The 115,343-nt window shown below is 60.5% G+C and carries 104 protein-coding genes, 1 pseudogene and 1 riboswitch (2 of these 106 cut by a window edge); of the genes and pseudogenes, 47 read left to right on the top strand and 58 right to left on the bottom strand.

Going from position 1 to position 115,343, the window contains the following annotated elements; all coding sequences use genetic code 11:
- The 6 genes from TRL7639_RS04015 to TRL7639_RS22995 all read left to right on the top strand — a co-directional run.
- Positions 1–1,111, top strand: partial view of an Ig-like domain-containing protein gene (locus tag TRL7639_RS04015; RefSeq protein WP_085794488.1) — the 3' portion only. The gene continues 9,260 nt to the left of window position 1, outside the view; only the last 1,111 of its 10,371 coding nucleotides appear in the window; its start codon lies off the left edge, out of view; its stop codon occupies positions 1,109–1,111.
- Between the two features lie 122 nt (positions 1,112–1,233).
- Entirely contained in the window at positions 1,234–1,896 is a 663-nt protein-coding gene (locus TRL7639_RS04010; protein WP_085794487.1) for a response regulator, read from the top strand.
- On the top strand, positions 1,893–3,230 hold the full coding sequence (locus tag TRL7639_RS04005) for a sensor histidine kinase (RefSeq protein WP_085794486.1): 1,338 nt from the start codon (positions 1,893–1,895) through the stop codon (positions 3,228–3,230). Before TRL7639_RS04010 ends, TRL7639_RS04005 begins: the two co-directional genes overlap by 4 nt.
- Before the next feature lie 101 nt (positions 3,231–3,331).
- Entirely contained in the window at positions 3,332–4,615 is a 1,284-nt protein-coding gene (locus tag TRL7639_RS04000) for a ferredoxin reductase family protein (protein WP_165759738.1), read from the top strand.
- Positions 4,616–4,751: 136 nt separating this feature from the next.
- Complete coding sequence (locus tag TRL7639_RS23000) at positions 4,752–4,952, top strand: hypothetical protein (RefSeq protein WP_085794484.1); 201 nt, start codon at positions 4,752–4,754, stop codon at positions 4,950–4,952.
- A gap of 11 nt (positions 4,953–4,963) precedes the next feature.
- Positions 4,964–5,119, top strand: coding sequence for a hypothetical protein (locus tag TRL7639_RS22995; protein WP_165759737.1), 156 nt, complete (start codon positions 4,964–4,966; stop codon positions 5,117–5,119).
- A gap of 66 nt (positions 5,120–5,185) precedes the next feature.
- On the opposite strand, the gene trmB is transcribed toward TRL7639_RS22995, so the two are convergent.
- The 10 genes from trmB to miaB form a co-directional block, all read right to left on the bottom strand.
- Complete coding sequence (trmB, locus tag TRL7639_RS03990) at positions 5,186–5,896, bottom strand: tRNA (guanosine(46)-N7)-methyltransferase TrmB (protein ID WP_085794483.1); 711 nt, start codon at positions 5,894–5,896, stop codon at positions 5,186–5,188.
- Positions 5,897–5,907: 11 nt separating this feature from the next.
- Positions 5,908–6,459: an AAA family ATPase gene (locus TRL7639_RS03985; protein WP_085794482.1), complete on the bottom strand. Its 552-nt coding sequence runs from the start codon at positions 6,457–6,459 to the stop codon at positions 5,908–5,910.
- A 377-nt stretch (positions 6,460–6,836) separates the two neighbouring features.
- Positions 6,837–8,018 carry a methionine adenosyltransferase gene (metK, locus tag TRL7639_RS03980; RefSeq protein WP_085794481.1) on the bottom strand — a complete coding sequence of 394 codons (1,182 nt, stop codon included), beginning with the start codon at positions 8,016–8,018 and terminating at the stop codon, positions 6,837–6,839.
- A 6-nt stretch (positions 8,019–8,024) separates the two neighbouring features.
- A riboswitch (SAM-SAH riboswitch) is annotated at positions 8,025–8,074 on the bottom strand.
- Positions 8,075–8,112: 38 nt separating this feature from the next.
- On the bottom strand, positions 8,113–9,621 hold the full coding sequence (gene lnt / locus TRL7639_RS03975) for an apolipoprotein N-acyltransferase (protein WP_085794480.1): 1,509 nt from the start codon (positions 9,619–9,621) through the stop codon (positions 8,113–8,115).
- Positions 9,618–10,520, bottom strand: coding sequence for a hemolysin family protein (locus tag TRL7639_RS03970; RefSeq protein ID WP_085794479.1), 903 nt, complete (start codon positions 10,518–10,520; stop codon positions 9,618–9,620). The genes lnt and TRL7639_RS03970 overlap by 4 nt, the downstream gene beginning before the upstream one ends.
- Positions 10,521–10,556: 36 nt before the next feature.
- Positions 10,557–11,054 (bottom strand): rRNA maturation RNase YbeY, encoded by a 498-nt coding sequence (ybeY, locus tag TRL7639_RS03965; RefSeq protein WP_085794478.1) that lies wholly within the window; start codon positions 11,052–11,054, stop codon positions 10,557–10,559.
- Positions 11,055–11,075: 21 nt separating this feature from the next.
- Positions 11,076–12,092, bottom strand: coding sequence for a PhoH family protein (locus TRL7639_RS03960; protein WP_085794477.1), 1,017 nt, complete (start codon positions 12,090–12,092; stop codon positions 11,076–11,078).
- Positions 12,093–12,300: 208 nt separating this feature from the next.
- Positions 12,301–12,594 (bottom strand): hypothetical protein, encoded by a 294-nt coding sequence (locus TRL7639_RS03955; RefSeq protein ID WP_085794476.1) that lies wholly within the window; start codon positions 12,592–12,594, stop codon positions 12,301–12,303.
- An 11-nt stretch (positions 12,595–12,605) separates the two neighbouring features.
- Positions 12,606–13,172 carry an OmpA family protein gene (locus tag TRL7639_RS03950; protein ID WP_207559632.1) on the bottom strand — a complete coding sequence of 189 codons (567 nt, stop codon included), beginning with the start codon at positions 13,170–13,172 and terminating at the stop codon, positions 12,606–12,608.
- Between the two features lie 240 nt (positions 13,173–13,412).
- Positions 13,413–14,735, bottom strand: coding sequence for a tRNA (N6-isopentenyl adenosine(37)-C2)-methylthiotransferase MiaB (miaB, locus tag TRL7639_RS03945; RefSeq protein WP_085794475.1), 1,323 nt, complete (start codon positions 14,733–14,735; stop codon positions 13,413–13,415).
- Positions 14,736–14,860: 125 nt separating this feature from the next.
- Between miaB and TRL7639_RS03940 the strand changes: the two genes are divergently transcribed.
- Entirely contained in the window at positions 14,861–15,727 is an 867-nt protein-coding gene (locus TRL7639_RS03940; RefSeq protein WP_085794474.1) for a glycosyltransferase family protein, read from the top strand.
- 93 nt (positions 15,728–15,820) lie between these two features.
- On the opposite strand, the gene TRL7639_RS03935 is transcribed toward TRL7639_RS03940, so the two are convergent.
- The gene (locus TRL7639_RS03935; protein ID WP_085796245.1) at positions 15,821–16,615 is read right to left on the bottom strand and encodes a phytanoyl-CoA dioxygenase family protein; all 795 of its coding nucleotides are present in this window, start codon (positions 16,613–16,615) and stop codon (positions 15,821–15,823) included.
- 87 nt (positions 16,616–16,702) lie between these two features.
- On the opposite strand from TRL7639_RS03935, the gene TRL7639_RS03930 reads away from it, so the two are divergent.
- Positions 16,703–17,605: a LysR family transcriptional regulator gene (locus tag TRL7639_RS03930; RefSeq protein WP_085794473.1), complete on the top strand. Its 903-nt coding sequence runs from the start codon at positions 16,703–16,705 to the stop codon at positions 17,603–17,605.
- On the opposite strand, the gene irrA is transcribed toward TRL7639_RS03930, so the two are convergent.
- On the bottom strand, positions 17,606–18,022 hold the full coding sequence (gene irrA / locus TRL7639_RS03925) for an iron response transcriptional regulator IrrA (protein WP_085794472.1): 417 nt from the start codon (positions 18,020–18,022) through the stop codon (positions 17,606–17,608).
- A gap of 188 nt (positions 18,023–18,210) precedes the next feature.
- Between irrA and fabA the strand changes: the two genes are divergently transcribed.
- From fabA to TRL7639_RS03900, 5 genes are all read left to right on the top strand, one after another.
- Positions 18,211–18,720, top strand: a complete 510-nt coding sequence (gene fabA, locus TRL7639_RS03920) for a bifunctional 3-hydroxydecanoyl-ACP dehydratase/trans-2-decenoyl-ACP isomerase (RefSeq protein WP_085794471.1) — start codon at positions 18,211–18,213, stop codon at positions 18,718–18,720.
- A 75-nt stretch (positions 18,721–18,795) separates the two neighbouring features.
- Positions 18,796–19,269, top strand: coding sequence for a metal-independent carbonic anhydrase family protein (locus TRL7639_RS03915; RefSeq protein ID WP_085794470.1), 474 nt, complete (start codon positions 18,796–18,798; stop codon positions 19,267–19,269).
- A gap of 366 nt (positions 19,270–19,635) precedes the next feature.
- Positions 19,636–20,865, top strand: a complete 1,230-nt coding sequence (gene fabB, locus TRL7639_RS03910) for a beta-ketoacyl-ACP synthase I (RefSeq protein WP_085794469.1) — start codon at positions 19,636–19,638, stop codon at positions 20,863–20,865.
- Between the two features lie 4 nt (positions 20,866–20,869).
- Positions 20,870–21,661, top strand: a complete 792-nt coding sequence (locus tag TRL7639_RS03905) for an enoyl-ACP reductase FabI (RefSeq protein ID WP_085794468.1) — start codon at positions 20,870–20,872, stop codon at positions 21,659–21,661.
- Between the two features lie 111 nt (positions 21,662–21,772).
- Entirely contained in the window at positions 21,773–22,195 is a 423-nt protein-coding gene (locus tag TRL7639_RS03900) for a hypothetical protein (protein ID WP_133057602.1), read from the top strand.
- Between the two features lie 333 nt (positions 22,196–22,528).
- On the opposite strand, the gene TRL7639_RS03895 is transcribed toward TRL7639_RS03900, so the two are convergent.
- Positions 22,529–22,957: an FKBP-type peptidyl-prolyl cis-trans isomerase gene (locus tag TRL7639_RS03895; RefSeq protein WP_085794466.1), complete on the bottom strand. Its 429-nt coding sequence runs from the start codon at positions 22,955–22,957 to the stop codon at positions 22,529–22,531.
- A gap of 132 nt (positions 22,958–23,089) precedes the next feature.
- Here TRL7639_RS03895 and TRL7639_RS03890 point away from each other — a divergent pair, with 132 nt between their 5' ends.
- From TRL7639_RS03890 to TRL7639_RS03875, 4 genes are read left to right on the top strand one after another with little or no spacing between them, the layout of a single operon-like run.
- On the top strand, positions 23,090–23,776 hold the full coding sequence (locus tag TRL7639_RS03890) for a haloacid dehalogenase type II (protein ID WP_085794465.1): 687 nt from the start codon (positions 23,090–23,092) through the stop codon (positions 23,774–23,776).
- Positions 23,776–24,606 carry an alpha/beta fold hydrolase gene (locus TRL7639_RS03885; RefSeq protein ID WP_085794464.1) on the top strand — a complete coding sequence of 277 codons (831 nt, stop codon included), beginning with the start codon at positions 23,776–23,778 and terminating at the stop codon, positions 24,604–24,606. Before TRL7639_RS03890 ends, TRL7639_RS03885 begins: the two co-directional genes overlap by 1 nt.
- Positions 24,603–25,577, top strand: coding sequence for a threonine ammonia-lyase (locus TRL7639_RS03880; protein WP_085794463.1), 975 nt, complete (start codon positions 24,603–24,605; stop codon positions 25,575–25,577). Before TRL7639_RS03885 ends, TRL7639_RS03880 begins: the two co-directional genes overlap by 4 nt.
- Positions 25,574–26,764, top strand: coding sequence for an endonuclease/exonuclease/phosphatase family protein (locus tag TRL7639_RS03875; protein ID WP_085794462.1), 1,191 nt, complete (start codon positions 25,574–25,576; stop codon positions 26,762–26,764). Before TRL7639_RS03880 ends, TRL7639_RS03875 begins: the two co-directional genes overlap by 4 nt.
- A 262-nt stretch (positions 26,765–27,026) precedes the next feature.
- Here TRL7639_RS03875 and TRL7639_RS03870 read toward each other — a convergent pair whose 3' ends face one another.
- Positions 27,027–28,259, bottom strand: coding sequence for a dipeptidase (locus TRL7639_RS03870; RefSeq protein ID WP_110647097.1), 1,233 nt, complete (start codon positions 28,257–28,259; stop codon positions 27,027–27,029).
- Between the two features lie 90 nt (positions 28,260–28,349).
- Positions 28,350–29,162 (bottom strand): SDR family NAD(P)-dependent oxidoreductase, encoded by an 813-nt coding sequence (locus tag TRL7639_RS03865; protein ID WP_085794460.1) that lies wholly within the window; start codon positions 29,160–29,162, stop codon positions 28,350–28,352.
- 122 nt (positions 29,163–29,284) lie between these two features.
- Between TRL7639_RS03865 and pcaD the strand changes: the two genes are divergently transcribed.
- The 8 genes from pcaD to TRL7639_RS03825 all read left to right on the top strand — a co-directional run bounded on the left by pcaD (position 29,285) and on the right by TRL7639_RS03825 (position 36,630).
- Positions 29,285–30,073, top strand: a complete 789-nt coding sequence (gene pcaD / locus TRL7639_RS03860) for a 3-oxoadipate enol-lactonase (RefSeq protein WP_085794459.1) — start codon at positions 29,285–29,287, stop codon at positions 30,071–30,073.
- 2 nt (positions 30,074–30,075) lie between these two features.
- Complete coding sequence (locus TRL7639_RS03855) at positions 30,076–30,789, top strand: alpha/beta fold hydrolase (protein ID WP_085794458.1); 714 nt, start codon at positions 30,076–30,078, stop codon at positions 30,787–30,789.
- A complete protein-coding gene (locus tag TRL7639_RS03850; protein WP_085794457.1) occupies positions 30,789–32,126 on the top strand; it encodes a class-II fumarase/aspartase family protein in 1,338 nt (445 codons plus the stop codon). The genes TRL7639_RS03855 and TRL7639_RS03850 overlap by 1 nt, the downstream gene beginning before the upstream one ends.
- A 67-nt stretch (positions 32,127–32,193) precedes the next feature.
- Positions 32,194–33,393 (top strand): TCR/Tet family MFS transporter, encoded by a 1,200-nt coding sequence (locus TRL7639_RS03845; RefSeq protein ID WP_085794456.1) that lies wholly within the window; start codon positions 32,194–32,196, stop codon positions 33,391–33,393.
- 82 nt (positions 33,394–33,475) lie between these two features.
- Entirely contained in the window at positions 33,476–34,567 is a 1,092-nt protein-coding gene (locus TRL7639_RS03840) for a Zn-dependent alcohol dehydrogenase (protein WP_085794455.1), read from the top strand.
- A 55-nt stretch (positions 34,568–34,622) separates the two neighbouring features.
- Entirely contained in the window at positions 34,623–34,991 is a 369-nt protein-coding gene (locus tag TRL7639_RS03835) for a hypothetical protein (RefSeq protein ID WP_085794454.1), read from the top strand.
- Positions 34,992–34,993: 2 nt separating this feature from the next.
- Positions 34,994–36,226, top strand: a complete 1,233-nt coding sequence (locus TRL7639_RS03830) for a mandelate racemase/muconate lactonizing enzyme family protein (RefSeq protein ID WP_085794453.1) — start codon at positions 34,994–34,996, stop codon at positions 36,224–36,226.
- 104 nt (positions 36,227–36,330) lie between these two features.
- Positions 36,331–36,630: an ArsR/SmtB family transcription factor gene (locus TRL7639_RS03825; RefSeq protein WP_085796244.1), complete on the top strand. Its 300-nt coding sequence runs from the start codon at positions 36,331–36,333 to the stop codon at positions 36,628–36,630.
- Between the two features lie 309 nt (positions 36,631–36,939).
- Here the strand turns inward: TRL7639_RS03825 and TRL7639_RS03820 are convergent, their stop codons facing one another.
- The gene (locus TRL7639_RS03820; protein ID WP_085794452.1) at positions 36,940–39,936 is read right to left on the bottom strand and encodes an ABC transporter transmembrane domain-containing protein; all 2,997 of its coding nucleotides are present in this window, start codon (positions 39,934–39,936) and stop codon (positions 36,940–36,942) included.
- Positions 39,937–40,140: 204 nt separating this feature from the next.
- Here TRL7639_RS03820 and TRL7639_RS03815 point away from each other — a divergent pair, with 204 nt between their 5' ends.
- Positions 40,141–40,536 (top strand): DUF3307 domain-containing protein, encoded by a 396-nt coding sequence (locus TRL7639_RS03815; RefSeq protein WP_085794451.1) that lies wholly within the window; start codon positions 40,141–40,143, stop codon positions 40,534–40,536.
- Positions 40,537–40,791: 255 nt separating this feature from the next.
- Here the strand turns inward: TRL7639_RS03815 and TRL7639_RS03810 are convergent, their stop codons facing one another.
- The 4 genes from TRL7639_RS03810 to TRL7639_RS03795 all read right to left on the bottom strand — a co-directional run bounded on the left by TRL7639_RS03810 (position 40,792) and on the right by TRL7639_RS03795 (position 50,799).
- Positions 40,792–42,504, bottom strand: a complete 1,713-nt coding sequence (locus tag TRL7639_RS03810; protein ID WP_085794450.1) for an adenylate/guanylate cyclase domain-containing protein — start codon at positions 42,502–42,504, stop codon at positions 40,792–40,794.
- Between the two features lie 51 nt (positions 42,505–42,555).
- The gene (locus tag TRL7639_RS03805) at positions 42,556–47,409 is read right to left on the bottom strand and encodes a PKD domain-containing protein (RefSeq protein WP_085794449.1); all 4,854 of its coding nucleotides are present in this window, start codon (positions 47,407–47,409) and stop codon (positions 42,556–42,558) included.
- A 65-nt stretch (positions 47,410–47,474) separates the two neighbouring features.
- Positions 47,475–49,829: a FecR domain-containing protein gene (locus tag TRL7639_RS03800; protein WP_085794448.1), complete on the bottom strand. Its 2,355-nt coding sequence runs from the start codon at positions 49,827–49,829 to the stop codon at positions 47,475–47,477.
- Between the two features lie 496 nt (positions 49,830–50,325).
- The gene (locus TRL7639_RS03795) at positions 50,326–50,799 is read right to left on the bottom strand and encodes an Lrp/AsnC family transcriptional regulator (RefSeq protein WP_085794447.1); all 474 of its coding nucleotides are present in this window, start codon (positions 50,797–50,799) and stop codon (positions 50,326–50,328) included.
- Between the two features lie 132 nt (positions 50,800–50,931).
- Between TRL7639_RS03795 and TRL7639_RS03790 the strand changes: the two genes are divergently transcribed.
- Positions 50,932–54,318, top strand: a complete 3,387-nt coding sequence (locus TRL7639_RS03790) for an indolepyruvate ferredoxin oxidoreductase family protein (RefSeq protein WP_085794446.1) — start codon at positions 50,932–50,934, stop codon at positions 54,316–54,318.
- A 2-nt stretch (positions 54,319–54,320) separates the two neighbouring features.
- Here the strand turns inward: TRL7639_RS03790 and TRL7639_RS03785 are convergent, their stop codons facing one another.
- The 7 genes from TRL7639_RS03785 to TRL7639_RS03755 form a co-directional block, all read right to left on the bottom strand.
- Complete coding sequence (locus TRL7639_RS03785; RefSeq protein ID WP_085794445.1) at positions 54,321–55,049, bottom strand: hypothetical protein; 729 nt, start codon at positions 55,047–55,049, stop codon at positions 54,321–54,323.
- A gap of 69 nt (positions 55,050–55,118) precedes the next feature.
- Positions 55,119–56,423, bottom strand: coding sequence for an NAD(P)/FAD-dependent oxidoreductase (locus TRL7639_RS03780; RefSeq protein WP_085794444.1), 1,305 nt, complete (start codon positions 56,421–56,423; stop codon positions 55,119–55,121).
- 14 nt (positions 56,424–56,437) lie between these two features.
- Positions 56,438–57,997: a trimethylamine methyltransferase family protein gene (locus tag TRL7639_RS03775; protein WP_085794443.1), complete on the bottom strand. Its 1,560-nt coding sequence runs from the start codon at positions 57,995–57,997 to the stop codon at positions 56,438–56,440.
- Between the two features lie 3 nt (positions 57,998–58,000).
- Positions 58,001–60,403 (bottom strand): GcvT family protein, encoded by a 2,403-nt coding sequence (locus tag TRL7639_RS03770; protein ID WP_085794442.1) that lies wholly within the window; start codon positions 60,401–60,403, stop codon positions 58,001–58,003.
- A gap of 137 nt (positions 60,404–60,540) precedes the next feature.
- Positions 60,541–61,170: a glutathione S-transferase family protein gene (locus TRL7639_RS03765; protein ID WP_085794441.1), complete on the bottom strand. Its 630-nt coding sequence runs from the start codon at positions 61,168–61,170 to the stop codon at positions 60,541–60,543.
- Positions 61,171–61,246: 76 nt separating this feature from the next.
- The gene (locus TRL7639_RS03760) at positions 61,247–62,395 is read right to left on the bottom strand and encodes an acetate/propionate family kinase (protein WP_085794440.1); all 1,149 of its coding nucleotides are present in this window, start codon (positions 62,393–62,395) and stop codon (positions 61,247–61,249) included.
- A 10-nt stretch (positions 62,396–62,405) separates the two neighbouring features.
- Complete coding sequence (locus tag TRL7639_RS03755) at positions 62,406–62,861, bottom strand: class I SAM-dependent methyltransferase (RefSeq protein WP_235820337.1); 456 nt, start codon at positions 62,859–62,861, stop codon at positions 62,406–62,408.
- Positions 62,862–63,132: 271 nt separating this feature from the next.
- Between TRL7639_RS03755 and TRL7639_RS03750 the strand changes: the two genes are divergently transcribed.
- From TRL7639_RS03750 to TRL7639_RS03735, 4 genes are read left to right on the top strand one after another with little or no spacing between them, the layout of a single operon-like run.
- The gene (locus TRL7639_RS03750; protein ID WP_085794438.1) at positions 63,133–64,905 is read left to right on the top strand and encodes an ABC transporter ATP-binding protein; all 1,773 of its coding nucleotides are present in this window, start codon (positions 63,133–63,135) and stop codon (positions 64,903–64,905) included.
- Positions 64,898–66,814 (top strand): ABC transporter substrate-binding protein, encoded by a 1,917-nt coding sequence (locus tag TRL7639_RS03745; protein ID WP_085794437.1) that lies wholly within the window; start codon positions 64,898–64,900, stop codon positions 66,812–66,814. Before TRL7639_RS03750 ends, TRL7639_RS03745 begins: the two co-directional genes overlap by 8 nt.
- Before the next feature lie 13 nt (positions 66,815–66,827).
- Positions 66,828–67,856: an ABC transporter permease gene (locus TRL7639_RS03740; RefSeq protein ID WP_085794436.1), complete on the top strand. Its 1,029-nt coding sequence runs from the start codon at positions 66,828–66,830 to the stop codon at positions 67,854–67,856.
- Entirely contained in the window at positions 67,853–69,007 is a 1,155-nt protein-coding gene (locus tag TRL7639_RS03735) for an ABC transporter permease (protein WP_085794435.1), read from the top strand. The genes TRL7639_RS03740 and TRL7639_RS03735 overlap by 4 nt, the downstream gene beginning before the upstream one ends.
- Before the next feature lie 206 nt (positions 69,008–69,213).
- Here the strand turns inward: TRL7639_RS03735 and TRL7639_RS03730 are convergent, their stop codons facing one another.
- Complete coding sequence (locus tag TRL7639_RS03730) at positions 69,214–71,577, bottom strand: mechanosensitive ion channel family protein (RefSeq protein WP_085794434.1); 2,364 nt, start codon at positions 71,575–71,577, stop codon at positions 69,214–69,216.
- A gap of 267 nt (positions 71,578–71,844) precedes the next feature.
- Between TRL7639_RS03730 and TRL7639_RS03725 the strand changes: the two genes are divergently transcribed.
- The 8 genes from TRL7639_RS03725 to TRL7639_RS03690 are packed head-to-tail and all read left to right on the top strand — an operon-like array spanning position 71,845 to position 78,658.
- Positions 71,845–72,138, top strand: a complete 294-nt coding sequence (locus TRL7639_RS03725; protein ID WP_133057601.1) for a hypothetical protein — start codon at positions 71,845–71,847, stop codon at positions 72,136–72,138.
- Between the two features lie 2 nt (positions 72,139–72,140).
- Positions 72,141–73,364, top strand: a complete 1,224-nt coding sequence (locus TRL7639_RS03720) for a glycosyltransferase family protein (protein WP_235820252.1) — start codon at positions 72,141–72,143, stop codon at positions 73,362–73,364.
- Complete coding sequence (locus TRL7639_RS03715; protein WP_085794432.1) at positions 73,361–74,614, top strand: glycosyltransferase family 4 protein; 1,254 nt, start codon at positions 73,361–73,363, stop codon at positions 74,612–74,614. Before TRL7639_RS03720 ends, TRL7639_RS03715 begins: the two co-directional genes overlap by 4 nt.
- A gap of 4 nt (positions 74,615–74,618) precedes the next feature.
- On the top strand, positions 74,619–75,698 hold the full coding sequence (locus TRL7639_RS03710) for a glycosyltransferase (RefSeq protein ID WP_085794431.1): 1,080 nt from the start codon (positions 74,619–74,621) through the stop codon (positions 75,696–75,698).
- A complete protein-coding gene (locus TRL7639_RS03705; RefSeq protein ID WP_085794430.1) occupies positions 75,695–76,276 on the top strand; it encodes a histidine phosphatase family protein in 582 nt (193 codons plus the stop codon). The genes TRL7639_RS03710 and TRL7639_RS03705 overlap by 4 nt, the downstream gene beginning before the upstream one ends.
- On the top strand, positions 76,273–77,415 hold the full coding sequence (locus tag TRL7639_RS03700; RefSeq protein WP_085794429.1) for a glycosyltransferase family protein: 1,143 nt from the start codon (positions 76,273–76,275) through the stop codon (positions 77,413–77,415). Before TRL7639_RS03705 ends, TRL7639_RS03700 begins: the two co-directional genes overlap by 4 nt.
- A gap of 14 nt (positions 77,416–77,429) precedes the next feature.
- Positions 77,430–78,182, top strand: coding sequence for a polysaccharide deacetylase family protein (locus tag TRL7639_RS03695; RefSeq protein WP_235820251.1), 753 nt, complete (start codon positions 77,430–77,432; stop codon positions 78,180–78,182).
- Entirely contained in the window at positions 78,182–78,658 is a 477-nt protein-coding gene (locus tag TRL7639_RS03690; protein WP_085794427.1) for a class I SAM-dependent methyltransferase, read from the top strand. The genes TRL7639_RS03695 and TRL7639_RS03690 overlap by 1 nt, the downstream gene beginning before the upstream one ends.
- A 160-nt stretch (positions 78,659–78,818) precedes the next feature.
- Here the strand turns inward: TRL7639_RS03690 and TRL7639_RS03685 are convergent, their stop codons facing one another.
- Entirely contained in the window at positions 78,819–79,961 is a 1,143-nt protein-coding gene (locus TRL7639_RS03685) for an alpha-D-ribose 1-methylphosphonate 5-triphosphate diphosphatase (protein WP_085794426.1), read from the bottom strand.
- Between the two features lie 53 nt (positions 79,962–80,014).
- Between TRL7639_RS03685 and TRL7639_RS03680 the strand changes: the two genes are divergently transcribed.
- Complete coding sequence (locus tag TRL7639_RS03680; protein WP_085794425.1) at positions 80,015–80,698, top strand: DUF1045 domain-containing protein; 684 nt, start codon at positions 80,015–80,017, stop codon at positions 80,696–80,698.
- Here the strand turns inward: TRL7639_RS03680 and TRL7639_RS03675 are convergent.
- Genes TRL7639_RS03675 through phnG form a run of 8 tightly spaced genes read right to left on the bottom strand, consistent with a single transcriptional unit; the run spans position 80,680 to position 86,266 of the window.
- Positions 80,680–81,228, bottom strand: a complete 549-nt coding sequence (locus tag TRL7639_RS03675) for a ribose 1,5-bisphosphate phosphokinase PhnN (RefSeq protein WP_085794424.1) — start codon at positions 81,226–81,228, stop codon at positions 80,680–80,682. The two genes, TRL7639_RS03680 and TRL7639_RS03675, sit on opposite strands and share 19 nt — an antisense overlap.
- A complete protein-coding gene (gene phnL, locus TRL7639_RS03670) occupies positions 81,225–81,905 on the bottom strand; it encodes a phosphonate C-P lyase system protein PhnL (protein WP_085794423.1) in 681 nt (226 codons plus the stop codon). Before phnL ends, TRL7639_RS03675 begins: the two co-directional genes overlap by 4 nt.
- 12 nt (positions 81,906–81,917) lie before the next feature.
- Positions 81,918–82,688, bottom strand: a complete 771-nt coding sequence (phnK, locus tag TRL7639_RS03665) for a phosphonate C-P lyase system protein PhnK (protein ID WP_085794422.1) — start codon at positions 82,686–82,688, stop codon at positions 81,918–81,920.
- Positions 82,685–83,545 (bottom strand): alpha-D-ribose 1-methylphosphonate 5-phosphate C-P-lyase PhnJ, encoded by an 861-nt coding sequence (locus tag TRL7639_RS03660; protein WP_085794421.1) that lies wholly within the window; start codon positions 83,543–83,545, stop codon positions 82,685–82,687. The genes phnK and TRL7639_RS03660 overlap by 4 nt, the downstream gene beginning before the upstream one ends.
- Entirely contained in the window at positions 83,542–84,138 is a 597-nt protein-coding gene (locus TRL7639_RS03655; protein ID WP_085794420.1) for an HAD family hydrolase, read from the bottom strand. Before TRL7639_RS03655 ends, TRL7639_RS03660 begins: the two co-directional genes overlap by 4 nt.
- A complete protein-coding gene (locus TRL7639_RS03650) occupies positions 84,135–85,229 on the bottom strand; it encodes a carbon-phosphorus lyase complex subunit (RefSeq protein ID WP_085794419.1) in 1,095 nt (364 codons plus the stop codon). Before TRL7639_RS03650 ends, TRL7639_RS03655 begins: the two co-directional genes overlap by 4 nt.
- 3 nt (positions 85,230–85,232) lie before the next feature.
- A complete protein-coding gene (gene phnH / locus TRL7639_RS03645; protein WP_085794418.1) occupies positions 85,233–85,808 on the bottom strand; it encodes a phosphonate C-P lyase system protein PhnH in 576 nt (191 codons plus the stop codon).
- Entirely contained in the window at positions 85,808–86,266 is a 459-nt protein-coding gene (gene phnG, locus TRL7639_RS03640) for a phosphonate C-P lyase system protein PhnG (protein ID WP_235820249.1), read from the bottom strand. Before phnG ends, phnH begins: the two co-directional genes overlap by 1 nt.
- A gap of 103 nt (positions 86,267–86,369) precedes the next feature.
- Between phnG and phnF the strand changes: the two genes are divergently transcribed.
- Complete coding sequence (phnF, locus tag TRL7639_RS03635; protein ID WP_085794416.1) at positions 86,370–87,080, top strand: phosphonate metabolism transcriptional regulator PhnF; 711 nt, start codon at positions 86,370–86,372, stop codon at positions 87,078–87,080.
- A 208-nt stretch (positions 87,081–87,288) separates the two neighbouring features.
- Here the strand turns inward: phnF and TRL7639_RS03630 are convergent, their stop codons facing one another.
- The 5 genes from TRL7639_RS03630 to phnC form a co-directional block, all read right to left on the bottom strand.
- On the bottom strand, positions 87,289–87,909 hold the full coding sequence (locus tag TRL7639_RS03630; RefSeq protein ID WP_085794415.1) for an LbetaH domain-containing protein: 621 nt from the start codon (positions 87,907–87,909) through the stop codon (positions 87,289–87,291).
- A 69-nt stretch (positions 87,910–87,978) separates the two neighbouring features.
- A complete protein-coding gene (gene phnE / locus TRL7639_RS03625) occupies positions 87,979–89,349 on the bottom strand; it encodes a phosphonate ABC transporter, permease protein PhnE (protein WP_085794414.1) in 1,371 nt (456 codons plus the stop codon).
- A complete protein-coding gene (gene phnE, locus TRL7639_RS03620; RefSeq protein ID WP_085794413.1) occupies positions 89,346–90,215 on the bottom strand; it encodes a phosphonate ABC transporter, permease protein PhnE in 870 nt (289 codons plus the stop codon). The genes phnE (TRL7639_RS03625) and phnE (TRL7639_RS03620) overlap by 4 nt, the downstream gene beginning before the upstream one ends.
- Positions 90,216–90,280: 65 nt before the next feature.
- A complete protein-coding gene (gene phnD, locus TRL7639_RS03615) occupies positions 90,281–91,189 on the bottom strand; it encodes a phosphonate ABC transporter substrate-binding protein (protein ID WP_085794412.1) in 909 nt (302 codons plus the stop codon).
- Positions 91,190–91,258: 69 nt separating this feature from the next.
- Positions 91,259–92,077 carry a phosphonate ABC transporter ATP-binding protein gene (phnC, locus tag TRL7639_RS03610; protein WP_085794411.1) on the bottom strand — a complete coding sequence of 273 codons (819 nt, stop codon included), beginning with the start codon at positions 92,075–92,077 and terminating at the stop codon, positions 91,259–91,261.
- Between the two features lie 371 nt (positions 92,078–92,448).
- On the opposite strand from phnC, the pseudogene TRL7639_RS23605 reads away from it, so the two are divergent.
- Positions 92,449–92,730, top strand: a pseudogene (locus TRL7639_RS23605) (transposase); the annotation flags it as partial.
- A gap of 287 nt (positions 92,731–93,017) precedes the next feature.
- The gene (gene rpe / locus TRL7639_RS03600) at positions 93,018–93,707 is read left to right on the top strand and encodes a ribulose-phosphate 3-epimerase (RefSeq protein ID WP_085794410.1); all 690 of its coding nucleotides are present in this window, start codon (positions 93,018–93,020) and stop codon (positions 93,705–93,707) included.
- Between the two features lie 244 nt (positions 93,708–93,951).
- On the opposite strand, the gene TRL7639_RS03595 is transcribed toward rpe, so the two are convergent.
- The 8 genes from TRL7639_RS03595 to TRL7639_RS03560 all read right to left on the bottom strand — a co-directional run bounded on the left by TRL7639_RS03595 (position 93,952) and on the right by TRL7639_RS03560 (position 103,324).
- Positions 93,952–95,442 carry a class I adenylate-forming enzyme family protein gene (locus tag TRL7639_RS03595; RefSeq protein WP_085794409.1) on the bottom strand — a complete coding sequence of 497 codons (1,491 nt, stop codon included), beginning with the start codon at positions 95,440–95,442 and terminating at the stop codon, positions 93,952–93,954.
- A gap of 45 nt (positions 95,443–95,487) precedes the next feature.
- Positions 95,488–96,258, bottom strand: coding sequence for an oxepin-CoA hydrolase, alternative type (locus tag TRL7639_RS03590; RefSeq protein WP_085794408.1), 771 nt, complete (start codon positions 96,256–96,258; stop codon positions 95,488–95,490).
- Positions 96,255–96,626, bottom strand: a complete 372-nt coding sequence (locus tag TRL7639_RS03585) for a PaaI family thioesterase (RefSeq protein WP_235820247.1) — start codon at positions 96,624–96,626, stop codon at positions 96,255–96,257. Before TRL7639_RS03585 ends, TRL7639_RS03590 begins: the two co-directional genes overlap by 4 nt.
- A gap of 43 nt (positions 96,627–96,669) precedes the next feature.
- Complete coding sequence (locus TRL7639_RS03580; RefSeq protein ID WP_085794406.1) at positions 96,670–97,797, bottom strand: acyl-CoA dehydrogenase family protein; 1,128 nt, start codon at positions 97,795–97,797, stop codon at positions 96,670–96,672.
- A 5-nt stretch (positions 97,798–97,802) separates the two neighbouring features.
- The gene (locus TRL7639_RS03575; protein WP_085794405.1) at positions 97,803–98,993 is read right to left on the bottom strand and encodes an acyl-CoA dehydrogenase family protein; all 1,191 of its coding nucleotides are present in this window, start codon (positions 98,991–98,993) and stop codon (positions 97,803–97,805) included.
- Between the two features lie 104 nt (positions 98,994–99,097).
- Positions 99,098–100,273 (bottom strand): acetyl-CoA C-acyltransferase, encoded by a 1,176-nt coding sequence (locus tag TRL7639_RS03570; RefSeq protein ID WP_085794404.1) that lies wholly within the window; start codon positions 100,271–100,273, stop codon positions 99,098–99,100.
- Positions 100,270–102,366, bottom strand: coding sequence for a 3-hydroxyacyl-CoA dehydrogenase NAD-binding domain-containing protein (locus TRL7639_RS03565; RefSeq protein WP_085794403.1), 2,097 nt, complete (start codon positions 102,364–102,366; stop codon positions 100,270–100,272). Before TRL7639_RS03565 ends, TRL7639_RS03570 begins: the two co-directional genes overlap by 4 nt.
- Positions 102,367–102,637: 271 nt before the next feature.
- Positions 102,638–103,324 (bottom strand): FkbM family methyltransferase, encoded by a 687-nt coding sequence (locus TRL7639_RS03560; protein WP_235820245.1) that lies wholly within the window; start codon positions 103,322–103,324, stop codon positions 102,638–102,640.
- A 317-nt stretch (positions 103,325–103,641) separates the two neighbouring features.
- Between TRL7639_RS03560 and TRL7639_RS03555 the strand changes: the two genes are divergently transcribed.
- Positions 103,642–103,860: a hypothetical protein gene (locus TRL7639_RS03555; protein WP_085794401.1), complete on the top strand. Its 219-nt coding sequence runs from the start codon at positions 103,642–103,644 to the stop codon at positions 103,858–103,860.
- A 33-nt stretch (positions 103,861–103,893) separates the two neighbouring features.
- On the opposite strand, the gene TRL7639_RS03550 is transcribed toward TRL7639_RS03555, so the two are convergent.
- The 8 genes from TRL7639_RS03550 to TRL7639_RS03515 all read right to left on the bottom strand — a co-directional run bounded on the left by TRL7639_RS03550 (position 103,894) and on the right by TRL7639_RS03515 (position 113,102).
- On the bottom strand, positions 103,894–105,171 hold the full coding sequence (locus TRL7639_RS03550) for an aspartate aminotransferase family protein (RefSeq protein WP_085794400.1): 1,278 nt from the start codon (positions 105,169–105,171) through the stop codon (positions 103,894–103,896).
- Between the two features lie 66 nt (positions 105,172–105,237).
- Positions 105,238–106,341, bottom strand: a complete 1,104-nt coding sequence (locus TRL7639_RS03545; RefSeq protein WP_085794399.1) for a mandelate racemase/muconate lactonizing enzyme family protein — start codon at positions 106,339–106,341, stop codon at positions 105,238–105,240.
- Positions 106,342–106,428: 87 nt separating this feature from the next.
- Positions 106,429–107,538, bottom strand: coding sequence for a mandelate racemase/muconate lactonizing enzyme family protein (locus TRL7639_RS03540; protein ID WP_085794398.1), 1,110 nt, complete (start codon positions 107,536–107,538; stop codon positions 106,429–106,431).
- Entirely contained in the window at positions 107,535–107,819 is a 285-nt protein-coding gene (locus TRL7639_RS03535) for a cupin domain-containing protein (RefSeq protein WP_207559631.1), read from the bottom strand. Before TRL7639_RS03535 ends, TRL7639_RS03540 begins: the two co-directional genes overlap by 4 nt.
- On the bottom strand, positions 107,816–108,922 hold the full coding sequence (locus tag TRL7639_RS03530; RefSeq protein ID WP_085794397.1) for a mandelate racemase/muconate lactonizing enzyme family protein: 1,107 nt from the start codon (positions 108,920–108,922) through the stop codon (positions 107,816–107,818). The genes TRL7639_RS03535 and TRL7639_RS03530 overlap by 4 nt, the downstream gene beginning before the upstream one ends.
- Complete coding sequence (locus tag TRL7639_RS03525) at positions 108,919–109,497, bottom strand: dimethylsulfonioproprionate lyase family protein (protein ID WP_085794396.1); 579 nt, start codon at positions 109,495–109,497, stop codon at positions 108,919–108,921. Before TRL7639_RS03525 ends, TRL7639_RS03530 begins: the two co-directional genes overlap by 4 nt.
- Entirely contained in the window at positions 109,494–110,576 is a 1,083-nt protein-coding gene (locus TRL7639_RS03520; RefSeq protein ID WP_085794395.1) for an alcohol dehydrogenase family protein, read from the bottom strand. Before TRL7639_RS03520 ends, TRL7639_RS03525 begins: the two co-directional genes overlap by 4 nt.
- A gap of 72 nt (positions 110,577–110,648) precedes the next feature.
- Positions 110,649–113,102 (bottom strand): FAD-dependent oxidoreductase, encoded by a 2,454-nt coding sequence (locus TRL7639_RS03515; RefSeq protein WP_085794394.1) that lies wholly within the window; start codon positions 113,100–113,102, stop codon positions 110,649–110,651.
- Positions 113,103–113,170: 68 nt separating this feature from the next.
- Between TRL7639_RS03515 and TRL7639_RS03510 the strand changes: the two genes are divergently transcribed.
- The 3 genes in view from TRL7639_RS03510 to TRL7639_RS03500 are tightly spaced (at most 21 nt apart) and all read left to right on the top strand, a layout consistent with a single transcriptional unit that may run on beyond the window.
- On the top strand, positions 113,171–114,058 hold the full coding sequence (locus TRL7639_RS03510) for a MurR/RpiR family transcriptional regulator (RefSeq protein WP_085794393.1): 888 nt from the start codon (positions 113,171–113,173) through the stop codon (positions 114,056–114,058).
- Complete coding sequence (locus TRL7639_RS03505) at positions 114,055–115,146, top strand: aromatic ring-hydroxylating oxygenase subunit alpha (protein WP_085794392.1); 1,092 nt, start codon at positions 114,055–114,057, stop codon at positions 115,144–115,146. The genes TRL7639_RS03510 and TRL7639_RS03505 overlap by 4 nt, the downstream gene beginning before the upstream one ends.
- A gap of 21 nt (positions 115,147–115,167) precedes the next feature.
- A protein-coding gene (locus TRL7639_RS03500) for a GFA family protein (protein WP_085794391.1) crosses the window boundary here: on the top strand, positions 115,168–115,343 show its 5' end (the start). The gene runs 235 nt beyond the window's last position; 176 of the gene's 411 nt are visible here — the first part of the coding sequence; it begins with the start codon at positions 115,168–115,170; the stop codon falls past the right edge of the window.

The raw sequence follows: 115,343 nt of genomic DNA, 5'->3' as shown, positions 1-115,343 counted from the left end.
TGACGTGTTCGAATACGAAAATGGCCAGCTCACGGGTCGGACCGCCACCGATGGCGCAGGCGAGGAGAGCACAGCGGCCTGGAGCCAGTATGTTGATACGTACAACGCAGATGGCACCCTCGCCACCCGGCAGTACACATTTGACGCAGGCGGCAACCGGTCCGAAGTGTTTGAATACGAAAATGGCCAGCGCACGGGTCGAACCGTCACGGATGGCGCGGGCGAGGAGAGCACAGCGACCTGGAGCCAGTATGTCGACACCTTCAACGCAGATGGCACCATTGCCACTCGGCAGTACGCATTTGACGCAGGTGGCAGCAGGACTGACGTGTTCGAATACGAAAATGGCCAGCTCACGGGTCGGACCGCCACCGATGGCGCAGGCGAGGAGAGCACAGCGGCCTGGAGCCAGTATGTTGATACGTACAACGCAGATGGCACCCTCGCCACCCGGCAGTACACATTTGACGCAGGCGGCAACCGGTCCGAAGTGTTTGAATACGAAAATGGCCAGCGCACGGGTCGAACCGTCACGGATGGCGCGGGCGAGGAGAGCACAGCGACCTGGAGCCAGTATGTCGACACCTTCAACGCAGATGGCACCATTGCCACTCGGCAGTACGCATTTGACGCAGGTGGCAGCAGGACTGACGTGTTCGAATACGAAAATGGCCAGTTCACGGGTCGGACCGCCACCGATGGCGTAGGGGCAAACAACTCAGCCGACTGGAGCCAGTATGTCGACACCTTCAACCCAGATGGCACCATTGCTACCCGGCAGTACACATTTGATGCAGGTGGCAGCACGTCGACCGTGTTCGAATACGAAAATGGCCAGCGCACGGGTCGGACCGTCACCGATGGCGTAGGGGCAAACAACTCAGCCGACTGGAGCCAGTATGTCGACACGTTCGATACGAATGGATATTTGGAACTCCGCACATTGCTCATGGATAACGGAGATCAGATCGAGACCAAGTACGTAGGTGGCATTCGTGCCATCAGAACAACCCATGATCTCTCGGAGTCAGCGGATTTCGAGACCCAAACTGAGTACTTTGACAGCACTGGCGCTCTGCTTTCTGTCGAACACGTTTGGGACATTGTTTAATGTACGTTGTCAAAGGATCGACCATACAAACGAATAGGTGGCCGCAGTGGGGCCATCATTCAGTTCCGGTTCAGATTGTGCCAATAGACGTCCAGCACTGATGGTTTACCGGTTGGAAAGAAATGCGAATTCTATTGATTGAGGACAATCCGATGCTCGGGGCTGCTGTAAAAAAGCACCTCGCTCAGCGAGGATTGGCCGTGGATATGTTTCGAACGCTCGCGGAAGCGGACGAAGCGACCTATACAATCGAGTATGCCGTAATTTTGCTAGATCTCTCGTTGCCAGATGGGCACGGCCTGAATTTTCTGCGAAGCATTCGCAAGCGCAGCATTCAGACACCTGTCATCATCGCGACAGCTCAAGACAAGATCTCTGAGCGGATCGAAGGGCTGAATGCAGGTGCAGATGACTACTTGATCAAACCCTATGATCTTGATGAGCTGTTGGCCCGCATTCATGCGGCCATTCGCCGATCTCATGGAAATGTCAAACCGGACTATGTGTGCGGACCAGTGGCCATTGATCTTTCTCAACGCCTTGCGTCTGTCACCGGTCAGCCGGTGAGATTGACGGCGCGAGAATGGGCGGTCCTTGAGATACTGGTTTCAAAATCGGGCAAAATCGTAAGCCGTGCTGACCTTGAATCCAGCCTGTATGATTTCGACTCCGAAACCGAAAGCAATTCGGTAGAGGTGTTCGTCAGTCGGATTCGAAAGAAGCTGGGCAAGGATTTCGTCAAGACCGAACGCGGTCTGGGTTACAGGATAGCCGCCACTCAATGACTGCAAACCGCTCCATTTCGCTCAAGCTGTCCCGCTCGCTTATTCTCGCCATGATTGGCATATGGCTGGCTATGGTCACCTACGCGATGTTGCATGCCAACCACGAACTGGTCGAAACCTTCGATTACATTCTCTTGGAAAACGCGATCAGAACCCTGCCGCTGGCGTCCGAGATCGCACAGGGCAATGTATTGCCGCAGGTGGTCGTTGACGTACCCGAGATCGGCGAGTTCGCTGATCTGGCCGAAGCACTCGACTTTGCAGTCCTTGATGCGAATGGCGCAGTCCTCTTTCACAAGGCCGACGTGCCCCTGCCCGCCACGCTGGAACCCGGGTTTTCGGACACGAACGGGGCCCGAACCTTTGTCCTGATGGATCCAGCTGGTGGTTACGGGGTCGCGGTGCTGGAAACTGCGGGGTTGCGCACCTATACGCTGGTCGAAATCCTGCCGTCCATGATCATTCCCTTGCTGGTGGCTGTGCCGATCATGGCCGCATTGGCCTATGTTCTGTCGCGCAAAGCCTTGGACCCGATCCTGGGCTTTGCCCGACAGATCGGGCAGCGTGATGGTCGCAACCTCAGCCCGATTCAGTCCATCGACATCCCCACCGAACTGGACCCCGTCGCGACCGAAGTCGAACGGTTGCTCGCCCGGGTTCGTGCCGCACTCGAGGCAGAGCGCAGCTTCAGTGCAGAATGCGCCCATGAGCTGCGCACGCCGCTTGCCGGTGCGCTGGCAAGCGTTCAGGCCGCCCGAGGCGATGGTACGGAAAAACAGGTGGTGCTTGATCAGGTTGAAACATCCCTGAAGTCCCTTGCCAGTTTGGCCGAGACGCTTTTGCAGAACTCGCGTTTGCAGCACGGCTTTGCTATCTCGGACAAGGTGATCGACGTGGTTCAGGTGATGGAGGTGGTCCTGGCCGAGCCTTTTTTCTCTACTTTCGAAAACGACCGCTTTGACGTCGAGTATCCCGAAGAGCTGAAATTGCAGGTTCACATGGATGCGGACGCTTGCGCCATCGCCCTGCGCAACCTGATGACCAATGCGCTGCGCTACAGCCCGCCCAATTCGATGGTTCGTATCCGTATCGAAGGCCGTACCTTCGAAGCGATCAACGCAGGTCAACGTATCCCCGCGGACCTGTTGGAACGGCTTGGCGAACGCTTTACGCGCGGCAATACGCAGACCAGCGGCACCGGGCTGGGGCTGGCAATCACGAGAGCGGTGATGGAAGACATCGGCGGTAGCCTTGAGTTACGCTCACCTGCGCCCAATCAGCCCGACGGATTTTCGGCGAAACTGATCTTTCCGGAACTGGAGCCGCAGGAATGAGCGCTCATTGGCGTCTGCGCCTTGCTACACTCGTGCTGGTCATCCTCGTTCTGGTGCCGGTTCCGCTTGTGATGGCTTCATTTGACAGCCCGTCTGAACAGATGCTCAGCCATGCGTTCGGTACCGTGGCGCTCATGTCCATGGCGCTCACGGTCATCCTGTCGGCACGCCTTCGTGTTATTGATGTGGTCTTTGGCGGGCTCGACAAGAACTATGTCGTACACAAATGGCTTGGTCTCACGGCCTTTGCCGCGATGCTGGTACACGACACCTTCGAGGCCGAGGTCAAGGGAGTGCCGGATCTCTTTGGCCTGCACGAGCTGGCCTCTGATTTTGGTGGCTGGGTCTACAACAGCCTGCTTGTCTTGATCGCGGCCACGTTCCTCCACGTAATCCCCTATCGCTGGTGGCGGCTGAGCCACCGTTTCATGGTCGCGGTCTTTGTCCTGTCGATGGCCCATTTCGTGCTGATTCCCAAACCCTTAGCCTTGCAGGGTTTCGCTGGCCTGTATCTTCTGGGGTTCTGCGGACTTGGCCTGATCGCAGCTCTGTTTGCTTTGCGCCCGCGGTCTATCCCTGCACCTACGCCGTACGTGGTAACGGATGTGCAACACTGTGAGCAGTTCACTCAACTGACCCTCTCGCCAAAGGGGCGCCCTTTGCAACACAAGGCGGGTCAATTCGCGTTCTTGCAACTTGAAGGGAGTTCTCGTCGCGAGGCGCATCCTTTTACCATCGCATCTTCGCCACAAGAGGACGGCAGCATGCGCTTCATGATCTCTCGTCGCATTGGATGGACAAATGGGGAGCTCCGGAAAGTCACATCAGACCAGACCATTTGGATTGATGGCCCGTACGGGCAGTTTCTTCGTCGGCCTGGATCTTCACGCCAGGTGTGGCTCAGCGCCGGGATCGGGGTTACGCCGTTTCTCGCATGGGCTGCAGAGGGTCTGCGCCCCGAGAGCCACGTGGACATCGTGCATATTTGCAGATCGCGTGCAAATGCCCCCGACCTGAGCGCACTTGAAACGTTTGCGGGCAACCATCCCGAAACCGTGTCGCTGAAAATCATCGAAACCGAGCGAACCGGTAGACCAACACCCCATCAGCTCATGCGTTTTATGCGCGACATTCCCGGCAAAGTTGATTTGTATTTTTGTGGCCCCAGAACATTTTATGACGACGTCGCGCAAATCTGTCGCGACGCGAAAAAGGGACAGTTCACCGTGCACCACGAAGCGTTTGAGCTTCGCGGCGGATTGCGGTTGCCGACGGGTTTACGCCAGCATCTTGTAACGCTTGGGGACGGATTAGGAATGACGCAATGGCTGCCTAAGTCTTTGCGAACCACCGCCGACACGCGGGAGAAGGTTCCTGACCAGTAAGTCAAATCGGTATACATCTGAGATCAGGCATATTCAAACTGGATGCGTAAGACAGACGCGTCGTCAGTCCTTCATTCCAGATCAAGCCGCCCGGTTCATCGCAGAATGTGTTGTGCTTGTTGTACCCACGCGAGGCATGGGCCTGCATCTGTACCAGCAAGACCTTCGCCATTTCGCTGACCTGCGCTTTAAACACAACTCAAGCAGGCAATTTCAAATGGGCTGCTCTGACTCTTTCCGCACCAGCGATGCGGCGTCGCCCGAACTGCAATCCCCTTGGCAAACAATCCGCGAGGCCTTGATTGACAAATTCATGGCAAGTGGGGCTTTGCACTGACAAAAGCAGATTTGACCAACGGCAACAGCAGCGCCCTTCGTCTTTTTGTTCTGATTGGTCAGAAAATTGGTGACCCGCATGAGACGGCGGCGCAGACTTTTCCTGTAATCAAACACACCACTGAGACCCGCGAGTTGCGCTACGCAAACAATGCCGCCGCGACTTAGGACGCGCAACGGGTAGAACGTCTCGGACGTCACCTCGAATGTCAAAACCCCAACCTGGCGATGCCGTCACCCCTGCCTGCGGAACGTCAGATAGTGGGGCACCCGGCCCTCGCGCAGGGCCTTTTGCTCATAGCGGGTGGAAATCCAATCCTCCCACGACACGCGCCAATCGTCCGGGCGTTCGGCCAGCCAGTCAAAACCCGCCTTGGGCACCTCTTCCAGGGTCTGGCGGACATAGTCGGGAATGTCGGTGGCCACCCGAAGGATCGCGCCGGGTTTCATGACGCGGGCCAGAGGCTCCAGATGTTCGGGCGTGACAAAGCGGCGGCGGTGGTGGCGGGTTTTGGGCCAGGGATCCGGGTAGAGCAGGAAGGCCTTGGAAATGCTCTGATCAGGCAGCACGTCAAACAGATCGCGTGCGTCACCGGGATGCACGGCCAAGTTGTCGACGCCTGCCTTGCGGATCTTGCCCAAGAGCATCGCGACGCCGTTGATATAAGGCTCGGCTCCGATGATGCCCACGTCGGGGTTGCTGGCGGCCTGATGCACCAGATGCTCGCCACCGCCAAAGCCGATTTCGAGCCAGACGGGCTTGCCGCCGAAGAGACCATCCAGATCCAGATTTTCGCGCGTGGGGTTTTCGTCCCAGGCGACAGCACCCGGCGCAAGGGCGGCCAGGTCTTCGTCCAGATAGGTCTTTTGGCTTTGCTTCAGGGTCTTGCCCTTGAAGCGACCATAAAAGTTCCGGCGGGGGCGGTCTGGGTGATCGGTGCTCATGGCCCCGGCCCTTACTGGCTTGGCGGCGGTGTTGCAAGCGGGCTGTGAGGACAGCGGACCACAAGATCGGTCAGAAACACCTCTACCTCAGCTCGGCTGCGCAAAATGCGTGTCGCGCAGCGATCAGACCACTCGGTGACAAACTGCAAGGCACTCAGGCGGCCGTCGGTCTGGTAGTTCCAGCAAAATTTCAGAAATGCCCAATCGAAACGTTCGGGGCAATTGGGTCCCATATCGGGTCGCGTGCGCCCATAGAATCGGGCCGAACGCCAGAGCACGCGCCACATGCGAACGGACCGCGGCATGTCGAGCATCACGATCAAATCGGCGCGTTCCGCGCGGTAGGCCATGCTGCGCGAATGGTTGCCGTCAAAGACCCAAGCCGAGGCATCAGCAGCCGTCCTGGCCATCTGCATCACCTGCGCGGGATCTCGCAGGATCCAGTCGCCTTTCCAATAGATCGGGTCCATATGCACAACGGGCAGATCCAGCCTGTCAACAAGAGCCCGCGCCAGGGTAGACTTGCCCGACCCCGGCCCACCAATGATCATGATCCGCTGCATGGCGCGTTTCCCAAACTCTTGAACCAAACGAGCCCGCAAATCTACTGCACCCAGCCTAAATGCGAAACCCAATGTTAGCGGAAGTGCTCCCGCGCCCGAGCAGACCTGACTGCGTCAGCCCCGCTAACGGCCTTGGGCCGCGCGCCGAGCCTTCGGCTCGCCGCGGTTGCCTCCAGATCCAACGATGCGACCTGAACGATCCTGTTGCGGCAAGCGCCCGCCGCCGCGCGCAGCGCGGCGGCCCGGCCCAACGGGAGGAGAGCATCTTTGATGCGCGAACGACGGGCGGGAGCACTCCCGCTTCATGAATGCCCCCATCTCCACAAAAAAAGGCGGCCCAGGTGGACCGCCTTTTCGAACGTGTTGATCGTCTCAGATCACACAGCGCCCTTGAGTGCGTCTACCAGATCGGTGCGTTCCCAACTGAAGCCGCCATCTGCATCCGGCGTGCGGCCAAAGTGGCCATAGGCTGCGGTGCGCTGGTAAATCGGCTTGTTCAGACCCAGATGCGAGCGGATACCGCGCGGGGTCAGATCCATGACCTGGTCGATCGCCTGCTCGATCGCGGCGGGTTCCACTTCGCCGGTGCCGTGGGTGTCGGCATAGATCGACAGCGGCTTGCTGACACCGATGGCATAGCTCAGCTGGATGGTGCAGCGTTCGGCCATGCCAGCCGCCACAACGTTCTTGGCCAGGTAGCGCGCTGCATAAGCCGCCGAACGGTCCACCTTGGTCGGGTCCTTACCCGAGAACGCACCGCCACCGTGGGGCGCGGCACCGCCATAGGTATCAACAATGATCTTGCGTCCGGTCAGGCCTGCGTCACCGTCGGGGCCGCCGATCACGAACTTACCGGTTGGGTTCACGTGCCATTCGGTCGCTGCCGACAGCCAGCCTTCGGGCAGGGTCTCGCGAATGTAAGGCTCGACGATGGCCCGGATGTCGTCGCTGCTCAGCGACTCGTCCAGGTGCTGGGTCGACAACACGACCGAGCTGACGCCGACCGGCTTACCATCTTCGTAGATGACCGAGAGCTGCGATTTGGCATCGGGGCCAAGCGCAGGTTCGGTGCCGTTCTTGCGCACTTCGGCCAGACGGCGCAGGATCGCGTGGCTGTACTGGATCGGGGCGGGCATCAGCGCTTCGGTCTCGGTGGTGGCGTAGCCGAACATGATGCCCTGGTCGCCTGCCCCTTCGTCCTTGTTATCCGCCGCATCAACACCTTGGGCGATATGTGCCGACTGCTCGTGCAGCAGGTTCGTTACTTCAACCGTCTCGTGGTGAAACTTGTCCTGCTCGTAGCCGATGTCCTTGATGCAGGCGCGGGCGATCTCGTCAATCCGGCCCATGTAATCGCGCAGCTTGTCCTGGTCGGACAGGCCGACTTCACCGCCGATCACCACGCGGTTGGTGGTGGCAAAGGTTTCCGCCGCAACGCGCGCCTCGGGCTCTTCGCTCAGAAAGGCATCCAGGACCGCGTCTGAAATCCGGTCGCAGACTTTGTCCGGATGGCCTTCGGAGACGGATTCCGAAGTGAAAGTGTAATTTTTTCGGGACATCAATAGTGCTCCATTAGGGTTACAACTGCCACGCCAGGAAGCCGTTGTGACAATTCCACCGAGGGATACGCGCGAGGATTGGGGCGGTCAACGCCTATTTGCCACGCATTCCGGGACGTTGACTTGCGGCCACAGCAAGGCTCAGCAGGATCAAGGCGGCAAGCGCCAACAGATCACCGGTACGCGCATAGAGCGTCGGCGGCAAAGGCGCGGGCAATTCCGCGTCAACGTAACCCGCCTGCCCCAACCCCAGGCTGGCGGTCACGCGACCAAGCGGGTCGATCATGGCCGAGACGCCGGTATTGGCGGCGCGCATCAGAGGCACGCCTTGCTCGATGGCGCGCATCTGGGCCTGGGCCAGATGCTGATAGGGACCAGAACGCGCCCCGAACCAGGCGTCATTTGTCACCTGCAGCAGAAACTCGGGCCGGGCGCTGGCAGCATTGATGTCCTGCGGAAACACCGCCTCGTAGCAAATCAGCGGCAGCGCACGACCAAGCGTGCCCATCGACACCAGCTCAGCCCCCGGGCCCGAACTGAACCCCTGCCCCGCATTGGCAGCGAACCCATAAATCCCGAAACGGGCCATCAAATCCCCAAAGGGAACATACTCTCCAAACGGCACCAGGTGGTGCTTGTCATATACCCCTGCTACCTGGCCCTGCTCATCCAGATAGACCATCGAGTTGAAGATGCGGCTGCCTTCGGACCGGCGGATACCCAGTGCAAGGGCCGCGCCATCAGCAGCTGCAGCAATCCTGTCCAAAGCTGGGCCACCGGTTTCCAGCCACACCGGCACCGCCGTTTCCGGCCAAACGATCAAATCCGGACGCGGCACGGCAGCCGTGTAATCAATCTGCCGCTCGTAGAAAGTTGGCATGTGGGCCGGGTCCCACTTTTGGTGTTGCGGTGCATTGGGTTGTACAAGGCGCACGGTGTGGCCGGTTCCCGTCACCGGCGGCGCGCTTGCGCCCCCCCCAAGGACAGCCAAACCAAAAGCCACCGCCGGGGCTGCGTTCCAAAGCGCGCGGCCCGAGCGTGGGCCGATCAGCAGCAACCCGGTGGCAAAACTGATCATCACGGTCAACAATGCCAACCCGTGCGGACCGACCCAAGCCAATAGCGCTGCGGCATCCGAGCCCACCCAAATCTGTGCCAATCCGGCCCAGGGAAACCCCGTGAACACGTATGCGCGGGCAAACTCGGCCAAGGACAACGTGCAGACCAACAGCCACATGCGCGATCCTGGAGCCTTGCCCCATCGGTGCGCTGCCCAAAAGGCCGCGCCCCAAAAGAGCGCCAACCCGCCTGACAAAAAGCTCAGCGCAAATGGCGCCATCCATGCGTGCCGCTCGGGGTCGACAAAAAACGGCTCGACGATCCAGAGCAACCCATGTGCAAAATACCCCAGCCCCAAAGCCCAGCCCAAACCAAAGGCCTGGCGCGGCGCTGTTACTGAGGTCATCAGCCATGGCACCAGAGTCAACACAACCAGCGTGACCCACCACGCTCCAAAAGGCGCCAATCCAAAGGCGGCAATGGCGCCGAGCAAAACCGTCAGCGACAGCCTAGCCCACAAAGGCCCCATCAGCAGACGGTTCATTCGATCAGATCTGGCAGCATGACCCGCAACCGCTTGATACGGCGGGGGTCAGCGTCGATGACCTCGAACTCGGGCCCATCGGGGTGGCAGACGACTTCGCCACGCGCGGGTACGCGGCCCGACAGCATGAAGACCAAACCGCCCAGCGTGTCGATCTCTTCCTCGTCCACATCCTCGTGTTTAGTCAGCGAGCGGCCGATCTCGGACTCGAACTCATCAAGCGGCGTGCGGGCTTGGGCCACATAGCAGCCAGGCTTTTCCTTGAGCCAGGTCTGATCCTCGCCGGTGTCATGCTCATCCTCGATCTCACCCACGACCTGTTCGATCAGATCCTCGATCGTCAGCAAGCCATCGACGCCGCCATATTCATCGATCACCAGCGCCATGTGGCGCCGCTCGGTCTGCATTTTGGCCAGCAGCACACCAATGGGCATGGAGGGGGGCACAAACAGCAACGGGCGGACCATGCTTTGCAGGTCGAACTCGGTCGAGTTGCCATTGAAACCGTGGATCAGGGCAAAATCCTTGAGGTGGGCGAACCCAAGCGGCGTATCCAGAGTCCCCTCGTAAACCGGTATTCGGGTCAGACCGCTGTCGCGAAAGACCTGCACCAGTTCGTCGCGGGAAATCGTGTTGGGCACCGACACAATCTCGGCCGTGGGAATCGCCACGTCCTCGACCCGCATCCGACGCAGGTTGATCATGCCATGAGGTTGGGCCGTAGTGGTCGCCGGATGGTTCGGTTCCACTGGTTCAGGCTCTTCCGTTGGGGAGGAGATCGCATCCATGATGCGTGAGAAAAAGCCCCGTTCCGCCGATGCAGTGTCGGCGGAGAAATCTGCTGTGTTCTGCAACTGCGCGCTTTGCGCTGCGTTAGAACTGCCGTCTGTGTCGCCCATTATTCCTATTCCAAAACCAAGGCCCAAAAGGCCCCTTCACTCTATATATGGGTTATTGATGCCCATTTTGCCAAGTATCTCGACCTCTAATGCCTCCATCACAGTGGCATCGGCGTCACGGATATGGTCATACCCCAGCAGATGTAAAACCCCGTGTACGATCAAATGTGTCACGTGATCGTCCATCGGCTTGCCCGCAGCCTGCGCTTCGCGGGCGCAAGTGTCATATGAGATCGCGATGTCGCCCACGGCCAGTTCGCCCATGAAATCGGGCTCAGGTCGATCTGGTTCACCACCGGGCCTTTCGGGTGCCAGCTCTTGCGCGGGCCAGCTGAGCACGTTGGTGGGTGTGGGTTTGTCGCGAAACTCGGCGTTCAGCACCGCAATTCGGTCATCATCACAGGCCAGCAGTGAAATCTCGCACGCCTCGGCGTCCAACCCCTGATGAGCCAGCGTCACAGCAGTGGCGCGTTCGGCCAACGCCTCAAGACCGGCATCTTGCCAGCGGTCGTCTTCGATTGCGATATCCAGCATGCCTGCCCCGTTGCCTTGGCCTCAAGCGCGGCCCGAGTCGGCCTCATACGCTTCGATGATCGCGGCGACAAGCGGGTGACGCACAACGTCCTTGGAGGTGAAGTAGTTGAAACTGATCTTGGGGATCGAAGTGAGCAGGCGTTCGGCGTCTTGCAGACCCGATTGCACCCCGCGCGGCAGGTCCACCTGGCTGCGGTCGCCGGTAATGACCATGCGCGAGCCTTCGCCCAGACGGGTCAAGAACATCTTCATCTGCATGGTGGTGGCGTTCTGCGCCTCATCCAGCACCACAAAGGCATTGGCCAGCGTACGGCCCCGCATAAAGGCCAGCGGCGCGATTTCGATCCGCTTTTCTTCGATCAACTTGGCCAATTGCTTGCCGGGCAGGAAATCATTCAGCGCGTCATAAAGCGGCTGCATGTAAGGATCGACCTTGTCCTTCATGTCACCGGGCAGATAGCCCAGCTTTTCACCCGCCTCGACCGCAGGACGCGACAGGATGATGCGATCCACATGACCGCCGATGAACATCGACACACCAACGGCCACAGCCAGATAAGTCTTACCCGTACCGGCAGGACCAATGCCAAAGGCAAGTTCGTTTTCAAACAGCGACTGGACATAGGCCTTTTGCGCGTCGGTGCGCGGCTCGACCAGCTTCTTGCGGGTCTTGATCTCGACCTTGCCGCCCTTGAACATCTCCAGCTGGTCACCGTCGCGTGCGCCGGTGTCCCTGGCTGACGTGTCCATGCGCAGCTCGCGGTCGATATCGCCGGGTTCAACAGTACGACCCGCCTGCAAGCGGTCATAAAGCGCCTGCAGCACTTCGAGCGCGCGTTTCTGCGAAGCCTCGCCGCCCATGATCACCAATTGGTTGCCACGCCGTGCGATCTGCACGTCGAGCGCCTTTTCGATCATGGCCAGATTGCGGTCGTATTCGCCGCAAAGGTCGATCAACAGTCGGTTGTCAGAAAATTCGATCTGCGCCTCGCGCGGGGCGCTTTCGGTTGGCGGTGGGGTCAGGGCACCAATGGCCAATCTGCTCTCCTGTTTTGGCAGTCTGGTTCAAGCGTAGCCACGATCACCGCGCGTGCGCAAGCCGCCATGTTCACTTTTCATCCAACTGAAACAAAATTGGTGAGGGCAAAGGCAAAATTCTGCCACCGCCCCCTTTTCAGCATGAAAAAGAAAACGACCAGCAAAGGCATTGCTGGTCGTTCCGTGTTTGATGCGAATGTTCAGGCGATCAGATCGCGTCTACGACACCCGAGCCTTTCTTGAACGGCCCGGTGGCCACACCCGGAGGGGCCGCACCCGAGCAGACCGGCTTGCCGTTGCGGTCCAGACGCTGGGACAGGTACCCTTCGAGCCCGTCGTCGATGATCCAGTGGTCACAGCCCGTTGGGTCAACCCAAATGCCCGCCTTCAGGTTCGACAGGTCACCGGAATCAAAGCCCCGGTCCACGGTTTTGTCGGTTGCCTCGCAGGCGGCCAAGCCACCCAAGGCTGCGAGAAGCGCAATGCCTTTGATCAGTTTCATGACAGCTCTCCTCAATTCACGCAGATGATTTCAACGCGGCGGTTCTGCGCCATGTTCGACGCGTTTGTATTCGGCACCCGTGGATCACGCTCGCCGTAGCCCCGCACATCGACAATGCGCGCGCCCGTGCTGCGACCGACGCGTGCGACCGAATTGGCCCGGTTCTGCGACAGGCGCAGGTTATACGCATCCGACGCCCGGCTGTCGGTATGGCCAGTAACGATATAGCCATTGGCCTGGGTGGTCCGGAAAAACTCCTTAAGACGCGCCTGACCGGCCGAGCTGATACGGAAGCTGTCGGTGGCAAAGAACTGATCCGCAGGCAGTGTGCCGCACAGATTGCCGCGACGGCAGACCGGAATGCCCTGACGGGTCACGTGCGGCGTCATATACCCCTCGGCCCCGTCATCCATCACCCAGTGCTCGCACCCATCAGGATCGACCCAGATGGTGGGCACATAGCGCTCACCGATAACTGTACGTTGGTTCTGTGCGCTGGCGGGGGTGGCAGTAACCCCGGCAATCGCAACAATGGCAGCAAGCGCCGCTACAGCGCTCTTGATTTTGAAACTAAACACCGCTGATATCCCTCACCATAGTTCCCCCAAAAAATTGGCACCGCTGACATGCATCGGCGAGTACCCATAACCCAATTGACCTAAGGTTAGGAAAATAAGAGATAATTGTGAAGCAAAATCCACCACATATTGTGGCCGAGCTGGAGATACTCACCAGAAATTCAACAGATTGTCGCTGAACTGGCAACTTTGGTCAGTTCAGAAAATTGAGTGAGTCGCCCCAATACAATCGCAGCGCGATCAGCGGATGACTTCTCCTGCCAGCGAATTTGCGCCGGACGACACGATTTTGACCCGCGTGATGTCGCCGATTTCCGCACCAGACCCGGTCACGTGAACCGCGTGCAGATACTCGGATTTTCCGACCATCTGGTCGTCAAACCGCCCCTCTTTTTCGAACAGAACGCTGACCTCGCGGCCAACCATGCTGTCCTGGATCTCGCGCTGGTGTTGGGTGATCATTGCTTGCAGGCGCTGCAGGCGGTCGTCGGCCTCGGTTGGATCGACCTGGGGCCGTTCCGCCGCGGGCGTGCCAGGGCGGGTCGAGTATTTGAATGAATAGGCGTAGCCGTATTTGACCTGCTCCACCAAATCGAGCGTGGCCTGGAAATCCTCTTCGGTCTCTTCAGGAAAGCCGACGATGAAATCCCCGGACATGACAATGTCAGGCCGCGCCGCGCGGATACGCTCGATCAGCTTGAGATAGCTTTCGGCCGTATGGCTGCGGTTCATCCGTTTCAGGATCTTGTCCGATCCGGCCTGCACAGGCAGATGCAGATAAGGCATCAGCTTTGAACAGGTGCCATGCGCCTCGATCAGGTCGTCCATCATGTCGTTGGGGTGGCTGGTGGTAAACCGAATGCGCTCCAGCCCATCGACCTTGTCCAATTCCCAAATCAGCTGCGCCAGGGTCATGTCGCCGTTGGGACCGGCCCCATGGTACGCGTTGACGTTCTGCCCCAGCAACGTGATCTCGCGCACCCCACGTTCGACCAACTCGTTGGCCTCGCGAATGATTCGATCTGCCGGGCGGCTGACCTCGGCCCCACGAGTGTAAGGCACGACGCAGAAGGCGCAGAATTTGTCACAACCCTCTTGCACGGTCAGAAACGCGGTCGGACCACGCTTGGCCTTCGGGCGGTTCTTGAGCTTTTCGAACTTGTCTTCCTCAGGGAAATCAGTGTCGAGCGCCTTTTCCCCAGCCCGGGTCTTCGCCTCCATTTCCGGCAGGCGGTGATAACTCTGCGGCCCCACGACCAGATCGACCAGCGGCTGGCGGCGCATGATCTCCCGCCCTTCAGCCTGAGCCACACAGCCCGCCACACCGATCTTGAGATCGGGCTTCTCGGCCTTCAGCCCCTTGAACCGGCCCAATTCGGAATAGACCTTTTCGGCGGCCTTTTCCCGGATATGGCAGGTGTTCAGCAGGATCATGTCCGCGTCATCGGGCGACTTGGTCTCGACATAGCCTTTGCCGCCCAGGGCCTCGGCCATACGCTCACTGTCGTAAACGTTCATCTGGCAGCCATAGGTTTTGATATACAGCTTCTTGGGCTCGGACATTGGACAGGCCTTTGCGTTCGCGGGATCAGCGGCGGGCTTTATACCGTTCCAGCACCGCTTGCAATGCACGTGCAATTAACCGATTTTGGTGTTTGATGCCAGCACGGCAAATCAGGGACGCGCGGATGGAATACAACTCACTCGATCATCTCTTGCGCACAGGCAAGGAGACGCTGGTCAAAGGCCCGCTGGCGTTGATCTTTGTCGAGGACGACGTCGAACTGGCCACCACGATGCGCCACCACCTGCAATGCGGCTTTGCTTCTGTGCTGGCCTTTATGCCCGACGCGTTTCAACTGCCCAAGGACGTCGAAGCGCGGGTGCACAGGGTGCCTTTCGACTGCGGCCCCCGCAAATCGGTGGTCGACGCTATCAACCGGATCATCGAAGCCGCACCGGGCGTCTGGATGTACTACTGCTACAACGCCGAATACCTGTTCTATCCCTTCTGCGAGACCCGCAGCGTCGGCGAGATGCTGATGTTTCACAACGAAGAGCGCCGGGATTCCATGCTGACTTATGTCATCGATCTATATGCCGATGACCTCAAGGCGCACCCCGACGGGGTCTCATTGGACAAGGCCAATCTGGACAAGTCAGGCTATTACGCACAGGCCCGCAAAGACCCTGAAACGGGCCACCCTCGCGAGCGGCAGTTGGATTTCTTCGGTGGCGTTCGCTGGCGGTACGAAGAGCACATCCCAAAGGAAAGCCGCAAGATCGACCGGATTGCCCTGTTCAAATCGGCACCGGGGCTCAAGCTGTTGCCGAACCACACCTTCGAGGATCAGGAATACAACACCTATGCCTGCCCCTGGCACCACAATTTGACAGCGGCGATCTGTTCTTTCCGCACCACCAAAGCACTCAAGCGCAACCCCGGATCGACGTTTGAAATCGACAGCTTTCGCTGGCACAATTCGACGCCGTTCGAATGGCACTCGCGCCAGTTGCTTGATTTGGGACTCATGGAACCGGGGCAGTGGTTTTAACGCCACGCCCCTCTTCCTCTTGCCGAAAATATCCCGGGGGAGCCGCGCAGCGGCGGGGGCAGAGCCCCCACTTTTGCGCGAATTTCTCGGGTCTTATCCGATCAACATCGGGAACCAATCCTCTCGCAGGCGTTGACCCGGCTGCATGTCGTGCCCCGGAAACGGCGGCGAAGTGCGGCCAGGGCGTTCGACATAACGGGCATCATCCCCAACCAGACGCAGGGAAAAAGCCCGACGACGGCTGTTTGATGTATTGCCGCGTGCGCCGTGCAGGATCTTGTAGTTGAACGCCACCGCGTCGCCGGGCTGCATTTCGAATTCGACCACCTTCATGCCCTCGGCATCCGGATCGGGGATCGGCATGTACTGGCCCTCGTCGGCAAAGAACCCCTCTTCCGACACCCACCGGGTCGGCAACACCTCTTTTTCCCACAGATGCGAGCCTGCAACGCAGCGCAAGGTTGCCTCTTTCACCGGATCAAGCGGCGACCAAAAGCTGACGGTTTGCTGCCCTTCGACAAAATAGTACGGCCCGTCCTGGTGCCAGGGTGTCGCCATCGATGTGCCGGGTTCCTTGACCAGAACGTGGTCGTGAAACATCTGCACGGTTTCGGATTGCATCAGATCAGCAGCCACCTGCGCAGCGGGCGAGGCCTGGATCACGTCACGGAACTGCGGGATGCGGGTCCAATTGCAATAGTCGTCAAAGAACAGACCCGTCTGCCCCTCCTTCTTGTTGTCCGAGGCGTAAGGCCCCGGCTCAGCCATATTGACCTCGATCCCTTCCCGCAGGGCATCGACGTGATCGGCAAACAGGCCTGGCACAAGGACAACGCCATCGCGCTGATAGGTTTCGATCATTTCGGGCGTCACAGTTGGGTGCGTCATCGGGTCCTCCATACTGGGTGTTGAAAGAGTTCTGCCCCGGCGAAAACAACATTTCAAATCATATCTAGAAATGACATATTTAACTTCATGTTATACCTTACACTCCGCCACTACGAATACGCCTGCGCCATCGCGGCTGAGGGCAGCTTGTCGGCCGCCGCCGCGCGCCTCAACGTATCGCAACCCGCGTTGTCGAATGCACTGGACCGGATCGACACGCAGCTGGGGTATCCGCTGTTCATTCGCAAACGCGGGGCCGCGCTTGCCGTGACACCACAAGGTCGCCGGTTTGTAGAGAGGGCCGAGGCGCTTTTGGCGCGTGCGGCCAGTCTCGAGACCGGACAAGACGCGCAACCGACCACAACACGCCTGACGCTTGGGTGTTTTTCGGATCTGGCTCCTTTTCTGCTGGCCCCTGCCCTGCAACACCTGCGGCAGGCTTATCCGCAGATCACCGTCAGCCATCGCGCCGCCGCCTTTGAGCCGCTGATCAGCGCGCTGCTAGATGGGAGTATCGACATTGCCGTGACATATGACCTGGGGCTGGACGCTGGATTTACCCGGACCTCGCTGTTTCATCAGCGACCTGTTGCGGTGCTGTCACCGGATCACCACCTAGCCAGGCAACCCGACATCTCATTGCGTGACCTGTCGCAGCACCCGCTGATCCTGTCGGATGAAGGGCTATCGGCACAGCATATGCTGGGGCTGTTCCGGCGTCACGGTCTGCAGCCCGTGGTCGCACATCGCACGCCATCGCTGGAAATCATGCGCAGCCTCACCGCCCATGGTGAAGGCGCCGGCATCAGTTATGCCGCGCCTTTTGCCCTTCACAGCTATGATGGCCAGCCATTGGTGGCTATCCCGATCCGCGACCCCGACGCCAGCGAGCCGGTGATCCTGGCACGTCACGGCACCGGGCCCGGAGACCCAATCATCGAAGGTGCAATGGACATTTTGACAGAAGCGTTAAAGAGCCAGCGGCCCTGATCAGACCTTGCGCAGGCGGATTACCACATCGACCGAGGCGATCTCGACCCCTTCGGGGGCATCGGGCAGGCGCTGGATGACCAGCTGATCGGATGGCGCATCCGACAGACGGGCCTCGTCCTCCCAATAGAAATGGGGGTGATCGTGGGTGTTGGTGTCGAAATAGCTTTTCGAGCCGTCCACAGTGATTTCTTGCAGCACACCTGCGTCACAAAAAGCGCGCAACGTATTGTAGACAGTGGCCAGAGATACAGACGCGCCTTTGGTCTTTGAGGCCTCGAACAGGCTTTCTGCTGTGACATGACGGTGACGGCCATCGCCAACCAGAAGTTCAGCCAGCGTTACACGCTGACGGGTCGGACGCAGGCCTGCGTCAACCAACCACTCGGTGGCAATCTGTTGGCTATCTGGTGTCATTACGTCAAGACTCGCTCATGGCTGACTGTATATATAGGGCCGTCTCCCCGGTAATTTCAAATGAAATTCATTCGCAACTGAACGGACCCGACGTCGCAATCCACCAGTCGGGCACTTGCGGGACGGCTAGGCGCGATGCTAGAGGGTCGAAAGTGAAATTTGACACCCCAGGCAGGAGAAGCGGCAGCATGTCCCAATTCCCGAGCAGTTTTGACAAAGATGACCTGCTGAAATGCGCCCGTGGCGAGCTTTTTGGCCCCGGCAACGCTCAGCTTCCGGCGCCGCCGATGCTGATGATGGACCGGATCACCGAGATTTCGGGTGATGGCGGCGCGCATGGCAAAGGTCACGTGCTGGCGGAATTCGACATCACCCCGGACCTTTGGTTCTTTGATTGCCACTTTCCCGGTAACCCGATCATGCCCGGCTGCCTGGGCCTGGATGGTTTGTGGCAGTTGACCGGTTTCAATTTGGGCTGGCGTGGCTGGAAAGGTCGCGGCATGGCTGTGGGCGTTGGCGAAGTCAAACTGACCGGCATGGTCCGCCCGGACCGCAAGATGCTGACCTACAAGATCGACTTCAAAAAAGCGATCCAGACCCGCCGCCTGACAATGGGTGTTGCCGATGGTATCGTCGAAGCAGACGGCGAAATGATCTATCAGGTCAAAGACATGAAAGTGGCCCTTTCCGAAAGCTGAGGCCGCACTAAAACCGATATCGAAAGAGAGGCTCACGGGCCTCTTTTTCGCACCTGCAACAGAGAGGACTACGCCGTGTCGATCACTCACAAAGATCTATCTGATGCCCGCACAGCATGGGGTCAGGGTAAGATTGCCATCTCAAAAGCCTTTGAAGAGGGTGGAATTGACGCGGCACGTCAGGTCGCAGATGCCCATCTGGATGCGATCTATGGCTACAACTTGGGTCCTGTGTTGTTCAAACCGACCATGGCCAGCGGTCCGCAATCCTTTCGGCCAACCAAAGAAGGCGCCTTGGCCTATTTCTGTGGCCATTCCGAAGAATATCCGCGGGACAACGGGTTTGCGATCCAAGGCTGGCGGGCCATGGACAGCGTAACGTCGGCCGAATACATCGAAGGTGACATCGCAATGTGGATGGGCTGGGTCATGTTGACGGACAAGGACGGCAACGTCACCAAAGTGGACAAGTCGTTCGGCTACAAGAAAGATGCAGACGGCACCCTGCGCATCGTCCTGCACCACTCGTCCCTGCCCAACGAATTCTGATCGACCGGCCGCCGCCGCCAAAAGTTATAGCGCTTGATGCTTAGCTGAGATCATGTAGCGGCTGCGTGCCAATCAGAACATGGGATGATGCGTGCAAAACCGCTGACCGCTTGTATCGCATCTGCATCACGAGAGGCCAATGCACCCGATCATCGACCTCAAAGTGTTTAGAGATCAAACGCGACGCCATCATTACGGGCGCCGATTTCTTTGAAAGAAATCGACCCAAAAACTTTGAAAGTTTTTGGGTCGCCACCCACCGCAAGCGTTTCAAGACGGGGATCAAGCGACCACACAGCGTCAACCCATCTTGCACCCCCACGTCGCAATGCATACTAAGACATAAGCTAACAAGGGAGTGCACGTATGCGTCGTGTCGTGGTCACCGGTCTGGGCATTGTCTCGTCGATCGGCAACAATGCCCAAGAGGTCGTCGCCTCGCTGAAGGCAGGCAAATCCGGGATCGTCTCAAGTGACGAGATGGTTGAACATGGCTTTCGTAGCCAGATCGCCGGCACGCTGAAACTCGACATCAAGGAGCACGTGGACAAACGCGCGCTGCGCTTCATGGGGCCGGGTGCGGCCTATGCCCATATCGCCATGAGCCAGGCCATCGCTGATGCCGGCCTGACCGAGGATGACGTCGTGAATGTGCGCACCGGTCTGGTGGCCGGATCGGGCGGCCCGTCGACCAGCGCCATGCTGGCTGCGCATCAGGTGGTTGCCAAAACCGGGGCAACCAAGCGGATCGGGCCCTTTGCAGTGCCCAAATGCATGAGCTCGACCATCTCTGCCAACCTGGCGACGGCGTTCAAGATCAAGGGCATCAACTATTCGATCACCTCGGCCTGTTCGACCTCTCTACACTGCATCGGCAATGCGGCCGAGCAGATCATGCTGGGCAAGCAGGACGTGATGTTTGCAGGCGGCGGCGAAGAGCTGGACTGGACCCTGTCGTGCCTGTTCGACGCCATGGGCGCGATGAGCTCGAAATACAACGACACGCCGGACAAGGCCTCGCGCGCGTTTGACGAGAACCGCGATGGGTTCGTGATCTCGGGCGGTGGCGGCATTGTTGTGCTCGAAGACCTGGATCACGCTCTGGCGCGTGGTGCAAAGATCTATGCCGAAGTGACCGGTTACGCGGCCACATCCGATGGCCATGACATGGTGGCCCCCAGCGGTGAAGGCGGCGAACGCGCCATGCGTCTGGCCGTGTCGACCCTGCCCGAAGACCGCAAGGTCAGCTACATCAACGCGCATGGCACCTCGACCCCAGTCGGTGACGTGGGTGAGGTTGAAGCCGTGCGCCGCGTCTTTGGCGAAGGCAACGTGCCCCCCATCAGCTCGACCAAGTCGATGACCGGCCATGCGCAGGGCGCAGCTGGCGCTTTGGAGGCGATCTTCTGCTTGCTGATGCTGGACAATGATTTCATCACACCGTCAATCAACGTCGAGACTCTGGCCGAGGGGATCAACCCGGGCGAAGTGGCAACCGAGTTGGTCGAAAATGCAGGCCTCGATTCGGTCATGACCAACAGCTTTGGCTTTGGCGGCACCAACGGATCGATGATCCTGAGCAAGTACAAAGGATAAACCGATGACCGGAGCATTGCAGGGCAAACGCGGGCTGATCATGGGCGTTGCCAATGATCGCTCGATCGCTTGGGGCATCGCCAAAGCCATGGCCGAGGCGGGGGCCGAGCTGGCCTTCACCTATCAGGGTGAAGCCTTTGGCAAACGCTTGGAGCCACTGGCGCAGAGCGTCGGTTCTGATTTCATGGTGGATGTGGATGTCACCGATGATGCGTCACTGGACACGGCCTTTGCCCAATTGGGTGACCGTTGGCCCACCATCGACTTTCTGGTGCACGCCATCGCCTATTCGGACAAGACCGAACTGACGGGGCGGTTTTTAGATACCAGCCGGGCGAACTTCAAAAACTCGATGGATATCTCGGCCTATTCCTTTATCGAAGTGGCCCGCCGAGCGCATCCGCTGATGAAAGACAACGGCGGCACGCTGCTGACGCTGACTTATGCCGGGTCGAACCGGGTTGTCCCGAATTACAACGTGATGGGCGTGGCCAAGGCAGCGCTGGAATCAGCGACCCGTTATCTGGCAAACGATCTGGGCCCCGAAGGCATCCGCGTGAACGCCATTTCGCCCGGACCAATGAAAACCCTGGCCGGCGCGGCCATCGGGGGGGCCCGCAAGACGTTCAAGTTTGCTGACACCAACGCGCCCATGCGCTCGAACGCAACGCTTGAGGCGGTTGGCGGCACAGCGGTTTACCTGACCTCGGATGCGGGCGCCTGCACCACAGGCGAGATCATTCGCGTCGACGGCGGCTTCCACGTCCTGGGTATGCCGCAGCCTGAAAGCATGTAATTTTGTGGCGGCGGGGCCTGCAAGAGATTGCCATGGCCCCGCCCTTTGATTGCCAAGGTTTCGGGTCATGGTGCCTGCATGCCTCAGCCCGATGTCACCCTTAGCGCCCGAATGCGCGACCCCAAGCCAAACGCCAACCCCTTGCGCGGATTGAAGGTCACGCTGGTGGCTGGATGCGGCTGTTTGATGGTGGTGGTACTGATGTCTTCACCCCAGGTACAAGGGCTGTTTACCGAACCGAAGGCGCATGTTGATGTGCATCAGGTCGCTGATACAGAAATTGGATCGGCGACAGATGTGAGCGAGGCGACAGAAGCAACTTCAGTTGTCGCGCAATTGGATATCCCCAACGCCGAACCGTCATCACCAGCCGAAAACGGTTCTACATGGTTGGGCAGCCTCAACCTGCCCGACGCGGGCAGTATGTTTGGCGGAGATGCCGAGCAGTCCGACACACCTGCCGTCCCGATTGTCTCTTCCATGCCCCGCAGCCGTATTCCCGTGCGCAGAGGCGGCCTGACTTTGGACGAATGAGCGCCAAGCGCGTCTTGGAACCAAGTCGAAACCACCAAGGCACTGCACCGCCTATCCCATACAACGGCGTTGCGTTTGACCGCTTCGGGAGCGCTCCCGCACCCGAGCGATCCCGACTGCGTCGGCACCGCTAACGGCTTTGGGCCGAGCGCCGCGCTGCGCGCGGCGCGGTCCCGCCAGCAGCAAACGCCGCGCACAAAGTCGGCCTCAATAGCGCTTAGATCCCAACGATGCACCAACCGCCGAGCGAAGCGAGGCCCGGCCCAACGGGAGGTGGCGCCCCGTCAGGGGCGTTTCCGACGGGCGGGAGCCCCCCGCCCCACGTGCAACGGGTCAATTGATCGAAACGATCTCGAAATCGAACACCAGATCCTGGCCCGCGAGCGGGTGATTGGCGTCAAGGGTCACTGTTGCCTCGTCCACTTCCACAACGGTCACAGGCAGAGCCTGACCGTCCGGGGTCTGCATCTGCAACTGAGTGCCGATCTCCAGCGGAATGTCATCCGGGATGCCTTCGCGAGGAATGGATTGACGGGCGGCGGGGTTGATCGGGCCATAGGCTTCTTTGCAATCGATCGTCACCTTCTTCTTCTCCCCCACTTCCATATCTGGAAGCGCCTTATCCAAGCCCGGGATAATCTGACCCGAACCCACCACAAACTCCAACGGATCCCGCCCTTCCGAACTGTCAAAAGTGCTGCCATCCAGCAGGGTTCCGGTGTAGTGGATGCGCACTGTGTCGCCTGATTTGACCTTGGTCATTGGGTCTCCGATCGAGTGGGAGTTGAAAGATGGCGCACCCTGACGGACCCTCACGCCAATGTAAAGGTTCGGGGCTTTTCCCCCTGCCCCGCCTGTGCAACCCTGCGCCTCGGAGTTGAGGGAGAGGACATCATGGCAATCACAACCTGCGTATTCGACGCTTACGGCACCTTGTTCGACGTGGCCGCCGCTGCTCGACAAGCCGCATCCGAGCCTGCGCATGCCGCGCTCAAGGACACCTGGATGGATCTCGCCAACTATTGGCGCCTGAAGCAACTGCAATATACCTGGCTGCGCGCCATAACGGACGCGCATACCGATTTCTGGGATGTGACCCAGGACGGCTTGGATTGGGCGCTCGAGGCAACGGGTCTGGACGGTGACCCAGCCTTACGCCAACGGTTGCTTGATCTCTATTGGGAGTTGCAAGCCTATCCGGAAGTGCCGCAAATGCTGCGCGCGCTAAAGGATGCCGGGTTGAAAACCGCGATCCTGTCGAACGGCTCCCCCGCGATGCTGGATGGCGCGGTACAGTCGGCGGGCGTTGGCGATGTGCTGGATGATGTGCTCTCGGTCGAAAGCGTCGGCATCTTCAAACCTGACGCACGTGTCTATGATCTTGTCGGGCACCGGTTCGGTTGCGCGCGCGATGAGGTGCTGTTTGTCAGCTCGAACGGTTGGGACGCGGTCGGGGCCAGCGGCTATGGGTTCACCACCGCTTGGGTCAATCGCGCTGCCGAGCCGATGGACCGCTTGCCATGGACGCCTGCACATGTACTGTCCGACCTCACGAGCATTCCGCAACTGGCAGGGGTTTGATGGCCGATTTCACCACCTCGGACGGCAAGCGCATTCACTATACTGATACTGGGAGCGGGCAGCCGCTCCTGTGTTTGGCGGGATTGACCCGTTGCGGGCGGGATTTTTCCCATCTCGCACCGCATGTCACCGACTTGCGCATGATCACGATGGATTATCGCGGGCGCGCGCAATCAGAGTATGACCCCGACTACATGAACTACAATGTGATGCGCGAAGGGCAGGACGCCATCGAGCTGCTGGATCACCTTGGCCTTGAGCGCGTGACCCTCTTGGGCACTTCGCGCGGCGGGCTGATCGCAATGACCTTGGCCGCGACGCAGCCACAGCGATTGGCAGGTGTGATCCTGAATGACGTGGGCCCGGTCGTCAGCCCCGAAGGCATCGCGCGGATCATGGAATATGTGGGCAAACCGCCCGTTTCCAAAACCTATGGTGAGGCGGCTAAGGCGATGCACGCCGCACTTGCACCGCAATTCCCTGATGTCCCGGCAGAGGTCTGGCAACAACAGGTCGAGACACAGTATGACGAGACACCGGACGGATTGGCCCTGCGCTATGACGCAAAACTACGGGATGCGCTGATTGAACAGGCTGCAGCTGGTCCTGTGCCGGACCTCTGGCCGCTGTTCGAGGCCCTCAAAGAGCTGCCCACAGGTGCCATCCGAGGCGAAAACTCGGATATTCTGGAACCGGGCACCTTGGCCGAGATGCAAACCCGGCACCCCGAGATGTTGACGGCTGTCATCCCCAATCGGGGCCATGTGCCGTTTTTGGACGAGCCTCAGTCCCTTTCCCTCATCCGTAACATTCTGGAGCGCGCCTTATGAGCTCAATCGAATTGATTCACGCCGCCGCAGAGCGCCTGAAGGGCCACGCACGGCGCACGCCGCTTCTCAACTCTCCGTTTCTGGACGAGTTGGCCGAGCGGCGGCTGTTCGTGAAACCCGAATGCCTGCAACACACGGGAAGTTTCAAGTTTCGCGGCGCCTGGTCGGCCGTCTCCGCGCTGGATGAGGACACCCGCACGCGCGGCATTCTTGCGTTTTCGTCCGGCAACCACGCGCAGGGCATTGCCATGGCCGCCACCAAACATGGTGCGCCGTCCGTGATCATCATGCCGTCGGATGCGCCAAAGATGAAAATCGACAACACACGCGCCCTTGGGGCCGAGGTGGTGCTTTATGATCGTGGCAGCGAAAGCCGCGAACAGATTGGCGAGCGGCTGCGGCAGGAACGGGGGCTCACCCTGATCAAGCCCTATGACGAACCCCAGGTGATTGCAGGCCAAGGCACGACAGGCTTGGAGATCGCGGAACAGGCCGCCGAGCACTGCGTTACCCAAGGCGACGTTCTGGTCTGCTGTGGAGGTGGCGGGCTGACGTCGGGCATAGCGCTGGCGCTGGAAGAACACGCGCCAGGTCTGCGCCCCCGGCCCTGTGAGCCACAGGGGTTCGATGACGTGACACGCTCGCTGGCCTCGGGTCAGATCGAACAGAACCCAGCAACCTCAGGCAACATTTGTGATGCCATCCTGACCCCGTCACCGGGCGAGATCACCTTCCCGATCATGTACGAGCGCTGTGGCCCGGGCATGACCGTCACCGAAGACGAGGCGCTGCACGCCATGGCGCTGGCATTTTCACGGCTCAAGATCGTGCTAGAGCCGGGCGGGGCCGTCGCTTTGGCCGCAGCGCTGTTCCGCAAGGATCAGATCGAGGGCGAGGCTGTGATCGCCGTCGCCTCGGGTGGCAATGTAGACGCCAAGATTTTCTGCACAGCCCTGGAGCGTTTCGCATGACCCGGTTCACCATTGCATCGTTTAACGTCAAAAACCTGATCGGGGCGGACAAGGAATATTATACCTTCCAAAAATACGCGCCCGAGGAATACGCCTGGAAACAGGATTGGATGGCGGACCAGTTGCTGACCATGGACGCGGATGTCGTCGGTTTTCAGGAAATCTTTGAAGAAGAAGCCTTGCGCGATGTGATAGCGGAAACGGACCGGCGCGGCAGGGAGGCAAATGACGCCAATCTGCCAGATAGATCCAAGCGCTATCACAAGAAGGCAATCTTTCGAAAGCTGGCCTTTGGCGGGTACAAGGACGCGGCGCTAGCCTTTGCAGCCAATGCATCAGATGGCGGTCCGGGCGAACGACGGCCCGGGCTGGCGGTGCTGTCGCGTTTTGGCTTTCCCGAGGAACCGGAAATCATCCAGGAGCTGCCGGAGCCCCTGCGCATCCCCATGTCCGCTTTGGGCGGCGATGAAGGTGCTGGTCACTACACGTTAACCCGCATCTCGCGACCGATCCTGAAAGTCCGTGTCCCGGTTGGGGGCAAGGTCATCACCGTCTTCAACTGCCATCTGAAATCGAAGCTAGGAGAGTTCATTCGCCCCGATGGCGCCGAGTTCGCGCCCGAGGCCGTACTGACCGCCTATGACCCGGTAGGCCGCGCCATGGGCGCGCTGCGTTCGGCCTTGCGGCGCATGGCCGAGGCCTGGGTCCTGCGGCGCGAGATCGTGGCCGAACTGGACAAGGGTCACCCCGTGATGGTTCTGGGCGACTTCAACGATGGCGAACATGCGGTGAGTTCCGAGATCATCTCGGGCGAGCATCCGTTCAAGAACTACTCCTGGATGCTGCGCCACGACGCCCAGGCCCCCAATGATCGTTATTCGCGCGACGAGAATGAACAGATCACCGAGGCCGTGGACCGGGTTCGGCTACGTTCGGCCGAGAAGATGTTCGTGCGCAAATCCCTGCGCGACATGGTTTATACGGCGGCCTTTGGCGGGGTGTATGAGAGCATCGACCAGATCTATATGTCGCGCCATTTCGACAGCGCCTGGGGCAAGGCCATGGGCGAGATGGAGTATTACAGCGTCTTCAACGACCACCTGACGGATGGCTCACACCCCGAAGCGCCCTATAACAAGCTCGCCTCGGACCACGGCCAGATCATGGCGCATATCCGGCTGAATTAACGATTCTCGGTAACGGGGAACTCCCGCGCCCGCGCCAACCTGACTGCGTCAGCTCAGCGAGCGGCCTTGGGCCGGGCGCCTCGCCTACCGGCTCGGCGCGGTTCCGCGTGAGGCGAAGGGTTCATGCTGCTTCCATCTGGTGCGGCGCAGTGCCAACCGCCGAGCGAAGCGAGGCCCGGCCCAACGGGAGGAGGGCATCTTTGATGCACGAACGACGGGCGGGAGCGCCCCCGTTTCCTTGCGTTATTGTCTCGTTGGTTCCTTACCGTGAATGGAACTGATCCCGGAACTCTTGCCGCAGGCGCAGGCGTTCGGGATATTCCTGCAGGAACTGCTCGGGTGGTTTGCCCTCCCACACCTGCGCATAGACGCGCATCTTGTTGCCGCCATAGATCTTGGCCAGATCCTCGTTTGAATAGCCGCGCGCCCACAGGTCATCAGTGATTGCCGCCAATATCTTGGCCAGTTCTCCGTTGCCTGTCGCGCCCTTGTTGAAGGCTTCGATCATATATCCGCCATCGTCATACATCGCCGCGTTGGCGGTCGCAAAATCCACCACCAACTTGGTCGAGAACATGTCATCCGTGGCAATGCCCACGTGATCAACGCCGACCAGCTGCACGTAGTAATCGATCATGTCCGCCGCCTGCGCCGGCGAGATGTCATCGGGCCAGATGCCGTCCATCATCCATTCGGTAAAGGTCGGCGAGATATAGCCCCCCGACTTGGCCGCCCGCAGCGCCTCATCATCCGGAATGGCGCGATAGCAGCCGCGCGGTGTGGCCCCCGGCTCGCCCTTGTAAAGGCCCGCCGGAACCGAGTGGGTATAGACATAGGGCACACCAGGATAGGTCATATCCATGTAATCCATGGCATCGTTGGCGGTCTTTGATCCGGTGTGACTTAGATCCAGCAGGATGCCAAATCGGACCATCTCGTCGATCACCGACCTGCCCCACGGGGTCAAACCGATGTCGTTTCCGTTATAAGCTGCAAGCTGCCCTGAACCGGTGCGAAAAATGTCATTGTAGGCCAGGATCATGCTCTTGATCCCCATATCCTTGAGCAGCGCCATCTTTTTCAAATCGCCGTTCAGGATGGTGGCCGTCTGGCTGTTCCAGATCACCGCTGTCTTGCCCTGGGCATGGGCGGCTTCAATATCGCGGGTCTGATTGACCACCAGATAATTCTGAGGCTGCTCAGCCATCGCAGCACGGAAATGATAATGCTGTTCCAGCAGCGTCTCAAACGACATGTCCGCAGCGGCGAGGGTCATTTCATGCCCGGTGATCCCATTGTCCCGGGCGCGTTGAAAGTAGTCGTGAACTTGCGAGTATTCGGTCCAGCCGGTGCCATAGGGGCTGGCCAACATGCCCAGAACAATGGTGTCCTGCACGAACAGTTTTGCCTTGTCGGATGCCTCCCACGTCTTGCTTTCCTCGCTGGCCTGCCCTGCGGTGGCCAAGCCCAGCAGAACGGCCCCTAGTGCAATCATCCGTTTCACGTCGGTCTCTCCCCTGTCGCGTCACCCATCATGATATGCGCAATATGCAATATGTCACGCAAAGACTGATCAAAACTGCTGTCAGATACCGAAAGGTACGCCCCCAGTCACAGGCAGGTTGATGCCAGTGACATAGCGCCCTGCAGGGCCGACCAGATAGGCCACGGCTTCGGCCACATCTTCGGGGGAACCTGCATCGCGCAGCGCCACGTCCGAATAGCGGCGGCGCTTAATCTCGTCCAACGACACGCCCTTCTCATGTGACAAGCGCGCGTTGGCCGCCATGTGCATGTCCGTGGCAATGTAGCCAGAACACACGGTGTTACAGAGGATCCCATCGGGGCCAAACTCGGCGGCCAGGGTTTTGCTCAGACCAACCAACCCGTGTTTCATTGCCGTATAGGCGCCAAACCCGGCCTCGGCGCCCAAGGAGCCGGTCGAGCCGATGTTGATGATCCGCCCGCTCCCCTTGGCCTGCATGTCTGGGATCACCGCTTGGGCCAGTTGCATCGGTCCCAGCAGGTTGACCGCAAAGCTGGCTTGCCACTGCGCAGGCGTCGTGGACAGGAAATTGTCGGACCCCGCCAGAGAGCCTGCATTGTTGACCAATACATCCACAGGGCCGAATTTGGCCCGGGTTTCGTCAAGACAGACGGCGATCTGTTCGGGGTCGGTGACATCCATCTTCAAGGCCAGCCCACCGATCTGCGCGGCAAGGTCTTGCAGCAGACCAAGGTGCGGGCGCACCTGCCCATCTACCTCAAGGGCGCCATCAATGTCGGTGACAACAACCCGGGCACCATCCTGCGCCAGACGCTTGGCAATGGCCCGACCAATCCCGCGCGGTGCCGACGCCCCGGTGATCAGCACCACCTGACCTGCAAGTGAAATCACGGCTCTCTCCTTTTACACTTTAGCGTCACGATAGAAATCTGCATCAGTCAGAGCAATCGCCCCCTTGGTTTGCCGGTAGGCACCCCCTAGGGTACGCCAGAGCCAAGCATGGGAGAGGGCATATGCAAATCGCGGATTTGGGTGACGTTCGACTACATTATCGCATTGACGGCGACCCGGACGGCGCACCTGTGGTGTTTTCCAACTCGCTGGGTACCGACATGCGTCTTTGGGACCCGATCCTGCCGCTGCTGCCCAAAGGGTTGAAATTCATCCGGTATGACAAGCGCGGTCACGGACTGTCCTCAACACCTGCGGGGCCATACACGATGGGCAGTCTGGTGCGCGATGTGGAACGCCTGATGGATATGCTCGAGATCAAGGACAGCCTGTTTGTGGGCCTTTCGATCGGGGGCATGACGGCACAGGGGCTGGCGGTCAAACGGCTGGATCTGGTGCGCGCGATGGTATTGTCGAACACCGGCGCCAAGATCGGCACGCCCGAGATCTGGGACCAGCGCATCGCGGCCGTCAAAAAAGACGGGATCGAGGCGCTGGCCGACGGGGTGATGGAGCGGTGGTTCTCGAAAGCGTTCCGCGCCACATCCGAGCTCGAGTTGTGGCGCAACATGCTGGTGCGCACCCCGGCCGAAGGATACTGGGGTTGTTCAGCGGCGATCTCGGGCACGGATTTCTATACGCCCACCAGCGGCCTGCGCCTGCCCACCTTGGGCATTGCAGGGTCCGAAGACGGCTCGACCCCGCCTGATCTGATGCGCGAGACCACCGACCTGATCCCCGGCTCGCAGTTTCACCTGATCCGCAAAGCAGGTCACCTGCCCTGCGTCGAACAGCCCGAGGAGTATGCGCGCGTGTTGACGCAGTTCATCCACGACACCGGGCATCTTTGACCATGGCCGAATTCCTGCTGGTGCACGGGTCGTGCCACGGCGCGTGGTGCTGGCGCGACTTGATCCCAGCGCTAGAGTCTCAGGGGCATGTGGTGCAGGCCATCGACCTACCTGGCATGGGCGAGGATCAAACGCCGCTGGCGCAGATCACGCTGGACGATTGCCGCAGTGCCGTGCTGGCGGCGTCCACACCCGACACTTTGATCGTGGGACATTCGTGGGGCGGTTACCCCATCAGCGCAGCGGCAGAAGCCGATCCCAACGCCATGCGCGGGTTGATTTACCTCTGCGCCTATTTCCCGGTGGATGGTCTGTCGATGGTTGACCGCCGCAAAGGCGCGCCGCGCCAACCCCTGGCCGAAGCCGTGGTGAAATCCGACGATGGCGTATCCTACACGATCCAACCCGACCGCGTGTCAGATCTCTTTTATCACGACTGCCCGCCAGATGCAGTGGCCTATGCAATGGCGCATCTGCTGCCACAACCCATTGCTCCACAAGACACTCCGCTGCCAACAAGTGCAGCTTTTGACGGCGTTCCCAAATCCTATATCCGCTGCGCGGACGATCGGACCATTCCGCCCGAGTATCAAACCCAGATGACCCGCGACTGGCCCCCGGACCATGTCCACGTTATGGAATGCTCACATTCGCCGTTTTTCTCTGACCCGCAGGGGCTGGCGGCGCTCTTGACCCGGATCGAAAGGCAATTCTGATGGCGGCTAGCGTCTTTGACAGCGCGCTCTTTTCCAAACTGTTTCCCACCGGCGAGGTGGGGCGTCTGTTCACCGACACCGCCGAATTGCGCGCCATGCTGCTGGTCGAGGGGATGTTGGCCAAGGTACAGGGCGAACAGGGGATCATCCCCGAAGACAGTGCCGCCGCCATCAGCCGCGCCGCGATGGAGGTGCAGCTCGACCCCGGTGCATTGGCGCCCGCCACCGGTCAAAACGGCGTCAGCGTACCCGCCCTTGTCGCGGCCTTCCGGGCCGAGATGCAGGCACCGGAACACGCGCAATATGCCCATTGGGGCGCGACCTCGCAGGATATCATCGACACCGGGTTGATGCTGCGTCTGCGGCAGGCTTTGGGTTTGATCGAAAATGACCTGCGGGCGCTGTTGGACCGGCTGGCGCAGATGGCCGACGCGCACGCCAAAACACCCATGGCTGCGCGCACCTATGGTCAGCACGCGACGCCCACCTCTTTTGGGGCTGTTGTCGCCTCTTGGGGCGAGCCGCTGTTGGGCCTGCTCACAGAACTGCCCGAGCTGCGCAGATCTTGCTTGCTGGTATCTTTGTCGGGCGCGGCTGGGACCTCCTCGGCGCTTGGACCGCAGGCGGTTGAGACGCGGGCAAAGCTGGCCAACTTGCTGAACCTGACAGACCCCGAACGGTCGTGGCACACCGACCGCACGCCCGTTCTGCGCATCGCCGAGTGGCTCGGCCGCGTAGGCCTTGCCCTTGGCAAATTGGGTGAGGATGTCACCGACCTGGTGCAAAGCGGCATCTCCGAGATCACCTTGGGCGGTGGTGGGTCGTCATCGACCATGCCGCAAAAGCAGAACCCGGTGGCGCCTTCGGTGCTGGTGGCGCTGTCTCGTCAGACAGCCGGGTTGATGCCTGTGCTGCAGGGTGCTGCTGTGCATCGCCATCAACGCGATGGAGCCGCCTGGTTCACCGAGTGGATGTGCCTGCCACAGATCGTTCTGGGCGCGGCGTCCGCAGCGCAACAGGGCGTGGCTTTGTGCCAATTCCTGGCTCCGAACCCTGCGAAGATGCTTAGGGCGCTGGATGAATCTCTGGACCTGATCCATGCCGAAGCATTGAGCTTTGCCCTGACCGAGCACCTGCCCCGTCCCGAGGCGCAGGCCGCCACCAAGGCGCTGTGCAAGGATGCGATGGAAACCGATACCCCCCTGCGCGAGGTCGTGGCGCGCGATTGGCCACAACTGAACACGCAGATGTTGTTCGAACCCACAAACCAGATGGGACAAGCGCCCGAAGCCGCTCGCGCCTTTGCCGAGCGGGTGCGTGCCGCAGCGACACAATAAAGCTCACCTTTTCATCGCGCCCAGGGCGACCTAGGTTGCGCACCAAGCTATCAACCGGAGCAACCCCGTGCGCCTGCCCATCGTTTTCATCCTGATCACCGTCATGATCGACGCTATGGGCATCGGTTTGATCATGCCGATCATGCCTGACCTGATCGTCGAGGTGCAGGGTGGCACACTGGCCGAAGCAGCGCTTTGGGGCGGTGTGCTGAGCACCGTCTTTGCGGTGATGCAGTTCCTGTTCAGCCCAGTCATCGGCAACCTGTCCGACAGCGTCGGACGGCGGCCTGTGCTGCTGGTGTCGCTGTTTGTGATGGCACTGGATTACCTGGTGATGGCCGTTGCGGGCACCATGTGGCTCTTGCTGATCGGGCGCATCGTGGGCGGTATCACCGCGGCCACCCATGCCACCGCCGGAGCTTACATAGCTGACATATCCGAGCCGCACAAAAAGGCTGCCAACTTTGGGCTGTTGGGTGCGGCCTTTGGCATGGGTTTTGTTTTGGGACCGTTGATCGGTGGCCTGTTGGGTGAACTTGGCACGCGCGCGCCTTTTTACGCCGCCGCAATCCTGGCAGGCATGAACTTCGTCCTGGGCTGGTTCGTGATGAATGAAACGGTCACTGACAAAACCCGACGTGCGTTCAATTGGCGTCGGGCCAACCCCTTTGGCGCGTTCAAGGCGATGGCCGAAATCCCCGGCATCGCCCGGTTACTGTTGGTCTATTTTCTCTATTCTGTCGCCATTTATGTCTATCCGGCGATCTGGTCCTATTACACACAAGCCCGGTTCGATTGGGGCCCGCAAATGATCGGGCTGTCATTGGGGATCTTTGGTATCATGATGGCCATCGTGCAAGGTGGTTTGATCCGGGTCGCGCTGAAATACCTGGGAGAGCGGCGCACTGTGGTTGCAGGCAAACTGCTGGATCTTGTCAGCTTTGGGTTCCTGGCCTTCATCACCAGCGGAACCTTGGCCCTGTTCCTGACCCCGATCTCGGCCCTCGGGGCGGTGGTATCCCCCGCCCTGCAGGGGATCATGTCCAAGTCAGTCGGCGATGATCAGCAAGGCGAACTTCAAGGCGTCATGACCGCCGTCCACGCCTTGTCGATGATCGTCTCTCCGCTCATGATGGCAAGCGTCTTTGCCCACTATACCCGAGAAGGGGCAAGCGTTTATCTGCCCGGTGCGCCCTTCCTGGTGGCAATGGTCCTGTTGCTGCTTGGGTTGGTCGTATTTTTGCGCACCCGCCTTTCCGTGACGTAATACCGACGCCCCTTTGCCGGTTTCCGGCTTGCAGGTGCGATGCCCGCAGGCCACGGTTGTCCCAAGCAAGGGAGAGGATTTCATGCAAACCATCAAAGCGGCCGTCTGCCGCGAGTTCAACGCTCCATTGGTGATCGAAGATGTGCAGCTTGCCGATCCCGGCATGGGCGAGGTCGAGGTCACGCTGGATGCGGTCGCCATCTGCCATTCCGACATCACCTTCGCCAGTGGCGCCTGGGGCGGGCATCTACCTGCCGTCTATGGGCACGAGGCCGCAGGTGTGATCACCAAGGTTGGGACCGCGGTTAGCAAGTTCAAAGAGGGCGAGTCGGTCGTTGTAACCCTGATCCGGGCCTGCGGCTCGTGCCCGTCCTGTGCAGGTGGCAAACCCACCATTTGCGAGACGCCACACAATACGGTCAAGGGCCCGCTGCGCACCGCAGATGGCGGCCCGCTGGATCAGGCGATGGCCTGCGGGGCCTTTGCCGAAAAGGTTGTCGTCGACCACTCTCAAATCGTGAAAATCCCCGAAACCATGGCCAAGGACGTCGCCAGTTTGCTGTCCTGTGGCGTGATTACCGGCGTCGGCGCTGCCGTGAACGCGGCACAGATGCGCCCAGGCCAGGATGTTGTTGTCATCGGCGCAGGCGGTGTCGGCCTGAATGCCATCCAAGGCGCGCGGATTGCCGGTGCGCGCCGGATCGTCGCCGTAGACATGACCGAGGAAAAGCTGGAGATCGCCAAGGAGTTTGGCGCCACTCACGGTGTTCTGGCCACGCTCGATGCGCCGTGGAAGGCCGCCTATAAGGCCCTTGGAGGGCGCGGCGCGGATGTGGTTCTGATCACGGTAGGCGCTATTCCTGCCTATGATCAGGCCCCTCGCTATCTGGGCCGTGGCGGCAAAGCTGTGATGATCGGGATGCCCCATTCTGGCGCGCAAGCAAGCTATGAACCCGTCATCCTCGCTGCCATCGGTCAGGGGCTGGTGGGCTCGAAAATGGGCGATGTGGTCATCCAACGCGACATTCCCTGGATGATCGACCTTTATGAACAAGGCCGCCTGAAACTGGACGAGCTGATCTCGGGCCGCTGGTCTTTGGACCAGATCAACGAAGCGATTGCCGACACCAAGACCGGCAGCGCCAAGCGCAACGTCATCATCTTTGATCGATAACGGATGCGGGCGGGGTTTGTCCCTGCCCCTCCTCCTTTTGGAGCCAATACCGCCCGTGCTCAACTTTCTCACCGATCTGTTCAAGCCCCAGACCGCAAAAGCGCCGCCGATCACATCCGAGACGTCGATGAACTTTGACGCACAGGACGTGCAGCCCTTTTTGATCGGTTTGATGAACAACCCCCGCTTTGGCCTTCCCCCCGAATTGCCCAGCCTGATATCCGAAGCCCTGCCGGGGATTGCGGTCGACAGCAGGCAGCGCTGGAAGATCGACGCGGATTTTGACGGCGCCAGGGTCACGATCGAGATCGAAGCCTTTATGGACGATATCGACGCGCCGGATCTGTACTTCTTTTCCAGTCAACCCGTGATCGATGAGATCGAACGGGAGTTGAACGCCTTTGCCGAACTGATGGAGCGTTAGCCATGAAACTGCAGGACCTAGACATCATCGTCACCGCCCCACCAGCGCCAGGCTGGGGGGGGCGCTATTGGATCCTGGTCAAGCTTACCACGGACACGGGGCTCACCGGTTGGGGTGAATGCTATGCCTCCTCGGTTGGGCCAGAGGCCATGAAACCCGTAATCCGCGATGTGTTTTCCCGGCACATGGCCGGTGAAAACCCCGAAAACATTGAGTTGATGTTCCGCCGTGCCTATTCCAGCGGCTTTACACAGCGCCCCGATCTGACCGTGATGGGGGCATTCTCGGGGCTGGAAATCGCCTGTTGGGATATCCTGGGCAAGGACCGCGACCGCCCCGTGCATGCTTTGCTGGGTGGGCGGATGAACGATCGCATCCGAGCCTACACCTACCTCTACCCGTTGCCGCACCACGATCTGAACGAGTTCTGGACTTCGCCCGAATTGGCCGCTGAAAGCGCCGCTGAAATGGTGCGCCAGGGCTATACCGCCATCAAATTCGACCCGGCAGGGCCTTATACAATGCGCGGCGGGCACATGCCTGCAATGACCGACATTTCGCTGTCGGTGGCATTCTGCAAAGCCATCCGGGGCGCTGTGGGCGACAAGGCCGACCTGCTGTTTGGCACCCATGGGCAGTTCAACACCGCTGGTGCGATCCGGCTAGGTCAGGCGTTGGAGCCTTATTCGCCGCTCTGGTTTGAGGAGCCGACCCCCCCCGACAACATCGAGGACATGGCGCGGGTGGCGCGCAACGTGCGCATCCCGGTGGCCACCGGCGAGCGGATGACCACCAAGTCCGAATTTGCTGCCGCTCTGCGCACAGGCGCGGCCGAAATCCTGCAGCCTGCTCTTGGCCGCGCAGGAGGCATCTGGGAGATGAAAAAGGTCGCGGCCATCGCCGAGGTCTTCAACGCCCAGATGGCCCCACATCTTTATGCGGGACCGGTGGAATGGGCCGCCAACATCCAGCTGGCAGCCTCGATCCCCAACATCCTGCTGGCCGAGAGCATCGAAACGCCCTTTCACGACGCGTTGATCAAGGGCTCGATCCGGGTCGAGGACGGGTTTATCACGCCGCCCAACACGTCCGGTCTGGGCATCACGGTGGATGAAGACCTGGCCCGCACGCACCCCTATTCTGACGACGGCCTGCACCTGCAGATGCAAGAAGCTCCCTGCGATTACAAAGGCGGCAACGCCTTTCAGGGCGGCGCGCCTGCCAAGGAGGGGTGACATCTTGCGGGCTGTTGGGGCATTATACGTCCACGATTTTGCAGGAACCAGTGACCGTGACGCTTCAGCCCTCTGCCCCTCTCTCGCCCGACACCCCCGACAGCATGGCCGCCAGCGCCAGCCAGGCGGCGGCTTACCTCAAGACCCTGGCGCACGAGGGGCGGCTGATGATCCTGTGCCACCTGGGCACAGGCGAACGTTCAGTGGGCGAACTGGAAGAGTTGTTGCAGATGCGGCAGGCTGCTGTCAGCCAGATGCTGGCGCGGCTGCGGGATGAGGGGCTGGTAACAACCAGACGCGACGGGAAGACGATCTATTATTCGCTGCTGGACCACAAGACAGAGCAGGTTATCGGCCTGCTTCACAGCTTGTTTTGCGCCCAGGATCAAACCCGAGACACCTGACAACGGCAGAACTCGCAGAATGGGCGGGCTCCCGCGCCCGCGCAGATTTCGGCTGCGCCGAAATCGCTGGCGGCCTTGGGCCCGGCGCCTCGCCTATCGGCCCGGCGTGGTAGCGCCTGCGGCAGGCGTTGTGCGCAACAGCACCCTCACGAGAGCGGGGAATTCTGCCATGAAAGGTCAGTAACCAGGCACCACCCGCCGAGCGCAGCGAGGCTCGGCCCAACGGGAGGAGGTGTTTCGTCAGAAACATCGACGACGGGCGGGAGTGCTTTGAATTCTAGAACTGTGCTGGCTATCAACACCTAGACGTCAGTTGGAAACATAACCCGCAACCACCTGCAACAGCTTGAACGCAGTTGCGGCGTCATTTTCGACCACCGCCAGGAATTCCTCTTCGCCGATGCGCAAACAGGTGATGTCGGTTTCCGCCACCATGGACAGCGCGCGGGGCACCTTGCGGATCAGGCCCAATTCACCAACCAAAGTCCCGGCCCCCACCTTGGCAATGAGTTGGTCCTCGGCATCGTCCTGAGGCAGATAGAGCCCCGCCTCGCCATCGATCATCATATAGGCGCCGTCAGTGGGTTCATCGTCCTTCAGAAACACCACATCACCCGCCTTGGCATCATACCAGCGCGCCCCAAAGGCCAAGAGCCGCAGCTGACGCCGGTCGAGGCCAGAAAACAATGGCGTTTGCTCAAGCGCCCGCAGTTTGCGCGCCAAATCGGCCGAGGCGACGCTGTCCTCTTCGGCCTCGGTCTGTGCCTCTTCGCTGACGATCCGGCCCTGTTGAATTTCAAGAAAGACGTCGAAAACACCCGGCGACTGGAATTGATCGTTCAGGTAGATCACGGTCGTATCCGGCAACAACGCCCGCAGGTTCCGGTAAACCGCCACTTGCGTGTCCATGTCATAGCTATCCAGTGCCTTGTCCAGGATCAGAACATCCGGCTTTTTGATCGTCGCGCGGGTAAAGGCCAGCGGCTCGGCAAATACTGCCGGCAGGTTGGTGCCCCCCAAGGACACCGGCACATCATAGATCAGCTCGATCACCTGCGCCTGTGCGCCATGGGCAGCCAAAGTGTCCGCGATCAGTTTGCGCAGTTCGTCCGATTTGGCGCCGCCGACCTCGCTGACTTTGCCAAAAAGCGCATTTTCCAGAACCGTCAACCCTGGTGCGTAACTGTCCGGAGAAAGCGGTGTGAACACCCCATCCAGCGAGCGCAACAGCTCGGCCGAATGCCCCCGTCGAATTTCCAGGATACGCGCCTTGAGCTCGTCCGAGAACGCAGGCCCGATCTGATCGGCCGAAATTCGGAACGGCACAGCCAGAAGGTTTGCCAGTTCGGTGTCTTCCAGAGCGGCCGCCCCATCGGTGCGCGTCTTTTCGACCAGTTCCACAGCGGTTTCATAGGTCTTTACCTCAAGCCCAAGCTTGCGGAAAAGCGGGTGATCGGTACCGTCCAACCCAAAGATTTGGCGCAGCATGTCGATCACGTCCTGGGTCAGGCTGACCAATGTCTCATCCACATGCAAAGACCGCAAAAGCGCCAGGAACTCGGCCTGCGAAGCGATCATATCTTGCGAGAACGCCACCCTTGGCGTCGCAAAAAGCAGGTTCTCGGCCACGGGCAAGGCCGGGTTGTAAGCATCGGGATCAAACAAATAAGCCTGCGGCTCGAGCCCGGCGTCCTGCATTGCCTGCTGCACCACCGGGCGCAGCTCGATCAGGCGGCTTGCCAGTTCCGGGTGGTCCGCTTCGTCGAACTTCTGTTCAGCACCACGCCGGAACAGCGCCGCGCCCGAGCCCATCCCCTCGACCAAACGCAACCACCAAGCCCGCAAAGCTGCCTCATCCTCGAGCCCCGCCAGTTTCGGATCGAGCCATTCTGCATCGAACGGGTCGTCGCTGTTGCCCGCGCGCTTGGCCTCGCGATAGGCCATGCCGTTGGTGCTGTCGCTCTGGGGCTGATGCCGCATCGGCATCATCACGTTGTCGCCAATGCTGCCCTGAAACATCACCGGCCGCGAGGTGGCGTGACCAATCCGCGCTGCGATCACGGCCTGATGCAATTCGGGCAGGGTGTTGTCCGCGATCCGAACCGTGCCACTGGAGGGCATGATCTCACGCGTGAGCAATTCGGCCAGGGCGCGCCGGTCCTCTTCGCTGGGAGCAGCGATGCCGATGATACCACCGCCGGGCAGCGTAGCGGTCAAATCGTCCAGCACCAGATTGCCATCCGCGTCCCGAACCGAGACATGATCCAGCTCGATGTCCCCATCCAGGTTGGGACGGCTTTCAGGTTCGCCTTCAAACAGCTTCTCGTCGACCATTCCGGGCGGGGCGAAGCGGTCCAGGATCACTTCCCATCGGATCGACATGTCCTGGGTCTGGTTGTAATAGGTCAGCAGTTCTTTCCACGGGCTGCTGAGATCCTTGTAGGCTGCCAGCGCCGCCACCAAAGCCCCCAGGGACACGGCGCCCTGCAGAACCAGATAGCCACCAATCGAGAAAAAGAAGAACGGCGTCAGCTGCGAGATGAAGTTGTTGAGGAACTTCATGAAGAATTTCTTCTGGTAGATCTCGAAACGGATGTCGAACAGGCGCCCTAACTGATCCGTGATCGCGGCCCGACGATAGCGCCAGCCGCCATTTGCACGAAGCGTCGAGGCACCCGCCGCGCTTTCCCCGATCTGGGCCGCCAGAACGCGCACTTCTTGGATACGTTTCTTGTTCAGTAGGTTGATCTGCTTTTGCAGTTTGGGGATCAGCCAGGCCTGCAACGGGATCAGGGCGACAGCGGCCAGCCCAAACCAGAAGCTTTGCAAAAACAGGAACGACAGGATGGTGATCATTTGCCCGGCCTGCAGCACCGGCTGGCTGATGGCGTCGCCCATCAGACCGCCCATAGGTTCGCTTTCGGCGGTGACCATCGACACCATCTCGCCCTGGCTGACGCGTTCGAAATAAGGCTGTGGAAAGCGCATGATCCGCGCGATCAGCTGATAGCGGAAGCGGCGCAACATCCGTTCGCTGAGCACACCCTTCATCGTGTTGATGCGCATTTTCATCAGCCCGTGGGCCAACACCGACAGCAGAAAGGCGAAACACAGGATGCCCAGGAACGTGACCTGATCAAAGGTATAACCCCAGACGTCGATGGTGGAACTGGCAGCACCGATGGCGTCGTTGATGATCCGCTTGGGCAACTCCAGAGTCAGGTAAAGCAACGGGAAAAGCGTGGTCGTCACCGCCAGCAAAATCAGCTGGTCGCGCTTTGAATACTTCCAGATAAAGCTAAAGATTGAACGTTCTATGGGACTATTCCTGAATTGCAGCGCGGCCGGACACCTGACGGGCGATACTCGTAATCATTGACCAAACCTACTCTGCGTCACGGTTTGCAGGCAAATGGATTTACGTATGGCTCGATTGGTCCGTCTGTGAACCAGTTCATTTGCAGCCACCCCGATATGCGCTTAAGCTGATTCTCGGCAATTCTTGGGAGGATGGCTTTGCCTGAACTGGTCAGCTCTGTGCTGTTGCTCTTTAGCTTGCTGATGGTCAAGCACATGTTTGCGGATTTCTATTTGCAGACACCTAAAATGCTGTCTGGTCGTTGCCAGTATTGGCATCTGGGGCGTGCGCAACATGCGGGCGTTCATGGGGTGGGCTCGATCCTGGTGTTCCTGATCATGGGTGCGCCTTTGGCATTCATTGCGATTGTGGTCGTGCTTGAATGGGTGGTTCATTTCAACATCGACTTTGGTAAGGCCAGCTATTCCGAGAAGAAAGAGCTCAACCCGACGCAAGGCGCGTTCTGGCGGGCAGTCGGGCTGGATCAATGCCTGCACAATCTGACCTATGTGGCGATGACCTGGGCTTGGGTCACCTACGCTGCCTGACACGAAGTCACTGACGGCTCGGAGTGCTCCCGCCGGTCGTTGATTTTTCTGCGAAAAACCTCCTCCCGTTGGGCCGGGCCGCCGCGCTGCGCGCGGCGGCGGGCGCTTGGTTGCAACCGAAGACAAAAGGATCGAACCTCCCGTCTGAACGGAACCGCGCCGAGCCGGTAGGCGAGGCGCCCGACCCAAGGCCGCTCGCTGAGCTGACGCAGTCAGGTTGGCGCGGGCGCGGGAGCCCCCCGATCTCATGGATCATCAGCTGCGCGTGGCGGAAAAGGCGGACACCGGGTCGGCGTACCCTTTGAGCGGGATTGGCTCCAACATATCGAAATGAACGCCGTTTTGCCCGCGCGCCGCATCCCGGGTGGCCTGATCCACCAGTACCTGATCCGGTTCGGCCTTGGAGCAGAGCCGAGCCGAGAGGTTCACGGTTGATCCCAGCACGGTGAAATCCATGCGATCTCGCGCGCCCATAGCCCCCATGACCACCTCTCCGGACGCCACACCGATGCCCACATGCAGGTTGTGTTCTGGATGTTCTTCCAGCAGCCGCGCCATTGCCTGTGTGATCCCCACGGCACATTCGACCGCGCGGAGCTCCATGCCCTCTCCCTCGAAGACCGCAACCAGAGCGTCGCCAATGAACTTGTCCACGTCGCCGCCATATTCGGTGACGATATCGGCCTGCACATCAAAATACTGGTTCAGCACTTCGATCACCACTTCGGGCGGGACGCGTTCCGAGAACTCGGTATAGCCGCGGATGTCGGTAAAGATGACCGAGATCCGCCGTCGCTCTCCCCCACGTTCCATACCTTCGGCCTCGGCTTTCTGGATGGCCGACATGGTGCCATGCGAGACAAATTTCATCAGTTCCATTCGCTCGCCCAGATGGGCAATCATCTGGTTGATGCGGCGGGCCAGATCACCGATCTCGTCCCGCGCGCGGACATCTTCAACACGGGCTGCAAAATCGCCCTCGCCCACTTTCTCGGCCACTTCGCCGATGGCCAGGATCGGGCGGGTCAATTGGCGCGCAAAAATCAACGCCCCTACGGCAGCAATGGCAAAGCCGATCAAACCCACAACAAGGATCTGCCGTGTGATCGCGTTGACCACGGCATAGGCATTCTCCTCGCTGAGTTCGGTAATCACGGCCCATTGGAACCAATCCGGAAAGGCATAAGCCCCAAGCATCGCCATCCCATTGGGACGCACGTAGGGCTCCAGAGCGTCTGCGCGGGCCCCCGCTACGATCAAGGGCATGGTCGAAGCCACAATCTGACGCTTGATCAAAAGATCGGGTTCATCGCCCAGAACCCGACGCCCCGCTTGATCGACGATGGTAATCTCGCCACGTTGCGCAAAGGGATGTCGGCGTACCATGTCGCCCAACGTCGAGAGTTCGATCTTCGCCGCCATCGTCACCTGACGACCCGCGATCTGCGTGGTGAGCGGCAGGGCGAGCGTGGCCAGCCAGTCGCCGGTTTCGGGAACACGGCTCACAACCGGCAGGCCGAATTGTCCTGTGCCTTCAAAAACCTTGATCAGATCCGGAGACGTTGCGAGGATTTCCACAGGATCCAGTCCTGCGTGGGTCAACTTGTCCGCAAAGGTCGTGTTGGTGACCAAAATGGGCAGGTCTGATCCTTCGACCGACAGTTGAAGCGCTACAACTTGCGGCAGCTCGGCCAAACCCAAGGTCAGCAGCGACACCTTTTGCGGCACACCCAACTCATTGCTGTCCACCCCATTGCGGATCACAACCAGGGGTGTCAGCCAACGTCCTTCGAAGGTGTTGTCAAACGCCGTGCGCAGCTGCGCGGCCACAGTGGTCAGATCCTCGTTGGCCGCACTCTTGAGTTCATCCCGCGACAGCTGTGTCAAATTCTGCCCAACCAGGGCCAGAGGGCCGACGGCAAGCAAAACGGCAAAGACAAAGAACTTGAGGCGCAAAGGGAATCTCATCAGCGCCGATCCTAGTTCACATGGCCTCTAGCGTCTGCAAAATTCCACACCTCATTCGCGCGCAATCGCTGTGATGGTTGCCGTGTCGCGCCCGATCCCGCAGGTCAGTCCGGTGCTGTCCTGCGCCCGCACTGTCACGGTGTAGCTGCCCGGAGTGGCATAGCGGTGGCGGACAACGGCGCCTCTGGCCTCGGTCCCATCGCCAAAGGCCCAAGTGACTTGTGTCCCCTGCCCGTCCGGATCGCGGGCGTTTTCTTCTGCAAATCGCACCACATCATGGGCCGCCCCCACAGGCACAGTCCGGTCCGGGCCTGCATCCACAATCGGAGGTGCATTGACCAGCACGCGCGCGGCATCCGTTCCCACGTCACAGCCCAATGCTCCGCTGTCATCGCGCACCCGTAGGCGCACCATCAGATCGGCGGGGCTGTCAAAGACACGCTCCACGCGCTCCCCCTCCAGGATCACCCCATCGCTGAACTCCCAACTCCAGTCGGTGATCTGCCCATCCAGATCGCCCGAGGCACTGGCATCAAAGCGGACCACATCACCCGGGCAAACGATCCGGTCCGGCCCGGCCAAAGCGGTGGGTTCGGAATTGACGCGCACATAAGCCTCTTCGTTGCGCTGACTGCTGAGCAGCCCCCGCCCGTCATCCATGCGGACACGCACGGGGTATTGACCGGGCGCGGCAAACACGTGATCGACCGAGGCACCGGTGGCCTGCGTGCCATCCCCAAACGTCCATATGACTTGCGTGCCCTCTGCTACGCCAACGCTCCAGGGGGTGTCGACACCCGGACAAACCGCCCCGTCCGCCACCAGGCCCGCCACCGGAGCAGGTGTCACGCGCACAATCTTTTCCACGCGTTGTTCGGAATTTCCGACACCTGCGTCATCCCAGACAGTCAGCACAACGGTCTTGTCCCCCGGCTCGGCAAAGCGATGCGAAGTCAGGACCGTGTCCGCCGCATTCCCATCGCCAAACTCCCAGCGGAAACGGGTGATCGCCCCATCCGGATCGCTGGAGCCGCCGCCATCAAAACGCACGGCCTGGCCCACGGCGACCTCGGCCACCACGTCGATCACAGGCTCTGGCGGGGCGTTGACGATGACCTTGCGTACGACCTCGAGATCGGTGCAGCCTGCGGTGCCGCCGGTCAGATTGCTGCGCAGGGTCACCAGATATTCACCCGGCTCGGCAAAGGTATGGACCAATTCGCCACCTTGCATCGTGGTGCCGTCCGAAACCTCCCACGAGAACCCTTGCGCCTGTGCGCCACCCAATTGCCCCAGCTCGGCCCGGAACGTGGCAGGCAGACCTGCGGCGGCGCGATCGGGCCCCGCGATCTCAAGCGTTGGGGCCGCGACCACGATGATATTGGCCACGTCGCTATCAAGCGGGCTGCACGCGCCGCGCGCCTCACCGGTAATGGTCAGTGTCACTGCATAGGTGCCGGGACGTTTGAAGATGTGGACCGGGTTTTCACCACTGCCGGTGTTGCCATCCCCAAAAGTCCACGAGAACGCATTCACCGCGCCATCGGCATCGGTCGAGCCTGAGCCGTCAAAGCGCACCTGCTGGTTCGAGCACACCGTCCGATCCCCCCCCGCATCAGCAATTGGCCCTTCACGTACGAGGGCAGCGATCCGATCTATGTCGGTGCCATATTGCGTGCCTGTCTCGTTGCGCACCGTGAGTGTCACCGGGTAGACGCCTGGCAGCTCAAAGGTCTTGGTCGGGTTGATCAGGTCCGAGCCGCTGCCGTCGCCAAAGTCCCACTCATACAAGAGCAACCCACCATCGGGGTCGGCGCTGTCCGAGGCATCGAACAGGATCGGCTCGCCCGAACACACATCACGATTACCGCCCGCATCCGCCATAGGCCGCGCCCGGATGGTGACGCGGGTGGCATCAATGGCGCGCGCGTTCGACAGGCCGGTGCCATCGTCCACTCGCAAGGTCACCGGAAACACGCCCGAGCGCGGATAGACATGGGTCACCTGCTCGCCATAGGCCGCAGTCGAGCCATCGCCAAAGTCCCATACATACATCAGCGCATCGCCATCTGCGTCCTTGGATTGGGAAGCATCAAAGGCGACATAAAGCTTGTCGGTGTCGATATCCGGCCCCGCTTCAGCTACGGGCGGGTGGTTCACGCGGATTGTCATGTCGTCGCTGGCGGTGCTGTTCAGAACACCGCTGTCATCGGTCACCACCAGCTGCGCCGACCAGACACCCGCGGTCGGATAGTGACGCTCGACCGTGCGCGCCTCGAGCGGGTCGCCCAGATCGTCGAATTCCCACCGATAGCTGGTCACGCGCCCGTCGCTGTCAAAGCTTTGGCCCGCATCGAATTGCAAGCTGTCCCCGGGCGCGATCAGACGGTCGGCACCGGCTACGGCAACGGGCGGAGCGTTGACGGTGATGAACACCTCGGCTTCGTCCTCGGCCGCGCCACCCTGGAAATTGTCGCGCACTACCAACCCGATCCGATAAAGGCCCGGCTCGTTGATCGTATGCGCCGCGCGCAGCCCGCTGACGGTTTGCCCGTCCGGGAACGTCCACAAGTATTCGGACACTTCGCCATCGGGGTCCACTGAGGCCCGGCCCGAAACCACGAACTCTTCGCCTGGTGCCACCACCTGCGGCGGGCCTGCGTCCGCGATGGGTGTGGCGTTGATGGTCACCCGCATGGTGTCTCGGTCGGTGTTGAGCGGCGCGCCACTGTCGTCGCGCACGGTCAGCGCCACCTCGTATGTGCCGGGGCGCAGGTAGGCGTGTTTGACATTCTGGCCAGACGCTGTGCCGCCGTCGCCGAACTCCCACAGCCATTCCGTCACCGCGCCATCCGGATCGACAGAGCCGCCGCCGGAAAACGTGACCTCACTGGCGGTGACGAACTGATCGGCGCCCGCATCCGCAACTGGGGCGGCATCAACACGCACAATGCGCGTAACCGACTGCAGGGCCGAAGCCGTGCCGCTGTCATCCTCGACGGTCAAGGTGACGGTGTATTCCCCGGCACGGGTCCAAGCGTAGTCGACTATCGGCCCTTCGCCCATGGCGCCATCGCCGAAGTCCCAGATGTAGGATAGGATCTGCCCGTCCGTGTCCAAAGAGGCAGTGCCGTCGAGCATCGCCAGTTCCGAGACGGAAACCGGTCGGTCTGGGATGATAAAGCTTGGCTCAGGCGGCGCGTTGACCGTTATCCGCATCCCGTCTGTGGCCAGGTTGTTGGCAACGCCACTGTCGTCGATGACGGTCAGCAGCACCTGATAGGATCCGCTCTCGGCATATTGGTGGGTGACGGTCTCTCCCTCCAATACGGTGCCATCGCCCATCGACCAGCGGTAGGTGTTGATCAACCCGTCCACGTCATAGCTTGCCCCCGCAGAAACAATGATCGTCTGGCCGATGATCGCGCTCTGATCTGTTCCGGCCTCGGCCACCGGGGCAAAGTTGACCGTGACCCGCCGTGTCGCAAGACCCACGTTACAGGGATGCTCTGCGTCGTCCTTGACTCGCAGCACCGCGCGGTATTGGCCAGGAGTTTTGTAGACGTAAGAGGTTTTGGCTCCTTGGGCGCGGCCACCGTCGCCGAAACTCCACCCATAGCTGGTGATCGGGCCGTCCGAGGGCTGCGAGTTCGATCCATCAAACGCCACCACCTGCCCAGGCGCGACAACGATGTCGCTGCCGGGAACAGCAACGGGTGCGTTGCGGATATGTACGGGCACCGAAACCTCATCCCCACGACCGGGGCGCGTGCCGGGGTCAAGCACGCGCAAACGCGCGGTGTAGCGACCCGGGGCAGCGTAGCGATGCGCCACCACCGGTTCGCTCGAGCGGTTGCCGTCCCCGAAGTCCCAATCAAACCCCAAAGGTGTCAAGCCGATAGACCCGTTGCCATCAAAAGCGACGGAGCGACAATCGGCCAAGGGACGCCCGGTGCCGATGGCCGTTGGCCGGGCCGGTTCAGGCGCGTGTTTGGGCGGCATGTCCAGCGGCACTGGATCGCCCGCCGCATCGAAGACGGCCAGCGTCACGTCATTGGGGGTCTCGAACCCGCCCAGAAGGCTGATCGCCAGATTGGTCTCTTCGGTGTCGACAGAGTCCGAGGTCCAGAAGTTCTGCCCCGAGATCCGCAAACCCAGATCCCCGTAGTCCGTCACCAGCGCCAATTCACCATTGGCGCCATCAAAGCTTTGGACCTGAAACGGACCATCGGTGGTGCGGGTGAACCAAACCTGCGTTGCGGTGCTCCCCGCCGACCAGCGCACGGTGGGGCGATAGGCAAACATCTCAAGCCCCTCGGGCGGGCGAGCGCGATCACGCGACAGGCTGACACCCAAGGTGTACCCATTGCCGTCATTGCCCTTGCTGCCTTGAACATCGATGCGGAAATAAGCGCGGCCCTCCACAACCTCGCCCTGGCGGGCGCGCAAGGCGGTCAGATTAACCCAGCGACCATCCGTGTCCCGGTCCGATGTCCAGGCCTTTTCCTTGATCAGTTTGCCGGGCTGCGTAACGGGATCATAGGGGATCAATCGCGGCTCGCGCGCGCCGTCCTCGACCGGCTCCGGTCGGTCAGCATCCGTGAAGGCCCCATCGCCACCAAAGACCCGAAACGTGGTTTCAGAGTCGCCTGGCCCTCCATAGGTAAAATCATTGTCTCCTGCGATTTCAGGGTCGAAAATGCGCACGTAAACGCGGTCTTTCAAATCGGCGGGAATACTAAAAAACACCTGTTCGCGGCGGTCCACGTCACCTTCGCGCGCGGGGGCAAGCGGACCGTAGACCACCAGCAGGCCATCGGACACAGGGGCCGGTTGCGCCACAAGCTGTACGGACGACAAAACCATAGCCAGCGCGGCAGCTGCGCAGCCTTTCATCCACCACATGTTCCGTTCCCCTTCCCCGTTCCATCTGGTCCGGACCGACGCCCCCACGCCCGTCCGACCTTGGGTTATTCGAAGGCGGTGTTCCCCGCGTAATCTTCGATAATCAGTTCAACCAACTCCAACTCGCCCGCCTCGGGCGGCAACACCGCCCGACACAATCCGCTGACACTGTCGCAGCGCAAAAATCCCTCGACCTCGATCCCATCAACGCTGATGACAAATGGTGCTGCCTGACGCAGGCCAGATGCATCGCGGGCCTGCACGTCAATCTCGATCGGGCCGGTGTCGCCTTGTGGGCGCCCCAGCTCGACACTCAGCACCTCGGGCGGGTCGATGTCCAAAAGCGTGCTCAGGCGTGTGACGCTGACATTCCCAACTGCGTCCACCGCCACCAGTTCAAATTCGTTCGCGCCCGGCGACAATGTCACGGCCAGGTCAAATCGTCCTTCAAGCAACGGCAGGTCCGTCCCATTGAGCGTCAAACGAACAGCATCGTCGGCTGTTCCAGTCACTGAAAGCACATCGTCCGAGGTTGCGCGCGGCGGCGGCAGATCCAGCTTGATCTCGGGCGCGACCTGATCGCGCAATGCTGCAAAGCTCAGAGCCCCTTCGCTCGAGCCCCCAGGTGCCAGAATCTGGATGGAGAACTCTCGCGGAGCCTCAACCACCGGCACTGTAAAGCCAATGGCCCCGGCTACGCCAACCTGTGTCTGAACCACAACGCTCCCCGACGCATCCCTGACCAGAACAGCCGCACCCGGTTCCGCCGTCGTGCTGGCTGACACCGACAGTTGATCCGTCCGCGAGGCCAGCACATCCCCCACCCGTGCCATTTGATCCGACAGCGCAATCTCGACCTCGGCGGAGGGGCGATAGATGACCGACTGGCTACGTCGACTGACGTTGCCTGCAAGGTCAATCGCCACCACTTCGATCACGTTCTCGCCGGGCGCCAGGGCCACGTCGGTAACAAAACTGCCGTCCCCATCCACCTTGAGCGGTTTACCATCCAGCGTCAGCGTCGCCTCAAGCTCGGTCGCGCCAAGAACCTCGATCTGCGGCTCGGTCGCGATGGTGCCCGTGGCAGGGGACATCAACGTCAGAAAAGGCGGGGTGTTGTCGACACGCAGCGTGAAATCACGCGGCGTGCTCCATTCCCCCGGCAGCCCCAACTTGTCGAGCGCGGCAACCCGCCAATGATAGCGCGCAGGCGCAAGCCCTGAGGCCGCAAAAGCCGTGTCGCGAATGCCCCACTCCGAAATCTGCATCTGATTGAAGCCCGGATCGCTTGCGACCTCGAGCCAATAGGCCTCGGCCCCGGAGAAGACCTCCCAGCTCAGGTCCGCAGTCTCGGAATACAGGATCTGACCAACATCAGGCAGGTTCAGCAACGGGCTGGCCAGCACCTCGGCCCGTTGCGCGCCGGTTCCGGCAATCACCACGCCCTCGTTCTCGCCCAGCTCAAAAGTTTGACCGTCCCGCTCGATTTCCAACCCCGGTTTGTCGTAGTTCACAAAGCGCGCGCCGCTTTGGTCGTTCTTGATCCAGAAATCGGCCGAGTTCGTCGTGGTTTCGATCCCCGGAACGTCGATCTCAAAAGTGGTCTTGTCTGACAACTGATTAAGCAGCGCGTAAAAGTCGCCCTCAGCCAGGGATACCTTGGTCACCTCTCCACCCGTCAGCGGGTCCGATCGCATCCGTTGGATCGTAGCGTTTGAGTTGGGGTTCAAGCGCAAGCGGCTGAGATCGCGGAACGTGACCTGGGTGGTGCTGGCAGACAGGGTTCGAATGCGTTCGAACTCGACCAGAATGTCATTGCGCGCCCGATCCGACCAACTGGGTTCGACCGGCGCGCGCCCTTCGACACTGCCCTGAACATCGGACACCACGGCCTCGGCCGAGCGGTCCCGTTGCGCGATGGAAATGTCCAGCGCATCGCGGGCAAAATCGCGGGCGACGCCGGCATAGTTAACAACCTCGCGCCATTCGCCCACTTCGCGGCGCGTCACCGCTTCGTCACGGCTTTGGATGGCCTGTCCGATTTCGTCAGGGGCAAAAATGCGGGCGCCTTCTGCATTTGCGTTCTGGATCGCCTGCAACGACGACAACAAAGCCGCGTCCGCTGCTGCCACCTGCCGAACCGGCAACCGCAATTCTGTGCCAGGCACCAGATCCGCGGACGAAACGATGTTGTTGAGCTTCAGGACGGCGGGCCACAGATCGGGGTCGCGCAGGTATTCCCCCACAACGCCGCGCAGGGTGTCACCCTCTTTGAATTCCACGATCTCAAGCGGAGCATCCAATGGATCTGTTTCCGAAAGCGCCTTGCCTGTCCCAAGCCCGACACCTGCCAACATCACCAAAATCGTTGCGCATGACGCGCGTGCACTTCGCACCGCTGTTGTCTGTATCAACTTCATTGTGCTTGCTCCCACAGCCAGCCAAACCGAAGTCTTTGAATAAAAATCTACAATATTCTTCCGAAGACCATTGCCCGAGACAAGAAAATAAGGGGTTTCGGGCGTTAACCACGGTTTGATTGTCGCCGCAGAGACCGCAAAACGTCAAGGGAATTGAGATTGTCGCCAATTTTGACGCCAAGTTTGCGATCTTGGTTCATGCTGCTCATTGCAAGGTGCAGGCCAGATGGCTAGCCTTTCTCCAGTTCTTGTTTCCAAGAGGGGGTTGCTTTGCTCATTAGATTTTCAGCTATCGTCGCGGTCTTGACCGTTTCCGCCTGCTCAACTCAAACCAGTACTTTGCCCAGGGTTCAAACCGGTACGGTAAGCACAGCTGCCACCCAAGCAGCACAAAGCGCATGTTCAGGTGCAACATTCCTGACCGAAGTTCCAACCGAACCGTCCAAAGTCTGGTTCGAGTGCTGATCCCAAGTCTGGCTTGATTCAAGGGACACGATCATGGAGCCGCGACAGGACCATGGTCTTTGACAGTGCGCAAAACGACATTGGTCTGCGCACTGGCAACGGCTGGAAGACGAAACAGAAAGTCTTCGAGAAAGCGGTTGTAATGCTCTAGGTCGGCACATAGCACACGCAGGTGATAGTCGGACTGCCCCGTGGTGGCAAAACACTCTTGCACCTCTGACGCGCGTTCGACCGCGCGGATAAAATCTACGATCTTTTCGGGGTCGTGACGTGTGAGTTGGACATGCACGATGGCCTGAAAGCCCAGCCCCATCGCCTTGGGGTTCACGACAATCCCATAGCGCTCGATCACGCCTGCATCTTCGAGCGCTCGCACCCGACGCCAGAGCGCCGAAGTCGACATACCCACTGCCTCGGCCAGATCGGCATTTGAAATCCGATTGTCCTGTTCCAGCAATCGCAGAATGTGCCGATCGCGTTCGTCGAATTGAGTGATCTGGTTCATTCATCCAAACTATCCCAGAATATTGGCAAATTGAACCAGTTTTTCGTCAATAATCGCGCAATCTGGAACCTCATTCCAATGGAATCAAGGCAAACTGTTCAAACTCCTGCCAACAAACACGGTTTGCCAGCCATGACCCAACACACGCCCGACCTGCGCCCTTATCAACTCAGCGATCGCTACACCAACACCACTGGACGGGTGTTTCTGACCGGAACGCAGGCTCTGGCACGGATCATGATGGATCAGGCGCGGCGCGACCGCGAGGCGGGGTTGAACACCGCGGGTTTCGTGTCGGGCTATCGCGGGTCGCCGTTGGGCGCGCTGGATCTGGAATTGTGGCGCGCGCGGGATCGGCTGACCGAGTACAAGATCAAATTCATGCCCGCCGTGAACGAGGACCTGGGCGCCACGGCGGTTCTGGGCGCGCAGCAGGCCACGCTGGACCCACATTGTGAGGTCGAGGGCGTGTTTTCCATGTGGTACGGCAAGGGCCCAGGTGTGGATCGTTCAGGTGACGCGCTGAAACATGGCAACGCCTACGGCTCGGCCCCCAAGGGTGGCGTTTTAGTGGTGGCGGGCGATGACCACGGCTGCGTCTCCAGCTCGATGCCGCATCAATCGGATGTGGCCTTCATGACCTGGTTCATGCCGACGCTGAACCCGGCGTCGATTGATGAGTATCTTGAATACGGCGAATACGGGCTGGCATTGTCTCGGTTTTCCGGAACATGGGTGGGGTTCAAGGCAATCAGCGAGACGGTGGAAAGCGCGCGTTCGGTCGAGTTGCACCCTGATCGAACATTTGAACTGCCCCAGATCGACCTACCAGCGGGCGGGTTGCATGTGCGATCTGCTGACCTGCCCTCGCCCGAGATTGAAACCCGCATTCAACACAAACTGCGCGCCGTTCGGGCCTTTGCCGAAGCCAACCCGATCGACCACCGCGTCTATGACATCGAGAACGCCAAGTTCGGCTTTGTCACCACAGGCAAGGGCCATCTGGACCTGATGGAGGCGCTGCGCCTGCTGGGGCTGGATGAGCGCAAATGCCGCGAATTGGGCATCGACATCTACAAGGTCGGCATGGTCTGGCCGCTCGCCCGCCGCAACGCCCTGCGCTTTGTGAAAGGCAAAGCCGAGGTGCTGGTGGTCGAGGAAAAGCGCGGCATCATCGAAAGCCAGTTCAAAGAGTATTTCTATGACTGGCCGGGTGACAAACCGCACAAGATGGTCGGCAAATACGACAGCCACGGCGAGCCGCTGATCCCCTGGACCGGAGAGCTGAGCCCACTGATGCTGGCCCCCATCGTCGCCGCGCGGCTGGACGCGTTTTTCCCAGAAGAGGGGCTGCCAGGCAAGGCCAAGGCACTGACTGACACGCCCCCGCAGTTGATCAACGTGCCCGGTGCCACCCGCACGCCGTATTTCTGCTCGGGCTGCCCGCACAACAGCTCGACCAAAGTGCCCGAGGGTTCCACCGCAGCCAGTGGTATCGGGTGTCACGTCATGGCCTCGTGGATGGACCGCCAAACCGTGGGGTATGCCCAGATGGGCGGTGAAGGGGTGCCGCATGTCGTTGCGTCGAAGTTCAACGGCGGCAAGCATATTTTCCAGAACCTCGGCGAAGGCACCTGGTATCACTCGGGCTCGCTGGCAATCCGTCAGGCCGTCGCCGCCAAAACCAACATCACCTACAAGATCCTCTACAACGACGCCGTGGCGATGACTGGCGGCCAGCCAGTAGATGGCCCTGTGAGCGTACATGGCATCGCCCAGACCTGCCGCGCCGAAGGGGTCGAACGGATCGCGCTGGTGTCGGACAACATCGACAAGTTCTCACGCGCTGATTTCCCGGCCAACACCTCATTCCATGACCGAAAGGAAATGGATCAGGTGCAGCGCGAGTTGCGCGATATTCCCGGCGTCACTGTCCTGATCTACGAACAGACCTGCGCCACCGAGAAACGCCGCCGCCGTAAACGCGGCACCATGGATGACCCCAAGCGGTTCGCCTGGATCAACGATCTGGTCTGCGAAGGCTGCGGCGATTGCTCGGTCGCATCGAACTGCCTGAGCGTCGAGCCGCGCGAAACGCCACTGGGTCGCAAGCGCAAGATCAACCTGAGCTCGTGCAATAAGGACTTTTCCTGCCTGGACGGCTTCTGTCCCAGCTTTGTCACCGTCGAAGGCGCCACCCGGCGCAAACGCGCCGTGACGCTGGATCTGGAATCTGTCGAGGCCGGGTTGCCCACCCCTGAGCTTCCACCACTCGACGTTCCCTTTGACCTTTTGGTCACGGGGGTGGGCGGCACCGGCGTTGTGACCGTTGGCGCGCTGATCACGATGGCCGCGCATCTTGAGGGCAAAGGCAGCTCAGTGCTTGATTTCACCGGCTTTGCCCAGAAATTCGGCACCGTGCTCAGCTACATCCGCCTGGGCGAGGCGCCCGACGCATTGAACCAGGTTCGGATCGACCAAGGCACGGCGGACGCGGTGATTGGCTGCGATGTGGTGGTCAGCTCTGCCCCCAAGGCATCGGCGCATTACCGGTCGGGCACGCGAATGGTTTTGAACCGGGCCGAGATGCCAACCGGAGATCTGGTTCTGCGCCGCGATGCACAGTTGAACGTCGACACCCGCGAAGTCGAGATTTCGCGTGTTGTCGGAGCAGACAATGTGGCCGGGTTCGATGCCAACGCGCTGGCCGAGCAGGTGCTGGGGGATGCGGTCTTTGCCAACGTGATGATGCTGGGCTTTGCCTGGCAAAAAGGGCTGGTCCCGGTTGACCAGATGTCCCTGTCACAAGCGATCCTCCTGAACGGTGTGGCCGTTGAAAAGAACAAGCTGGCCTTTGCCGTGGGGCGTGCGATGGCGGCTGATCCTGCGCGCCTGAACGACATGATTTCACCCAAGGAACAGCCAGAAACGCTGGACCAGATGATTGCGCGCCGCGCCGCCTTCCTGACCGACTATCAGAACGCGGACTACGCGAAACGCTACACCGACCGGATTGAGAAGCTCCGCGCCCGAACATCCGATGACCTGACCAAGATCGCCGCGCGCAACCTGTTCAAGCTGATGGCTTACAAGGATGAGTTCGAGGTCGCGCGCCTGATGACGGGGCAAGCCTTTGCTGACGAACTGGCCGAGACTTTCGAAGGCGATTTCAAGGTCAAATATCACATGGCCCCGCCGATCCTGAACCTTGGTAAGGACGGTCGCGGTCGCCCCGCAAAGCGCGCCTTTGGGCCATGGATGCAGTCGGTTCTGGGTCTGCTGGCCAAGGGTAAGGGTATTCGGAATTCGCCCCTGAACCCATTCGGCTATCATTCCGAGGCCAAAATGCATCGCGAAACGCTGGCGTGGTACGAGGGGTTGTTGGATCAGGCCACGGACACCGAGGCTTGGCAGGCGATCCTGTCGGTAGCAGATGACATTCGCGGATACGGGCCAGTGCGTGAACAGGCTGTCAAAGACGCCAAAGCCAAGTTCACAGACCTAAAGAGCGCTCTTTAAAGTCAGGCAGCCTTAACATCATCCGGCTGTGTGTCGCCAAGCCACAGCCGGTCGATCCGGTCCAGTTCCGCCACATCAAAGCGGGCTTGATCCTTCCAATACCGGCCCGAGGGGACATAGTAGCCCAGCGCCCTCTCTTGCGCCTCTACATGCGCCAGACCCGAAACGTCCATCAATGGAACGTCGCCCATTTGGTCAACGCTTGAAGACGGGCACACAAGTCGGCTTTCACCATCAGACAGACGGACCATCCGGCACCCTTGTCGTGCTGCGTATTGCATCAACCGCGATGATTTTGCTTCCAGCGATCTGAGCGTGATGTCCTGACGCAAAGGGTCCGCCTGCCCCGTGCCGTAGAAATGCGTATTGCCCCGCGCCGGATAGACCATGTCGCATCCGAAATAGGCGATCACATCAGGCTGCAACGCGTGCAGCGCCCAATACCCCGCCGTGAACGCCATGGTGCCGCCTGCATAGACAAAGCCACCGTAAGCGTTTTGCGCGGGGACATAGTTCTGCGCAGTTATGATTTGCTGCGTGGGCAGCAGTTGCTGGGGCTGGTTCTCGACCGGAAAATCCTCGGGATGGATCAAGAAATCCCAATCCGGGCGCACCCGCCAGGCATTGTTGATGGCCAGGATGTGGGTAAAGGGCCCGCGTGACCAATCCGCCGCGTCCTGCACGCAAGGTGCAGAGCCCAGAATCAGAACTTTTGGTCCCGTCTGTGTCATGATCGGATCGGCCTCCTGCTCGGCATCTCAATGCGCCAAACTAGGCCGATCCGATTGGCCGTCCAGATGTCAGCCCAAAACCGAGAAGCTGCTTTCCTCGTTGATCGGGCGTTTACGCGAGTAGAAACCGACGTCGATCATGTGCCCGGTATAGGGCAGCTGGAACTGCAACGGCGCGGCGTCATGATCACCGCCGCCTTCGCAATAGTCGACCAGGGCCGCCATCATCTTGCCCGCAATCGGGGCATTCTTGTATTGGTTCCCGCTGGTGCCGCAGGCCATGTAGAACCCCGGCAGGCTGGATTTGTCATAGATCGGAATCCAGTCGGTGGATGCATCATACAAGTCCACCACCCCGCGCGTTTTCGACGGGATACCAAGGCTCGGCACGCGCTGTGCATAGCGCATGGCCTGCGTGGTCCATTGGTCGGTGAATTCGCGGTTGTAGTCCTTGTCATCCTGGCACCACTGGTGCGGATCGCATTCTGGGTCTTCCGAACCGATCAAGATATGGTTGCCATGCTCTGGCCGGACATACAGCGAGATATCGCTGTCCGAGACGATGGTGCCCTGCTCTTCGAAATTGAACCCTTCAGGGCTAGGCACATGCACCACCTCCTGCCGCAAGGGTCGGGTTTCGATGGTCATGTCATCCAGAACACCAGCCATGGCGTTCACAATGGCCGAACCGGGCCCCGCCACGTTGATCACCACGGGGGCGTGGATTTCTTCTCCATCCGCCAGTTTCACACCGCTGACACGACCATCCGATTGCAGGATCTCGACCACTTCGGCGCCGGTGCGCACTTCGGCCCCATGCTCACGGGCCGCTTCCATCAGGTTCTGGGCGCTCAGGGCAGGATCGGTGACATAACCCGCTTGTGGCCAAAACACCGCACCCCCCATCTTGCGTCCGTTGGGATGGCCAAATTCCGGATCATCCATTCGCTTGGCCGGGGCAAAACTGTCGAGCGTATAGACGGGCAGTTTGTCGGTGATCTGCTCGGGCGACCATTCCTCGAACGGGCAGTCGAGCTCGGCGCTGTATTTCATGTGCTTCTCAAGCTGACCGTTGGCCTCGGTTTTCATGACCAGGCACCCGGTCTGCTTGAACTGCGCCAGGTTCGCCCCTTCATGCAGGCCCAGATAGTCGGCCCAATCGCGCCAATAGTGATAGCCCTCCCAGGCAAAGGCGGTGCCGTCGAATGTCGAGTAATGCATCCGGATGATCGCGCAGGAACCGGCGGTGGAGCCGTGGCCCACCTGCGCGTTGCGATCCAAGGACAGGGTCTTGTGGCCCGCCTTGGCCATCTCGAAAGCAATGGCCGCGCCGATGACGCCGGTGCCGATGATGATTGCGTCTGGATTGCTCATGTTTGCGTCCTCTCTCAACTCTCCGGCGGCGCGCCGCCTTCTTCGGTACGACGTGCGATGAAGTCTTTCAGATTGCCAATGCGGACACCGTCCTGCTTCGGCGGCTGGAAGTTCGCCAAAATGTTCTGCCACACGCCGGTGGCACGGTTGTTGGCATCGACCGCCCCGCGCTCGGTCCAGGTGCCAAAATTGGCATAGTCGTGGACATGCGGTTCATAAAACGCGGTGTTGTAGCGTTCCATGGTCTGGCTGGTGGCAAAGAAATGCCCGCTGGGATCTACCTCGCGCAGCGCGGTGTCATAGCCGATCTCGGCCGTGCCCGCTTGCGCGCCCGCGCAAAGCTCGGCCACCATGTTGAGCACTTCGGCGTCACAGATCATCTTTTCAAAGGACACCGTCAAACCGCCCTCAAGCCAGCCTGCTGAATGGATCACCACCGTTGCCCCGGCCATCAAACAGCCCCAAAGGCCGAACTGATTTTCGTTTGCGGCTTGCACATCGTTAAGGTTCGATGCCGACCCGGCGGCAGACCGCCAAGGCAGCCCCAGATGCCGCGCCAGTTGTCCCGCGGCCAGCGAAGCTTGGAAATGCGACGGGGTCCCAAACGCGGGCGCGCCCGATTTCATGTCCACATTGCTGGTAAAGGTGCCATAGCAAACCGGCGCGCCGGGGTTGGTCAGCTGCGTCAGCACCAGTGCCGCCAGCACCTCGGCGTGGCTAAGCGTGATAGCCCCCGCCACGGTGATTGGCGCCATCGCCCCCATCAGAGTAAAGGGCGTGACGATGGAGACCTGACCATAGCGGGCAAAGTCGATCAGCCCTTGCGCCATAGGAATGTCCAGCGTGCGCGGGCTGTTGGTGTTGATGATGGTGTAGGAATGAGCGGCACCCCGGAACTCATCGTCCGACAATCCACGCGCGATCGACAGCATCTCGAAACAGTCCATCACCTGCGGTGTCCCGCGCGAGAAGAAGAACGGGAACTTGTCCGTCAGCTCCATCTGCGCCTGCGTGGTGAAGTAGTGGCGCAGATGGGTCGGCACGTCCTGCGGCTCGACTTGGGGCGAGATCATCTGGAAGACATCGAAGTGATGCGTCAGCTTGAGGAACTCCAGATAATCCTGACCCGAGGCCGGGCGGCGACCGCGCACCAGATCAGTGGCATTGGGCGCCCCTGCCCCGGGTTGAAATACCAGGCTGCCCAGCTCCAGCGTGAAATCCCGGTGCCGCGCGCCCGCTTGGCAGGCGATCGACTTAGGGGCCGTCGCCAGCGCCGCCTCGACCATGTCGCGGCCGATGTGGACCATCTCACTGTCTTCATCGACCCGCGCGCCGCCTTGGGCATAGATGCGCCGCGCCTCGGGCAACAGCACCTTCATCCCCAGGTCTTCGAGCATCCTGAGCGCGGTTTCATGCATGTCGGCGATCTGATCCGCCGGGAACACTTCCATCAGCGGAAAGGGGTTCTTCAGCTGGCGATAGTTCACGTCGCGGCTTGGCGTTGGCGCAGCCTCGGCCCGCCCGCGCCTGCGTCGCCCCCGAGTCTCGCCGCGTGTTTGGCTGTCAGTGGTCATGGATTATCCCCGCATCGCCTTGCCCTGAGGGTCGTAAGGAGAGGCTTCGATGACCTTGGCCTGACGCTCGACCCCTACGATGTGCACGCTCAGGTCGGTGCCCACGGCGGCCTGTTCGCGATCCACCAGCGCCATGGCCAGCGATTTACCGGTGTGGTGTCCGTATGCGCCCGACGTGACAAATCCCACGCGGTTGCCATCCGACCAGATCGGTTCATAGCCGCTGGCGTCCGCACCATCTGCTTCGATCTCCAGCGTGACCTGCACCTGCCCCGGGCCGTTGCCATCGCGCTCGGCCATCGCCGCCTCGCGCCCGACAAACTCTTTGTCCCAGTCGATCCAGCGGTCCATGCCCGTCATGCCCGGCGTATAGCCTTGGGTGAATTCTGCCGACCAGATGCCAAAGCTCTTTTCGATCCGGGTCGACAGCATGGCGTTGAAGCCCACCTCGCGGATGCCCAGATCCGCACCAGCCTCAAGCAGCATCCGGCGCAGGGCGATGTGGTCGCCATAGCGGCAGTTGAGCTCATACCCCTTCTCGCCCGTCACTGACATGCGTGCCACATGCGTGCGCACCAGCCCGATGTCGAACTGACCGCACCCCATGAATTTCAGCGCACCGATATCCTGTTCTGCCAGCTTCTCGACCACCTGCTGTGAATTCGGTCCGATGACCGCAAAGCCGCAAACCTCTTCGCCCAGATCACGCACCGTGACGCCATCATCCATGTGATCGTTGAACCAACGCATGTGCCAGGCGCGCAGATAATAGCTGCCCATGATCCAATAGCGGCTATCGCCCCAGTTCAGCACGGTCAGATCGCCCTTGAGCTTGCCGGTCTCGCTGAGCATCGGTGCCAGCTTGGCCCGACCAGGAGTTGGCAGCTTCGACGCCATGATCCGATCAAGCCAGGCAGTCGCGTTAGGACCCGACACCTCGAACCGCGAGAACCCTGTGATGTCGAGCAGGGCCACGTTTTCGCGGATCGCCTTGCACTCCTCGGCCACGATGTCGTGTGCATTCGAGCGTTTCAGGGTCGGTGTTTCCTCGAACCCCTCCGGCGCGAAATACAAAGGCACTTCAAGATCCCAGCTCACCCCCCATTTGCAGCCCACGGCTGTCATTGCGTCATGCGCGGGGGCCATTTTCAGCGGTCGCCCAGCGGGCAGCTGTTCGTTGGGATAGGTCATCACGAAGCGGCGGGAATAGAACTGCCCGGTGGTTTCGCGGATGTATCGTTTGTTCTGCGCAAAATCGCCGTACCGGGCGACGTCCATGCCATAGACATCCGCTTCTGGCTCGCCGTGGATCATCCATTCGGCCAGCGACTTGCCCACGCCGCCGCCTTGCAGGAACCCGGCCATGACCGCGCAGGCCGTCCAGTATCCACGCTTGCCCGGCACCGGACCGACCAGCGGGTTGCCATCAGGTGAGAAGGTGAACGCCCCGTTCACCCAAGTCTTGATGCCTGCATCGTTCAGGCAGGGATAACGCTGGAATCCCAGTGTCAGCTCGTTTTCGATCCGGCCCAGATCCTCTTGCTGCAGCTCGAACCCATATTCCCATGGCGCGCCGTCTTCCATCCAGTGGTCGTGGTCGATCTCATAGATGCCGACCAACATGCCCTTCTGGTCCTGCCTCATATAGGTGAACCCTTCGAGGTCGACGGTCATCGGCAGCTCAAAGTCCAACGCTGCAACCTCTGGGATCGCATCGGTGATCAGATAGTGGTGGTTGAGCGGCGAGACCGGAAGTTCTACGCCCGCCATACGCCCCACCTGCTTGGCCCACAAACCGGCAGCGTTCACCACATGCTCGCACTGAATGGTGCCTTTTTCGGTCACAACTTCCCAGCCGTCGGCGGTCTGGTTCAGTTCCAGCACACGGTTGTTTTCAACTACGGTCGCGCCGCGTTTCTTGGCCGCGCCCGCATAGGCCTGTACCGTGCCAGTGGTGTCGATATAGCCCTCGCGGTCGGCCCACATTCCACCCAGCAGACCATCGGTGGACATCACCGGGTTCAACTCGCGCGCCTCTTCGGGGGTGACAAGGCGGCAATCTTCGATGCCGATGGACTGGAAAACGCGATATGCTGACTGCAACCATTCCCAACGATCCGGGGTTCCGGCCATCGTCAGGCCACCGGTCATGTGCAGGCCGATGTTCTGCCCGCTCTCGCGCTCAATCTCGGGCAGCAGGTCGATGGTATAGGCCTGCAAAGCCGCGATGTTGGGATCGGCGTTCAGCGCATGGATACCACCAGCCGCATGCCAGCTGGACCCGGCGGTCAGCACCTTGCGTTCGATCAGGCACACGTCCGTCCAGCCGTATTTGGCCAGATGATACAGAACCGAGGCACCAACAACGCCGCCCCCAATGACAACCACGCGATAATTCGACTTCATCGGACCCTCCCTTACCTGATGTCAAAGCGACGCTATTGCGATTGTTCACACCTGTCTAGACATTTCTGTACAATACCATCGGAGCAAAAAAGAAGCCGACATCGCGTCGGCCTCATGCCCTGTGAATTGTCGCGAGTTCAAAGCCGCGCGCTTGGCCGGGATTTGATCGCCTCGTACCAGTCCAGGGCGGCGGAGTGGCTTTCCGGGATGCGTTTTTTCACCACCCGTGCGAAATCGACGAACACAAAGGTCGAGATGTCGGCCAATGTGAAATGATCGCACGCAATATAGCGGCTGTCCTGCAGGCGTTCTTCGAGCACGTCAAAGAATTGCTCGATCCGTGCCAGTCCACGCTCGGCCAATTCAGGGATCTGTGCATGATTTGCAGGCCCGGGAATGGCGCGGTCCTTGAATGCCGGGTGCGTGTTGCGCAGTGCCTCGGCCACGGGCATGCCGCCCTGTTGCTCGGCGATGGAATTCCACATCAACACCAGCCCCTTCTCATCCGGGGTGCGCCCCATCAGCGGCGGCTCGGGCGTATGTGCCTCAAGGTACGCAGCAATGCCCAGGTTTTCGGTCAACACCGTGCCTTCGTCGGTGACAAGCACCGGGATCGTTGCGCGCGGGTTCACGGCCTTGAATTCCGGTTGCAACTGCTCGCCTTTCGCGATCGAGATATCGCGGGTTTCGATTGTCAGCCCCTTTTCGGCAATGAACATCCGTGCGCGGCGGGGATTGGGGGCGGTAGAGCAATCATAAAACAGCATGGGCGGCCTTTCCTGTCGGGTTCCGTGCAACGATGGCAACCTCAAGCCGCCACGCATAGCCCCCCGGAAAATAACCTTACGGCATCAGGCGCCCCGCCAGGGCACGGGCGATCACGCGTTCTTCGTCCGTGGGGATCACCAAAACGGGAACATCCCCGTCCGAGATCACCTGTTCGTTCGCCTCGTTGGCTGCACCATCCAGCGACAGGCCCATGAAGGCCAGACCATCTAGAACGCGCGCGCGAATTTCGGCGGAGTTTTCGCCAATTCCGCCACAGAAGACCACCGCGTTCAGCCCGCCCATGATGGCCACCATCGCGCCCAGCTCTCGTTTGATGCGGAAGACGTAGTAATCAATGGCCTCTGCCGCCCGAGGGTCATCGCTCGCCAGCAAGGTGCGCATGTCGTGGCTGATCTCACTCAGCCCTAACAGGCCGCTTTTCTTGTACAGGATGTGGGTGATCGCCTCGGCGCTGTGACCCTGTTCCATCAGATAAAGAAGAACGCCCGGATCAAGCTGCCCGCACCGCGTGCCCATGGGCAAACCATCAAGCGCCGAGAAGCCCATGGTCGAGCCAATGCTCTTGCCGTTTTTGACCGCACACATCGACGCACCATTGCCCAGATGCGCAATCACCACCCGCCCCCGGGCAAGGATCGGATGTTCGCGTTTCAAGGCGTCGGTGACGTAGTCATAGGACAGCCCGTGGAACCCGTACCGTCGCACACCCTTTTCATAGAACCGACGGGGGATCGCAAAGGCGTCATTCACAAAGGGATGCCCTTGGTGAAAGGACGTGTCGAAACAACCGATTTGAACCGCCGCGGGGAACGCCGCCTGCGCCGCGCGCACCGCAGCCAGGTTGTGCGGCTGGTGCAAGGGCGCCAGCGGCACCAAAGTCTCGAGCTGTGCCATCACCTGCTCGGTCAGCTCTACTGGTCCGGTGAACGTCTTGCCACCGTGCACGATGCGATGCCCGACCCCTGTCACCTCGTGATCCTGCAGCGCAGGTTGGATGGCCTGCAAAATGGCCTGCACTGCGGTGGAATGGTCGGCGGGCCCGATCTCGATCGTCTGTTTTTCAGGATGATCCAGAACCATTTGCGCCACAGGGCCAAGGTTCTCGACCTGCCCCAACAGCAGCAACTCGGGTTCGGGCGCGACCAGGTAGACCCCGAACTTGATCGAGGAACTGCCAGCGTTCAGCGTCAGAAGCCCGGCCATGTCAGCCCCCTCAGCGGCGATATACGAAACAGCGCCCCTCGACCGCACCGAGTGGCAGCGGCAGTTCAGTCAGGGTTTCGAAATACATCCGATCGCTTGATACCATCAGCCCGCCCGGGGCCAACAGCGGCTCTATCAACGGAGAGACAAAGCGGGCGAATACATCGTTCTTTTCGCGGTTGTGCCCCCCCAGATCCGCGTGGATCAGACTGGCCGCGGCCCCGAAACGTTCGACCGAGGCGGGTAGAGTTTCACGTACATCGCCCAGGATTAACATCTCATCCGGAGGCGTCGAATCCGGGTGCGAGGCGACGGCGCGTTCGAACACATAGGTGTCGCGCCCTTTGATGTGGGTTTTCATGTGGTGGTAGGTGCGCCCATTGCCCAATCCAAGCTCGAAAACCGGGCCGGTCATGTCGGCGGTTTCCGAGATCGCGAAATCCAGGCAGGCACGCTGCGACACCATTCTATCGATGAACAAATCTAGGCGGCTTACATCTTTGGTCACGCAGGTCACTCCTTTGACACAAACGGCCCGTATGACCGCAACTTGCCCTCTCATGCCAAATCCGGGTGGGGTTGTGTAGGCACAGTTGTCGAAATTCTCCCTTTTTCGTGACGTTTAGTCACAAATTCGGGTTTGACTAGAGGGGGGTGCGCGCGCGAAAGTGACGCAGAATGACCAGGGGGATCGAAAGACTTATGTTGAGTACCGGCCAGTCGGGTGGACAGCCTGAATGACCCCTTTGTTGTCTGTTGAAAATCTGAGCATCGGATTCGGGTCTGGCGACGCGGTTGTCAAAGACGTGAACTTTGAGGTGATGCCCGGCGAAACCTTGGCTTTGGTTGGCGAATCCGGATCAGGTAAAACCGTGACCTGCCGCGCGGTGTTGCGCATCCTGCCAAGGGCCGCGCAAATTCGGTCGGGTCGGATCACGCTGAACACGGAAAAAGGGCCCCTAACCCTGTCCGAGATGTCCGAGCGCAAGATGCGTGATGTACGCGGCGATCAAGTCTCGATGATCTTTCAGGAACCGATGCGCTCGTTGTCGCCGCTGCATCGGATCGGCAATCAGGTGAGCGAAGTTCTATGGCTGCACCGTGGCGCGTCCGAAAAAGAGGCCAAGCGTCAGGTTCTGCAGACATTCGAGAGGGTGGGCTTTCCTGACCCCGAACGCGCCTATCGGTCTTATCCGTTCGAGATGTCGGGCGGCATGCGCCAGCGGGCGATGATTGCGATGGCGATGGTGTCGAAACCCGATCTGCTGATCGCGGACGAGCCGACCACCGCCCTGGACGTGACCACACAGGCGCAGGTACTGGGCCTGATCAAGGAGCTGCAACAGGAAACCGGCATGGCGCTGATCCTGGTGACCCATGATCTGGGTGTGGTGGCGAACATGGCCGAAAAGGTCGTGGTCATGCACAAAGGCCGCGTGATGGAGGCAGGCGACGCCGAACCCCTGCTGAAATCCCCTGCCCACCCCTATACGCAGCAGCTGTTCAACGCGGCACCGGCCATCCCGGCCGAGGCGCGCCCTGCTCCGCCCCTGCCTGACAAGGATCTGATCCTCGAGATGAACAACGTCAACAAGACGTTCACCATGCGCTCAGGCTCGGCCTGGAAGCCGGATGTTCTGGTTCACGCCTGCCGGGGTGTCGACCTGAAACTGCCGCGCAGCAAGACGCTGGCCATCGTGGGCGAAAGTGGCTCGGGCAAGACCACGGCGGCCCGCATTGCCCTTGGGGCTGAACAGCCCGATGAGGGCAGCGAAGTTCTGTTCCGCGCAAAACCCGGCGCCGATCCTGTCACTGTTCACAAGATGTCCCGCGCCACCCGCACCGCGTTCCAACGCGACGCGCAGATGGTGTTTCAAGACCCCTACAGCTCGCTCAGCCCGCGCATGCGGGTGCAGGATGCGATGACCGAGCCGCTGGAAATCCACAAAATCGGCACCAAGTCCGAACAGCGCGACAAGGCGGCCCAGATGCTGCAGCGCGTAGGACTGAACGCGGACATGTTGAAACGCTATCCGCATGCGTTCTCGGGCGGTCAACGCCAACGCCTGTCGGTGGCTCGTGCCATGATGCTGGACCCGTCGTTGATTGTCTGCGACGAGCCGACCTCGGCCCTTGATGTTTCTGTTCAGGAACAGATCCTGACCTTGCTGGAAGAGCTGCAAGAGGGACTGGGCCTCAGCTATCTCTTCATCTCACACGATCTGGCCGTTGTGGCCCGCATCGCAGATGAGGTCGCCGTGATGCGTCAGGGTCTGATCGTCGAACAGGCGCCCCCTGATACTTTGTTCTATAATCCCCAACATCCTTACACCAAAGCTTTGATCGCGGCTCAACCCGAGCCGGATATCGAACGCCCCATCAACCTCAAACTGGTCGCCCAAGGCGCCGGCTCTCCTGAAAAATGGGCCGAAGCCTTCCGTTTCACAGACACCATGGTACCTTCATTGGTAGAGCTGGAACCCGGCCATAAGGTACGCTGTCATGTTTGAACCAAACCGCCGCTCTCTGTTTCTTGCCGCATCGCTGGTGATCGCCAGCCTGATGCCCGCCGGAGCGAACCCGATCCCGCCGCTGCAGGAAAGCACTTTCTGGCAGGCCGAAGTTGAAGCCGGCGACCTGCCCCCGGTCAACGAACGCATCCCGGACGAGCCGATCATTGTCGATCTCGAGGCCAAAGGCCGCGAGTTCGGCCTGCAAGGCGGCACGCTGTCGACCATGGTGACCCGGTCCAAAGATATTCGGCAGATGGTCGTGTACGGCTATGCCCGTCTGGTCGGCTACAACGAAAATTACGAGCTGGTGCCAGACCTGCTGGCGTCCTTTGAGAATGAAAACAACCGCAAGTTCACCTTGCGCCTGCGACCGGGTCACAAATGGTCGGATGGCGCGCCGTTCACCTCGGACGATTTCAGATACTGGTGGGAAGACGTCGCCAACAACCCGCTGCTCAGCCCCGCCGGCCCGCTTGATTTCCTGCGTATCGAGGGTGAGTTGCCCAAGGTCTCGTTCCCCGACGAGTTGACCGTTGTGTATGAATGGGAGCATCCCAACCCCAACTTCCTGCAATCGCTCGCTCAGGCGCGCCCGCCGTTCATCTACCGCCCGGCGCATTTCCTGAAGGACTACCACGGCGATTTCGCCGAACCCGAGCAACTGGCGGTCAAAGTCGAAGAGGCCCGTGTCAAAAGCTGGGCCGCGCTGCACAACAAGCGCGACAACATGTACAAGTTCGACAATTCCGAACTGCCCACCTTGCAACCTTGGATCAACGCCAGCGCCGGCAAGAAGATCCGCCACAACTTTGTCCGCAACCCCTATTACCACCGCATCGACAGCAACGGCGTGCAACTGCCCTATATCGACATCGTTGAAATGGAGATCGTGGCCCCCGGTCTGGTCGCCGCCAAATCCAACGCGGGCGAGGTTGACCTGCAGGGGCGCGGGCTGGACTTTCGCGACACGTCGATCCTGAAAAAGGGCGAAGCTGACGGGAATTACAAGACCAACCTGTGGCAAACCGGCGTGGCCTCGCAGATCGCGATCTATCCCAACCTGAACTACGCCGATCCGGTCTGGCGTGAAATCATGCGTGATGTGCGCGTGCGTCGGGCGCTGTCACTTGGCATCGACCGCAAAACCATCAATCAGGCGCTCTATTTCAAGCTGGCCAAGCCCGGGTCGATGACCGTGCTGCCCGCCTCGCCGTTCTTCAAACAGGAACGCCGCGATGCCTGGGCTGCGTTTGACCCCGAAACCGCCAATGCTCTGCTGGATGAGGCCGGATTGAACAAACGCGATGGCAACGGCATCCGAATGCTGCCAGATGGCCGCCCCATGGAGATCGTGATTGAGACCGCAGGTGAGCGGCAAGAGGTTGAAAACGCGTTGCAGATCGTGACCGATACCTGGCGCGAGATCGGCGTCAAACTGGTCATGCGCCCGCTGGATCGCGATATCCTGCGCAACCGGGTTTATGCCGGCAGCACCATGGCCTCGGTCTGGTTTGGCTGGGACAATGGTATCCCGCAGACCTATACCTCGCCCGATTATCTCGCGCCCCGCCATCAGGAGTTCTTGGCCTGGCCCAAATGGGGTCAGCATTACCAAACCAACGGTGACGTCGGCGAAGCGCCCGACATGCCCGAGGCGCAGCGCCTGATGGAGTTGGCCTTGAATTGGGACCGCGCCGATACAGATGAACAACGCGCAGCCGCCTGGAGCGAGATGCTGGATATCCACTCGGAACAGCTCTATGGCATTGGCATTCTGGCCGAAGCCCCGCAACCCATCGTCGTGTCGAACCGGATGCGCAATGTGCCCAAGAAGGGCCTTTGGGCCTGGGACCCTGGTGCACATTTCGGCGTTCACCGCCCCGATGAATTTTTCATGGCCGAGTGACGGGACAAGCTGAATGAGCATCCTGCGCTACGCAATTTATCGCTTTGGCACCATGCTGCTGACCCTGCTGGTGGTGTCGGTGCTGGTGTTCGTGATCATCAACCTGCCCCCCGGTGATTACCTGTCGAACCAGATCGCCGAGCTCAAGGCCTCGGGCCAATCCGCGGGCGTCGCCAAGGCCGAATTCCTGCGCAAGGAATACGCTTTGGACCGCGCTCTGTGGGAGCAATACATGATCTGGATGGGCTTCATGCCCGGCCCGCATGGCTTCTCTGGCCTGATCCAGGGCAACTTTGGCTGGTCGTTCGAATTCGACCGTCCCGTGCGCGAGATCGTCGGTGACAGCCTGTGGCTGACGGTTCTGGTCAACATGGCCGCCATCGTGTTCGTCTATGCCTTGGCCCTGCCCCTGGGTGTGATCGCCGCCGCCAAGTCGCGCACATGGATCGACTATACCTCAGCCTTTGTCGGCTATCTGGGTCTGGCCACGCCGAACTTCCTGCTGGCGTTGATCCTGTATTATTACGGTCGCAAGTACCTGAACATTCCCATCGGTGGCTTGATGGATCCCTCGTTCGAAGGGCAGCCGCTGAATTGGGAGAAAATCAAGTCGATCATGGTTCACCTGATCGTGCCCACCATCGTGATCGGCACAGCTGGTGCATCGGCCATGATGCAACGCCTGCGTGCCAATATGCTCGACGAGTTGGGAAAACCCTACGTGGAAACGGCGATTGCCAAAGGCATGGCCCCCAGCCGGATGCTGACAAAGTACCCGCTGCGCGTGGCCTTCAACCCCTTTGTGGCCGACATCGGAAACCTGCTGCCCTCGATGGTTTCGGGTTCGGTTCTGGTCTCGGTTGTGATGGGTCTGCAAACCATTGGTCCGGCCCTGCTGACTGCGCTCAAGACACAGGATCAATTCCTTTCAGCATTCATCCTGATGTTTGTGGCCTTGCTTACGCTCATAGGCACCATGATATCAGACATCCTGCTGGTCATGCTTGACCCGCGCATCAGGTACGAGGGGCGCGAGTCATGACCAAACTTCCAGACGGGCGCTACGTCGACGACGCGCCATACGACCCGCAGGTTTCGATCCAACAGCTGGAACGCCGCGATCTGGACGCGCCCAATTGGGTGCTTATCTGGCGCAAGTTCAAGACCCACAAGCTGGGCTTGATCTCGGGCATCTTTCTGCTGTTTTGCTATTTGATGCTGCCCTTTGCCGGTTTCATCGCGCCCTATGGAGCGAATGAGCGGAACTCGGATCACCTTTATGCTCCGCCACAGGCCGTGCATTGGGTGCACGAGGGCGAATTCCTGGGTCCCTTTGTCTACCCCATCACGGCAGAGGCAGACCTGGAAACGTTCCAGTGGGTGTTCAAGCCAGACACCACGACGCCGGTACCGCTCGAGTTCTTTTGCGAAGGCGCCGAGTACAGCTTGGCCGGTTTCATCCCCAGCGACACGCATCTGTTCTGCGCCCCTGACGGGGCCACATTGTTCCTGTGGGGATCCGACCGTTTGGGACGCGATGTGTTCAGCCGCATCCTTTATGGCGCGCAACTCTCGCTCACCGTTGGCCTGATCGGCATATCTGTGTCCTTCTTTCTGGGCATCCTGCTTGGCTCGATTGCGGGCTACTTTGGCGGTCGCATCGACTGGGTCATCAATCGCGTGATCGAGATCCTGCGATCCCTGCCCGAACTGCCGCTTTGGCTGGCTTTGTCGGCGGCCGTGCCGTCGAACTGGGGGCCGGTGGCCGTCTTCTTCATCATCTCGATCATCCTCGGCATCCTGGACTGGCCGGGCCTCGCCCGTGCGGTCCGCGCTAAGTTCCTGTCGTTGCGTGAAGAGGAATACGTACGCGCAGCGGAAATGATGGGTGCAAGCTCGGGTCGGGTGATCCGCAAGCACCTGCTGCCCAACTTCATGAGCCACCTGATCGCCAGCGCCACGCTGTCGATTCCGGCGATGATCCTGGGTGAAACGGCACTCAGCTTCCTGGGTTTGGGCTTGCGGGCACCGGCGGTCAGCTGGGGCGTGATGCTGAACGATGCGCAAAACCTGGCCTCAATCGAGATCTATCCATGGACCGCTATCCCGATGATCCCGATCATCATCGTGGTGCTGGCGTTCAACTTCCTGGGTGATGGTCTGCGCGACAGCCTCGATCCCTATCAGCAATAGGCGGGGATGAGGGCTCTGCCCCCGTCGCTGCGCATCTCTCTCGGGTTGTTTCTGACAAGCGAACGAGGACGGCTTACCCCGGCGCGGATGGTGCGCTCCATCCGCCAGGCAACGCAACCGCGCCGAGCCGGAGGCGAGGCGCCGGGCCCAACCCCGAGGTGTCTTTCGTCAGAAAGGCGCCGAGGGGGCGGGAGCGCCCCCGAGCTTTAATCCCGATCGCCGCCACCCGGGCCGATATCGTCAAGGTAATCCTCGTCGATGGCCGCTTGAACGGCGCCTGTCACGGCCTCGCGCTGTTTGGGGGTCAGATCGCCCGCTTCTTTCTCGTCCGCCAGACGCACCGTGACCTCGCGGTGCGCAAACTTGACGCCTTCGCGGGCGAACAGTTCGCGAATGTCTTGATACACACGCTTGCGCACCAGCCACTGATCGCCCGGTTTGGTCATGAACTTGACCCGGATGATCATCGCGGAATCCTGCATTTCGATCACGCCCTGCGATTTGAGCGGCTGGATGAAGTTGTCGCCAATCACCGGATCGGTCAGCAGTTCTTTCCCGAGGTTCTTGATCAGTTTGCGCACCTTTTCCACGTCTGTGTCATAGGTCACCCGCAGGGGCAGCTTCATGATCACCCAGTCACGCGAGTAGTTCGTGAGAACCTTGATCTCGCCAAAGGGAATGGTGTTGAGCGCACCCAGATGGTGGCGCAACTGGAATGACCGGACCGAGATCTTTTCGACCGTGCCCTTCACATCGCCAATGTCGATGTATTCCCCCTTGCGGAACGCGTCGTCCAGCAAGAAAAACGCGCCCGAGAAGATGTCCCGCACCAACGTTTGCGAGCCGAAACCCACCGCCAGACCAACAACACCGGCACCCGCAAACAGCGGGCTCACGTTGATGCCGATTTCCAGCAGCACAATCAGAACGATCGACACGACAACAACGGCCAGGATCGCGCCCCGGAACAGGGGCAACAGGGTCGCCAAGCGGCTGGCGGATGAACCGCCGCCCTCGTCGCCCAGTTCGCCTTCTTCCATGTCTCCGCCCTCTTCGGCGATCTTGCTGTCGATCCAGATACGGAAAAAGTGGAAGACGACGTAGCCGATGAACAGGATCATCATCACGTCCAGGAACCGTTCCATCGGCAGATCCTGAGTCCAATCTGCATCCGGGTTCCAGATCACCAGAAGTGCATAGGCCCCAACGACAAAGGCCAGAATTCCTGCAACCCGGCGTGCCAGATCCTCATAGGTCGAAATCGAATGCGCCAATTCTATCGGCGGCGCAACTTGGGGCTCTTCGCTCGCTTCAGCCTCGGCCAGCTCAGCGTTGATCTCCTGCACCTTGCGCGAACGATCAAAGTAACGCTCAAGCAAGTAGTTCATCGCGCCATAGGCCACGACCACGGACATGAAGATGCCATAGGTTCCAGCAATCAGCGGGATCGGCACAGGGTTCTCAAGAACCAGATCCAGCGCCAGTTCGAACCAGCTGAAGGCAATGTAAAGGATCAGGACCGGAGCCCAGGCGATTGAGATCGCCCAGAGGATCCACGAGACCTGCTCTTTGCTGCGACCTGCGCGGATAGCTTCGGTAATCGCACGCGCATTGAACAGGATCATAAGCACGTTGAACGCCGCCCCAGCAGCCGTCAGCACGCCATAGACCATGGCATAGACGTTGTAGTTCAAGCCAAAGTCCGCCACCCACGTGGCAAAAAGAACCGTCGAAATGTCATAGGTCGCCAACACCGACGCCCAGATGTAGAGCCGTTTTGCATCTCTGTCCGAAAACGGCGGAATGCGGTACTGGCTCAGAAATGGCGACAAGACCATCCGCCACAGATCGGACACCGTGCGCGACAGGAAATAGGCCGTAAAGATCGCCGTGACGGTGAATTGGATCGAGATGTCCTCGGATTCGCCAAAAATCAGCAACCCGATGATTGTGGCAAAGAGCATGGCAAACAATGTGCCGCCGATGCCCATGACAAAACGGAATACCAAGAACGGCATCTTGTCCCGATAACCAACCGGGTTTTCCTTGATCCGAGACACCACGTATTTGCGCGCGACACGCTTGCCGTAGATTTCGACTGAAAGCCATCGACCAATCAGAAGAAGGCCAATGTTAATGGCCAGCACCCACAAATAGGTGCTGATCTGACCATCCGGGCTGGTTTGGCGCAAGATATATTGGACCTCGAAAATCGAATACGGCAAAGCTGCCAACCTTGATTCCAAGGCTTTTCGGAACTCGGCCCACTGCGATTGCGCCTGCATCAATTGCGAGGCCTCTCCCATCGGGTCGGCCTTGTCAGGTTCACCGCTTGATCCCGATGTTTGACCTGTCGTGGCAAGGTTACCCGAACTGTCGATGACGATCACGCTGGCGCCCGCCTCGGTCGCCTCGCGGATTGCATTTGCCAGTTCGCTGTCCGCCGCAGTTTCACTGCTGCTGGAACCGGACGCGCCAGAGTAGAGTGACAGTTGCGCCTGCGCGGCCGTCGTGGACACCGCAATGGTCAGCGCCAGCATTGCGAGAATGCGAAGGACAATGGTCAGCATGGAGGTCTTTCTTTGGTTAACTGAACCTGGCAGGGAACCTATCTGACGGGTGCATGTTATTCAAATGACTTGGTGACACGATAATGACATGGACAGAAACACTCCTTGAACCGATGCAACTGCCCTTTCCTTTGGCAAAATCCTGTTTCCAATCCTGATCAGGTCAAATACTAGGACAGAACGAAGGATTGGACAGGTTTTGGAAGCAAGCCACGTCTGCACGCAGAAAAATTGCCGACATGGATCGGCTGCCAACGGGACTTGGGCATGACGGTACGCGCCTTGGACAACTGGATCAATTGGGCGCCACCTGTATCTGGCTTTTCTCGGTTGTCTTTATGCGACAAAGTTGCGGAAATCTGCGCGAGCGTACATGGCTTGACCTGCATCAAGGCGCACGTTCAACCAGCCGACGAAGCAGATGATGTGGCACCCGCGCAATTGGCTATTGACCAATTGTCGCCTGCCGATACTGGAGGCTTTGGATTTCACCGTACAATTGGTTACGGTGCCTTCAAAACAAACACTTTGTCCGGCGCAAAACCGAGGTCGAAGACGTGAATATGGGTGGAGACGCAACCAAGACGGTACACAGGGGCGCGCGCCGTGCGCCTCGTATCATGCTGTACAGCCATGACACCTTCGGGCTGGGTCACCTGCGCCGATCACGCGCATTGGCCGCGGCAATTACAGCCGCTGATCCAGAGGCTTCGGCTCTGATTCTGACGGGCTCTCCGGTTGCGGGCCGCTTCACGTTCCCAAGACGGGTAGATCACGTAAGGTTGCCTGGTGTCACCAAACGCAGCGATGGTTCGTATGCCTCGCAAACGATTGGCATGGGTATTGAAGAGGTCACCGACCTGCGGTCCGGATTGATCTGCACCACGGCCAGACAATACGAACCCGACGTACTGATCGTCGACAAAGAGCCCACCGGGTTTCGTGGCGAATTGCTCCCGACCCTTGAAACGCTGCAAAACGAAGGAAAGACCAAGCTGGTTCTTGGTCTGCGCGATGTTTTGGACGAACCCGAGGTTTTGGCGGCTGAATGGGACCGCAAGGATGCAGTGACTGCAACCGAAAGATTTTATCACGAAATCTGGGTGTATGGCTTGCGGTCGGTCTATGACCCCACAGCCGGATTGCCACTGTCTGCGGAAGTGCAGGCCCGTATGCATTGGACCGGCTATTTGCGTCGCGAAGCAAGTGCCGACGGCAAGCCGCCTGAGCAGCCTTATGTACTGATCACCCCTGGCGGGGGTGGCGACGGCAAGGCCATGGTTAACCTTGTGCTAACCGCCTATGAAAAAGACCCCACCCTCACGCCGCGTGCAGTTCTGGTATATGGCCCGTTTCTATCGGGCGAGCTGCGTGACGAATTTGAAACCCGGGTCGAAGCCCTTGATGGACGTGTCACGGCAGTGGGCTTTGAATCGCAAATCGAAACTCTGTTCAAAGGGGCTCAGGGTGTGATCTGCATGGGCGGGTACAACACCTTTTGCGAAGTGCTGTCTTTTGACAAACCCGCTGTCATCGTGCCGCGCACCACGCCGCGACTGGAACAGTGGTTGCGCGCCTCCCGCGCCGAAGACCTAGGTTTGGTACGCATGCTTGATGAAACCCGCGACGGGTTGACGCCTGATGCGATGATCCAGGCCATTCGCGGCCTGTCGACACAGCCTAAACCTTCGCAAGCCATCTCATCTGGGCTGCTCGACGGGCTGGATTATGTCACTCATCGAGTGAACGCACTGCTGACCAACAAGACGGAACAAGCCGCTCAATGACGTCCCAAAATCCGCCACTGGCGATCGTGGTCAAAGGCTGGCCGCGCCTGTCCGAGACATTCATCGCACAGGAACTGGCTGCACTCGAAGACAGCGGCCACGACTTTGACATCTGGTCGCTGCGCTATCCCACTGACAAAAAGCGCCACCCGCTGCACGACCGCATCAAGGCGCGGGTGCGGTACTTGCCAGAATACCTGTATGAAGATCCGGAACGGGTCTGGCGCGCCCGCGCGGCGGCAAAGGCCCTACCGGGCTATGCCGAGGCCTATCGCGTCTGGCGTGCCGATCTTGCACGCGACCTGACCCACAACCGCATCCGGCGTTTTGGACAGGCCTGCGTCCTGGCCACCGAACTGCCTGAAGGCACAAAGGGGCTTTATGCGCACTTCATGCACACACCGTCCTCTGTCGCGCGCTACGCGGCGATCATGCGCGGCCTGCCGTGGAGCTTTTCGGCCCATGCCAAAGATATCTGGACGTCGGACGAATGGGAAAAACGCGAAAAGCTGAGTGCAGACACGCATGGTGCAGTCTTTGGCGCGACGTGCACTGCCTTTGGTGCCGAGCACCTGCGCGAGATGGCCGATGACGCAGCACGGGTTGACCTTGTCTATCATGGCCTCGACCTGACCCGTTTTCCCGCCCCCCCAAAGCGCGCGCTGCGCGACTCGGCCAGTCCGTTTCACATGATGTCGGTTGGTCGTCTGGTCGAAAAGAAGGGTTTTGACCGCCTGATTGCGGCCTTTGCTGGGTTGCCTGCAGATCTGGATTGGCATTGGACCCACATCGGTGGTGGCAGTTTGAAAGATACCCTTTCAGCGCAAGCCGAAGACGCCGGTGTTGCAAACCGCATCACATGGCGCGGTGCGTGTGACCAACCCGAGGTGATCGAGGCGATGCGTGCGGCTGATCTGTTCGTGCTACCGAGCCGCATTGCCGAAGACGGCGATCGCGATGGCTTGCCAAATGTGCTGATGGAGGCGGCTTCGCAAATGTTGCCGATCCTGTCGACGCCCGTGTCGGCAATCCCCGAATTCATCGAAAGTGGCACACATGGCCTGCTGGTCGAAGATGATCCGGCCAGATTGGCCTCTGCCATTTGTGAATTGTCGGCCGAGCCTGCACGCACTCAGGCCTACGCAGCGGCTGCGTATGACCGGCTGGTTGGAGAGTTCGGGATGGCCCCCGGGATCGCACGCTTGTCCGCCCGGTTGACGCAATTGACGCAGTTGACGCGGGGCGGATGATCTCATGACTTGCGTCGCATTCTACGCCCCCATGAAGTCGCCCCACAGCGTGGTGCCTTCTGGGGACCGCGAAATGGCGCGCAACCTGATGCAGGCGATTGGTCAACGCGACGGCGTAGACGTCGATTTGGTCTCAGAGCTCAAGATCTATGACAAGGCCGGTGACGAAGCGCGACAGGCCGATTTGCGCCAGCAAGCGGAGGCCGAAGTTGACCGCCTGATCCGCGACCTGCCCCGAGACACCGAACTGTGGGTCACCTACCACAACTATTACAAGGCCCCCGATCTGATCGGGCCCCGCGTCTGTGCGGCGTTGGATATCCCATACGTCCAGATCGAAAGCACCCGGGCCTACAGCCGATTGACCGGCCCCTGGTCTGGGTTTGCGCAAGCCGCCCATGATGCCTGCGACGCGGCTCGGGTGATATTCTACTTGACGGCCAACGACCTGATCACCCTTGAACGCGAGCGCGCAGGCACGCAAACCCTCGTGCATTTCCCGCCGTTTCTGCCCGCTGTTCGTCTGCCCGAGGCCAGTACCCTGTCGGGTCCAATGCTGGCAACCGGCATGATGCGCGAAGGCGACAAACTGCGTTCGTATGAGATCATCGCCGAAACGCTTGCACATCTGACAGGCGATTGGCAGCTGGACATCGCAGGCGACGGCCCCGCCCGAGCACAGGTCGAAGCCTTGATGGCCCCCTATGGATCGCGCGTGCGGTTTCTGGGGCAGTTGGATCGCGCTGCGCTGGACAAAACCTATCGCGCGGCGTCCCTGTTCCTGTGGCCAGGCGTGAATGAGGCCTTCGGGATGGTTTACCTGGAGGCGCAAGCGCATGGCCTGCCTGTGGTGGCACAGGACCGCCCGGGCGTACGGGATGTGCTGTTGGGCGATGGGTACCCTGCAACCGAAGTCGGGACAAAGGCGCTGGCGTCTCTGGTCATGTCGCTCTTGCACGATCCCGGCCATCGCGCAACATGGGGTGCCAACGCCCGCGAGATGATCGCAAACACCCACCTCAGGCCTGCCGCAACCGCGCGGTTCTGGTCTGCCGTTGCCCCGCATTTGAAAGGTTCCCGATGACCCGTCTTGCTCTTCTTCGCCATGGCCATACCTCTTGGAACCGTGCCGGCCAAATTCAGGGGCGCAGCGACATTCCCCTGGATGATGAAGCGCGCCGTGATCTGTCGCAATTCAGCCTGCCGCCCGAGTGGATCCGGGCCGAACTGTGGTCGAGCCCCTTGCACCGCGCTCGTGAAACTGCCGCAATCGTGGCCAATCGCGTACCGCTAACGGCGCCCGAACTGACCGAAATGAATTGGGGCGATTGGGAAGGCAAGCGTGGTGTCGATCTGCTGGCACAAGAGGGCAGCGGGTTTCGCCATATCGAGGATTGGGGATGGGACTATCGTGCGCCCGGCGGTGAAAGCCCGCGCGAATTGTGGGATCGGGTGGAACCTTGGGTTCAGTCCCGCCACACGGACACCATCGCCGTGTGTCACATCGGGATCATGCGGGTGATCCTGGCCAAGGCGCACGGCTGGGATTTTGACGGCGAGGCCCCGTTCAAGATCAAGCGCAACCGGTTGTTTGTTGTCGACCTGGATACCTTTGCGCCTGAGGCCGAGCCTGTTCGTCTGATCCGAGAGAGCCACGCATGAAGGTCTTGATCGCTGTCACCCATCTGCTGGGTAGCGGCCATCTGAGCCGCGCCCTGACTTTGGGTCGTGCATTTGCCCTCGAGGGTCATGAGGTTGTATTGATCTCGGGCGGCTTTGCCGTGCCGCAGCTGGACAGCAACGGGATTGATCTGCGCACGCTTCCTCCGCTCCGGTCGGATGGAACAAACTTCACCCGGCTGCTGACCGACGATGGTGAGGTTGCGGATGACACGTATTTGGCAGCGCGGTCCAATTCGATGGTCGATATCCTGCGCGAGGTGCAACCTGATGCGCTGATCACGGAACTTTTTCCGTTCGGACGTCGGGTATTGCAGCACGAGTTTCTGGCTTTGCTGGAAGCAGCGCGCGCGATGCCCAATCCGCCGCAAACCTACTGCTCGATCAGGGACATTCTGGCTCCGCCGTCAAACGCCCGAAAGGTCGAAAAGACCGAAGCCATCCTCGCAGAATTCTACGATGCGGTTCTGGTTCATTCGGACCCTAGCACCACCCCGCTAGAGACAAGCTGGCCTGTTTCTGAAGCATTGGCCAACAAGCTAATCTACACAGGTTACGTGGCGCCTCTAGCAGCGGGTCCACATCGTGATCGCTTGGGCGATGGGGAGATCCTTGTCAGTGCAGGTGGTGGATCCGTTGGCGCACCAATCTTTCGCGCTTCCATCGAGGCCGCTCGAAAGATCACCAACCGGCGCTGGCGCCTGTTGGTGGGTGGTTCGGAAGCACCTGCCCAGATTGCAGAATTGATGCAAGGCGCGCCAACAGAGAACATCACGCTGGAACCCGCCCGCCCCGATTTTCGGCACATGCTGCATCACGCCGCTGCCTCGGTCAGCATGTGCGGCTACAACACCGCTCTGGACCTGTTGCAAGCGGGCACACCTGCGGTTCTGATCCCGTTTGATGATGGGCAGGAAGTTGAACAGACGCTACGGGCAAAGAGCCTGGAAGCACTGCCCGGAATTCACGTGCTATGCAGTGCAAATCTAAACAGTATGCAGTTGGCGCAGGCGGTTGAAAAAGTTCTGGCTGCAGGACCCCGCACCGTTCAAGCGGCGGATTTTGATGGGGCTGCCGAAACCGTGAGAAGCGTTGTGTCACAACAGGGGGCTCGCAGGTGATAGCGGATTGGTCAGTGTTGGACAGGGAACTTGCCCTTTGGCGGGCCACGGGCCTTTCCCTGCCGCTTTGGTGGCGCGATGACGATGCGGTTGAGCCGACTGCGGCGCTGGATCAGCTCAGTGAAATTTCGGCTGACGTCGGTATTCCCGTGCACTTGGCGGTGATCCCGGCTCATGCCACCGAAGGGCTGGCTGCACGCATGGACCCGGACGCCCAATTGATCCCCGTGGTGCACGGCTGGGCACATGCGAACCACGCACCTGTTTCCGAAAAGAAGGCCGAGTTTCGCGCGCACCGCCCTCTCAATGAGATGGTAGAAGAAGCAGGCCGAGGTTTCGCCCGTCTGCAAGAGCTGTTTGGGGCAAGTCTACAACCGATGTTTGTGCCGCCGTGGAACCGGATCGACAAGGCCGTGGTTGCAAAGATGCCTGCGCTTGGGTTTCGCGTGCTCTCGACCGCCACACCGCGCAAGACCACCTTGGCCGCAGCCGGGATGTGGGAAATCAACACCCACCTGGACCCTATAGATTGGCGGGGCACCCGCAGTCTGCGGCCCCCCGAACAGCTCGTTGCGCTATTGGTTCAACACCTGCAGGACCGTCGCAAAGGGCATGCGGACAATACCGAACCCTATGGGCTGTTGACCCACCATCTGGTTCATGATGAAGACATCTGGCGGTTCAGCCACGAGGTGCTGCTCCGCCTGATGGACGGCCCCACCCGCGTCTGGACCATGGCCGAAACCCTGCAAGAGGACCCCACCTGATGAGCCGACTGGATTCGATGCTGCGCCGCTTCACCGCCCAGAGGGATGGGCTGAACTGGGCAGCCGAAACGATTGCTGAACTGGACGGCGATGTGCTGGACATGGGGCTGGGCAATGGCCGCACATATGATCACCTGCGCGAGATCCTGCCAGGTCGCCGCATCTGGGTGATGGATCGGGTGCTGCAATGCCATCCATCCTGCGTACCGCCGGAGAAGGACTTCCTGCAAGGCGAAGCCGAACCAATGCTGCGCAAACTGGCAGACCACGGGCAGAGCCTCGCGCTGGCGCATTATGACTTCGGGATGGGGATCAAAGTGGATGACGTGGCCGAGGCCGCGCGCCTGAGCCCGTTGATCGCGGCAGTAATGAAACCCGGCGCGCTGCTGGTGTCTGGTCAACCGCTGGTGGGTTTCCGGCAGATCAAAGGCCCCGAGACCATCGCTCCCGATCGTTACCTGTTTTACCGCGCTTGAGGTGTTGGGAAAGCAGGACGAACTCCCGCCCGTCGGAGGTGACCCTGTCGGGGCACCGCCTCCCGTTGGGCCGGGCTCATACGGGACAAGCCCGCATGAGCCTCGCAAGATGCAACCGGTTTAGACCCGTTTGACCGGATCACAAGTCGCGAGCGTGGCATTACGCCACGTGCTGCCCGCGCGACCAGACCGCCCGCAGCGCTGGCACACCAGCCCGCATCCGGAACCGCAACAGGTCAGCCCGTGCGCCGATGCGCAGTGCGCCGCGATCGGACAGGCCTGCCGCTTGCGCAGGGGCGAGTGTCGCTGTCTTGATCCCGCGCGCCATATCACCCCAGATCTCGCCCAGTTTCACCGCCGACAAGAGCAGGGCTGAAGGCACATAGTCGGACGAGACAATATCGAGAAGGTCCAACTCGGCCAGCTCCTGCGCCGCCACATTACCCGAATGTGACCCTCCCCTGATCAAGTTGGGGGCGCCCATCATAACCTGGATGCCGTATTCGTGGCAGGCCCGTGCTGCCACGACCGTTGTGGGGAATTCAGCCAGACGAATGCCGTGACCGGCCGAAACTGCCACCTGTTCGGCCGTGGTGTCGTCATGGCTGGCCAGCACCGCGCCGTATTTAGCCGCCTGTTTCACAGTCTCGACCTCGTGCAGATCGCCATATTGATCGCGCAATCCCTTGAGTTGAGCCACATGCTGCAGGAAGTCGTCATCGCTCATTGCGTGTTTGCCCTTCATGTAGGCTTCCAGCTTGGTGATGTCGCGGAATTGCCGTTGTCCCGGCGTGTGATCCATGATCGATACGATCCCGACCCGGTCCTCTTCGCCAAACTCACGCAACTCATCCACAAGGGTTTGTGAGCACACTTCGGCGCGCAGATGCAGGAAGTGGCTGATTTTGAGCGCATCTGCCGCGCGCAGCTCCAGCAACTCGGTCGCAAGGTTGCGGGCATACTTGCCGTAGCGCGCCTTGCCTGACGGGATCGAGCCAACGCGCATGGCATCAAAGACCGTGGTGATGCCGGTGCCTGCCAGCTCGGCATCGTGGGCGATGATGGCCGCCGCATGCGGCCAATCGACCTTGGGGCGCGGCTGGATGTGGCGTTCCAGGTTGTCTGTGTGCAGCTCGATCAAGCCGGGGCAGACGAAATCCCCCTCGCAGTCCACGGCACCCGCAGGAACAGTCGCACCGCTGTCGATGGCTTCGATGTGCTCGCCCACCACCCGCAGGGACCCGGTCCGGGTCTCATCGGGGAAAATCAGCGTTGCATTGGCAAGGATCAATTCTTCTGTCATCTGAACTTCACGTGGTTTGAGCTATTGGGAAGGCCACGACATAGGAGGCCAATGTGACATTCTCGCGATACGCGATCTATTTTGCGCCACCCGCCGACGCGGAGTGGACCCGGTTTGGAGCCAGCTGGTTGGGTTGGGACATGGAAACCGGTGAGACGGTGGCCCATCCCGACCTTGCAGGGCTGGATGTGCCCCGGATCACGGCGACGCCACACAAATACGGGTTGCATGGGACCATCAAACCGCCGTTCCGACTGGCCGAGGGACAGACCGCCGGGGCGCTGGAGCGCGCCTGCGGCGAATTGGCCGATGCGCTTGGCCCCGTTTGGTTGGACGGGTTGGAACTGGCGCGGTTGGGTCGGTTTCTGGCGCTGCGCCCGATGGGCAACACCAGCGAGCTGGGGGAACTGGCGGCCCAAGCTGTGCGCGGTCTGGACAGCTTTCGTGCCCCTGCCCCGCCTGAAGAGCTGGAACGGCGCCGCGCGGCAGGTCTGAGCCCCACGCAAGAGGCGAACCTGCTGCAATGGGGCTACCCGTATGTGATGGACGAGTTCCGCTTTCACATCACCCTGACCGGCAAACTGCCCAAGCCTGAACTGCCCGGCGTTCAGGACGCATTGGAGCAGGTACTGACCCCGATGTTGCCCAAACCCTTTGTCATCAGCGATCTGGCGCTTGTGGGCGAACGCAGCGATGGCCGGTTCCAGATGATCCATCGTTACGCGCTTTCCCGCTGAAGCCGCGACAGGATCGTCTCGACCGTCTGATCCAAGGCGCCGGAGTTGTCGACCTCGATCACCCGGCGCAGCCCTTCGGGCAGTTTCAGGCGCGCGCGGTCCAGTCGGCGTTGCCGGTCCTCGACACTCTCGCGGGCGCGGCTGTCGAGCCGGGCCGCCAGAACCTCGGGGGAGGCCGTGAGGGACACGACGGCAAAGTCATCGAACAACTCCTGCGCATCCAACAGGACAGAACGCGACAAGTTCACCAACAGCCCACGCGCCGCGCGCCGTTGCTCGTGGATCGTCACCGGGATGCCATACCGCAGACCGTGAGCTGTCCAGTACAACAGAAAATCACCAGCAGCCAGAGCGGTGTCAAATTCAGTGTCATTGGCCCGGGTGAACGTCTCGCCCTCTTCGCCCAGCGGCCGGGTGATGACCCTGCGCACCAATTGCAGGCCATCGCCGCGTGCCGCGAGCGCCTCCATCACGCTGTCCTTGCCAACGCCGGACGGCCCGACGACGGCTATGACGGTTGCCAGTGTCATGCGGCCTCCGGTGTGAAGTGCGAGACGTTGACCTCGTGGTCGCAGACCCGCTGACGCGCCTCGATATCGTGAAAGATACCGACGATGGCGGTGCCGCGCGCCTTGGCCTCTTCGATCAGGGACAGCACGGTTTCTCGGTTGGTTGCGTCCAGGCTGGCGGTGGGTTCATCAAGCAGCATCGCCGGGTATTCATGGGCAAAGCCGCGGGCGATGTTCACACGCTGCTGTTCACCACCCGAAAAGGTGGTGGGGCTGAGGGTCCAAAGGCGCTCGGGGATGTTCAGACGCGCCAACAGGCCTGCGGCCTTCTCAAGGGCCTCGGCCTTATCGACGCCTACCGCCAGTAGCGGCTCGGCCACCACCTCGAGCGTTGGCACACGCGGCACCACGCGCAGGAACTGGCTGACATAGCCCAAAGTTTCACGCCGCAGCGCGAGGATATCACGTGGCTCGGCCTGGGCCACATCCAAGCCCCCCACCATAACACGCCCCGAGGCCGCCAGATAGTTGCCATAGATCACCCGCATCAGCGTGGACTTGCCCGCGCCCGAGGCTCCGGTCAGAGCCACACATTCGCCGGGGTTCACCTTCAGAGTCGCGCGCTCCATCACCGGAATGACCGCGCTGCCTTGGTTATGCAGGGTAAAGCTCTTGCTTACGTTATCGAGTTCAATCATCTCTCTCGCCCCTCACACTTGCAGAACGCTGGAAACCAGCAGCTGCGTGTAGGCATGTTGTGGGTCGTCCAGCACCTGATCTGTCAGACCAGCCTCGACCACATGTCCGTCTTTCATCACCATCAGCCGGTCCGCCAACAGGCGCACCACAGCCAGATCATGGGTCACGATGATGGCGCTCAGCCCCATCTCGCGCACCAGGCCACGCAGCAGATCGAGCAGTCGCGCCTGGACCGAGACATCGAGGCCCCCGGTGGGTTCGTCCATGAAAACCAGCCGCGGACCGGTCACCAGGTTGCGGGCGATCTGCAACCGCTGCTGCATCCCGCCGGAAAACGCGGTCGGGCGGTCGTCAACGCGGGCCTCAGAAATCTCGACCCGACCCAGCCAGTCGATGGCAGTGTCGCGAATGTTGCCATAGTGGCGGTCGCCCACGGCCATCAGCCGCTCACCGATGTTGCCACCGGCGCTGACCGACATGCGCAGCCCGTCGCGGGCGTGCTGATGGACAAAGGCCCAATCGGTGCGGCCCAACATCCGACGCTCGGGCTCGGACATTTGCAGCGTGTCCACCGGCCCATCGGCGCGGGTGTCAAAGATGACCTGCCCTGCGTCCGAATCCAGATGGCCCGCCAGACAGTTGAGCAAGGTCGACTTGCCCGAACCACTTTCGCCCACAATCCCCATCACCTCGCCGGGGTAGAGGTCAAAGCTCACATCCTTGCACCCGATCCGCGCGCCATAGCGTTTTTCGATGCCCTTGACTTGCAACAACGGTGTCATGCTGCATCCTCCGTACCCAGTCGGCCCACGTGGCCCGCCGCGCGGCGCGAGCGGCAAAAATCGGTGTCCGAGCAGACAAACATCCGGTTGCCTGCGTCATCCAGGATCACCTCGTCCAGATAGCTGTTCTCGGCCCCGCACAGATCACAGGCGTGATCTGCCTTGGTGGCCTCAAACGGGTAGTCCTCGAAATCCAGGCTCACCACCTTGGTGTGTGGCGGTACCGCATAGATCCGTTGTTCACGACCCGCGCCAAACAGCTGGATTGCCGACATTTCCAGTTTGGGATTGTCGAACTTGGGAATGGGGGATGGGTCCATCACATAACGGTCCTGCACCATCACCGGATAAGCGTATGAGGTCGCGATGTCGCCATGCTGGCTGATGTCTTCGTAGAGCTTCACATGCATCAGCCCGTATTCCTCAAGACTGTGCATCTTGCGGGTCTCGGTCTCGCGCGGTTCCAGAAAGCGCAGCGGCTCGGGGATCGGCACCTGATAGACCAGGATCTGATCCTCGGTCAGCTCGGCCTCGGGGATGCGGTGGCGGGTCTGAATGACGGTGGCTTTCTCGGTCTCTTCGGTCACGGCCACGCCTGCGGTGTTCTCAAAGAACTTGCGGATCGAGACCGCGTTGGTGGTGTCATCCGCTCCTTGGTCAATCACCTTGAACGTATCCTCTGGCGTCAGCGTCGCCGCCGACACCTGCACGCCCCCTGTGCCCCAACCATAGGGCATTGGCATTTCGCGGCTGGCAAAGGGAACCTGATAGCCAGGCACTGCCAAACCTTTGAGGATGGCTCGGCGGATCATCCGCTTGGTCTGCTCATCCAGGTAAGCAAAATTGTATTCGCTCATAGCAAATCTCTTTCATTCAAAGCCGCCTCAAACGCCTGAGGCGTGGTGAAATGAATGGCGTCCATGCCGACGGCGCGCGCGCCCTCGACGTTTTTCAGGGTGTCATCGACAAAGATGCAGTCTTGTGGCGTCAGTCCCGCGCGTTCGCACAGGCGGTGGAAGATTTCCGGTTGCGGCTTGAGCAGCTTCTCTTGCCCAGACACCACCGTGACATCAAAAACCTCGCCCAATTCCGGATGCGTACCGACGCCAACAGGCCAGGTTTCGGCCGACCAGTTGGTGATTGCATGCACCTGCCTGCCCTGTTCCTTGAGCCGGTAGAGCAATTGCCAGGTGCCCTCGATCTTGTCGGGCACCGTGGCGGCGTAGCGTTCGACATATGCGCTCAGGCGGCGCTGATCCTCGGCGTTGTCCAACTCCGCCGCCAGATCGGCAAAGGTTTCGCCCCCATCAGCCCGCAGGTTTCGATCAAAGAATTCCACCCGCGTCAGAAACTCGGTCACCGCACTGCGGCTGCCCAGATCATCGAGCCAGGCCAGATAGGGATCCCAGCGGATCAGCACATTGCCGATATCAAAGACGACAGCCTTCATTCCGCGGCCTCTTGATATCCGGCGGTGCGTTCCTCGGCCTCGCGGCGCAGCTTACGCACAAGTTCGAGCTCGGACTGGAAATCGACGTAGTGCGGCAGTTTGATGTGTTCTAGGAACCCGGTCGCTTGAATGTTGTCGGAATGGCTGAGCACAAATTCCTCGTCCTGCGCCGCCGCGCCCAGGTTGTCCTCACCCAGTTCTTCCCACCGCAGCGCGCGGTCGACCAAGGCCATGGCGATGGATTTGCGCTCGGACTGACCAAAAACCAGACCATAGCCGCGCGTGAACTGTGGCGGCTCGGTTTTGGAGCCCTGGAACTGGTTCACCGTTTCACATTCGGTCAGCTCCAACTCGCCAATCTCGATGGCAAACCCCAGCTCGGGGATCTCCATCTCGACCGCGACCTTGCCGATCCGCAACTCGCCCACAAAGGCGTGGTTGCGGGCGTAGCCGCGTTGGGTCGAATAGGCCATGCCAAGGATGAACCCCTCATCCCCCCGTGTCAGCGACTGCAGGCGCAACGCGCGGTTGGCGGGAAATTCCATCGGTTCACGGGTCAGATCGCCCGGCACCGCATCGCTGGTGGGTTCACGCTGGATGACATCCTCGCCTTGTAGAAACTCGGTGATGTGCGGCGTCGCTTCTTCGCGCGGCATGCCTTGTTCGGCAGGAGCAACCTCGCCCTCGGCGGCCAGTTTGAAATCCAGCAGACGGTGGGTATAGTCGAAGGTCGGCCCCAGCACCTGACCGCCCGGCGCATCCTTGAAGGTGGCCGAGATGCGGCGATCACAGGCCATGTCACCCGTTTCCACTGGCAAGCTGGCCCCGAACCGCGGCAGGGTCGTGCGGTAGGCACGGATCAGAAAGATCGCCTCGATCAGATCACCCCGCGATTGCTTGATCGCCAGCGCCGCCAGGTCGGGGTCGAACAGCGAGCCCTCGGCCATCACGCGGTTGACCGCCAGACTCAGCTGTTCGCGGATCTGCGCGATGGACAGTTCCGCAACGGATGTGTCGCCGCGCCGTTCCTCGGCCAACCAGGCGTGGGCGTTTTCGATGGCGCGTTCGCCACCTTTGACAGCTACATACATGCCTTAGCCCTCTGAGATCTGCGTGCTGCGCGGCAGGGCCGCGACTTGGGTGCCGCTGGTGAAAAAGAAATCCAACCCCAGGGGATAGGCCGTCGCATTGGTCCGCAGTACCTCGACATCGGGCAAGCTCAGCTGCGCCGATTCCTTGATACCCGGACCGGTCATGGTGGCGCCTGTTTGGGTCACGCCCGTGCATTCCACGATCAGGGTTGCAGAGCGGTCGGGATATTCGGACGTGCCGATCTTGTACGCTCCAAGCGGGATCAACGACTCCCACGTGCCGATGGCAAAATCCGCCTCTCCGGCATCGACCAGAGGCGCACCAGTATGGAAAGTCAGCCAACCGCGCACCTCGGGTGTATCAGCCTCGCCCGCCAGGTGCACTTTTGTCTCTGGATCGCAAAGCGTCAGCAGCAAAGTCGCTGCCGCCTCAGACAGTGGTGCCGGTGCTTGTGCGCCGGTTAGCGTGCGGATTTCACCCGGGCGAGCCATGACGGTCATTGCGGCCCGGAACGCATGGGCCGCATCGACGGGCGCATTGGTGAAACCGCCTGCGAATTGGGTTGCTTGCGCCTGCATCAATCCTCTCCCCTTACCATGGTGAAGAATTCGACCTTGGTCGCCGCCGCCTTGGCCGCGCGTTTGGTCTTGGTCTCAGTGACTTGCTCGGCCAAAGGCGTCAGGACCGTACGTTGCACACGGTCAGCCGCGTCTGTCTGCATCAGCGCATCAATCAGCGCCGCGGCCTCGGCTTTGGGTTTCGAGCGGCCTTGCACATAGCCATGCCCGACGGTGCCATCGCTCAGAACCAGTGAGCAGCGAGTCACGGTCATCTCACCCACATTGAATGGCGCACCCGTGCCGCCCATGCGGCCCCGTACCATGACGCCGCCCACTTCGGGCGCGCGCAGCCAGTTGAATTCGGGGCGGTTATCCACCGCACCCCACAGCGCCATCATCGCCCCCTCGGGGGCCGACGCCATAAGGCTCATCCACGCCTTGCGGGCGGAATTGCCGGTCTTCATGTCATTTGCCATATTAGCCTCTTGGCGAAGTTGTCTACAACAACTATACAACTAGACAAATCATACGGATTTAGGGGTCGCCCTGCAATCCTGCATCTTGTGAAGATTTGATGACATGAGCCGCACACCCGTCTGGAAAACCATCGCCGCCAGCCTCACCTCGGATATTGCCGAGGGGCGCTATGATACCGGCGACCGCCTGCCGACCGAGGCGCAGTTGTCCGCCACCCATGGCGTGAACCGCCATACGGTCAGACGCGCTTTGGCAGATCTATCCGAACAGGGGCTGGTGCATGCCCGCCGTGGGGCAGGCGTGTTTGTCGCCGCGCGGCCGACCGAGTACCCCATCGGCAAGCGGGTTAGGTACCACCAGAATATCTCAGCCGGCGGCAAGATCCCCGGCAAGCAGATCCTGGCGCTGACGACACGTGTGGCGGACACGCAAGAGGCCGAAGCTCTGTGTCTGGCAGGTGGCGATCCGGTGCATGTCTACGATGGGTTGTCGTTGGCGGATGGGCTGCCGATCGCAGTATTCCAGAGCGTATTCCCAGCCGACCGCTTTCCCGACATGCTGCAGGCCCTCGAAGACACCCAATCCGTCACCCGCGCACTGCAAGGGCTCGGCATCCCGGACTACACCCGCAAATGGACCCGACTGACAGCCCGTCGCGCCAGCGCAACACAGGCCTTGCATCTGCGCGTGACGGAAGGCGCGCCGGTGATGCAATCGGTGGGCGTCAATGTCGATCCTGACGGGGGTCCGATCGAGTTTGGGCGCACCTGGTTTGCCGGCGATCACGTGACGTTGACCCTAGGGGAAACATAGGCGGAGCGCTCCCGCCCGTCGATCGGGCATCAAAGATGCCCTCCTCCCGTTGGGCCGGGCCGCGCTACGCGCGGCGGTTGGCGTATATGGCAAAACAATCGCCCCAAGCGCGGGCGCGCCGAGCCGAAGGCGAGGCGCCCGGCCCAAGGCCGCCAGCGATTTCGGCGAAGCCGGGATCAGCGCGGGCGCGGGAGTGCACCCGAATGGCTCAGGCGTATTTCTCCAAGAACGCCTCGGCCTTTAGCGTGCGAAAGTCAGCAAGACGTTCGCGCAGGACCTCATGGCTCCAGTCCCACCAAGCCAGTTCCATCATGCGCTCGGCCACGTGTTCGGGGATCCGGCGACGCACCTCAGTCGCGGCAACCCCGGCGACGATGGTATAGGGGGCGACATCCTTGGTCACCACGGCACCTGACGCAATCACCGCGCCATGTCCAATGGTCACCTCGGGCTTGATGATGGCCGCATGGCCGATCCAGGTGTCATGACCGATTTGCGCCATGCGACTGGCGCGATGTGCGAACCAATCCGCATCATGTTCGGCATCTGCCCAGTAGTCCGCCGACCGATAGTGGAAATGATGGAGCGAGGCCTTCTCCATCGGGTGATCCGTTGCCCCAATCCGGGTAAAGCTCGCGATGTTGGCAAATTTGCCGATCTGCGCGTTGGCCACGTCGCATGTCCGGTCGCAGTAGGAGTAGTCTCCCCAGACCGTGTTGTTCAGCCGCGTGCCTGCGCCGATCTCGACGTAGGCGCCGAACCGGCTCTCGTGAATTTGGCAGTCGGTGTGGATAAAGGGCCTATCAGCCTTCAGGCGCGGCTCGGTCATCTTTGGGTCTTTCTCAAACGCATCACGCCGCTGGCAGGGCTATCCTGTCAGCGGCGCATCTTCATATCATCAGGGCAGCACAAAAGGCTTAGCTTTGGGATCTGCCTTGCGCTTGCGCGGTCTCTTGGAATCACCCGAAATCAACTTGCGGCGCAGCCAGCCCGAGAACCAATCCATGAACATCACCATCAGGATGATCAGCACGATGTAGTATGCAACCTCTTCCCAGTCCTTCTGGGTGATGATCGCCTGCGTCAGCAACAGACCGATACCGCCCCCGGTGATCGCGCCAATGATGGTCGCGCTGCGGGTGTTGGATTCCAGGAAATACAGCAATTGGCTGATCAGCACCGGTGTAATCTGCGGGATCACCCCGAACCGATAGCGCTGCGGTGCGTTGGCGCCAGTGGACTGCACGCCCTCGATCTGTTTCTTGTCGACGTTTTCCAGCGCCTCGGAGAAGATCTTGCCAAAGGTGCCCGTGTCCGTCACCAGGATTGCCAGAGCACCCGTCATCGGGCCGGGTCCAAAGGCGCGGCTCAGAACCACGGTCCAGATCAGCGCGTCCACGCCGCGGACAAAGTCGAACACCCGACGCACGCCAAAGCGCAGCGGCCCCAGCGGGTTGAAATTGCGCGCAGCCATAAAGGCGAGCGGCAATGCCACGATACCAGCCCCCAGCGTGCCCAAGAATGCCATCAGGATCGTTTCAAAGATCGCCCAGGCCACGTCTTGATGTCGCCACATCTTGTTGGTCCAGAAATCGTTCCAGATCGCACCCGCCTCGCCCGCAAAGGCCAGCCCCATCAATTCACCCGGCCCCTTGCCATAGTAAGGGCTGTCGAGTGTGAACCAGAACAGCTCCCAGCCAGTAAAATAGCGGAACACTTCGGCACGGTTTCGGGTCACAGTCAGGCGGCCGGCATCCGTGGTCACCGCAAGACGGTTCTTGGACAGGTTGATCCAATCGGGCACGTCCCCTGCGGGCAATTCAGCCTGAACGCCTTTGCGGCGGTCCGGGGTTGCGCGGATCACACCATAGTCGGGGATGTCAAATTCGATCACGTCCGGACCAAAGGTCACGATGTAACCATCTTCCAGGTCGATAATCGTGGTCTCGCCCATCTCGACCCACTCAGGCGACAATCCTTCGGGGTATTCGCCCTTGCGCTCGCCTTCGATGGCGACGGAAACCTCACCATTGCGGTTGTCGCGGGTCACGTGGGTCTTGTAGCTGTAGCTGTCCGAAACCAGCGTCTTGCCGTTCTTCCAACTGGCTTTCTCATAAAGGCTCGGCACGTCGAAAGCGAAGAACACATAGACCATATACAGCAGCACCAAAATCGGCAGACCAAAGTTCATGATGCGCTTGCGGACAAAGATCTTGTCGGCCTCAGCCTTGAGCGCCTCAATGGGCAGATTGGTGGCAAATGTGCTCATGATGCAGCTCCGTGGGTCAGGCGATTGCGCAGGACGCCAGAGAGTTGGTCGACCAGAACGATTGTGACAAACAGCAGGACAAAGATCGCGGCGGCCTCATCATAGCGCCCCTGCCCCCAGGACATCGAGTTGCGCAGTTCGTACCCGATGCCACCGGCACCAACAAAACCCAGGATGGCCGAGGCGCGGATGTTGATCTCGAACCGCAGCAAAGCATAGCTGACATAGTTCGGGCCAACCTGCGGGATCACGCCCAGATACATCCGCTGCGCCCAGGACGCGCCGACCGACTGCAGCCCCTCGACAGGCTTGAGCGAGGCGTTTTCGTTCACTTCCGAGAACAGCTTGCCCAAAGCACCGGCCGTATGAATGGCAATGGCGATCATCGCGGGCACAGGTCCGCCGCCCAAAACAAAGATCAACACAAGCGCGATCACGATTTCGGGGATGGCCCGGCAGATGTCGCTGATCCGGCGAAAGATCGGGATCAGTGCAGGCCAAGGCGCCATGCCGCGCGTGGCCAGCAACGACAGGAACGTCCCCAGCACCGCCCCGATCAGGGTCGAGGCCGCCGCGATGTTCAGCGTTTCGATCAGGGCCGGCATGAAATGAGCCAGGTGACCGGGCAGCAGTGCGACCTTTTCCCAGGCCTCGCTCAACACCTCGGTCGGGTAATCTAGGATGCGACGCCAGCCGTCTACAAACGAGCCTGCGTTGCGGGCGTCCGCCGTACGGAACCCAGCCGCCATCAAGCTGATGAACAGGATCAGGAGAATACCACCGTAGACCCGTTTGCGCTGCACCAGCGCGGAGTAATCGTCGCGAATTTCTGCGACCGAAGGGGACCCTGCACTCAGGTCTGTCATTGGAATGCTCCCGTCAAAAACGGGGCCCGGCGTTGATGCCGAGCCCCGCGCATTTTGTGCTGAAATCAGTTGGACTTCAGTTTGCGCGCTTCGATGATGACTTCGTAGGCGTCATGACCGATGGGCTGAACACCCTTGGCTTCACCCGACAGAACGCCGTAGGCGCAATCGGGGTCCATTGCGGGCAGCGAGGCCATCAGAGCGGTGAACTTGACTTTGACGTCTGCGGGCAGAGCTTTGCGCAGAACGATCGGACCTTCGGGGATCGGCTTGGACTGCCAGATCTGCACCAGGTCGTTCATGTCAACAAGGCCTGCATCAACCGCGCGGCGCAGGGCGCCCGACTGGTAACCGTCTTCCCAGTCACCCAGACCGTCGGCCCAGGTCACACCGCCGTCCACGTCACCGTTGTTCACGGCAACGATGGTCTGCTCATGGCCTCCGGTGAACTTGACCTCACCAAAATAGTCGCCCGAGGTCATGGTCGCGCCGGTCACTTCGGGGATCTCGATCGAGGGGATCAGGAAGCCAGAGGTCGAGTTCGGGTCGCCAAAACCAAAGGTCTTGTCTTTCAGGTCTTCGATCGACGTGATGCCGCTGTCCTTGCGGGCAAAACCGATCGAGTAGTAGCCGTAACCGCCGTCGGTGTTGACCTTGACCAGGATCGGCTCAACTGCCTCGGGGTCCGACAGATAGGTCTTGGCGTAACCCGAGGCGCCCAGCCATGCCATGTCGATGGTGCCGCCCAGCAGACCCTGGATCACGCCGTTGTAGTCGGCAGGGGCAAACAGCTTGGTCGGAACGCCCAGCAGTTCCTCGGTCTTGGCGCGCAGGCACTCGTTGTTGTTCAGACGGTCCTGGGCGTTTTCGCCGCCCAGCAGGCCGATGCGGAATTCGCTGATGGTGTTGTCTTCGGCCAGGGCCGGTGCGGCCAGAGCTGTGGTTGCCACGAGGGCTGCGATCAGTTTTTTCATCTTTGGGTTCTCCGGTTAGGTTTTCCCGACCCCCCATCGGGCCCGGGTGATGAAAGGGATTGGTGCGGGTCAGACCGCTTCTTTGACGGGGTTTGCCGTTGAAGCGGCTTCCAGCGTGTCGATCTCGGTCGAGGTCGCGGCCTCGGAGAAATCGGCACCTGCGCCATAGATCTCGCGGGCTACGCCGGTGGTCAGCTGCTCGGGCAAGCCGTCGAACACGATGCGCCCGTCGCGCATGCCGACCACGCGGTCACAATAGCGGCGTGCAGTGTCCAGCGTGTGCAGGTTGGCAATTACCGTGCGACCGTCTTCTTCGTGGATGCGGCGCAGGGCCTGCATCACCACTTGAGCATTCATCGGATCCAGCGAGGCAATAGGCTCGTCCGCTAGAATGATCTTGGGGTCCTGCATCAGGGCGCGGGCGATGGCCACACGCTGCTGCTGACCACCTGACAGCGCCTCGGCACGTTTGGGGGCGTGTTCGGCGATGCCCAAACGATCAAGAATGTCGATGGCCCTGTGGATGTCGGACATGGGGAAGAGGTTGAACATGGTCGACAACGTCGAGCGTTGGTTGAGCGTGCCGTGCAGCACGTTCGACACCACATCCAGACGTGGCACCAGGTTGAACTGCTGAAAGATCATGGCGCATTCGGCCTGCCAGGCGCGCTTGTCCTTGCCTTTGAGGGCGGTCACGTCGCGCCCCTCAAACGTAATCGTGCCCTCGGTTGTTTCTTCGAGGCGGTTCAACATGCGCAAGAGCGTCGATTTACCTGCACCAGAGCGTCCGATGATCCCGATCATGCAGGGCTTGTCGACATCCAGCGTCGCCGCATCGACAGCGGTATTTGCGCCAAAGCGTTTGGTAAGTTTGTTGATCCGCAGCACGAGCCACCCCCAGTGATTGATGTCGGGTGGCTAAGGGGCAAAGACAAAACGTATGTGTCGAAGCGGTGAAGGTTTTGTAACGGGCGTCCGGCAGCTTGCCTTGGTATTCACTTCGGCAGTCAAACAATCATATCGGCGAGCTATTGCACCTAGAAGTAGCATTAACGTTGATTTTGACCGAGTGACGCATGTTGAGAAAACCGGATGGTTGATCCGTTTGCCGCCAAACTGGATCAAGACCGGACGCCGTATGTCGTGCACGAGCCAGAAGCGGACAAGGTGCGCGATCGGTTGCGCGCCCGGCGAACCCCTGACATTCAATTGCACCCAGGTTCTGGACCCATGAGTTTGGGTGCCGCTGTCTCGGTTGCATGTGTCAAGCTCCTGAGGTTCAGGGGTACGTCACCAGCACTCCAGCCTGGCTGACTGATGAACAGATGGAGCGTCCTCCGCCCGACTTTCCGAAAAGCCATGGCAAGCCGATAGCTGAAGTCCGGCGTGTTCTGAGCGGGGTTATCGTCATTACCCGCAATGGGTTGCGGTGGTCCCACGTCCCTCGCCAATGTGGGCCGCCCAAGATGCCATTAAACCGATGGAAACGGTCAAGCGGTATGGACATGTTCGTTCGGATCGTGATCGGACCGGCTGCGAAAAAGGGCGGTGTGACGAACCTGTCCGCCATGACAAACGCCGCTGCACGCGACTTGAGATCAGGTTAGGGCGCCTGAAGGACTGACGCCGTGTCGCCACTCGCCATGATCGATGCCCGAAGGTCATCCTCTCGGCTAGCGCACTCTCAGCTACCGTCTTGTTCCGGCTGTAAATCAATGAGGCTGGAACCCAGGATCAAACCGGGAACGCGAACACTCCCTGTTCTTGTGGCGAATTTGCGCATATATCCGCACCGACTCACTCTGGCAATTTAGATGCAGGTGCTACCATGACCTTTGACCGTTCCATCAAAATCGCTCCGTCGATTCTGTCGGCTGATTTCGCCAACTTCGGCCAAGAGATCCAGGCCATCGAGGCGCAGGGCGCTGATTGGGTGCATGTGGACGTGATGGACGGCCATTTCGTGCCGAACCTGACTTTTGGTCCGATGGCGGTGAAAGCGTTTCGCCCGCATGTGAAAACGGTGATGGACGTACACCTGATGATCGCACCGGTTGATCCCTACATCGACGCCTATGCCGACGCAGGCGCCGATGTGCTGACGGCCCACATCGAAGCCGGCCCGCACATCCATCGCACTCTGCAGGCAATCCGTGGTGCGGGCATGAAAGCCGGTGTCGCGCTCAACCCAGGCACCCCGGCCGAGGCAGTGGCCCATCTGCTGGACCTGACCGATCTGATTTGCGTTATGACCGTGAACCCCGGCTTTGGCGGACAGAAGTTCATCGACATGACCAGCAAGGTTCGCCAGTTGCGCGAGATGATCGGGGACCGTCCCGTTCACATCGAAATCGACGGCGGCGTCGACCCCAAGACCGCCCCCTTGGTGGCGCAAGCGGGTGCGGATGTGCTGGTTGCGGGTTCTGCCGTATTCCGTGGCGGGTCGGTTTCGAACCCGGAGGTCTATGGCGAAAACATCCGCGCGGTGCGCGCGGCCGCTGAAGGCGTCTACGCCTAAGCGGCGCGAAGCGGGGCAAGATGCTCCCGCCCGTCGTCAGTTTTTCTTGGCAGAAAAACCTCCTCCCGTTGGGCCCGGCGCCGCGCTTTCAGCGCGGCGCGGTTGCGACAAGACGCCCAGGATTGGGTTAACACTGAACGGAGTCGTCTTCGCGCCCCTGCCGAGCGAAGCGAGGCCCGGCCCAAGTCCGCTAGCAGAGCTGACGCAGTCAGGTTTGCTCGGACGCGGGAGCACCCCCTCTCGTTTATCCCAACTGGTCGGCGAAATGATCCAGCAACCGATGTTTGAGGATCTTGCCCGTTGGTGCCGCAGGTAGTTCGGTGGCTACAACGATGCGCGATGGACGTTTGTAGCCCGCCAAACGCGCGGCGGCGAAGCCTTTTAGATCTTCAACGTCCGGCAAGTCGCCCTTGGCGGCTTGCACAAAAGCATAGACCAGTTCGTCCCCCTCCACAGTGCAGCCGATCACCGCCGACTGAATCACCTGCGGGTGGTCGTTCAAGGCCGCCTCGACCTCGGGAGGATAGACGTTAAAGCCACCGTGAATGATAAGCTCCTTGGACCGGCCCGCAATATGGAGCCGTCCGTGCTCATCGAAATACCCCAAATCACCCGTGCGCAACCAACCATCCTGCAAGGCGGCATCGGTCGCCTCGGCATTGCGATAGTAACCCTTCATCACATGCGGGCCCGCTGTCAGCACTTCGCCAATGCCGTCACTTCCGCCTTCGACCGTTTCGTCGATCCGGACCTTGACCCCGGGCAGCGCCTTGCCGACCGAGATGTCGGGATCGCCCAGATCGTTGTTCGACGCGCTGACCCCTGCGGTACTTTCCGTCAGGCCATAGCCGTTCTGGATCGGCACGCCATAGAACGCCTCGGCCTTGCGTTTCCACGCCGGATCCAAAGGGGCCGCCCCGGACGAGGTGTAACGCAGCGCACAGTCCTGCACCCCATCGACACCTTGTTCTTTGGCGTATTGCATCAACAGCGCATGCATCTGCGGCACTGCCGAAAACAGGGTCACGCCATCGCGCAGCTGATCGTATAGCCGGGCCGCAGAAAACCGCGCCTCGAGCCGAACCTGTGCGCCCGCATAACTGGCCGCCGTCACCACTGAACACAGGCCAAAGACATGGGTGATCGGCAGAACACCATAGACCACATCTTCGCGCGTCATTCCCCGCAAATTAGCCGAGGTCATCCCCCCGAACCGCACATTGTCATGGGTCAGCATAACCCCCTTGGGCGTGCCCGTCGTACCGGTAGTAAAGAGCATGACAGCCACATCATCCAAATCCGCATCCGGCGCGCTGGCAAAGGGAGCCGCCACATGGAACTGCCCGAACGACCCGACCAAGGCCTCGGCCGTCATCCTGCCCGCATGTTGCGTTGCGTCCGGTGACGCCGCTGTTGTCAGCAAGACCACCGCAGGCCGTGCATGTTCGATGATCCGCATCAGTTCGCCCTGCGTCTGACGGGCGTTTACCGGCACCGCACAGGCACCGATCCGGGAACAGGCAAAAAGCGCTGCTATGGCCGCGCAGCAGTTTTCGCACACGATCATGACCCGGTCATAGGGCCGTACCCCACGCACCTGCAACTCTGCCACCAGATCTGACACTGCTTGACCAAAGGCAGCAAAGCTCCAACACGCGCCGCCATTGTCGGTCAAAGCAATCGCATCAGGACGGACCGAGATCTGATCCTCCAGGAAATCATGCCATTTGCCCATAAGACCCTCCCTGTCGCCGAGCATGCTGCGCCCCCATCGAGCGCGTCAGAATTGCGGTTTGCGCTTCTCCAGGAACGCCGAGATCCCCTCGCCTGCCTCGTCCCCCGCCACAGCCCGCGCCATCGCATCGCGTTCGGCATCAAGCTGGTTTGCCTCAGCCGTCTCAAAGGCCTGGCTCACCAGCCCTCGGATCACACTTTGTGCCTCTCTTGGACCTGCGGCCAACCGGTCCGCCAATTCCTGTGCGACGGCCAGCGCCTCTCCGGGTTCAACCAAATCGGTTACGACACCCAATGCAGCCATCCGCGATGCATCAACCGGGCGGGCGAGCAAGCACATCTCCATTGCCAGGGGCCGCGGAACGGTCCGCGCCAAAGCCGAGGTCAGACCCCCATCCGGCACCAGCCCAGCCTTGACATAAGCGGCTGTGAATTTGGTCCCCTCGGCCGCCACGATCAGGTCACACGCCAAGGCAAGCGAGAGCCCGGCACCTGCAGCTCCCCCTTCGACCGCAGCAATCACCGGTACCGGACTGCTGCGCACTGCACGCACCACATCATGGAGCAGATCCACTCGCGCCCTGCGCTCGGTTTCGCCCAGCTTGCGTCGCTCGATCAGCACGTTCAAGTCGCCACCAGCGCAAAAGAAAGGCCCCTCGCTGGTCAGTATGATGGCGCGGATGCGGCTATCTGCTGCCTGTTCCACGGCTGAAGTGATCGCATCATAAAGCTCGGGTGACAACGCGCCGCGTTTCGCAGTGTTGCCATTCACCACAACCAAACGATCGCCCTGATCCTCGACCCAGGCCAGGCTCACGGATCTTTCCTTTTGCCACTGCGTTTGAACGTACCCTGCGCCATGGCCAGCAACTCCCCGTCCTCATTGCGAAGCTCGCCGGACACGTAAGCCATAGACCGCCCGTTGCCCGCCGGGGTGCCCACGGCTGTCACGCGCCCTCCGCGCCCGGCGGACACGAATTGCACATTCAGTGCAACCGTCACAACGGGTGCAGGGTCCTCGGGGCAGAACATGGCTGAAGCCGTTTGGCCGCATGCTACGTCCAGCAGCATCGACACCAGCCCACCATGCAGGATGCCGTGATAGTTCAGATGCTCGGGCCCGATATCCAGATAACAGGCCCGGCTTATGCCCGTGCGGCTGTGGTCGATCTCGTATCCGGTCATCGTCTGACAACCGGATTTCTGACGTGTCCACGAAGCAGAAGGGCTAGGCTGCGTTGAGTCCAATGAACCGCTCCAGATGATAGTCTGCATCGCCAAAGCGATGGTCGGTCATGACGATGCGCTTGGCAATATGGGCCAGTTCGTATTCTTGCGTCATGGCGATACCGCCGTGCATCTGGATCGCCTCTTCGGCCACCAACCTGCCCGTGCGAGCGATCAAATTGCGCGCAGCAGCGATCTGACGATCACGGTCGTCACTGCCCAGATGACCGGCTGCATTGGTGACAGCAGAGCGCGCTTGCTCCAACTCGATCAGCAGGTCCGAGAACCGATGCGCCAGCGCCTGGAACGTCCCGATGGGGCGCCCAAACTGCTTGCGGGTCATAAGGTACTCGCGGGTGAGTTCCGTGGCGCTTTCCATCGCGCCCATTGTCTCGGCCGCCAAGGCCACATTGGCACGGGCCACAACATCGGTGAGCGCCTGGAACCCCGCACCCTCAGCCCCGAGCCGGGCTGACTTGGGCACCCGCACATTGTCCAGTGTCACCTCGGCCGCGCGCCCCCCGCTCATCATAGGATAGCCCTGCATGGTCAAACCGGCGGCACCCGCAGGCACCAGGAACAGCGAAATCCCATCCAGGCTGAACGGCCCGCCGCCTTCGCGCGCTGATACAATCAGATATCCAGCAGCCTCAGCGTTGATCACAACTGCCTTGCGGCCTTCGATCACGATGTCATCCCCGTCGACCTTGGCCGTGGTTTCCACCCGGCTCAGATCATAGCGGCTGGCAGGTTCACCATGGGCCAGCGCCAGATGCAGGGCGCCGCCGATCACCTCTTCGACAAGGTTTTGTTGCGCGTCATTCCCGAGCGCCGCAATCAGGCCACCGCCCAAAATTGCAGTATCCAGAAACGGCTCGACCACGCCAGCGCGGCCCAGTTCCTCGAACACGGTCGAGATGTCAAAACCCGCGCCGCCAAATCCGCCCTGTTCTTCGGTGAACAGCGCGCCGATGACGCCCAAATCGGCCAACTCGCCCCAGATCTCGGCGCTCAGCCCCGTATCGCTGTCGATGATCGCATTGCGCTCGGTCGTGGTGTAGCGCTCGGACAGAAAGCGCCGCAGCGTGTCCTGCAGCATCTGCCGCTCTTCGGTCAGGTTGAAATCCATGTTCCTCAGCCCCCCATCTTGACCTTGGCAATGATCCCGCGCTGGATCTCGTTTGATCCGCCAAAGATCGACAGTTTGCGGTTGTTGAAATACTGCGCCGCAACCGGCCCGGCATAATCCGGCCCGATTGGGTCGTTGTTCCCCTCAACGGCCTCAGACACGAATGGCATCGCATATGGCCCAACGGCCCGACGCGCCAGATCGTTGATCTCTTGCCGAATGATGGTCCCCTTGACCTTGAGCATTGAGCTTTCGACACCCGGTGCCTGTCCAGCCGCAGCCTGGCTGATGATGCGCAGGTTCGTGGTAGACATGGCCATCAGGTCGATCTCGACCTGCGCGAGACGCGCCGCAAAATGCGGGTTTTCGATTAGCGGACGGCCATTGGCGCTCTCTTGGCGGGCCACGCGTTTGACTGCATCCAGGCCTGCACGACTGAACCCAACGCCTGCAATCCCGGTGCGTTCATGGGTCAGCAGATACTTGGCATAGGTCCAACCCTTGTTTTCTTCGCCCACAAGGTTTTCGACCGGCACGCGGACGTTGTCGAAAAACACCTCGTTCACCTCGGGCGTACCATCGAGCAAGACGATGGGCCTTACCTCGATGCCAGGCGTGTTCATATCGATGAGTAGAAACGAGATGCCTTCTTGCTGCTTTGCATCCGGATCGGTGCGCACCAGGCAGAAGATCCAATCGGCATATTGGCCAAGCGTGGTCCAGGTCTTTTGTCCGTTGACCACGTAGTGGTCGCCATCGCGCACGGCTCGGGTCTTGAGCGAGGCCAGATCCGACCCCGCGCCGGGTTCGGAATAGCCCTGACACCACCAATCCGTGCCATCCAGGATGCGGGGCAGGTAATGATCCTGCTGCTCCTTCGATCCGAACTTCTGCAGCACGGGCGCCAGCATCGACAGGCCAAAGGGCACGATGCGGGGGGCATAGGCGGCTGCGCATTCATCCTCAAAGATGTGACGCTGCACGGCGTTCCATTCCGCTCCGCCGAACTCCTTTGGCCAGTTGAACGACAGCCAGCCCTTTTCGTTGAGAATGGAGTGCCACAGCTCATGACCCTCCTTCCCGATATGCTCACCCCGCCGGATCTTGTCCGACATGTCCTTGGGCAACTTCTCCTCCAGAAACGCCCGCACCTCGTCGCGAAACGCTAGCTCTTCTTCCGTGTAACTCAGATCCATCTCTGAACTCTCTCCCTCAACATCCGCGGCAGCGCGACGCCCGGCACTCCGTGCCGGGCCGCCTTTGTCCGGGCCTCGATGGCCCGGACAAAGGCCCCCACCGATCAGTAAATCTCGAACAGGCCAGCCGCGCCCATGCCACCGCCGATGCACATGGTCACGACGCCCAACTTGGCGCCGCGACGCTTGCCTTCCAGCATCAGATGACCGGTCATACGGGCGCCGGTCATACCGAACGGGTGCCCAATCGCGATCGAGCCGCCGTTGACGTTGTACTTCTCGGGGTCGATCCCCAGCCGGTCGCGGGAATAGAGACATTGGCTCGCAAAGGCCTCGTTCAGCTCCCACAGGTCAATGTCATCCACTTTCAGCCCATGCCGCTCCAACAGACGCGGCACCGCAAAGACTGGACCGATGCCCATCTCATCGGGTTCACAGCCTGCAACAGCAAAGCCCTTGAACGCGCCCAAGGGTTCCAACCCGCGCTTTTCGGCCTCACCTGCTTCCATCAGCACCACCGCCGCTGCGCCATCGCTGAGTTGCGAAGCATTGCCTGCTGTCACGTGGTTTCCTGCGCCACGCACGGGGTCCAATCCCGCCAGCCCCTCCAGCGTTGTACCCGGGCGGTTGCATTCGTCACGGTCGACCACGACCTCTTTCTGCGAAATCTCGCCCGTTTCCTTGTCCTTGACTGCCATGGTCGTGGTCATGGGCACGATCTCGTCCGCGAACTTCCCCGCCTCTTGCGCGGCTGCAATTCGCTGCTGGCTGCGCAAAGAGTATTCATCCTGATACTCGCGGCTCAGACCATACCGTTCGGCCACAATGTCTGCAGTCTCGATCATTGTCATGTAGATCGCGGGCTTGTGTTCCAGGATCCACGGATCGGGTGCCGGGCGCATTTTCGACTGCACCAGCGAGATGCTTTCGACCCCGCCCGCCACCATCGGGCCTGCGCCCTCTTGCGTGATCGCGTTGGCGGCCTGCGCGATAGCCTGCAAGCCCGACGAACAGAAGCGGTTCACGGTCATGCCCGATGCCGTCACCGGCAAACCAGCACGGATCGCGATCTGGCGGCCGATGTTGCCGCCGGTTTCCCCCTCGGGTAGGCCACAGCCAATCACGCAGTCCTCGATGTCCGAGCCCTGCAGTCCGGCCCGCTCGACAGCGGCCTGAACCGCGTGACCGCCCATGCTTGCGCCATGGGTCATGTTGAACGACCCGCGGAATGATTTTGCCAGCCCGGTGCGGGCGGTGGATACGATTACGGCCTGTTTCATTGTGCAGCTTCCTTGTTCAGGTCATCAAAGGTGCGGCCCTCGGCCACGAGTTGTTCAAGAAGGGGGGCGGGTTGCCAGAAGTAGTCGTCTTCCTCTGCCCATGTCTTGATATCGGCCAGCAACGCCGGCAATCCCACCATGTCGGCCCATTTCAACGGCCCTCCGCGATAGCGCGGAAACCCATAACCATAGAGCAGAGTCACATCCACATCGAGCGGTCGTCGCGCGATGCCTTCGCCAACCACCTTGGCGGCTTCGTTGACCATAGCAGCCATATACCGACGCACGATCTCTTCGTCGGTGAATTCACGCGCTGTGATCCCTTTGACCAGGCGTTCGGACGCGATCATGGGCATCACATCCGGGTTGGGAACACCGGCCCGTTTACCGGCATCGTAAATGTAGTACCCCTTGCCGGTTTTCTGGCCGAAATGGCCATCCTCGCACAGCTTGTCCGCGTAAGAGCTGTCTCGTGCGCGGGGATCGAGCCCCTCAGCCCGTTTGCGCTTGCGCACTGACCACCCGATATCCAGACCGGCCAGATCGGCCACGGCAAATGGGCCCATGGCAAAGCCGAAGTCGGTCAATGCCTTGTCGATCTGGTAAGGCGATGCTCCGTCCAGAATCATGTGATCGGCGCAGGTCCGATAGGTGGACAGGATACGATTTCCGATGAACCCGTCGCAGACACCGGCGCGAACCGAGATTTTGCGCATCCGCGCGCCAAGCATAAAGCCCGTGGCAACCACATCCGGCGCGGTCGCATCGGCCACCACCACCTCGAGCAGTTTCATCACATGCGCAGGAGAGAAGAAGTGCAGCCCAATCACATCCTCGGGCCGATTGGTGCAAGCCGCGATTTCATTGATGTCGAGATAGGAAGTGTTCGAGGCCAAAACCGCGCCGGGTTTGCATACGGCATCCAACTGCGTGAAAACCTTTTTCTTGACCTCCATGTCCTCGAACACAGCCTCAATCACCAAATCGACGTCGCTGAGCGCCTCATAATTTGTCGAGAGAGTCAGCGCTTTGGTTGTCAGGTCCTCGAACTGCGCCTGACTCAGCTTGCCTCGTTTCAAGGCTCCACCCAGGTTCCCTTCGATCCGGCCCTTGGCGGCCTCGGCTGCTTCGGCTGACATTTCAAGCATCACGACCGACAGCCCCGACAGCAAAGCCGCAGTAGCAATACCAGCCCCCATGGTTCCGCCGCCAATCACGCCGATGGCGTTCAAATCGCGCGGTTTGATACCCTTGAGCTCTGGCAGTTTGCCAACGGCCCGTTCCGAGAAGAATGCATGGATCATCCCTTGGCGTTGATCCGAGGCCATGAGTTCCATGAACAACTCGCGTTCACGATACATACCTTGGACAAACGGCAGCTCACAGCTAGCCTGAATACCACGCACGGCTGTGGCCGGTGCAATCATGCCGCGACTTTTCTTGAACACCACATCATAGAGCGCATCGAAATCGACCGCTTTGGGCGCACGCATTTCGCTGATGGGACGGCGTTCCGCACCGCTGTCAATCAATTCACGAGCATAGGCCAAGCCGATATCGCGCGGAGCCCCGTCTTCGACACGGTCAAGGATCCCCAGCTCAAGCGCCTCTTTGGCCCCGACCTGACGGCCCGATGTGATTATGTCCACCGAGGCGTCGACCCCAATGAGACGAGGCAACCGTTGCGATCCGCCTGCTCCAGGCATGACCCCGATCAGCACTTCGGGCAGACCCACCCGCGCCGAGGGAACTGCAATGCGATAATGTGAACCAAGCGCGATCTCGAGACCGCCGCCCAAAGCAGTCCCGTGCAATGCCGAAACAACAATCAGCGGTGAGGATTCGATGCGCGTGCAGACGTTGGGCAAAAGAGGTTCGGTCGGCGGCCTTCCAAATTCACGAATGTCGGCACCCGCAAAATATGTGCGCCCTTCGCCATATATCAGCACCGCCTTGGCGCCATCGGCTTCTGCGCGCGCCATCCCGTCCACCAGTCCCTGGCGCACATCCAAACCCAAAGCATTGACCGGCGGATTTTGAGCGGACAACACCGCGATATCCCCGATCAACTCATACCCAATTGCCTCTGACATTGGCATCAACTCCCCTACGGCAAACTGCGCGCCGAAAGAATATGACGCGCCACCTTCTCTGGGCCGAACATACCGCCGACGTGGCAGGCCTTGCCACCCTCGGGTCGTCTCCTGACGATGCGTTCGGCAGTTATTTCACGCTGCGGAATATTGTTCCGCAAACACGAGGGTGGTCCGCCCCGACCCCAAGATCAAGGAGAATTCGTCGATGCGACGTAAGGTTGAATTTGAGTTCGGAGGTCCGCCGAGGCGGATCAACACAGAGCTGATCCTAGGATCGTACACAGGTCCAGACGGTACGTGTGGATTTTTCGTCAACGCGTTCGAACCCGGCCTCTGTCAAAATGGTTTTGCATTCGCGCATCCCCTCAACGCCATAGGACTCGGGGTGAAATTCCAACACCACAGCACGGAACGGTTTGAGGTCGGCATGACGTAGAAGGTCCAGTTCGCCGCCTTCGATGTCCATTACCAAAACGGTCGGCTTGATTTGCTCGCACACCTGCGAAAAAGACGCGGTTGGCACATCCACCACATTGGAAGGGCGATTGCCGGGGTTCAAGAGAGACGACCCCAAATAGCTGGTGCGTATGTGGAATTGCAGGGTGTCAGGCCGGTCTGCAGCGCTGATAAGAACCTGATTGGTGACAGAAATACGATCTTGCAGGTCGTTAAGCACATAAAGATCGTTGATGGCGTCCATGAGTTCCGGGTTTGCCTCAAACGAATGGATCGCCTTGGGTTTTGCATTACGGGCTATGACAGCCCCGACCAACCCGATACCCGCACCGATTTCCAAAACCGTATCGTCAGGCGTCACCACATGAAGAGAGCCTTCGATCTCTTGCCCCTCATAGCGGGCGGCCTTGATCCGTTCGATCCGCTTTTCGTGCAGGAACCGCGTCATGGGTACTTTGACGCCAAGGCATTCTGCGGCGATGGTCTGTGAATCGGTCACTGCTCGGGTCCTTATGCCCTGTTTCATTGCATTGCATCCTGCGGAGAAGACGTCAAAAACGCAAGGGTCGTTGGTGCGAAACCGCTGTGGAATGCACCGGGATTACTCTTGGCGTAAATTGACGCCTCCCGCCCCCGGTGCCAGGCGGGACCTGCGAGCGTTGCAACCTCTGATTTGACCCAAGCCGCGCAAAATATGAGGCGAAAATACACCCTTGCACGAATTGCACATCAGCTATTCCGCGGTCGCACCTACTCAATGCTGCAAGTGCAGCATAAATATGGCTCAACCGAAACCCTTGCCGGGAGATTCTGAAAATGGCCGTTTCCGCTTCACAGTCGCACACCGTTCCTTCGATCCTGGGGGCCGCCTTTGACATCTTCGTGGGCATCATGAAATCGCTGACCCAAATCGGCGAAGCCAACGCCAAGGTACGTCGCATTCAAGACCTGTCGAGCCTCAGCGACGCCGAACTGGACGCCCGTGGCATCAAACGCGAGAACATCATCCGCCACGTGATGGCAGACGTGCTGTAAAGGTTTTTGGGACCGGAGCCCGGCCCCAAAAGCTTATTGGATCAAAAATGCCGCAGCGGTTTCATAGGCCCGCTGCGTCAAATCGAAGTCATCTTCAGTCAAAGCCAGCGAGGGATAGGTCTTGCCAGGCGCCTTGAAGATGCCCTCTTGCATCAGAACCGCGTTGAACTTGGTCGCCCTCGCGGTATCAGCATTGAACGTGTCGCGATAGTCGCGGGGCTGTGCCTCGGCGAAGACGATTTCGAACAGGGTTGGATCGCCCACAATCTGATGCGCAATACCCTGCGCAGACAAAGCCGCCCCCGCCATATCCATCAGACGCTGACCATTGGCGCGTAGCTGGTCATAGGCCCCATCGCGGCGCAGCACTTCCATCGTTTTGAGGCCCGCAACGGCCGCCACCGGGTTGCCCGAAAGCGTGCCCAGTTGCATGAGCCATTTGTCCGCGCCCACAGCCGCCTTGTCGAAATGGGCCATTATGTCCGCGCGCCCTGCAATTGCAGCCAAGGGGAACCCGCCGCCGATAACCTTGCCCAGAGTCGCTACATCCGGCGTCACACCGTAGAGTTCCTGCGCTCCGCCATAGGAGAAGCGAAAGCCGGTAACCACTTCGTCAAAGATCAGGACAATGCCATATTTGTCGGCCTCATCGCGCAGCAACTGCAGGAAACCGGGCGCGGGTGGGATGATCCGTTGCAAGGGTTCGACAATGATCGCCGCAACCTGATCGCCATGCTCGGCCAGAAGCGAGCGAATGTAGTCGGGATCGTTGAACGGCGCAATCAGCATCTCGGCGCGCACGCTTTCGGGGATGCCTGCGCTGTCCGGGACCGCCTGCGGGAAGTTGACCATGCGCGACGGCGCAAGGCTCATCTGCGCCTCGGCGCTCATACCGTGATAACCGCCTTCGAATTTCACCACTTTGTCGCGCCCGGTAAAGGCACGGGCCAGACGGATCGCGTACATATCGGCCTCGCCGCCGGACGAGACATAACGGATCTGATCGGCGCACGGCACGGCGCGGCAGATCTCTTCGGCCAGTTCGACACCTGCGGCGTTGTTGGCAAAGAACGTCATGCCCTTGGGGAGTTGTTCTGCCACCGCGTCGAGCACCTCGGGGTGGCCATGGCCCAACAGCATCGGGCCCGAGCCGATCAGGAAGTCGACGTATTCCTTGCCGTTTTCGTCCCAGACCCGGCTGCCTTTGCCATCGCGAATGAACATGGTCGGGTCAAAGTTACCAAAGCCGCCGCCTGGCAGGACGGATTGGGCGCGTTCGAACCAATCGGCTTGTGAGAGGATTTTGTCCATTGCTGTGATCCTTTGCCGTAGGGCGTTTTCCTTGGGTTTTCAAAATTTTGACCAGAAAGTCAAAAATCAGTCAAGAACGAGATCGGGTGGGCCGAGCACATCTTTGTCAGGTCGAATGCCAAGACCGGGTCCGTCTGGTGGTGCGATCCGTCCTTGATCGCGTGTGGGACCATCAGGGGCGAGCCGCGGGGCCACATAGCCTGACAGATCGCAGACGTTCAGAACGCGGGCTGGATCGGTCGACACGCCCAGATGGAGCAGCGCGGCTGTGGTGATGTCCGAGCCCCAGGTGTCTTCGATGCACATCTTGGCGCCCAAATGCAGGCACAGATCGCGGGCACGACGCGTGGCCGAGAGACCGCCGAATTTCGACAATTTCAGCGCGACTGCATCCATGCAGCCCTGCGCGTGCCCCGCCAACAGGCTGGCCGTGTCATGGGCGTTTTCGTCGAGTTTCATCGGCAGGCCCGTGGCGTCGCGAACCCGGGCGCAATCGTCGATGGTGGCGCAAGGCTGCTCGAGCATAATGTCCAGATCGGCTACGGCGCGACCTACGCGGGTGGCATCCAACGAGGTGGCGCCGCAGTTCCAGTCGCCATAGACCAGCGGCCCGTCGCCGACCGCTTCGCGTACTTTGCGCAAGCGGGCGACATCGGCCTGCCAATCCGCGTCGGCGCCCAGCTTGACCTGAAACTGGCGCATACCTGACTGATAAGCGGTCTGGGCGATGCGGGCCATTTCATCGGGCGCGACGCAGGTGATCGAATGATAGAGCGGCATCGTGTCGGCGCGGCGCCCACCAAGAAGTGCATGAAGCGGCAGGTTGGCGGCCTGGCCCGTCAGGTCCCATAGGGCGATATCGAGTGCAGATTTGGCGTAGACGTGACCTTGCAGATGTCTGTCGAGTTTGGCCATCAGCGCCTCGGGGCCGACAGGATCAGCGCCGAGCAGCACCGGGGCCATCTCTTGCACCGCCGGCGCCACACCACAGGCGTAGGCGGGCAGGTAATGGGGGATCGGGCAGACCTCTCCCCACCCGGTCAGGCCACTGTCGGCTTCAAGGGCCACGACCACCGTTTCAACCGTATCACAGGTTTTGCCGTCGGCCATATAATAGGCGGTGTGCGACGTGAGCGGCACGTGCCATAGGGAAATGCGCGTGAGTTTCATAGCGGGCCTTTCATGTCCATACTGGGCATTGGGGGGCGCTGCCCCCCGCCTGCGGCTCCCCCCACCGTATTTGGAACGAGAAGAAGATCATGGGGTGTAAACCGCCACTGGATCGCCCAGCGCATCTTCGTCAGGATGCACACCGAGGCCCGGAGTTTCGGGCAGGTGCAGGTGGCCGTCGATATTGCGCGGGCCGCGACCACCGGCGATGTCGAGCGTCAGCATGTCCTGACAAGCCCAGACCGCGTGGCAATTCTCATCCGGGATAGTGGCCGCCAGATGGAGCGCTTCGGTGTCGGCCAGGACCGAGCCGCCGGTGGCCATGACGAACATGTCGATGCCATGGGCCAACGCGATGTCGCGCATGCGGGCAGCCTTGGTCAGGCCGCCAACACGGTTGAGCTTGATCCCAAACACCTCGGCCAGACCATCGCGAGCAATGCGGGCGGCGTCTTGCAGGGTGACGAGGCTTTCGTCGACACTGACCGGGGCTGAATGCAGCGGACGGATGGCGGCGATGTCGTCGAGGGTTTCACAGGGTTGTTCGAACATCACGTGCAGATCCTCGGTCGCGCGCATTACGCGCAGCGCTTGCTGCCGGGTCCAGCCCCGGTTGACGTCGTAGAGCACGATCTCACCGGGGCGGCGAATGTCTTCCATATCGCGGACGCGTTCGATGTCGCGTTCCACGTCGCCGCCGATCTTGACGGAATGGGCGACATAGCCGCGCTGGCGGTAGCGGTCGACGACGGCGCGGGTCTCGGCCACCGTCTTAGCCCCGACCGACGAGGCAGTCGGGCGCGGTGTGCGCGAGCCACCGCCCATCAGATCGGCAATTGGCAGGCCCGCCGCCTGCCCTGCGATATCCCAGCAGGCCATATCGATAGGGGATTTGGCATAAAGATGCCCCGGCAGTGCCAGATCCATCGCGCGCTCCACATCCAGCACACGGCGCGGATCAAGGCCAATGATGAAGGGTGCCATCGTTTCGATCCCGGCACGGATGCCAGGGCCATGAGCAGGCACATATGTGTGCCCCCACGGCGTGCCCTCGCCCCACCCAACAAGCCCCTCGTCGGTTTCAAGCTTGACCAGCGTGGCATCCAATACTTCGAACTTGAGCCGCCCGCCTGAAAGCCAATAGGGATGCTCGAGCGGCAGGTCGACGTGATAGACCGTGATGCGGGTGATTTTCATTTCAATTCCACTTCAACAAAGCTCATCGGCTGATCCGAGGCGTTGATGACATTGTGTTCGACACCTTCGTCGCGTCGATAAGAGGTGCCTGCAGGGACGGTGACCTCGTTCGTCGTGCCGTCGGGCAGTTCCAGCCGCATGTGACAGTCGGTGACTGCGGTGATGACGTAATCCATGGCATGGCGGTGCCAGCCGGTTTCTGCGCCGGGCGTGAAATCGAACCGAGTGACCCGAACCCGGTTGTCGTCGATCATCTGAGTGGCTTTGGCTTGCTCTGTCATTGGACAAACTCCTCTACCGGGGTGCCGAGACTGTCGAAATCAGCGGCAACACCAAGCCCCGGCGTGTTTGTGGCGTACAGCTTGCCGTCGCGTGCCTCTGGCCCGCCGATGCCGGTTGATCGGGTGTTGTAGTTCATCAGATCGGTGGTGTTGTGCAGATACTCGGGTGGCGTGGTGGCTGCGAAATGGGCAAGTGCGGCGCTGGTGATCTCTCCGCCCCAGGTGTCTTCGGCCACAACCGGAATGCGGTTCTCGACCAGGTAATCCCGCACACGGCGGGCTTTGGAGAGGCCACCAAGGTTCGAGATCTTGAGGCACACAAGCTCAGCAGCGCGATCTGCCACAATCTGCTGCGCCACAGCCATGCCGGTCACGCATTCATCCAGCTTCATCGGCAGGTCGGTCCGGGCGCGCACCTGCAGACACTCAGCATAAGTGCGGCAGGGTTGTTCCAGGATATAGTCCAGGTCATGCGTGGCTCGGGCCACACGGATCGCATTGTCAACGCGCCAGCCCTGATTGGCGTCCGCCATCGCCTTTTCGCCCGGTTTCAGCAACGGCACGGTAGACCGGATACGGTCAATATCGGCGGCCCAATCACCGCCCACCTTGATCTGAAACTGGCGATAGCCCTGCGCGCGATAGCCCTCCATCTCGGCGATGGTCTCGCTGGTGCCTTTCTGTGGCGCGACGCGGTACATGGGCGCACCATCGGTCAGCTTGCCGCCCCACACTGCCCAAAGGGGCGCGTTCAACGACTGTCCCAGAAGATCCCAACAGGCCGCATCAAACGCCGATTTGGCATAGCCGTGTCCCTGCACCAAATGGTCCATGACCTGCTCTATCCGGGCCACGTTGCAAGGGTCCTCGCCCAGCAGATGTGGCGCGATCAGTCGGGCCAGCGCGGGCACCCCTTCGGAATGCGCGACCATGTAGTTCTCGCCGCAGGGCGTGAACTCACCACACCCCTGCAGTCCTGCGTCTGTGTCGATCACCACGACCGAGGCCTGCGCCACGTTGATCGCATTGCCCGCGCCCCAGACATACTCCCCACCCACATAGGGCAGGTCCGTCTGAAAGATGCGGATGCGGGTGATTTTCATGCGGCGTCCATTTGCGGCAGATCGGCCATGCCCGCGCCGCGCCACAGCACAAAGGTCAGGATGGGCTGGTTGTTTGTCACCATCGCGTGGCTTTGCCAGCCGGTGTGGGCACGGGTTTCACCCGCTTTGACGCAGGCCTCATCCTCATCAGCGTAGAACGTCGCCTCACCCGCGATGTTGAGGTACAACTCCTCAGCCTCGTGGCTGTGCCAGTCATAGCTCAACCGCTCGCCCCAATAACCGATATAGCCACGCAGCCGGGTTGAGTAATAATGGCCGGTGGGGCCGAAGAGCTCAAAATAGCCGTAGCGGTTGCGGAAGTCGGCGCCGACCTCCTCCTCGGAATAGGTGCGTTTCCAGCTGGCCAGATGTGTGGCCTTCTTGACCGCCTGTACCAATGGATCCGTTTGCGAGGTTCCCGGCAGCGGCAAGTTCGCGACCAAGTCAGTGGCGGGAACGGCGCGCGGTTGCAGGCCAGATGGGGTCAGATCATCCGGCCAGGGAGCGAACCCGTTCAGATCAGGGTGCGCAGCATGCAACTGCCGGGCGGCTTCAAGGACAGCGTCGAGGGTCATGGGATCACTACGATGTTTCCAGTATGGGTTTTGTCGATAAAGGCCTGCTGGGCCTCTCGTAGCTGATTAAGGGGGTAGGTCGCGGCCAAAGCTGGCTTGATCTTGCCATCCTCTATAAATTTCACGACATCGGTGAAGTTTTCCGGTCCATTGACGGTCGAGCCGGTGAAGGTCAGATCGCGCAGGTAGAAGGTGCGCAAATCAAGCTCGACCAACGGGCCAGCGATGGCGCCCGAGCATGTGTAGCGCCCGCCACGTTCGAGGACGTCGATCAGCTTGCCAAAGTTGTCGCCCCCAACAACATCTGCAACCACCGTGATCTTTTCACCTTTGAGCGCCTTGCGCAGGTTTCCGGGGTCTCGGGGCAGGATCATGTCCGGATCCAATTCAGCAACCTCGGCATGTTTGGCCTCGGACGCCATTGCAATCGTGCGAGCACCGCGCAATTTGGCAAGTTGGATCAAGGCACCGCCAACGCCACCCGATGCGCCGGGTATCAAAACGGTGTCGCCCGGCCCCACGTCGGCGCGATCCACCATGCCCTCGGCCGTGACATACGAGCAGATGAAGGTGGCAAGTTCAGCGTCGCTGAGATCGCAGTCAATCGGCGCGACCCCGCGAACGTCGGCTTTGGTGTATTCAGCATAACCACCGTCGCATTCCGAGCCGAAGTAACCGGCCTTATCGCGGTTCATCGGTTCATCCCAGTCCCGCAGCCAGCCTGCCACCATGACGCGTTTGCCAATCAGGCCCGGATCGGCGCCCTCTCCGACCGCCACAACCTCGCCGACTGCATCCGCGCCTTGAATTCGGGGAAACGTCAGCGGGGCACCTCCCCAGGTGCTGTCTTCGTCGTCGACTTCATCATAAGCACCGCCGGTTGTGGCCTCGTCCACCGCCTTGGAATACCAGCCCGTGCGGGTGTTCACGTCGGTGTTGTTCAGGCCACAGGCCCCGACCTTGATCACCACCTCCATCGGACCTGCCTGGGGCGTGGGCCAATCTTCATGCCATTCGTATTTGTCCAGATCGCCGTGGCCGGTCAGCACCATGGCCTTCATCGTTGCGGGAATGGTCATGTCAGTGGTCCTTTCAATGTAGGAAGGGGGCGCCGCCCCCTCCCGTATTTGGAACAAGAAGAAGGGGATGGATCATTCTGCGGCCACCTTGGTGGCATCAGTGCGCGGCAACAGACTTTGCGGGTCGTAAGCCGGTTCGCCCAGGATACGGCCTTTGCGGGGTTTGCCCGCTACGATGACCTCAACCTCGGCGCCGGGTTGGTTGGCGTGCGGCTTGACGTAGGCAAAGGCCAGGATCTTGCCGACTGTGTGCCCATAAGCCACCGACGCGGTTGAGCCGACCACCTGCCCGTCCAGCATCACGGCCTCACCACCATGGCCATCTTCGACGCCATCGGGTTCAATCTCCAAGTAGGCGCAGACCCAGGGCAGATCGGTGTTGAGCGTCTTGTCTTTGCCCAGATAGTCCTTGTCCTGCCGGGCAAAGCGCAGCACGTCGGCCTCGGCCAACGTCACTTCGTTGGTCAATTCACCTGCCCCCTTGAACCCTTTCTCCATCCGCAGAGCGTTCATCGCAAAGGAGCCATAGTCGGTGATGCCGTGCGCCTCACCCGCGGCCCAAAGCGCGTCATAAACGGCCAGGGTGCTGTCGCGCGGGATGTGCAGCTCCCACCCCAACTCACCCGCATAGGACATGCGGAAAGCCCAGAGCTTGTGACCAGCGACCTCGATCTCTTGCGCGGTGAGCCATTTGAACCCGGCGTTGGACAGGTCCGCATCGGTGCAGGCCCCCATCACGTCGCGGGCAGCGGGGCCGTTGACTGACAAGGCGGCCCAATCATTGGATCGCAGGATGATCTCGGCATTTTCGCCATCGCGTTGCTGTTCCAGATGATCCAGCAGGCGCTGCTCAAAGAAGGCCGCGCAGACAAGATAGTATCGCCCCTCGTCCAGCTTCACGACAGTAGTTTCCAGCTCGATCCGCCCCCGGCGGTTGAGCATATGGGTCAGCGCAATCCCCCCGACCTTTTGCGGCAGGCGGTTGGCAGTCAGCCGGTCCAGCAGTACCTCGGCATCCGGACCTGCAACCTCAACCTTGGTGAATGCCGAGATGTCCATGATGCCGACAGTTTCACGCACGGCTTTGCACTCGGTCGCGACCATGTCGTGCACCGCGTTGCGCTTGAACGAATAGTGGTCGCGCTGCTCAACGCCGTCTTTCGCGAACCAGCGGGGGCGTTCGTGGCCAAAGACCTCCTCATAGACCGCGCCCTTGTCCTTGAGCCGCTCGTACAGCGGCGAGGGCTTGATCGGTCGCCCTGCAAGGCGGTTGAAATGCGGGAACGGGATCTCGTGGCGCAGACAGTAGTCTTCCTTGGCCTTTGTGACCTGCCAGTCCTTGGTGGCATAGCTGCCAAAGCGGCGCGGATCGTATTCGCGCATCGAAATGTCGGCAGACCCGTGCACCATCCAGCGCGCCAGCTCACGTGTCAGGCCCGGGCCCCAGCCGATGCCGATCTGTGTACCGCAGCAGCACCAATAATTGCGCACGCCCGGTGCAGGGCCGATCAGCGGGTTGCCATCCGGCGGGTGCGAAATGGCGCCATGTACATCGCGGGAAATCCCCAACTCGGCAAAGATCGGCATGCGGTTGAGGCTCTCTTCGAGCCAGGGCATGACGCGGTCGTAGTCGGCATCGAACAGCCAGTTCTCGTAATCCCATGGGCATTCATCCAGCCAAACCGCGTTAGGGTTGGCCTTTTCATAAATGCCGATCAGGCCGCGCTTCTGCTCCATCCGGATGTAGCCCGAGACTTTTTTGTCGTCGCGGATGACGGGGAGTTCCTTGTCCAGCCCCTCGAACTCGGGCACCGGGTCGGTGACGAAATAGTGGTGTGTCATCGAGGTCATCGGCAATTGCAGGCCGGACCATTCACCCATCTGGCGGGCGTAGGTGCCGCCGGCGTTGACCACATGTTCGCAGGTGATGGTGCCCTGTTCGCTTTCAACCATCCATTCGCCAGTTGGTCTTTGGGTGATGTTTGTGGCACGGCAGCGGCGGACGATCTTGACGCCCAGCGCACGGGCACCTGCCGCCATCGCCATCGTCACATTGGTCGGATCCACGTGGCCGTCATCCGGCGTGTACAGCGCACCCAGAACCCCGTCGAGGTTGTAGAACGGGTGCAGCTCGGCCACCTTCTCGGGGCCCACAAGCTCGATGTTGAAGCCAAGAGACCGGCCCACCGACAAGGTGTGGCGCAGCCAATCCATCTCATCCTCGGTATAGGCAAGGCGGAACGACCCGCAGCCATGCCATGTCACGGCCTGCCCTGTCTCGGCCTCTAGCGCGCCGGAATAAAGCCCGATGTTGTAGTCCACGCATTTGCCCAGACCAAAGGAACTGGTCGAATGGGTGATTTGGCCAGCGGCGTGCCAGGTCGAGCCGGACGTCAGCTCTCCCTTCTCAAGCAAGACGACGTCACTCCAGCCTTCATGCGCCAGGTGATAGGCAAGACCCACCCCCATGACCCCCCCACCCACGATGACAACGCGGGCGTGCGACGGCAGTTTATTCTCGGACATGATTTTTCCACTTCATGCATCACGATTCTGCTCGACAGGCTAATTCCACATTTGTACCATCGTCAATCATGAATGACACAAATGTATCATCAATCGTTCTGGACCGGCTGACCGAAGAATGGGATGCCCTGACGCCCGAGGCGCAGAAGGCCGCCCGTTACGTGCTGGAAAACCCTACGGATGTGGGGGTTTCGACCGTGCGCGAGATTGCCGAAGCCGCCAATGTGAAACCAAACACATTTGTTCGCATGGCTCAGCAAGTTGGCTTTGACGGGTACGAGGATTTCCGCGCCCCGTTCCGCGATGCGATTCGACGCGGGACCGTATCCTTCCCGGATCGCGCTCGATGGCTGCAGGATATTGGGAAGTCCGGCGAGCTTGGTGGGCTTTACGCCGATATGGTCGGCGCTGCGATCCGAAACATCGAAGAAACCTTTGGCGGGATCAGCGAAGAAGCCCTAAAGGCGGCCGCGACGGACATCTGGAACTCGCGACAGGTTCTGACACTGGGGGTCGGCGTCAACAACTCGAACGCGCGCAATTTCACCTATCTCGCCTCAACCGGCATGAAGCAGTTTCACGCGATCCCGCGCCCCGGATCAGCAGCAATCGACGATCTGGCCTGGGCGGATGAGCAGGACGTGCTGATCGCCATGACCTGCCGCCCCTATCGAACCGAAGTGATCGAAGCGATCAAACTGGCACGCGAACAGGGGCTGACGGTTGTCGGCATCTCGGACAGCCCGGCGAGTCCTGTCATCCTGAACGCCCATCACGGCTTTGTGGTTGCCGCCGACACGCCGCAATTCTTCCCCTCGTCCGTTTCAACCATCGCTCTGTTGGAAACGCTGCTGTCCTTTGTGATCGCCGTCTCCAGTGATGAGATTGTCGAACGAGTCGAGCGGTTTCATCGTCGTCGCCATCAATTGGGCCTATATGCGGAGGAGCCTGAATGAACGCACCCCTGACGCAGTCTCTGGACGCGCGCTATTATACCGATCCCGCGATTTTCGAGCAGGAAATGCAGGGGCTTCTGGCCCGAACTTGGCAGTTTGCCGGCCATATCGCCCAAGTGCGCGAGATCGGGGACTATTTTGCCTTCGAAATCGCTGGTGAAAGCCTGTTCTGCATTCGCGGCCGTGACGGGGAAATCCGCACGTTCTATAACGTTTGCCAACACCGCGCGCATGAAATGGTCACCGGTGCGGGCAATACGCGTGTGGTCGTGTGCCCTTACCACTCGTGGACCTATGAGCTGTCAGGCGAGCTACGCGCTGGCCCAAACATCAAGTCGGTGCCGGGATTTGACCGCTCAGCCATCTGTCTGACTTCGGTGCGCACCGAGGTGTTCAACGGCTTCATCTTTGTCAATCTCGATGATGATGCCGCACCAATGGACGTCTGGTATCCCGGCGTGCGCGAAGAGATCCTTGCCTATGTGCCTCATATCGACGCGCTTGAACCGCTGGAATGGGTCGAGGTGCCGGAAAACTGCAACTGGAAAGTCAGCATCGAGAACTACTCGGAATGCTATCACTGCCCGACCAACCACCCCACCTTTGCCGAAGGTGTCGTCAAACCCGAGACCTATGACATCAAGCCCGATGAGGGTGGTGGCTACGTCCTGCGCCACACGACCGAGTGCCAAGCCCTCGACAAGATGACCTATCCCATCGACATGTCGGTGCCTCATGCGGGTGACTATCAGTCGTGGTTCCTGTGGCCAATGTTTTCGTTCCAATGCTATCCGGGCAATGTGCTCAACACCTATCACTGGCGCGCCGGGGGCACCGATCACTGCACTGTCTGGCGCGGCTGGTATACCGAGGGCGGCTCGGAAAGCGCGGTCATCCGGCAGCTCGCGGTGCAGGATCGCGAAACCACCGTGGAAGAAGACATTCACCTTGTGGAATCGGTCTATCGCGGCCTTAAATCGCGGGGCTACAAACCCGGACCGCTGGTGCTGGATCCGTCCGGCGGGGTGATGTCTGAACACTCGATCGCCAAGCTGCAACAATGGATGCGCGAGGCGGTTGATCCATAGCCCGCCGCAAGGAGGAGACCTGTGACCAAAAGAACGGGACGCTGCGCCTGCGGCGCTGTCACTTGGCAGACTTCGGGTCCCGTACTTTGGGCCGGGCATTGCCATTGCGACAGCTGCAGGCGCGCAAGCGCGGCCCCGGTCACCAGCTTCTTCGGCGTTCCCCGCGATAGGGTCACCTGGACCGGAGAGATCACGGA

The sequence above is a fragment of the Falsiruegeria litorea R37 genome, assembly GCF_900172225.1.
GTDB classification, from domain to species: Bacteria; Pseudomonadota; Alphaproteobacteria; order Rhodobacterales; family Rhodobacteraceae; genus Falsiruegeria; species Falsiruegeria litorea.
This window is presented reverse-complemented; position numbering and strand designations above follow the sequence as displayed.

Coding starts and splice junctions, on each gene's coding strand:
- phnL (WP_085794423.1), bottom strand. CDS start 81,905: ATGATTGAACTCGATAACGTAAGCAAGAGCTTTACCCTGCATAACCAA.
- TRL7639_RS03530 (WP_085794397.1), bottom strand. CDS start 108,922: ATGAAAATCACCCGCATCCGCATCTTTCAGACGGACCTGCCCTATGTG.
- TRL7639_RS03905 (WP_085794468.1), top strand. CDS start 20,870: ATGACCGGAGCATTGCAGGGCAAACGCGGGCTGATCATGGGCGTTGCC.
- TRL7639_RS03800 (WP_085794448.1), bottom strand. CDS start 49,829: ATGAAGTTGATACAGACAACAGCGGTGCGAAGTGCACGCGCGTCATGC.
- TRL7639_RS03805 (WP_085794449.1), bottom strand. CDS start 47,409: ATGTGGTGGATGAAAGGCTGCGCAGCTGCCGCGCTGGCTATGGTTTTG.
- TRL7639_RS03510 (WP_085794393.1), top strand. CDS start 113,171: ATGAATGACACAAATGTATCATCAATCGTTCTGGACCGGCTGACCGAA.
- irrA (WP_085794472.1), bottom strand. CDS start 18,022: ATGACACCAGATAGCCAACAGATTGCCACCGAGTGGTTGGTTGACGCA.
- TRL7639_RS03675 (WP_085794424.1), bottom strand. CDS start 81,228: ATGACACTGGCAACCGTCATAGCCGTCGTCGGGCCGTCCGGCGTTGGC.
- TRL7639_RS03940 (WP_085794474.1), top strand. CDS start 14,861: ATGGAATACAACTCACTCGATCATCTCTTGCGCACAGGCAAGGAGACG.
- TRL7639_RS04000 (WP_165759738.1), top strand. CDS start 3,332: ATGCTCAGCCATGCGTTCGGTACCGTGGCGCTCATGTCCATGGCGCTC.
- rpe (WP_085794410.1), top strand. CDS start 93,018: ATGACCTTTGACCGTTCCATCAAAATCGCTCCGTCGATTCTGTCGGCT.
- TRL7639_RS03900 (WP_133057602.1), top strand. CDS start 21,773: ATGCGCGACCCCAAGCCAAACGCCAACCCCTTGCGCGGATTGAAGGTC.
- phnG (WP_235820249.1), bottom strand. CDS start 86,266: ATGGCAAATGACATGAAGACCGGCAATTCCGCCCGCAAGGCGTGGATG.
- TRL7639_RS03710 (WP_085794431.1), top strand. CDS start 74,619: ATGACTTGCGTCGCATTCTACGCCCCCATGAAGTCGCCCCACAGCGTG.
- TRL7639_RS03725 (WP_133057601.1), top strand. CDS start 71,845: ATGACGGTACGCGCCTTGGACAACTGGATCAATTGGGCGCCACCTGTA.
- phnD (WP_085794412.1), bottom strand. CDS start 91,189: ATGAAAAAACTGATCGCAGCCCTCGTGGCAACCACAGCTCTGGCCGCA.
- TRL7639_RS03935 (WP_085796245.1), bottom strand. CDS start 16,615: ATGACGCACCCAACTGTGACGCCCGAAATGATCGAAACCTATCAGCGC.
- phnE (WP_085794413.1), bottom strand. CDS start 90,215: ATGACAGACCTGAGTGCAGGGTCCCCTTCGGTCGCAGAAATTCGCGAC.
- TRL7639_RS03830 (WP_085794453.1), top strand. CDS start 34,994: ATGAAACTGCAGGACCTAGACATCATCGTCACCGCCCCACCAGCGCCA.
- TRL7639_RS03955 (WP_085794476.1), bottom strand. CDS start 12,594: ATGAAACTGATCAAAGGCATTGCGCTTCTCGCAGCCTTGGGTGGCTTG.
- TRL7639_RS03720 (WP_235820252.1), top strand. CDS start 72,141: ATGGGTGGAGACGCAACCAAGACGGTACACAGGGGCGCGCGCCGTGCG.
- TRL7639_RS03730 (WP_085794434.1), bottom strand. CDS start 71,577: ATGCTGACCATTGTCCTTCGCATTCTCGCAATGCTGGCGCTGACCATT.
- TRL7639_RS03825 (WP_085796244.1), top strand. CDS start 36,331: ATGGCCGCCAGCGCCAGCCAGGCGGCGGCTTACCTCAAGACCCTGGCG.
- TRL7639_RS03700 (WP_085794429.1), top strand. CDS start 76,273: ATGAAGGTCTTGATCGCTGTCACCCATCTGCTGGGTAGCGGCCATCTG.
- TRL7639_RS03970 (WP_085794479.1), bottom strand. CDS start 10,520: ATGGGCGACACAGACGGCAGTTCTAACGCAGCGCAAAGCGCGCAGTTG.
- pcaD (WP_085794459.1), top strand. CDS start 29,285: ATGCAAATCGCGGATTTGGGTGACGTTCGACTACATTATCGCATTGAC.
- TRL7639_RS03655 (WP_085794420.1), bottom strand. CDS start 84,138: ATGAAGGCTGTCGTCTTTGATATCGGCAATGTGCTGATCCGCTGGGAT.
- TRL7639_RS03780 (WP_085794444.1), bottom strand. CDS start 56,423: ATGAGCAATCCAGACGCAATCATCATCGGCACCGGCGTCATCGGCGCG.
- fabB (WP_085794469.1), top strand. CDS start 19,636: ATGCGTCGTGTCGTGGTCACCGGTCTGGGCATTGTCTCGTCGATCGGC.
- TRL7639_RS03575 (WP_085794405.1), bottom strand. CDS start 98,993: ATGGATCTGAGTTACACGGAAGAAGAGCTAGCGTTTCGCGACGAGGTG.
- metK (WP_085794481.1), bottom strand. CDS start 8,018: ATGTCCCGAAAAAATTACACTTTCACTTCGGAATCCGTCTCCGAAGGC.
- TRL7639_RS03760 (WP_085794440.1), bottom strand. CDS start 62,395: ATGGCCGGGCTTCTGACGCTGAACGCTGGCAGTTCCTCGATCAAGTTC.
- TRL7639_RS03735 (WP_085794435.1), top strand. CDS start 67,853: ATGACCAAACTTCCAGACGGGCGCTACGTCGACGACGCGCCATACGAC.
- trmB (WP_085794483.1), bottom strand. CDS start 5,896: ATGAGCACCGATCACCCAGACCGCCCCCGCCGGAACTTTTATGGTCGC.
- TRL7639_RS03930 (WP_085794473.1), top strand. CDS start 16,703: ATGTTATACCTTACACTCCGCCACTACGAATACGCCTGCGCCATCGCG.
- TRL7639_RS03795 (WP_085794447.1), bottom strand. CDS start 50,799: ATGAACCAGATCACTCAATTCGACGAACGCGATCGGCACATTCTGCGA.
- TRL7639_RS03765 (WP_085794441.1), bottom strand. CDS start 61,170: ATGCTGTTTTATGATTGCTCTACCGCCCCCAATCCCCGCCGCGCACGG.
- TRL7639_RS03630 (WP_085794415.1), bottom strand. CDS start 87,909: ATGACCGAGCCGCGCCTGAAGGCTGATAGGCCCTTTATCCACACCGAC.
- TRL7639_RS03690 (WP_085794427.1), top strand. CDS start 78,182: ATGAGCCGACTGGATTCGATGCTGCGCCGCTTCACCGCCCAGAGGGAT.
- miaB (WP_085794475.1), bottom strand. CDS start 14,735: ATGTCCGAGCCCAAGAAGCTGTATATCAAAACCTATGGCTGCCAGATG.
- TRL7639_RS03595 (WP_085794409.1), bottom strand. CDS start 95,442: ATGGGCAAATGGCATGATTTCCTGGAGGATCAGATCTCGGTCCGTCCT.
- TRL7639_RS03580 (WP_085794406.1), bottom strand. CDS start 97,797: ATGGATTTCAACCTGACCGAAGAGCGGCAGATGCTGCAGGACACGCTG.
- TRL7639_RS03815 (WP_085794451.1), top strand. CDS start 40,141: ATGGCTTTGCCTGAACTGGTCAGCTCTGTGCTGTTGCTCTTTAGCTTG.
- TRL7639_RS03660 (WP_085794421.1), bottom strand. CDS start 83,545: ATGAGCGAATACAATTTTGCTTACCTGGATGAGCAGACCAAGCGGATG.
- TRL7639_RS03555 (WP_085794401.1), top strand. CDS start 103,642: ATGGCCGTTTCCGCTTCACAGTCGCACACCGTTCCTTCGATCCTGGGG.
- TRL7639_RS04005 (WP_085794486.1), top strand. CDS start 1,893: ATGACTGCAAACCGCTCCATTTCGCTCAAGCTGTCCCGCTCGCTTATT.
- TRL7639_RS03570 (WP_085794404.1), bottom strand. CDS start 100,273: ATGAAACAGGCCGTAATCGTATCCACCGCCCGCACCGGGCTGGCAAAA.
- TRL7639_RS03585 (WP_235820247.1), bottom strand. CDS start 96,626: ATGACCGGATACGAGATCGACCACAGCCGCACGGGCATAAGCCGGGCC.
- TRL7639_RS04010 (WP_085794487.1), top strand. CDS start 1,234: ATGCGAATTCTATTGATTGAGGACAATCCGATGCTCGGGGCTGCTGTA.
- TRL7639_RS03840 (WP_085794455.1), top strand. CDS start 33,476: ATGCAAACCATCAAAGCGGCCGTCTGCCGCGAGTTCAACGCTCCATTG.
- phnF (WP_085794416.1), top strand. CDS start 86,370: ATGAGCCGCACACCCGTCTGGAAAACCATCGCCGCCAGCCTCACCTCG.
- TRL7639_RS03770 (WP_085794442.1), bottom strand. CDS start 60,403: ATGAAGTCGAATTATCGCGTGGTTGTCATTGGGGGCGGCGTTGTTGGT.
- TRL7639_RS03850 (WP_085794457.1), top strand. CDS start 30,789: ATGGCGGCTAGCGTCTTTGACAGCGCGCTCTTTTCCAAACTGTTTCCC.
- TRL7639_RS03545 (WP_085794399.1), bottom strand. CDS start 106,341: ATGAAACTCACGCGCATTTCCCTATGGCACGTGCCGCTCACGTCGCAC.
- TRL7639_RS03750 (WP_085794438.1), top strand. CDS start 63,133: ATGACCCCTTTGTTGTCTGTTGAAAATCTGAGCATCGGATTCGGGTCT.
- TRL7639_RS03745 (WP_085794437.1), top strand. CDS start 64,898: ATGTTTGAACCAAACCGCCGCTCTCTGTTTCTTGCCGCATCGCTGGTG.
- TRL7639_RS03790 (WP_085794446.1), top strand. CDS start 50,932: ATGACCCAACACACGCCCGACCTGCGCCCTTATCAACTCAGCGATCGC.
- TRL7639_RS03685 (WP_085794426.1), bottom strand. CDS start 79,961: ATGACAGAAGAATTGATCCTTGCCAATGCAACGCTGATTTTCCCCGAT.
- TRL7639_RS03755 (WP_235820337.1), bottom strand. CDS start 62,861: ATGGTGTCGCAGCGTGCCTGCCTGGATTTCGCGATCTCGGAAACCGCC.
- TRL7639_RS03890 (WP_085794465.1), top strand. CDS start 23,090: ATGGCAATCACAACCTGCGTATTCGACGCTTACGGCACCTTGTTCGAC.
- TRL7639_RS23000 (WP_085794484.1), top strand. CDS start 4,752: ATGGGCCTGCATCTGTACCAGCAAGACCTTCGCCATTTCGCTGACCTG.
- TRL7639_RS03885 (WP_085794464.1), top strand. CDS start 23,776: ATGGCCGATTTCACCACCTCGGACGGCAAGCGCATTCACTATACTGAT.
- TRL7639_RS03775 (WP_085794443.1), bottom strand. CDS start 57,997: ATGACCACTGACAGCCAAACACGCGGCGAGACTCGGGGGCGACGCAGG.
- TRL7639_RS03810 (WP_085794450.1), bottom strand. CDS start 42,504: ATGAGATTCCCTTTGCGCCTCAAGTTCTTTGTCTTTGCCGTTTTGCTT.
- TRL7639_RS03895 (WP_085794466.1), bottom strand. CDS start 22,957: ATGACCAAGGTCAAATCAGGCGACACAGTGCGCATCCACTACACCGGA.
- TRL7639_RS03505 (WP_085794392.1), top strand. CDS start 114,055: ATGAACGCACCCCTGACGCAGTCTCTGGACGCGCGCTATTATACCGAT.
- TRL7639_RS03550 (WP_085794400.1), bottom strand. CDS start 105,171: ATGGACAAAATCCTCTCACAAGCCGATTGGTTCGAACGCGCCCAATCC.
- TRL7639_RS03540 (WP_085794398.1), bottom strand. CDS start 107,538: ATGAAAATCACCCGCATCACGGTCTATCACGTCGACCTGCCGCTCGAG.
- TRL7639_RS03880 (WP_085794463.1), top strand. CDS start 24,603: ATGAGCTCAATCGAATTGATTCACGCCGCCGCAGAGCGCCTGAAGGGC.
- TRL7639_RS03985 (WP_085794482.1), bottom strand. CDS start 6,459: ATGCAGCGGATCATGATCATTGGTGGGCCGGGGTCGGGCAAGTCTACC.
- TRL7639_RS03525 (WP_085794396.1), bottom strand. CDS start 109,497: ATGACCCTCGACGCTGTCCTTGAAGCCGCCCGGCAGTTGCATGCTGCG.
- ybeY (WP_085794478.1), bottom strand. CDS start 11,054: ATGCTGGATATCGCAATCGAAGACGACCGCTGGCAAGATGCCGGTCTT.
- lnt (WP_085794480.1), bottom strand. CDS start 9,621: ATGAACCGTCTGCTGATGGGGCCTTTGTGGGCTAGGCTGTCGCTGACG.
- fabA (WP_085794471.1), top strand. CDS start 18,211: ATGTCCCAATTCCCGAGCAGTTTTGACAAAGATGACCTGCTGAAATGC.
- TRL7639_RS03520 (WP_085794395.1), bottom strand. CDS start 110,576: ATGACCATTCCCGCAACGATGAAGGCCATGGTGCTGACCGGCCACGGC.
- TRL7639_RS03785 (WP_085794445.1), bottom strand. CDS start 55,049: ATGACACAGACGGGACCAAAAGTTCTGATTCTGGGCTCTGCACCTTGC.
- TRL7639_RS03535 (WP_207559631.1), bottom strand. CDS start 107,819: ATGACAGAGCAAGCCAAAGCCACTCAGATGATCGACGACAACCGGGTT.
- TRL7639_RS03870 (WP_110647097.1), bottom strand. CDS start 28,259: ATGATTGCACTAGGGGCCGTTCTGCTGGGCTTGGCCACCGCAGGGCAG.
- phnK (WP_085794422.1), bottom strand. CDS start 82,688: ATGACACCGTTGTTGCAAGTCAAGGGCATCGAAAAACGCTATGGCGCG.
- TRL7639_RS03515 (WP_085794394.1), bottom strand. CDS start 113,102: ATGTCCGAGAATAAACTGCCGTCGCACGCCCGCGTTGTCATCGTGGGT.
- TRL7639_RS03650 (WP_085794419.1), bottom strand. CDS start 85,229: ATGTATGTAGCTGTCAAAGGTGGCGAACGCGCCATCGAAAACGCCCAC.
- TRL7639_RS03705 (WP_085794430.1), top strand. CDS start 75,695: ATGACCCGTCTTGCTCTTCTTCGCCATGGCCATACCTCTTGGAACCGT.
- phnE (WP_085794414.1), bottom strand. CDS start 89,349: ATGAGCACATTTGCCACCAATCTGCCCATTGAGGCGCTCAAGGCTGAG.
- TRL7639_RS03715 (WP_085794432.1), top strand. CDS start 73,361: ATGACGTCCCAAAATCCGCCACTGGCGATCGTGGTCAAAGGCTGGCCG.
- phnH (WP_085794418.1), bottom strand. CDS start 85,808: ATGCAGGCGCAAGCAACCCAATTCGCAGGCGGTTTCACCAATGCGCCC.
- TRL7639_RS03565 (WP_085794403.1), bottom strand. CDS start 102,366: ATGTCAGAGGCAATTGGGTATGAGTTGATCGGGGATATCGCGGTGTTG.
- TRL7639_RS03855 (WP_085794458.1), top strand. CDS start 30,076: ATGGCCGAATTCCTGCTGGTGCACGGGTCGTGCCACGGCGCGTGGTGC.
- TRL7639_RS03875 (WP_085794462.1), top strand. CDS start 25,574: ATGACCCGGTTCACCATTGCATCGTTTAACGTCAAAAACCTGATCGGG.
- TRL7639_RS03740 (WP_085794436.1), top strand. CDS start 66,828: ATGAGCATCCTGCGCTACGCAATTTATCGCTTTGGCACCATGCTGCTG.